This is a genomic window from Streptomyces sp. NPDC037401, assembly GCF_055602345.1.
In genome coordinates this window covers 25,033-135,763 of sequence record NZ_JBVJWO010000009.1, presented here as the reverse complement: position 1 = coordinate 135,763, position 110,731 = coordinate 25,033, and the positions used below count along the sequence as shown (strand labels likewise).

The window sequence follows — 110,731 nt, the reverse complement described above, 5'->3', positions numbered from 1 at the left end:
GAGGGCCGCACCGTGCTGTTCTCCTCCCACATCCTGGAGGAGGTCGAGCAGCTCGCCTCGCACATCGAGGTGATCGTGGCCGGGCGGCACGCCGCCTCCGGCGACTTCCGCAAGATCCGCCGGCTGATGACGGACCGCCCGCACCGCTACCTCGTCCGCTCCTCCGACGACCGGGCCCTCGCCGCGGCCCTGATCGCCGACACCTCCACGGCCGGCATCGAGGTCGACCACGCCGAAGGCGCCCTGCGCATCCAGGCGGTCGACTTCGGCCGCTTCACCGAACTGCTCCCGCGGGTCGCCCGCGAGCAGGGCATCAGGCTGCTGACGGTCTCGCCCTCCGACGAGTCCCTCGAATCGGTCTTCTCCTACCTCGTAGCGGCCTGAAGGAGCTGGCATCGATGTACAACCCCACGGTTGCCCGGCTCACCTACCGGGCCCTGCTCGGCCGCCGCCGCGCACTCATCCTCTTCGCGCTCCCGGCCCTGCTCGTCCTCATCGCCATCGCGGTACGCGCCCTCACCGGCGTCGACGACCGCGTCGCCGCAGGACTCCTGGGCGGCTTCGCGCTCGCCACGATGGTGCCGCTCATCGGCGTCATCGCCGGCACCGGCGCCATCGGCCCGGAGATCGACGACGGCTCGATCGTCTACCTGCTCTCCAAGCCGGTGAAGCGGCCGACGATCATCATGACCAAGCTGATCGTCGCGATCGCCGTCACCATGGTCTTCTCCGCCGTGCCCACCCTCATCGCCGGATTCATCCTCAACGGCAACGGTCAGCAGATCGCCGTCGCCTACACGATCGCGGCCCTCGTCGCCTCCATCGCCTACAGCGCGCTGTTCCTGCTGCTGGGCACGGTCAGCCGGCACGCCGTCGTCTTCGGCCTCGTCTACGCCCTGGTCTGGGAGTCCCTCTTCGGCAGCCTCGTCCCCGGTGCCAAGACCCTCAGCGTCCAGCAGTGGTCGCTGGCCCTGGCCGAGAAGATCAGCGACCCGGGAGTCATCGACTCCGCCGTCGCCCTGCCCACCGCGACGATTCTCCTCGTCGTCGTCACCCTCGGCGCGACCGCGTTCGCCGGCCAGAAGCTGCGCCGCCTGACGCTGGCCGGCGAGGAGTAGTCCCTCCGGCACCACCAGTCCGTGCCCCGCCCAGTGCATCTACCGGGCGGGGCACGGCTTTGCAGGCCATGATCGGGACATGATGCTGCAGACGGCGCCCGAGCCCTCCCGGCCGATCAGGTCCTGGGTGCGCTCCTCGCCGGGCACGCACATATGGCTGCTGATCATCGCGATCACCAGCATCATCGTGGCCATCGCCCCCGACCGGCTCGACCACGTCCTGCTGCACCGCAACAGCAGCAACCTCCACGAGCTGGTCAACCACCCCGTCCGGTCCCTGATCGCCAGCGCGTTCTGGATCGAGAACCCGGCATCCCTCGCCCTGTACGCGGTCCTCTTCGAGGTGTTCCACGCACCCGTCGAACGCTGGCTCGGCACCCTGAAATGGCTCGTCATCGTGGCCACGGCCCATATCGTGGCCACCCTCATCAGCCAGCAGGTCGTCCTGCTGGCCATCGAGGACAACCGGGCCCCGCGCAGCATGGTGCACGTCGTCGACATCGGCGTCAGCTACGGCCTCGCCGCAGCGGCAGGTGTCCTCACCTACCGGCTGCCCGGCCCCTGGCGCTGGCTCTACCTCGCCGGCGTCGTCGCGTTCTTCGGCGTCCCGCTCCTGACGGGCGCCACCTTCACCGACCTCGGACACGCCATCGCACTGGCCATCGGCCTGCTTGCCTGGCCGCTGACCCGCAACCCGCGCGATGTTTCACGTGAAACACCCTGCTAGCCCGTAGCGCCTCAGGCCTCCGGCGACTCCGCTCAGGCCCGGACGAGAGCCCTCAGGCCTCCGGCGCGACCGCGCCGTGTTCCCACGCCCAGGCGGCGATCCCGACACGGTTACGGACCCCGAGCTTGGCCTGGACGTTCGCGACATGGGTCTTCGCGGAGACCAACGGCGCACCGGCCGCCCCCACCGGCCTCGCCCTCCACGTCATGACCGCCTGCTACGCGCCGCCGCTGCTGTGGGGTCCGCTGCTCGCGGTCGTCACCGTCGCGCACTGGCGCCGCCGCAACCACGGGTGAGGCAGGGAAATTCGCTGGTACCGCACCGGCGGCCCCGGCAGAGTAAGGGCAACGGGGAGCACGACAGGACCGGGGCGGCCGCTTCGAGCGCGCCGACGGCGCGGGCCGCCCCGGACCTCACCGGCAACGTCCCCGCTCAGGCGCCGAGCAGGCGCTCCAGCACCACCGCGATGCCGTCGTCCTCGTTCGACGTCGTCGTCTCGTCGGCCACGGCCTTGAGCTCCCGGTGGGCATTGGCCATCGCCACACCGTGCCCGGACCACGCGAACATCGGGATGTCGTTCGGCATGTCGCCGAAGGCGATCGTCTGGGCCGCCTTCACGCCAAGCCGCCGCGCGGCCAGCGACAGGCCCGTGGCCTTGCTCAGCCCCAGCGGCAGGATCTCCACGACCCCCGGACCCGCCATCACGATGTCCACGAGACTGCCGACGGCCGTACGGGCCACCGCGGACAGCGCATCGTCGTCCAGCCCCGGATGCTGGATGTACAGCTTGTTCAGTGGAGCCGCCCACATCTGCGCCGTGTCGTCCAGGAACACGTACGGCAGCGGGCCCTCCTGCACCTGATAGCCCGGCCCCACCAGGACCTGCCCGTCCAGCCCGTCCCGGCTCGCGGCCAGCGCCACCGGACCGATCTCCGCCTCGATCTTGGCGAGCGCCAGACCGGCCAGCTGCCGGTCCAGCGTCACGGAGGTCAGCAGCCGGTGCGCACCCGCGTCGTACAGCTGGGCGCCCTGCCCACACACCGCGAGGCCCCGGTAGCCCAGGTCGTCGAGGATGTGCCGGGTCCAGGGCACGGCCCGGCCGGTGACGATGATGTGCGCGGCACCCGCCGCGGTGGCCGCGACGAGTGCTTCACGCGTGCGTTCCGAGACCGTTTCGTCGCCACGCAGCAGCGTGCCGTCGAGGTCGGTGGCGACGAGGCGGTACGGGAAGCTCACTTGGCGATCGGCTCCAGCAGCTCCCGGCCGCCCAGGTACGGCCTGAGCACCTCGGGCACCCGCACCGAACCGTCGGCCTGCTGGTGGTTCTCCAGGATGGCCACGATGGTGCGCGGCACGGCGCACAGCGTGCCGTTCAGCGTCGCCAGCGGCTGGACCTTCTTCCCGTCGCGCATGCGCACGGACAGGCGGCGGGCCTGGAAGCCGTCGCAGTTCGACGCGGAGGTCAGCTCGCGGTACTTGCCCTGCGTGGGGATCCACGCCTCGCAGTCGAACTTGCGCGACGCGGAGGAGCCGAGGTCACCGGTGGCGACGTCGATCACCTGGAACGGCAGCTCGAGAGCGGTCAGCCACTGCTTCTCCCACGCCAGCAGGCGCGCGTGCTCCGCCTCGGCGTCCTCGGGCGCCACGTACGAGAACATCTCCACCTTGTCGAACTGGTGGACGCGGAAGATGCCGCGGGTGTCCTTGCCGTACGTGCCGGCCTCGCGGCGGAAGCACGGGGAGAAACCGGCGTACCGCAGCGGCAGCTTGTCCCCGTCGATGATCTCGTCCATGTGGTACGCAGCGAGCGGGACCTCGGAGGTGCCGACCAGGTAGTAGTCGTCCTTCTCCAGGTGGTAGACGTTCTCCGCGGCCTGGCCGAGGAAGCCCGTGCCCTCCATGGCGCGAGGACGCACCAGCGCCGGCGTCAGCATGGGGATGAAGCCGGCCTCGGTGGCCTGCGCGATCGCCGCGTTGACCAGGGCGAGCTCCAGCAGCGCGCCGACACCGGTCAGGTAGTAGAAGCGGGAGCCCGACACCTTCGCGCCGCGCTCCACGTCGATGGCGCCCAGCGCTTCGCCGAGCTCCAGGTGGTCCTTGGGCTCGAAGCCCTCCGCGGCGAAATCGCGGATGGTGCCGTGCGTCTCCAGGACGGTGAAGTCCTCCTCGCCGCCGACCGGCACGTCCGGGTGGACGATGTTGCCGAGCCGCAGGAGCAGCGCCTTCGCGGCCTCGTCGGCGTCGTTCTGCTCCGCCTCCGCCGCCTTCACGTCGGCCTTCAGCTGCTCCGCCTTCTTCAGCAGCTCCGCCCGCTCCTCCGGAGAGGCCTTGGGGATGAGCTTGCCGAGCGACTTCTGCTCGTTGCGCAGGTCGTCGAAGCGCACGCCGGAAGACCTGCGGCGCTCGTCGGCGGAGAGCAGTGCGTCGACGAGCTCGACGTCCTCTCCACGAGCACGCTGGGAGGCGCGAACACGGTCGGGGTCTTCACGAAGCAGCCGGAGGTCAATCACCCCTCCAGGCTACCGGCCTGGGCTTCTTCCGCTCACATCGATATCACGCTGCGTGTCGCTATGTCCCGATTGCCGTAAATGGAAAACTGGTGTCACCCGGCCGGAACCGATCGCTCGGGAGAAAGTCAATAAACCCCACCCCATTCCCCGAAAAGGGGCACGATGGGGCGGCGAAGTGGACGTGGGCGGAGGTGTCCATCCCCCGGCGCGCCTGCGGGGACAGGGGTGCGGGGCGGGTGTTGTCCACAGGAATGGGACCCGTCGACTTAGTTATCCACAGGCTGTGAGCGTTCACTGTGGACATCAAAATCGATCATTCTCAATCGGTGTGGGACTTGCGGCATTCCTGGTTCAAACCCGGCTCAGACACTCATTCGGGTGGGAATGCCTCGCTCCAAAGAGTTGATCAACGGTAACCGGCTGACGTCGTTCGCCCACCCACACCCCGCCGTTCACCCAACCGAACGGCCGATATGTCGACCATGTCGCAATCCGATGTCGACTTGTCCCCAGGTCGAGAAGGCAGCCTGTGGATAACTCTGTGGATATTACGTGCGGCCGTCCAGGCAGCGGGTCAGCCAGTCCGAAGCCGCCGTGAAGTCGCCATCCGACGTCCCCGGCCGCGGCGCTCGCACCTGCGCCGCCGTCACACCCGCCCGCGGGTACGAGCCGAGGAAGCGGACGTTCGGACAGGTCCGCTTCAGCCCCATGAGGGCCTCGCTCACCCGGCGGTCCGAGATGTGTCCCTCGGCATCCACCGCGAAGCAGTAGTTGCCGATCCCCGCACCGGTCGGACGGGACTGGATCAGCATCAGGTTGACACCGCGCACCGCGAACTCCTGGAGCAGCTCCAGCAGCGCGCCCGGGTGGTCCTCGCCCATCCAGATCACCACGGACGTCTTGTCCGCACCCGTGGGCGCCGCCGGCCGGGCCGGGCGCCCCACCAGCACGAAGCGCGTCTCGGCGTTCTCCGCGTCGTGGATCTCGGTGACCAGCGGCTCCAGGCCGTACCTCGCCGCCGCGAACTCGCCCGCGAACGCCGCGTCGAAGCGGCCCTCCTGCACCAGCCGGGCGCCGTCGGCGTTCGACGCGGCCGACTCCCACAGTGCGTCCGGCAGATTCGCCCGCAGCCAGTTCCGCACCTGCGGCTGCGCCACCGGGTGACCCGTCACCGTCTTGATGTCCGACAGCTTCGTGCCCGGCCGCACCAGCAGCGCGAACGAGATCTGCAGCCGCACTTCGCGGTAGATCATCAACGGTTCGCCGGACGCCAGTTCGTCGAGGGTCGCGGTCACCCCGCCTTCCACCGAGTTCTCGATCGGGACCAGCGCGGCCGCCGCTTCGCCGTTGCGCACCGCGTCGAGTGCCGCCGGCACCGACACCATGGGGACCAGCTCGCGGGTGGCGGCCTCCGGCAGCGTGCGCAGGGCGGCCTCCGTGAAGGTGCCCTCGGGACCGAGATACGTGAAGCGCGTGGCGGACATGTGATCAGCCTAGTGCGATGCGCCGGAGAACCAGGGGGGCGTTCACGAGTCGAGAAGCCGCTGCCCCACGTACTCGCCGGCCCGGGGGCCGCCCGGTACGGCGTACAGTCCGCTCGCCTCGTGCCGGAGGAACGGCGACAGTGCGTCCCCGCGGTCCAGCTTGCGCTGTACCGGGACGAAACCGCGCAGCGGGTCGGCCTGCCAGCAGATGAACAGCAGGCCCGCGTCGGGGGCGCCGTCCGGGCCGATGCCGTCGTGGTACGAGAAGGGCCTGCGCAGCATGGCGGCGCCGCCGTTCTGCTCGGGTGCGGAGATCCGCGCGTGGGCGTTCGCCGCGATCACCGGCTTCCCGTCGGCGCCGGTCCTGTCGAGGTCGGGCTCGGTGCGCTCGGTGCCGCCGGTGAGAGGGGCGCCGTCGGACTTCCGGCGGCCGATGACCTCTTCCTGGCGGCCCTGGGGGAGCTTCTCCCAGTCGTCGAGCAGCATGCGGATGCGCCGTACGACGGCGTACGAGCCGCCGGTCATCCAGGCGTGTTCGGCGGGGCCGGGACCGCCGGCGGGCACGAAGATCCGCTGGTCGTAGTCGGGCTCGTCGGGCTGAGGGTTTCCGGTGCCGTCGATCTGGCCCATCAGGTTGCGGGCCGTCATCGGGGTGCCGGTGGCTCCCGGGGAGCGGTTGAAGCCGTTCATCTGCCAGCGGACCCGGGCGGCGTCTCCGGCGTCCTTCTGGAGGGCGCGCAGGGCGTGGAAGGCCACCAGGGCGTCGTTGGCGCCGATCTGGACCCACAGGTCGCCGTTGCTGCGCTTGGGGTCGAGCTGGTCGGAGGAGAAGTCGGGCAGCGGGGCGAGTGCGGCCGGCCGGCGGCCGGTGAGGCCGGTGCGGTCGAAGAAGCTGTGCCCGAAGCCGAAGGTGACGGTGAGCGAGCAGGGTCCGGCGTCGAGGGCGATCCCGGTGTCCGCGGTGCCGCTGGGTTCGGCGGCCATCAGCCGGCGGGCGGTCTCGGACCAGCGGCGCATGAGGGCGGCGGCTTCCTTGCGGCCGGCTCCGGGAGCCAGGTCGAAGGCGAGGACGTGGCCCTTGAGCTGGAGCGGGTTGGTGATGCCCGCCTGGTGGTCGCCGTGGAAGGCGACTGCGGTGGCGCCGAGGGAGGCCAGGGCGCCGGCGGCGGGTGCTGCGGCGCCGGAGCCGTCGGCGAGGGCGGCGTGGGCGAGGGCCCCGCCGGCGCCGCCGAGCGCGAGCCCGGCTGCTCCCGCGGCGCCGACGGTGCCGAGCAGCCGCCTCCTGGAGATCTCGATGTCGGTCACGGTCTCGGTCACGCTGGTCAGCCGATCTTCACGTTCTTGTTGACGGTGGTCTGGTCGATGTCGGAGGTCCGCACGGTCACGTCGATCCGCCATTCGCCGGCCAGGGGGAGCTGGACGCCCGATGCCGTCCAGTGTCCGGTGCCGGCGTGGTCGGGGACGAGGGGCAGCGGGCCGACGTCCTTGGCGGGGAGGGTGAAGGCGATCTTGACTTCGGGTGCGTCCAGCGGGCGGCCGTTGGGCCGGTCCAGGTACACGTGCAGGGTGTTGGCGCCGGTCCGGCCGGGGTCCAGTTCGAGGCGGGCGGTGCCCTTGCCGTCCTCGCCGCCGGTGTCGAACGGCAGGCTGATCTTTATGGGTCGGTTGGGCACGGCGGGCGCCGAGGCGCTGCCGCCGACTTCCTGCTCTGCGGCGCGGCCGGGTTCGGTGCTGGTCAGGCTGGTGGTCACGGCGAGCAGGACGACGGCGATGCAGGCTTCGGCGAGTACGGAGCGGCGCAGCCCGGCCCGGTCGGGGTCGGCGTCGCGGACCTTCTTCTCCTGGGCGGTGGCCTGGGCGGCCTGCTGCCGGGCCAGCTGGGCGGCGCGCTTGGGGTCCTTGGGGTCCTCGGGGACGGTGACCGGCTCGGGCGATGTTTCACGTGAAACACGCTGGGCGGCGATCTCGACGGTGGCGGCGGAGTGCTCGCCCAGTCGTGCGGTCCACTTCCGTGAGACGTAGGCGACGCCGACGAGTACGACGACGAGGCCGACCTTGACGATGAGGAGCTTTCCGTAGTCGGTGCCGGTGAGGGCGGTCCAGGTGCCGAGCTGGCGCCAGGACTGGTAGATGCCGGTCGCGACGAGGACGAGCACGCTGGTGAAGGCGACGCGGGAGAAGCGCTGTACGGCGGTGCGTTCCAGGTCGGGTATGCGGTACAGGGCGATGAGGAGGGTGACCAGGCCGCCGAGCCAGGCGGCGACGGCGAGCAGGTGGAGGATGTCGACGGGCATGGCGATGCCCGGCTGGATGCCGGTCGAGGCGTGTTCGGACAGGGCCCAGGTGGCGGCGATCCCGCCGGCCACGACGGTGCCGCCGATGCCGAGCCCGAAGGCGAGGTCGCTGGTGTCCTTGGCGTCTTCGGTCTCTGTGGTGTTCGCGGCCTGGCGGCGGGCGTAGGCGCCGAAGAGGACGGCGATGAAGAGGGCGGCGGCGCCGAGCAGCAGGAGGCGTGAGACGAGGGCGGCGCCGGTCTTGGTCTCCAGGACGGCCTTGAGCCCGGTGAGGTCGAGTGCGTCGGCGAACTTGCCCGAGCCGGTGTAGGGGTTGCGCAGGACCAGCATGGTCAGGGTGGCGGCGGTGAGGGTCGCCCAGCCGTAGAGGACGGTGCGCTGGACGGCGCGGATGCCGGCTCCGCGGCGCCAGCACAGCAGGACGAGGGCGGCGCCGCCGACGAGCACGGTGAAGCCGGCGTAGGCGGCGTAGCGGGCGATCCCGTAGACGGTGCCGACGGGACCGCTGCCGGCCTGCTGGTCGGGCAGGTCGACGGTGGTCTGGGAGGGGGCGCCGATGGAGAAGGTGAAGGCGCCGGAGATGGGGTGGCTGTCGGCGGAGACGGCCTGCCAGGCGACGGTGTAGGTGCCGTTGGGCAGTCCGGAGTGGAGCACGACTCCGTATTTGATGGTCGATCCGTCGCACAGGTCGCGGTGCTCACCGGTGTCGACGCGCTTGCCGCGGGGGTCCATGACTCGGATCGAGTCGTCGCCCATGGCGACCTGTTCGGAGAAGGAGAGGTTGACCTGGGCGGGGGCCGTGGCGACCACCGCCCCGTCCTTGGGATCGCTCGCGGTCAGCGCGGCGTGCGCCGAGGCCGGGGAGGCCGTGGCGAGCAGCGCGCCCAAGAGGGCGGCGAGGACCAGCAGCAGCCGCAGGAGCGGTGCCGCCGGCACGGGGGCGGGGGCGGTGGCCGTCATGGCGTGTGAGTCCCTTGTTCCGTCAGTGGTTCTTCGGGTTGTGGGTCCGTTCCTTCACGTCCAGCTCGACCTTGACCGGGTCGGCCTTCTCGAAGCGCAGTTCGACGGTGACCTTGTCGCCGAGCTTCGGCTTGCTCTTCAGCCCCATGAACATGATGTGGCTGCCGCCGCGTTCGAGCTTGAGCTCGCCGTTGGCGGGCACGTCGAGGGACGTGACCTGCTGCATCTTCTGGTTCTTGGTTTCGTGGATCTGTACGTCGCCGGAGAGCGGGCTGGTCACCGAGGTGAGCTTGTCGGCGGTGCCGGAGTCGTTCTTGACGATCAGGAACCCGCCGGCCATGTCGGCGTTGACGGGCTCGGGCATGAATGCGCCGCTGACGGTCATCTTCGGCTCGGCGTCCTTGTCGCTGCCGGAGTCCGAGCAGCCCGATATGGCCAGCGCGGTGGTCAGGGAGAGGGTGGCGGCGAGGAGGGCGGTGGTGCGGCGGTTCACGGGTTCTCTCCCTTGGAGATCTTCGGCAGGTCCTTGGCGTAGTCGTCGGCGGTGGTGTCCTCGCCGTACAGGACGTAGCCTTCGTCGGTTTTCGGGGAGAACGCGATGACCTGCGCCCCGTGCATGGAGACGACGCTGCCGTTGGGGCCCTTCTTGGCGGGTTCGAGGCCGATGTGCAGGGTGCGGGCGCCGGCCTGGATGGCCTTGAAGTCACCGGTCAGTCCGATGAAGGACGGGTCCAGCCCGTTCAGCCACTTGCCGAGGGAGGCCGGGGTGTCCCGTTCCGGGTCGGAGGTGACGAAGACGACCTGGAGCCTGTCCTGGTCGGCCTTGGGGAGCTTGGCCTTCGCCACGGCGATGTTGCCCATGGTCAGCGGGCAGACGTCGGGGCAGTGGGTGTAGCCGAAGTAGATGAGCGTCGGCTTGCCCTTGGTGCGCTCGCGCAGGTCGAACGGCTTGCCCTGGGTGTCGGTGAGGACGAGGTCGGGCTTTTCGAAGGGCCGGTCGAGGACGGTGGCGGCCTTCGTCTTTGACGGAGTGCTCACCTCCGCGACGGACTTGTCCTTGGCTGTGTCGCTGCCGCAGGCGGACAGCGTGAGTGCAGCCGCCGCCGCGAGGGCGGCGGCTGTCACACGTGTGGTGGTGCGCATGGAGAGTCGTCCCTGTGGATGAGGGGTCGTTCGGTGGTCAGGAGGGGTCAGGAGGTGCGACGGCGTGCGGCCGCGCCGAAGGCCACACCGGCGACGCCGACGACGATGCCGGTGATGCCGAGGACGCGGGCGGTGGTGTCGGAGCCGGAGGCGGCCGCCTCGGTCTTCTCGCCGTCGTGCGTGTCGTCCCCGGTGTTCTTCGCGGAGTCCTTGCCCTTGTCCGCGCCGCCGTGGTGGTCGTCGCCCGTGGGCTCCGTGAGCTTGAGCACGGGGGCCGGGTTCTGCGGTTCCTCGGCGCCTTCCTTGGCCTCTTCGATCCAGCGGACGACTTCGTTGTTGTCGTACGTCTGGATGGCCTTGAAGACCATGGTGTCGGTGTTCTCGGGGAGCTGGCCGACGGAGAGCGGGAACTGCTGGAACTTGCCCTTGCCGATCTTCCCGCCGGACCAGGTCACCTTGGTGACGGCCTCGTTGATCTGGCGGCCGTGCACGGTGAGCGGCTTGTCGAGCTTGCTCTTGGTGACCTCGACGGTCCAGCCGGGCACGTCCTGCGGCATGACGGACGCGAGCGGGTGGTCTGCCGGGAACGTGACCTCCAGCTTGGTGGTCGACGCGTCGTCACGCTCGTTGGGGACCTTGAAGTTGATCGTGGCGTAGCCGCCCTTCTCGGCCTGGCCCGGCTGCACGCTGACGTGTGCGGAGGCGGGACCGGCGAAGAGAAGGACGGTGCCGGCGGCGAGGGCGGCGGCGACGGAGACGCGAGAGGTCTTCATGGCAGAGAACTCCACGGGAAGTGGGGGACGGTGGTGGCGCGTGCGGATGCGCACGGACTCCGCGGCACCGCCGCTTCCGTCCCGGGTGTTCCGGGGGAGTGGGTGCCGCGTCAGGCAGCGAGGACGCAGGCCGCGGGGGGTCCGCGCCTGATGACCGTGTGCTGGAGTGCCTCGCGGGCGGGGGGTCCGGTCTCGGGCCGGTCGCTGCGGGGCAGTCCCGGGGTGTGCGGTCCGCCGTGCAGCCCGGCGCGCAGGGCGCGTGCGTAGGCCAGTGCGGTGCGCAGCGGGCGTACGGGGGTGCCGTCGGCGGAGAGCTGGAGGAGCCGTTCGAGGGCGAGGTCGCCGCGGCCGAGGAGCCAGGCGGCGGCCAGTGCGGCCAGCAGGTGGCCGAGCAGCATGGGGAGCGAGAGGAGCCCGGTGGCCGGTTCCACGGTGGCCGTGGTGTGGCCGGCGTGGGCGTGGGCTTGGGCGGCCAGGCTCGCGGGGTCGATGCCGGCGGCGTGGAGCACCTCCCGGGCCCGGGCGGGGCTCAGGGGGACGGTGTTGCCGCCGCAGAGCAGCTCGGCGGCGAGGTCTGCGATGGTGGCGTCGGAGGGGGTGCCGGGCGCGGCTCGGTGCTGGCCGAGTCCGAAGAGGGAGTGCAGGGCCAGTTGTCCGCCGGCGAGGGCGCCGGCGAGGACGGGCAGCGAGTGCCGCTTCCCGGCGAGGGGTGCCGTGCAGGCGAGTACGGCGAGGAAGCCCGCGCCGAGGGACCACAGGGGGACGGAGGCGCAGGATGCCAGGGCGTGGCCCGCCGCGGACAGCGCGACGCAGACCGCGGTGAACACCGCGGCCCTCACGAGCCGGGTTCCGGCTCCGGTGCGCGTCGAGCGGGCGTCAGGCATGGCCGGGTCATCATCGCACTGCGCTCACGGCGCCCATACGGCAGGTCCGTAAGGTCCCATGCGTCCGATGAGTCCCGTGGGGGCGGATTGCTCGTTCGGCGCTCATACACCGGGGTGCGGAGGGTGCGCATCGGCCAAACGAGGGCTGTGTCGTCGCGCTGGGGCTTACCGGCTGCCGCGGGCGGCAATAGGTATCGGTATGAGCATCTGGTGGTCTCTCCACTTGCGGCGCGAGGCCGCGAGTGTTCCGTTCGCCAGGCGGCTGCTGCTCGGGACGATGGAGACCGCGGGAGTGGACCCGGACATCTCTTTCGACCTGTCGGTGGCGCTGAGCGAGGCGTGTGCCAATGCGGTGGAGCACGGTGGGGCGGTCGGTGATCCGGATGCGGACGGGGCGTTCCGCGTCACGGCGTATCTGGACGGCGACTGCTGCCGGATCGAGGTGACCGATTCGGGTCCGGGTTTCCCGCCGCAGACGGTGGCCCGGCGCAGACCCGCGCTGGCGGAGCACGGCAGGGGGCTGGGGCTGATCGAGGAGCTCTCCGATCACGTCCGGTTCCGCAACCGGCCCGGCCGGGGCGCGGTGGTCAGCTTCGACAAGGTGCTGAAGTGGCGCGAGGGCGCGCTGTTGCAGGTGTCCTGACGGCGCGCTCGCGCGGTGCGCACGGCGCCCGGCAGGTGCGGGGGTTTCACGTGAAACACCGGTGGGCGGGAACCCTCCGCAGGGTTCCCGCCCACCGGTGTGCGCCGGGTGTCAGCCCTTGAGGGCGGCCATCCAGGCCTCGACCTCGTCGGACCGGCGGGGCAGGCCCGCGGAGAGGTTCCGGTTGCCGTCCTCGGTGACGAGGATGTCGTCCTCGATGCGGACGCCGATGCCGCGGTACTCCTCGGGGACGCTCATGTCGTCGGCCTGGAAGTAGAGGCCGGGCTCCACGGTCAGGCACATGCCCGGCTCCAGGGTGCCGTCGACGTACGCCTCGGTGCGGGCCACGGCGCAGTCGTGGACGTCCATGCCGAGCATGTGGCCGGTGCCGTGCAGGGTCCAGCGGCGCTGCAGGCCCAGCTCCAGGACGCGCTCGACGGGGCCTTCGAGCAGGCCCCACTCGACGAGCTTCTCGGCGAGGACGCGCTGGGAGGCGTCGTGGAAATCGCGGAACTTGCCGCCCGGCTGGACCGCGGCGATGCCGGCTTCCTGGGACTCGTACACCGCGTCGTAGATCTTGCGCTGGATGTCGGTGTACGTGCCGTTGATCGGCAGGGTGCGGGTGACGTCGGCGGTGTAGAGGGTGTGCGTCTCCACGCCGGCGTCGAGGAGGAGCAGGTCGCCGGAGCGGACCGCGCCGTCGTTGCGGACCCAGTGCAGGGTGCAGGCGTGGGCGCCGGCGGCGCAGATGGAGCCGTAGCCGATGTCGTTGCCCTCGACGCGGGCGCGCAGGAAGAAGGTGCCTTCGATGTAGCGCTCGCTGGTGGCCTCGGCCTTGTCGAGGACCTTCACGACGTCCTCGAAGCCGCGGACGGTGGAGTCGACGGCCTTCTGGAGCTCGCCGATCTCGAAGGCGTCCTTCACGAGGCGGGCCTCGGAGAGGTGGACGCGCAGTTCGTCGTCGGTCTCGGCGGTGACCTTGTCGGTCAGGGCCGCCTCGATGAGGGCGTCGTGTCCGCGGACCACGCGGACCGGGCCGGTCTCGTCCTTGAGGGCCTCGGCGAGCTCGCGCACGTCCTTGGCGGGCAGGCCCAGCAGCTGCTCGGCCTCGGCGAGGGAGTGGCGGCGGCCGACCCACAGCTCGCCGTGGCCGGCGAGCCAGAACTCGCCGTTCTCGCGGTTGGAGCGCGGGAGCAGGTAGATCGTGGCGGTGTGGCCCTGGGCGGCGGGCTCGAGGACGAGGACGCCGTTCTCGGTCTGGTCGCCGGTGAGGTAGGCGTACTCGGTCGACGCCCGGAAGGGGTACTCGGTGTCGTTGGAGCGCGTCTTCAGGCGGCCCGCGGGGATCACCAGGCGCTCGCCGGGGAAGCGCGCCGACAGCGCGGCGCGGCGGGCGGCGGTCTGGGCGGCCTGCGGGATCGGCTCAAGCCCGTGCAGCTCGGTGTCGGCCCAGCCGGACCGCATGTTCTCGGCAAGCTCGTCGGTGACGGCCGGGTAGAGGCCGTTCTTCCGCTGCTTGATCTTCTTCTTCGGCTGCGCTTCCGGGGACTCCGGGGTTTCCGGGGTCTCCGGCGTTTCCGGGTTGAGCTCTTCGGCCACGGGTCCGTCTCCTCCTGGTACGACACTGAACCGTCTCCATCGTACGGTCGTACGGAAGGGGGCCCAGGGCCGTAAGACCCATTACCAAGATCGTCTGACCGGTCTCGGTCGAACTCAGTCGAATCGGGCGGCGAGCAGCACGATGTCCTCGTCGGAGTCGACGGCGTCCCGTCCTTCCGGCAGGACGGTGCGCAGGATGTGGTCGCAGAGGGCGGCGGGGTCCTCGCGCAGGGCCCGGGGCACGCCGGCGGCGGCCGCGTGGAGGCGGGCGAAGGCGCGGTCCATGGGGTCGCCGGTGCGCTGGAGGAGCCCGTCGGTGTACAGCAGCACCGTTTCTCCCGGCGCGGGCTCCAGCTCCACGCTGGGGGCTTCCCAGCAGGACAGCATGCCGAGGGGGGCCGAGAGCGAGGTCTCGATGTACTCGGTGCGTCGCTCGCCGATCAGCAGCGGCGGGGCATGTCCGGCCCCGGCCAGGATGATCTTCCGGCGGGCGGGTTCGCAGTACGCGAAGAGCGCGGTGGCCGAGCGCGCGGGCTCGGTGAGGCGCAGCAGGAGTTCGAGGTCGGAGAGGACGGCGACCGGGTCCTCGCCCTCCATGACGGCGTACGCGCGCAGGGAGGCGCGCAGCCGGCCCATGGCGGCGACGGCGCTGGGCCCGGAGCCGGTGACGGAGCCGACGGCGAGGCCGAGGGCGCCTTCGGGGAGCGGGAGGGCGTCGTACCAGTCGCCGCCGCCGAGCGGCCCTGAGCGGTGCCGGGCGGCGAGGCGGACGCCGGAGACCCGGGGGAGCCTGCTGGGCAGGAGCTCTTCGGCGATGGTGGCGAGACGGGTGCGGGCCCGTTCGACCTCCAGCGTGCGGGCCAGGTGCTCGGTGGCGTAGCGGCAGTAGAGGTTCGCGAGGTGGCGCTGGCGCTCGGTGGGCTCGGCGTGCTCGTCGTACAGCCAGACGACGGCACCGAGGCGGCCGGCGGTCTCGGTGGCGAGGGGCAGGGCGTAGCTGGCGGCGTAGCCGAGGCGGGCGGCGACCTCGCGGTGGCGGGGGTCCACGGACGGCGGGTAGCCGCCGGTGCCGGGGGCGCTCTCGGGTTCGGGGAGCAGCTCGCTGCCGCCGTGCGCGTCGGGGAGTCCGTCGAGGATGCGGCCGTAGGGCGTGGCGCTGCGGGGCACGGTCTCGATGTGTCCGAGGTCGGCGTGGCCGAGTCCGAGTCCTACGGTGCTGGCGGGGCCGAGGCCGTCGGCGGGTTCGAGGACGGCCAGTCCGCGGCGGGCTCCGACCAGGGCGGCTCCGGCGTGCAGGAGCTCGCGCAGGGTGTCGTCGAGGCCGGTGGTGCGGGCGAGGCGTTCGGTGAGTTCGTGCAGGGTGGTGAGGTCGGAGACCCAGCCGGCGAGGCGGTCCTGGATGACCGTTCCGGGGGCGGGTGCGGGGTGTGCAGCTGCGGTGGCGGACGCCGGGCGGGCGGGCGCGGGTGCCGCAGTGTGCGGGGGACTCGGAACTGCCGGATCGATTCCGGCCACTTTCGGCAGATGCGGGGCGCTCATGGCATCTGCCTTTCCACCTGGTGCGATTCGCCATAAAGCATCGCAAACCCCCAGATCGTGCTGCGCCGCCATCAATGGATCCACATCTACACGCACAGGTGGATCGATGTCCAGCATTGGCCAGGTGGGAATCCTGGTGTCCGTGGGGCGACAACTCCCCGTACGGTCAAGGCTCAAACTTGGCCGAAAAATGCCGGGTGTGGACCTTTTTTGCGGTCGACTGAACTGGTCCGGCAGAGCGTCATATCGTGCGTGACGGGTACGTAATCGGTGATGGCCAGGGTCAGTTGGCCCCACCCCGGACCCAGGCGGGAACCGCCAGGCGGGGGTCGTTCGTCCCTGCCGATGAAGGCCGTGCCCTCCGGCGCCTGTCGCGCGCCGACCCCGCCAGGCGTTTCATGGACCGGTAAGAACTGCACGAACCGCGTGAAACCTCAGCAAAGCGGACAGTGACGCGAAACGTGTACGTGTGGTGATACGCCGCATACATGGTGTGATGTGGCCCTCGGCGTTCAACGGAAAGGAACGAGCGCTCATGCGCGAGATCCTCGGAAGGCGTCTCCAGCGGCTCCGGCGCTCCCGGCGTGGCGGACCCCCCGTCCTCCTGGACGCAGCCCTGACCTGTGCCACCGCCTGGCGGTGGCCCGTCCTCCCCGGTGTCGGCTCCGCTCCGGCGGCCGACGGGGACCCGGCCGCGGCCGTGCGCTGCGCCTGCCCCGACCCCGAGTGCGTGGTCCCGGGTGCGCACCCCTTCGACCCCGGCCTCCTCGCGGCCACCACCGACGAGCGGATGGTGCGCTGGTGGTGGACCAACCGGCCCACGGCGCCCGTGATCCTGGCGACCGGCGGCAGCGCGCCGTGCGCCGTGAGCCTCCCGGCCGCGGCCGGAGCCAGTGCTCTCCGCCGCCTCGACGCGATGGGCATGCGGCTCGGCCCGGTGCTCGCGACGCCGACCCGGATGTCGATCCTCGTCGCCCCGTACTCGCTGGAGCGGCTCGGCGAACTGCTCTACGCCAAGGACTGCGTGCCCTCCTCGCTGCGCTTCCACGGCGAGGGCGGCTACCTGGTGCTGCCGCCCTCACCGGCCGGTGGCGGGCAGGTGCACTGGGAGCGGGCGCCGCTGCCCGGTTCGGCGCGACCGTGGCTGCCGGACGTCGAGGCCGTGGTCGACGCGCTCGTCGAGGCGAGCACCGGGGCCCCCGGCGGGGGCAGCAGACTCGCCTACTGAGGCCACCGGCCGGGCTCCTTCACTCGAACGGGTGTGACGAGGGGCCAGTTCCAAGGGAATTGGGCGCGCGACCCGCCGCGCCCGGTTCCCGCGTCGCTATCTTCGGCGAATGAACCTCCGCATGGTCGGTATCGGTGCCGGTGTGCTGATCATCCTGTCGGTCCCGCTGGCGGGAGCCCTCGCAGGACCGGCCGCCGGGTCCCGTCCCGAGCGGAGCGGCGGACTGCTGTCCTCGCTGGGATTCACGGACTCCGGTGCCAAGAACGGCGCGTCCGCCGGCGACCGGACGGAGCAGTCCGCTGCCCGGCCGGCGGCGGACGGCCGGGACGGCGGTGCACGGGACGCGAACGGGCCGCGTACGAACGCGTCGAAAGGTGACGGGCCGGAAGGCGGACCGGAAGCCAATGGGCCCGAAGGTGACGGGCCTGAAGGTGACGGGCCGGAAGGCGACGGGCCGGAAGGCGACGGGCCTGACGCGAAGCGGTCGGGGGCCCGTTGCGGACCCGAACTCTCCTCCCCCGAAGGCGTGGAGGCCCAGACCTGTGTGCTCACGGGCGAGGGGCGCACCTGGGCGCGCAGCTACTACCGCAACACGAGCGGCCGTCCGCTCGGCGCCGTGCTGTCGCTCATGGGCCCGCAGGGCCGGACCGTTCAGATCCACTGTGCCCTTGCGGCCGGTGACGAGCCCGGGGTCTGCGAGACGCCCAAGGAACCGTCGGCCGTGGGGCCGGAAGCGTGGACTGCAGTAGCGGAATACGCCGTACCGGATGGAGAAGAGCGGCTGTTGCTCCGCGCCGGGAGTAACTCCGGGGATCCGGTTGACGATTGAAATGGAAGGGCCCGGTCGCTGGCGACGGGGGATGCACCAGCGACCGGGCTACAAGAACCGTAACAAGAGATCCCGTGTTCGCAAATTCGATCTCGGATATTCGGACACGGATTTGCCGGTGATTAGCGGAAGTTGTGACCCGAGTCACCAGGGGGCCGCGATCGCTGAATGGCCAATTCCGGTTACTCGGGTCAGTTCGGTGTCAGCTGAGCGTCACCTGGCGGTTGGTGAGACCGCCGCGAGCCCGGCGCTCCTCCGCGGTCAGCGGCGCGTCCGAGGCCAGGGCCTTGGCGAGGCGTTCCGCGAACTGCACGGCCGGCTTCTCGACCTGTTCGGCCGTGACCCCGCTGGGCAGGTCCCACACCGGCACCATCAGTCCGTGCGCCCGGAAAGAGCCGACGAGGCGGGTGTTTTCGCCGAGCGAGGACTCGCCCGCGGCGTGCAGCCGGGCCAGCGCGTCGAGCAGCTTCTCCTCGGGGTGCGGCATGACCCAGCGCAGGTGGTTCTTCTCCGGCGTCTCGCACCAGTACGCGGCGTCGACTCCGTCGAGTTTCACGGTCGGGATGGCAGCGGCGTTGGCGCGCTCCAGGGAAGCCGCGATCTCGGGAGAGTCGGTCGCGGTGTTGTCCGACTCCGGAATCCAGAATTCGAATCCGCTGTGCACAACAGGCTCGAAAACGCTGTCGGCGGCGAGGAGATCCTGAAGTCGGGTCCCTTCCGGCTCCACCCGGCGCGGAGCGACCGGAGTGCCCGGCTCCGCGACCAGCGCGCGCTCCAGGGTGTCGGCCAAGTCCCGGCCGAGGTCACCGCTGGACGTGTCGTTCTGCAAACCGAGCAGGACCGAGCCGTCCTCGCGGCGCAGCGCCGGCCAGGCCATCGGGAGCACGGTCGCCAGGGTCACCGACGGCACGCCCTCGGGCAGCCCGCCCTTGAGGGAGAGCTCGACCGTGGCCGCGGGCACCAGCTCGCGCAGCGCCACCCAGTCGCACTCGCCCGGCAGCCCCTCGAAGGGACGGTTCACCAGCTCGGTCGCAGCGTGGGCCGCGGCCCGGCCGTGACAGGCCTTGTAACGGCGGCCCGAACCGCACGGGCACGGCTCGCGGGCGCCCACCACCGGGATCTCGCCGTCGTTGAGCTGCGGCTTGGCGGCCGTGGGCTGGTGTCCCTTGGGCTGCGGGCGCTTCTTGGCCATCGTGGGTGTCTCCCGGTTGAGGCTCGTGCTGACGGCGCGAGCCTATCCGCTGCGCACGGCCGTACCGGGACCGCGGCACGCGAGCGCCGCGGCTGTACCGCGGCCCTGCCGGGGGCCGGGCCCGTGGCGACGGAGTCGGGGGCCGGGCACGTGGCGCCGGGCCGGGCCCGTGCGTCAGCGGTCCGTCCCCAACGGGCAGGAATCCAGGTCGTCGAAGGCCGCCATGAAGTCCACGACGGGCGGCGCAACGCGCGTAGCGAAATCGTCGTGACGAGGCCCGGAGGCAACGATGACCCACACCGTGACCTCACCCGCCTCGCCGTCGCGCACGCCCCAGTCCTGTGCGAGTGCGCTGATGATGTTCAGCCCGCGGCCGCCGTGCGCGGTGACCGACGGAGTGGCCGGAACCGGACGGGTGGGACCGCCGCCGTCCGTCACTTCGACCGTCAGCCGGCCGGCGTTGTCGACCCGCCACGCGGCCTGGACGTCACCGTCGCCCACCTCTTGGGAGCCCAGTGGCCTGCCGTGCCGGCAGGCGTTACTGAGCAGCTCGGAAAGGATCAGTACGGCATCGTCGACGACCGTTTCGGACACACCGCTGATGCGCAGCTGTTCGCGCATACGGTGTCTCGCCTCACCCACGCCCGCAGGACCATGGGGTACGGCCATGCACGACGACGCGGGCACTTCCTGTGCCACCACCAACGCCACCCCCGGAACCTCCTTAGCCCCACGCATGGTCTGGATGCCCCAATGGCCTGGACCGGAAACCGACGTGGAGGAGGCCGCTGACGCATTCGTCACGGCCGGATGCGGACCGGATGCGCCGGGGCACACCCTGTGACGGGTGGGAGGGGTGCAACTGGTGTGATTAGCGGCCGAGTTGGGACAGAACCTGCCGCGGACGATTGGTGATGATCGCTTCTACACCCAGATCAGCGCAGAGCTGAACATCTTCTGGCTCATTTACGGTCCATACGTGTACGGAGTGGCCGGCTCGCTGGAGCTTCTGGATGAAACCGGGATTGTTGCGGACGATCCGCATGCCGGGCCCGGCGATCCCCACGCCCGACGGCAGCCGCCCGTCCCGCATCCGCGGCGAGACGAACTGCATCAGGTAGACGGTGGGCATGGTCGGCGCTGCAGCCCGCACCCGGTGCAGCGAGCGGGCCGAGAAGCTCATGATCCGGACCGGGGAGGGCCCGCCGGCGGGCGGGGAGTCCAGCCCGAAGCGCTTGAGCAGGAAGAGCAGCCGCTCCTCCACCTGTCCGGCCCAGCGGGTCGGGTGCTTCGTCTCGATGGCCAGGTCCACGGGACGGCCCGCGTCGGCGACGAGCTCGAGCAGCCGCTCCAGCGTGAGGACGGAGGTGCGCTCGGGATCGGGCTCGCCGGCTCCTTCGGCGTCCCAGTCCGGGGACTCCTCCCGGTCCTTCCACGAGCCGAAGTCCAGGGACGCGAGCTGGGCCAGCTCCAGCGCCGAGACCGCGCCGCGGCCGTTCGACGTGCGGTTCACCCGGCGGTCGTGGACGAGGACGAGGTGCCCGTCCGCCGTCAGCCGTACGTCGCACTCCAGGGCGTCCGCCCCGTCCTCGATCGCTCTGCGGTACGCCGCCAGGGTGTGCTCGGGAGCGTCCTCCGAGGCGCCGCGGTGGGCGACGACCTGGATGGGCCGAGTGAGGTGGAGTCCGGAAGGCTGCCGTACGTGGGTCACGGCGTCATGGTGCCATCCGCGGCGGGCACGGTGGGGCGGGTGCGGCGAAGATGCGCCCGAAATGCCCGGCATAAAGGATGGCAGGAGGATGCACAGGTCCGGCTTACAGTGCTCTGACGGTTCATGGGAAAGGCTTTGCCCAGGAACTTGTGCGGCCGGTCGGACGTTCAGCCGGACCGGTACCAGGCACCGTGCGTGACGAGGAGAGAGAGCTGTGAGCACCGAGAACGAGGGCAACGCGGCCCCCACCACCCCCGCAGCCCCGTCCGCACCGCCCGTGCCGGTGGCCGCTCCCAGCGTCGAGCCCGTGGACTCGGAGCAGGCCGCCGCAGCGTCCGCCGAGCCCGCCGACGCGGTGCAGCCCGCTGCTGCGCCGGCCGCCCCGGCCGAGGCTCCGACCCTGGTGAAGAGCGCGCCGGTCGATCCCCGTACCCAGCCGCTGCCCTCGGCCGAGCCGCCGACCCAGCAGCTGCCGTCCGCGGACGCGGCCCCCACGCAGCAGCTGCCGTCCGCCGGGTCCGACCCCACGCAGCAGCTGCCCGCAGCGCACGCCGCCGAGCCCCCGTACGCCCAGCAGGCACCCCAGCCCCAGGCGCCCCAGAGCGGCCGGCAGCCGCACACCCCGCCGCCCGCCGCGCCTCCGGTCCCGCCGGCGGCTCCGCCGGCCGGTGCGGGCTGGCCCCCGCCCCCGCCGGCGGAGATGCAGGCGGGACCCTCCTACGGCGACGGCAGCGGTGGATCCGTCTGGGGCGCGCCCCCGGCCCAGGAGTCCGGGGCCCCGAAGCCGAAGGGCCGCGGCGGCCTGGTCGCCGCGGTGCTTGCGGCCGCGCTGCTCGCGGGCGGCATCGGCGGTGGCGTCGGCTACTGGGCCGCGGACCGTACCGACCGTGCCGACGGCTCGACGACCGTCAGCGCGGGCAACGCCCCGGCCGACCTCAAGCGCGAGCCGGGCACCGTTGCGGGCCTGGCCGCCAAGGCCCTGCCGAGCGTCGTGACCATCGAGGCGCAGGCCGGCGACGGCGAGGGCGGCACCGGCACCGGCTTCGTCTACGACCAGCAGGGCCACATCCTCACCAACAACCACGTGGTGGCCTCCGCCGCGAATGGCGGAAAGCTTTCCGCGACGTTTTCGAACGGAAAGCGGTACGAGGCCGAGGTGATCGGCCGGGCGCAGGGCTACGACGTGGCCGTGCTGAAGCTGAAGACCCCGCCGGCGAGCCTGGCGCCGCTTCCGCTGGGCGACTCGGACAAGGTCGCGGTCGGCGACGCGACGATCGCCATCGGCGCCCCCTTCGGGCTGTCCAACACCGTCACCACGGGCATCGTCAGTGCCAAGAACCGCCCGGTGGCCTCCGGCGACGGCAGCAGCAACAAGAACTCGTACATGAGCGCGCTCCAGACCGACGCCTCGATCAACCCCGGCAACTCCGGCGGGCCGCTGCTCGACGGCCGCGGCGCGGTGATCGGCATCAACTCCGCCATCCAGTCGGCGGGCAGCGGCGGGTTCGGCGGCGGCCAGGCGGGTTCCATCGGCCTCGGCTTCGCGATCCCGATCAACCAGGCCAAGAACGTGGCCGAGCAGCTGATCAAGAACGGCAGGCCGGTCTACCCGGTGATCGGCGTCTCCGTCGACCTCCAGGCGAAGTCCGACGGCGCCAAGATCTCCGAGCAGGGCGCGCCGGCCAATGAGCTGGTCGACCCGAACGGCCCGGCCGGCAAGGCCGGCCTCAAGCCCGGTGACGTGATCACGCAGTTCGGCGGCAAGCCGATCGACAGCGGCCCGACGCTGATCAGCGAGATCTGGACGTACAAGCCGGGTGACGTGGTCAAGCTGACCTACCTGCGGGACGGCAAGGCCGCGAACGTCGACATCACGCTGGGCTCGCGCGAAGGCGACAAGTAGCCGGGCAGGCAGCGGGCAGCCCGTTGCGGGACGCCCGTGACCTGCCTGAGCTGACGTGAACCGAAGGGGCCGTAGGCGGGATTCCGCCTACGGCCCCTCCCAACGTCCGCTTATGCTTCAGACGTGTTCGACTCGCGGCACATCAGGACTTTTCACGAGGTGGTCAGCGCCGGGTCGTACTCGGCGGCCGCCCGCCTCCTCGGCTATACGCAGCCCGCGATCACCCAGCAGATGAAGGCGCTCGAACGCGCCGTCGGCACTCCGCTGTTCACCCGGGTCGGCCGCAAGATGCAGCTGACCGAGGCCGGGGAGTCGCTGGCCCGCCACTCCGAGGCCATCCTCGGCTGCCTCTCCGCCGCCCAGCAGCAGATGAAGGCGTACGCCCGGCTGCGCACCGGCAAGGTGAAGCTCTGCGGCTTCCCCAGCGCCAACGCCACCCTGGTCCCGGAGGCGCTGAGCGCGCTGGCCAAGGACCATCCGGGGATCCAGGTGGAGCTGCTCGACGGGGAGCCGCCGGACTCGCTGCACCGGCTCCAGCGCGGCGAGTGCGACATCACGCTGGCGTTCACCTACCCGGGCCTGCACGAGGAGATACCCGACGAGGTCGCCGAGGTCAGGCTGCTGGAGGACCAGCTGACGGTGCTGCTGCCCAGCGGCCACCCGCTGGCCCGGCGCCGGTCCGTGCTGCTGTCGGACCTCGCGGAGGAACGCTGGATCGCCGGCTGTCCGCGGTGCCGGGCCAATCTGCTGCACGAGTGTGCGGAGCTGGGCTTCGTCCCCGAGATCGTGTTCGCCACCGACGACAACCTGGTCGTCCAGAGCCTGGTCGGGCACGGCCTGGGCGTGGCGATGATGCCCGCGCTGCTGCTGCCCTCGCTGTCGCTGAGCCGGGTGTGCGGCAGGGCCCTGGAGCCCGCGGCGAGGCGGCACATCTCGGCGTACGTGTACCGCGACCATCTGCGGATCCCGGCGACCGCGGCCGTGCTCGACGGGTTGCGCCGGGCGGCCGCCAACCGCATAGGCTGCTGAACACCGCAGGCCCGGAGCCCCAATCCATAAGCAGAGCTTGGGACTTCAGGTGGAAACTGTCGTTGGACGTGATGGACCGGTAGCCGGACGCTGCCTGTATGACCACCACGACAACGACCGCAGCGCCGGCTGTGACCGCGCGGATGGCCGGGCTGATCGGCGAGATACGCGCCGTCGTCGACCGGGGACTGCCGCCTGACCTGACCGCGTACCTGGTGGGTGAGAAGCTCGCCCCGCACCTGGGTACGCCCGATCTGCTCACCACCGCCCAGCAGGAGAGCGATCCGCAGCGCTACCGGCAGCACATCGTGCACGCCGAGCCGGACGGCGGCTTCTCCGTGGTGGCGCTGGTCTGGCTGCCGGGCCAGCAGACCTCCATCCACGATCACGTCTCGTGGTGCGTGGCGGGCGTGCACCAGGGCGAGGAGAGCGAGCGCCGCTACCGGCTGGTGCCGGGTACCGAGGGCGACGCGGGCCGGGCCCGTCTGGTGGCCACCGAGGACGTGGTCAACGGCCTGGGGGAGGTCTGCGGATTCGCTCCGCCGGGCGACATCCACCGCGTGCGCAACTCCTGTCGTACGACCGCGATATCCCTCCACGTGTACGGCGCCGACATCTCCCGCCTGGGCAGCAGTGTCCGCCGCGTCTACACGCTTCCCGCCGGCTGATGGCCCTCCTGAACCGGCCGCAGACCCGCCCGGCCTCGCCCCCGCGTGTTTCACGTGAAACACGCAGCTGGCCCGGGCTGGTGATGGCGGTCCTCGGGGCCGGGCTGGCCTGGGCGGTGCACCTGCTGCTGCCGGCCGTGCCGATGCTGACCGCAGCCGTGGTCCTGGGCATCGCCGCCGCCCACCTGCCGCGCATACGGACGGTCGTACGCGGCACCGGCCGACCGGGCCTGTCCCTCGCGGGGCGGCGGCTGATGCGCATCGGCATCGTGCTGCTGGGCCTGGGACTGGGGCTCGATCAGGTGGTCCGGCTGGGCTGGGGCACCGTGGCGATGGTGGCCGGGGTGGTCGCGGCGACCTTCTTCGGCACGGTCTGGCTCGGCCGCCGGCTCGGGCTTCCCGGTGACCAGCCGCTGCTCATCGCGACCGGCTACTCGATCTGCGGGGCGTCCGCGATCGGAGCCGTCAGCCAGGTGTCCGGCAGCGACGAGGAGGACGTGGCGGCTTCCGTGGCGCTGGTGACCCTGTGCGGGACGCTGGCCATAGCGGTGCTCCCGCTGCTCCAGCAGCCGCTGGGCCTCGGCGACGCGGCCTTCGGACGCTGGGTCGGTGCGAGCGTGCACGACGTGGGCCAGGTCGTGGCCACCGCCCAGACCGCGGGACCGGGAGCGCTCGGCGACGCCGTGCTGGTGAAGCTGATGCGCGTGGCGATGCTGGCCCCGCTGGTCGCGGCCGTGGCCTTCGCGATGCGCGCCCGCCGCGCGGGGATCCGTACCGGATCGGGCAAGCGGCCCGCGCCGGTACCGCTGTTCGTGGCGGGCTTCCTGGTCGCGGCGGCCGTCCGGGCCACCGGCGTGCTGCCCGCCGAGGTCCTGTCCTGGTCGCGCACCGCCCAGGAGGCACTGCTTGCCGCCGCCCTGTTCGGGCTGGGCAGCGCGGTGCACCTGCCGACGCTGGCGAAGACCGGGGGCCGGGCGGCAGTGCTGGGGCTCAGCGCATGGGTGGTGGTGGCCGGGGTCTCGTACGCGGGGGTCCTGCTCACCGTCTGACCCCGCCGGACCACCGCCGGGGGGCATGCACCGTACGAACCGCGCCATTTCCCGTAGGGAACCGGCCAGAAGCCGCCGGAACCGACCGAACGTTCTGACGAGTACCTGACAAGCATGCCGTGCCATGGCAGTCTGCCTGCGCACCGATCCCGCACGCCGATCCGCACCGACAGCTCTTCACCCCCACCCTGCCCGGGCGCGACCGCCCCGGCACGGCAGAAGGAGTCATGCGTGAATCGTCATCGCACGGCCGTGTCCGTCCTCCTCGCAGCGGGTGCCCTGATCGCAGGCACCCTGACGGCCGCCGCCCCCTCGGTCGCCGCACCGGCGTCCCCCGCTCCCGCGTCCTTCAAGCCGCAGCACACCAAGGGCTTCTGGACGGCCGACCGGATGCGCTCCGCGACCCCGCTCGACCTGACCCTGGCCCCCGGCACCACGCTCAGGGCCCCGGTCACCGGCGCCGCCCCCACCGTCGTCTCCCCCACGGCCTTCCCCCAGGCGGGCGGCCCGTGGACGGGCGGCGGCGCGGTGGTGCGCACCTCCGGCCGGGTGTTCTTCACCTTCCAGGGCCGCACGGCCTCCTGCTCCGGCGACTCGGTCACCAGCCAGAACGGCAGCACGGTGCTCACCGCCGGCCACTGCGTGAAGTACCAGGGCTCCTGGCACACCAACTGGGTCTTCGTGCCGGCGTACGACAACGGCAGTGCGCCGTACGGCCAGTGGAGCGCCACCAAGACCTTCGCCACCGACCAGTGGGCGGCGAGCGAGGACATCAACTACGACGTCGGCCTGGCCGTGGTGGCCCCGTTGAACGGCCAGAAGCTCAGCTCGGTCGTCGGCGCGCAGGGCGTCCTGTTCAACGGCGGCTACAACAAGAAGATGTACGCCTTCGGGTTCCCGGCCGCCTCCCCGTACGACGGCTCGAAGCTGGTCTACTGCAGCGGCAACAGCGGCAAGGACTTCCTGTTCTCGAAGGACCACAGCCTGGGCTGCAACATGACCGGCGGCTCGAGCGGCGGACCGTGGTTCCAGGACTTCAACGAAACCACCGGCACGGGCCTTCAGGTCTCGGTGAACAGCTTCGGCTACACCTTCCTCCCGAACCGGATGTTCGGCCCGTACTTCGGCAACGAGGCCAAGGCGGCCTACGACAAGGCCCAGACGGCCTGACCTGCCCGGTGCCACGCCACGACCGGCCCCGGACCCGTTAGGCTGTAACCCGCTCCGCAGCCGTTCGCGGCGGAGCCGGGTGGGTTGCCCGAGCGGCCTAAGGGAACGGTCTTGAAAACCGTCGTGGCGCGAGTCACCGTGGGTTCAAATCCCACACCCACCGCAGTGCACCGCAGGGCCCGCGGCCCGGCATGAAGGGGCGTCCCGGACGACGGGGCGCCCCTTCGTCGTGTGCGGAGTGAGTCGCCGATCGGCGGTCCGCGGTCGGGAGCGGTCTTGGAATGCCATGTTCCGCTCGGTGCGGTTGTGTCCCATGTCACTTTGGGGACGGGGTCTGATCCACGGTGTCCGGCGGTGACGCGTTGTGCCTGGTAGTGGCCGTGCGCCGGGCGTGCGTTCGAGTGCCGAAGATCGGGATCGGGCCCCTTCATGATCGCCTGGTGATTTTCCCCGGGGTGCGATGAGTGTGCGGCGCCCGTTCTCGACATTGTGGTGATGGGAGTTCAACTGGCTCCCGGTGCAGGGCTGTTGACTGTGCCGCCGTCAATGAAGAGGTACAGGCAATGAGCACACCCTGGAGGTCCGCATGAGTGACGACGGCGTCCTCGACGGCCTCTCGCCCCGCGGCAACGGCTTCCGCCGGCAGGTGTTCGAGCCGCTCGGCCTGCCGCTGGACTACGAGGGGTTCTACCTCGGCCACCAGGTGTTCTTCCACGACTACGCCGAGATCCACCTCGGCAGCCGACGGGCGGCCGAGGAGGTCGTCCACGAGGTGTTCCTGGAGATCCTGACCGGCTGGAACCGGCTCCTGCGGGAGAAGAACGTGGAACACCTGACGCTCGCGGTGCTCACCCGGCACGTCAACCGCCGGCTCAGGCGCGAGGAACGGCCGCCGGCGTTCGTCGCCAACGGCCAGATCTCCCACAACCTGCGCGTGGTCCGCAACGAGCTGGAGATGGTCGACAGCCCCGTGGGCCTGTACGACGCGATCCTCACGCTCCCGACGCGGCAGTTCAACGTGATCGTGCTGCGCCACATCCTCGGCTACGACACGGCCCGGATCGCCCGCTTCATGGGCCTGGACGAGCGGACCGTCGACTACCACGGCCGCCGGGGCAAGGAGCGGCTCGGCAAGGAGCTCAAGCTGCCCGTCGGCAAGGCGAAAACGGACAAGGGGGAGGCACGGACGTGAGCATGACCATCGACACCCTTCTCGACGGCGCGGCGATGCAGCCGTCGGACCCGGGTGGCTTCGACGTCGGACGGGCCCTGCGCCTCCTGGCGGCCGACGCGGCCCGTACCGACGTGCCGCGGCCCTGCGTGATGGTGCGCACCGCGGAGGCCGCCAACCGTCTGACCGTGATATCCCGCTGGGTCCTGAACACGCCGAGCGCGGCCCAGCACGTGGACCGGCTGGCACGGAACCCGGAGGACCACCCCGGCGAGGGCGCCGCGGTCTTCGGGAGCCTGCTGCACCTGACCGGGCATCCCGAGAGCGCGCAGTTCTGGTGGCAGTTCGCGGCGGGCGCCGGCCACCGGATCGCGGCGTACTGCCTCCACCTCCACCACCGCTCGCGGGGGGAGGACCGGGAGTCCGTGCACTGGCGGGGGCAGTTCATGGACTTCGCGGACAGCCCCGTGAGCGAGGACTTCCTCGACGGGCTCGGCGTGTTCGTGCGGTACGTACGGGCCACCGGCGCGGGAGCGGGCGGCCCCACCGAGGTGCTGGAGCGGGAGGTCGACCGGCTGGCCGGCGACGAGGACTCGTTCATCGTGCCCAGACCCGACCGCCGCCTGGCCGACCGGTTACTCGACTTCGCCAAGCGCTGACGGCTGAGCTGACCGCGGAGCCGGGCGGGCAGCCGCCCCTGGCCGCGCCGCCGGCTCCTCTTCCCGGTTCCGCCCCTGATCCAGCCTCCGATTCCGGCCCCGAGAGAAAGGCCCTTCGCCGTGCCGCACCACCGTGCCCGCCGTATCCGGGCGGGGGCCGACCGGGCCCGCGACCGGATCCGCCGGCTCCTCTCCTGGGCGGCCGCCCGCCGCCGCCTCGCCCTGTCCCTGCTGCTCCGCGGCGCCTGCTACGGCACGGGAACCGCCCTGGCCGGCGTAGCGGCGGTGTGGATTCAGAGCCGGATGTGACCGGCCGGCGTCCGTGCAGGTCGCGCGGGTGCCCGGGGGCGGGCGGTGCGCCGTATGAGTGGTGTTTGTCGGAAGATCTGGGCGGCGAGGGTGTGGCAGCGGGCACCGGCCGAATTGCGTCCGCATCATGACGAATGTATTCAGATCCGCCCGTCGGAACATCTGGGAATGAGGAGCCGTCATGGTCAGCAGCACCCGCGTCACGTCGATCTGGACCGCCGTCATTGCCGCGCTGGTCGCGCTGCTCGCCTCCTTCGGGATCGGCGGCGGTACGAAGGCCGCGGTCCCCGCCGCCGCTCCGACGGCTGCTCCCCGCCCGGCCGCCCGGCCCGCGAGCCGGCCGACGGCGTGGGCCCGGCGGGCCTGGCGGGCGGCGATGAACGGCGGGGCGCTGCCGCCGACGATCGCCCAGCGCATCCGTGCCGAGGCCCACGGCTCCTCCCCCTCCGTCCGCCGCTCCACCACGGCCGCGGCCCTGGCCGGCCACCGCGACGAGCAGCTCGATCTCGACCTGGCGGCCTGAGGACCTGGCGGCCTGAGGACCCGGCGGCCTGAGGACCCGGCGGCCCGAAGGACCGGAAACCCGGCTGCCTGAAGACCCGGTTGCCCGAAGACCCGGCCCGCGCGGCGATCCCGCTGCCCAGCGGCCTCGCCGTCCAAGGATTTCGCCGCCGGACCACGGCGGCAGTACGACCGCCCCCGCGAGCGCCGGGGGCGCGCAGGGGGCGCAGAGCTTGGGAGCGTGGGGGAAGAGGGACAGGCGCGGGGGATGGGGCGCCCGGGGTTGAAGGTCATTCGGCAGGGCGGGGAAAGACGGTTTGGCGAAACGGTTCGGCCCTTGAGGCGAGCCGTTTTTCGGCATGTCCAAGGGTGTGAAGTGCCGTTTTGGGGGCGTGGCCGGGGTTTATTCGCTGATGGTCATACTTGCGAGGGAATCGGTACGTCCGGGGTGGTTCGCCGGGGATTCGGTGGGCAACTCTGGTCTCGCGACGTCGAGATCACGAGCAACACCTCAAGCGCAGTCGGCCAACTGCCTTGCAAGCCCCCGTAGTTCACATCTGGAGGATTCACTCATGGCACTCGTCCGTACCGCCCGCGTCTTCGCCGCCGTTGCCTCTCTCCCCCTCGCCGCCGCCCTGTTCTCCGGGGTCGCGCAGGCCGACAACGGATGGGGCTCCTTCGCGAACGACGGGTCGAACGCGAGCGTCGCCAGCATCATCGGCAGCGGTGTGGGTGGCAACAACAACGGCAACTCGTCCACCTCGCAGCAGGTCGCGACCGGCTCCGGAGCGTCCAACCAGAACAACACCGCGCAGGTCAACGGCTCCGCCCTCACGGCCATCGACCAGTCCAACTCCAACGTGGCCGTGAACTTCCACCCCTGGTGGTAGCCCCCTGCAGCCTCCTCTCCCAGTGAGCGCCTGTGCGACCGGACCGGCTGGGGTCCCGTCGCACGGGCGTTTCGCCGTCTGCCGTGCGTCCTGTCGCACGGAGGGCGTCCTCGCCGGGCCCCCGCACCTTGACAGCCGGGCCAGATCTGACGGACAGTCAGGAAACTTGCCCGCGCGTCGCCCAGGAGGCTGTCCGCCGTGCACCTCGCCCCGACCGGAGGGCAGTTGCGGCTCCGTGCCGAACTGCGCTCGTACTTCCGTGAGTTGATGTCAGACGGGCCGCCGCGGGACCCCGGTGCCCAGCGCGCGATGCTGCGCCGCATCGGCGCCGACGGCCTGCTCGGCCTCGGCTGGCCGCAGGAGTACGGAGGCCAGGGCCGCGGCCCCGGCGAGCAGTTCGTGTTCTTCGACGAGGCCTACCGCGCCGGCGCCCCCGTCTCGATGGTCACGCTCAACACCGTCGGCCCGACCCTGATGAAGTACGGGACCCCGGAGCAGAAGGACTTCTTCCTCCCCCGCATCCTCGCGGGCGAGACCGTCTTCGCGATCGGCTACTCCGAACCCGAGGCCGGTACCGATCTCGCCGCCCTGCGCACGAAGGCCGTCCGCGACGGCGGGGACTGGCTGGTCGACGGCCAGAAGATCTTCACCTCCAACGCCCAGAACGCCGACTGGATCTGGCTCGCCTGCCGCACCGATCCCGAGGCCCCCAAGCACCGCGGCATCTCGATCATCCTGGTCCCGACCGACGCCCCCGGGTTCTCCTGGACCCCCATCGAGACCGTGGGCGGGCAGACCACCACCGCCACGTACTACGACTCCCTGCGCGTGCCCGCCGGGAACCTCGTCGGGCCCGAGCACGGCGGCTGGGGGCTCATCACCAACCAGCTCAACCACGAGCGCGTCGCCCTCGCCGCCATCGGCATGCAGGCCGAGGACTTCTACGCCCGCACCGTCGCGTACGCCCGCACCCCCGACCCCGTCACCGGCGAGCGCCCCGCCGACCGGCCCTGGGTCCAGTCCCGCCTGGCCGAGGCGCACGCCCGCCTCGCCGCCGTACGCCTGCTCAACTGGCGCCTCGTCCAGGACGTCGGCGCGGGCACCCTCGCCCCCGGCGACGCCAGCGGGGTCAAGTTCCTGGGCACCGAGTCGACCGTCGAGGTCTACCGCATCTGCCAGGAAGCGGCCGGGGAGCGCGCACTGCTCCGCGGCTCCGCACCCGGGGCCTTCGACGGCGGGGAACTGGAACGACTCAACCGGGCCGCCCAGATCAACACCTTCGGCGGCGGAGTGAGCGAGGTCCAGCGCGAGATCGTCGCCATGATGCGGCTCGGCATGAAGGGGAGGAAGCGGTGAGCGCACCCGACGGCCTGTACCCGCTGCTGAAGGAGTTCGAGGGCCGCCCGGCCGCCACCGCGGGCGTGGGCAAGGACCCCGTCAACAGGCCCATGATCCGCCACTGGTGCGAGGCCATGGGCGACACCCACCCCGCCTACGACGGCCCCGACGCCGTCGCTCCGCCCACCATGCTCCAGGCCTGGACGATGGGCGGGCTCTCCGGCCACACGGACGGCACCGGCCGCACCACCGCCTACGACGAGCTCTTCAGCCTCCTCGACGGCGCCGGCTACACCTCGGTGGTCGCCACCGACTGCGAGCAGGAGTACCTGCGACCGCTGCGCCCCGGCGACACCGTCACCTTCGACGCCGTCATCGAGTCCGTCTCCCCCCGCAAGACGACCCGCCTGGGCACCGGCCACTTCGTGACCACGCGGATGGACGTGCGCGCGAACGGCCACCTCGCCGGCACCCACCGCTTCCGCATCCTCAAGTACGCCCCCGCAGCAGCCCGGTCGCCGAAGGACTACCCCCAGTCCCAGGCCCCGTCCCGGCCCCAGGCCCCCGGCCGGTCCCGCCCCCGCCGCCCCCGCCCGGTCGTCAACCGCGACAACCAGGGCTTCTGGGACGGCATCGCCTCCCACCGCCTCCTCATCCAGCGCTGCACCGGCTGCGGCACCCTCCGCTTCCCCTGGCTGCCCGGCTGCAACGCCTGCGCGAGCCCGGAGTGGGACACCGTCGAGGCGAGCGGCGCCGGCACCGTCTTCTCGTACGTCGTCATGCACCACCCGCCCTTCCCCGCCTTCGACCCGCCCTACGCCGTAGCCCTGGTCGAGCTCGCCGAAGGGGTCCGCATGATCAGCAACATCACCGGGGTGCCGTACGACAAGGTCCGCATCGGCATGCCCGTACGGCTGGAGTTCCTGCGCGTGGACGAGGAACTGGAACTGCCCGTCTTCCGGGCGGAGGAGGGCTGATGGATTTCCACCCCACCGAGGAGCAGGCGGCGGCCGCCGGTCTCGCCGCCGAGATCTTCGCCGACCTGTCCACCCACGAACGGCTCGCCGCGGCCGGCACCGGCACCGACGCCGAGCTCTGGAAGGCCCTCACCTCCGCCGGGCTCACGGCCGCCGTCGAGGAGGTCGGCCTGCTCGGCCTCGTCCTCCTCCTCGAGGAGCAGGGCCGCACCACCGCGCAGGTCCCCTTCGCGGCGACCTGCGTCTACGGGATCCTCGCCGTCTCCGCCCACGGCAGCGACGCGCAGCGGGCGCGGCTGCTGCCCGCCCTGCGCACGGGCAGCGCGGTGGCGACCGGCGCCCTGACCGCCCGCGGGCAGGTACGGGCCGACGCCGGGGGGCGGCTGAGCGGCACGCTCCCGCTGGTCCCCTGGCTGCGCGACGCCACCCACGTGCTGGTCCCCGACGCGGACCGGACCCTGTGGCTGGTACGGACGGACGCCCCCGGCGCCGTGACCGTGCCGGTGGAGACGACCGCACCCTGGTCGGCCGGCCGACTGACCCTGGAGCGGGCCGAGGCGGAACCCCTCGGCACTCCGGGGGCCGGAACGCACCCGGGCGGGCCGGGGGGTCCGGGCGACCCGTCGGACCCGTTCGAGGCAGTGCTCGCCACCGCCCGGACCGCCTTCGCCGGACTCCAGGCCGGGGTGTGCGCCGGATCCCTCGCCCGCGCCGTCGCGTACACCGGGACCCGCGAGCAGTTCGGCCGCCCGCTCTCCACCAACCAGGGCGTGATGCTGCGCGCCGCCGACGCGTACATGGACACCGAGGCGATCCGGGTCACGGCGTACGAGGCGGCCTGGCGCATCGACGAGGGACTGCCCGCGCACCGGCACGCTCTGACCGCCGCCTGGTGGGCCTCCGAAGCGGGCAAGCGGGTCGTGCACGCGGGCCAGCACCTGCACGGCGGCATGGGAGCCGATCTGGACCACCCGGTCCACCGGCACTTCCTGTGGGGGCGTCAGCTGGACGCGTACCTGGGCTCCGGCGCCGAGCTCCTGGCCGAGCTGGGGGCATCCATCGCACACGGCACGGGAGAGGACGCCGCATGAACGTCGGCATGGACGGCGGGAGGCACTTCGGCGTCAACGCCGGCGACGAGCTGGCGCCGCTGGAGGTACCGGTCACCCGCACGCTGATCGTCGCGGGCGCGGTCGCCTCCCGCGACTACCAGGACGTGCACCACGATGCGGAGCTGGCCCGGGAGAAGGGCTCCCCGGACGTCTTCATGAACATCCTGACCACGAACGGCCTGGTCGGCCGGTACGTCACCGACCGGCTCGGGCCCACGGCCGTGCTCCGGACGGTCGCCATCCGCCTGGGCGCGCCCAACTACCCCGGGGACACCATGACCCTGACCGGCACGGTCGTCTCCCGGTCCGGGGACACCGTCGAGATCCGGATCACCGGCACCAACTCCCTCGGCAGCCATGTCACCGGCACGGTCACCGCCACCGTGAGTGCCCCTGCCACCGTGGCCACCACGGCGACCGCCACCGGCTCCGGCTCCGCGGAGGTCCCGGCATGAGCGTCCGTACCCGTGATTCCCTCGGCGGCCGGGCCGCCATCGCCGGCATCGGCGCCACAGAGTTCTCCAAGGACTCCGGCCGCAGCGAGCTCAAACTGGCCGTCGAGGCCGTGCACGCCGCCCTCGACGACGCCGGTCTGAGCCCCTCCGACGTCGACGGCATGGTCACCTTCACGATGGACACCAGCCCGGAGATCACCGTCGCGCAGGCGATCGGTGCCGGAGACCTGTCCTTCTTCTCCCGGGTCCACTACGGTGGCGGCGCGGCCTGCGCCACCGTGCAGCAGGCCGCGCTCGCCGTCGCGACGGGCGTCGCGGAGGTCGTGGTCTGCTACCGCGCCTTCAACGAACGCTCCGGTCGCAGGTTCGGTTCGGGAGTGCAGCACCGGGAGGCGTCGGCGGAGGGTGCCGCCCTCGGCTGGTCCCTCCCCTGGGGGCTGCTGACCCCCGCGTCCTGGGTGGCGATGACCGCCCAGCGCTACCTGCACGCGTACGGGCTCACCCCCGAGGCCTTCGGGCACGTCGCGGTCACCGGCCGCCGCCACGCCGCGAACAACCCGGCCGCGTACTTCCACGGGAAGCCGATCACCCTCGCCGAGCACGCCGCCTCGCGCTGGATCGTCGAACCGCTGCGGCTGCTCGACTGCTGCCAGGAGACCGACGGCGGCCAGGCGATCGTGGTCACGAGCACCGAGCGCGCCCGGGACCTGCGGCACGCGCCCGCCGTCATCACCGCGGCGGCGCAGGGTGCCGGCCGCCGCCAGGAGGGCATGACCAGCTTCTACCGCGACGGTCTGACCGGCCTCCCGGAGATGAACGTGGTCGCGCAGCAGCTGTGGCGGACCAGCGGACTGAAGCCTTCCGACATCGACGTCGGCATTCTCTACGACCACTTCACGCCGTTCGTCCTGATGCAGCTCGAGGAGTTCGGCTTCTGCGAGCCGGGCGAGGCCGCCGGGTTCGTCGCCGCGGACGCCCTGCCGCTCAACACCCACGGCGGCCAGCTCGGCGAGGCGTACCTGCACGGCATGAACGGCATCGCGGAGGCCGTGCGCCAGCTCCGGGGCACCTCCGTGAACCAGATCGGGGGCGCGGCCCGCACCCTCGTCACGGCCGGAACGGGCGTCCCCACCTCCGGTCTGATCCTCGGTGCGGACGGTGCGTGACGGGCGCCCTCCTTCTTCAGGAGGTAGGGCAGGCCCCACCCCTACAACCTGAGACGGATGCCTTCTCGGCACCTGGGGCCGATCCGCCGCGACCGGGGCGCTTCTAGCGTGGAGCCATGACCACGCCTGTCTGCACGTACCCGTCGAAGCCGTCGTACCCGACGGCCTATCCGTCGTTCTCCTCGTACGTCCGGACCCGTGGCACGTCGCTCATGCGCACCGCGCGCTCGCTCACGGCCAACCCCTGCGACGCCGAGGACCTGCTGCAGACCGCGCTGGCCAAGACGTACGTCGCCTGGGACCGGATCGAGGACCACCGGGCCCTCGACGGCTACGTCCGGCGGGCGCTGGTCAACACCCGCACCTCCCAGTGGCGCAAGCGCAAGGTCGACGAGTTCGCCTGCGAGGAGCTGCCCGAGCCCGAGGGCCTGCCGTACGCCGACCCGGCCGAGGCGCAGGTGCTGCGCGACGCGATGTGGCGCGCGGTGACCCGGCTCCCGGACCGGCAGCGGGCCATGGTCGTCCTGCGGTACTACGAAGACCTCAGCGAGGCCCAGACCGCCGAGCTGCTCGGGGTCTCGGTCGGCACGGTCAAGAGCGCGGTCTCGCGGGCGCTCGGCAAGCTGCGCGAGGACCCGGAACTGACCCCGGTCCGCTGATCCCCCTCCGCCGGGCCCGTCTCCGGCCCCGCGCCGGGCTGCGGGTTTGTGCGCCGCGCCCGCCCCGGGCGCCCCGCTCCTGTGCACAGAGCCACACATGGTTTCCGGCCGTCGTTTGTACTCCTGGGTAGTGACACGACCTGCCCGGCCTGCGCAGAATCGCAGCATCCTTTGCCGCCGCGCAGCGCCCACCGGGAGGACGCTTTGCTGAGCACCATGCAGGACGTACCGCTGACCGTGACCCGCATCCTCCAGCACGGGATGACGATCCACGGCCGGTCCCAGGTCACCACCTGGACCGGGGAGCCCGAGCCGCACCGCCGCAGCTTCGCCGAGATCGGCGCCCGCGCCGGCCGCCTCGCGCACGCTCTGCGCGACGAGCTGGGAGTCCGGCAGGACGATCGCGTGGCCACGCTGATGTGGAACAACGCCGAGCACGTCGAGGCGTACTTCGCGATCCCCAGCATGGGCGCGGTCCTGCACACCCTGAACCTGCGGCTCCCCCCGGAGCAGCTGGCGTTCATCGTGAACCACGCCGCCGACAAGGTCGTCATCGCCAACGGCACCCTGCTGCCGCTGCTGGCCCCGCTGCTGCCGCACATGCCGACGATCGAGCACGTCGTCGTCGCGGGCACCGGCGACCGGTCGGCCCTCGACGGCCTGGACGTCCGGGTGCACGACTACGAGGAACTGCTCGCGGACCGCGACAGCGCCTACCCCTGGCCCGAGCTGGACGAGCGCCAGGCCGCGGCCATGTGCTACACCTCCGGCACCACCGGCGACCCCAAGGGCGTCGTCTACTCGCACCGCTCCATCTACCTGCACTCGATGCAGGTCAACATGGCCGAGTCGATGGGCCTGACCGGCGCGGACACCGGGCTGATCGTGGTCCCGCAGTTCCACGTGAACGCCTGGGGCCTGCCGCACGCCGTCTTCATGACCGGCATCAACATGCTGATGCCCGACCGCTTCCTCCAGCCGGGCCCGCTCGCGGAGATGATAGAGCGCGAGAAGCCCTCGTACGCCGCGGCCGTCCCCACCATCTGGCAGGGCCTGCTGGCCGAACTGGCCGTCCGTCCCCGCGACATCTCCTCGATGAAGCACGTCACCATCGGCGGCTCGGCCTGTCCGCCCTCCCTGATGGAGGCGTACGACAAGCTGGGCGTCCGGGTCGTCCACGCCTGGGGCATGACCGAGACCTCGCCGCTCGGCACGATGGCCCACCCGCCGGCCGGTCTGACCGCCGAGGAAGAGTGGCCGTACCGCCTGACGCAGGGCCGGCTGCCGGCCGGCGTCGAGGCCCGGCTGGTCGGTCCCGGCGGGGACGTGCTCCCGTGGGACGGCGCGTCGGCCGGGGAGCTGGAGGTGCGCGGCAACTGGATCGCGGCCGCGTACTACGGCGGCGCGTCCGGTGAGCCGTTCCGCCCCGAGGACAAGTTCAGCGCGGACGGCTGGCTCAAGACCGGCGACGTCGGCGTGATCAGCCCGGACGGCTACCTGACCCTGACCGACCGGGCGAAGGACGTCATCAAGTCCGGCGGCGAGTGGATCTCCAGCGTCGAGCTGGAGAACGCGCTGATGGCGCACCCCGAGGTGGCCGAGGCAGCCGTGGTCGCCGTCCCGGACGAGAAGTGGGGCGAGCGCCCGCTCGCCACCGTCGTCCTCACGGACGGCTCGACCGCCGACTACGAGTCGCTGCGGTCCTTCCTCGGGCAGACGATCGCGCGCTGGCAGCTCCCTGAGCGCTGGGCGATCGTCCCGGCCGTCCCGAAGACCAGCGTCGGCAAGTTCGACAAGAAGGTGATCCGCAGGCAGTACGCGGACGGCGAGCTCGAGGTGACGAAGCTGGAGGTCACGAGGGACTGAGCCAGCCCCGCAGCAGCCGGCTGACCGCGGGCATCGCCACGTAGGTCATCAGGGTGCTGAACACCACGGCGAACGCCGCCGTGCGCAGGACGGAGTTCAGGTCCACCAGGTACGGCCCGAGCAGCGCGTTGCCCGCCAGCGAGATCGGGAAGATGGCCAGCCCCGAGCTGATCGCCATCTTCCAGCGGGGCGGCGCGGGCCGGGTCGTACCCGGTTTGGCGAACCAGGTCTCCATGCCGGTCAGTTCCCGCCGGGCTATCTCGGTGTGGTGGTGGCCCTCGCAGTTGGCGAACCACGACGCCCGCTCGGGCGAGTCCTGCCAGGCCAGGAAGGCGGCGTTGTCCTCGAACCGGTGGACCAGGAACCACGGCGCGCCCTCGGCGGCCGGCCGGAACAGCCCGTACCCGAGGTGGCCGGGGAAGCCGGCGGCGGTCTCCAGGATCCCGCGCGCCCACGTCTCGAACGACGCCTCGTAGCCCGGCTCCACCTGCCGGGCGATCAGCAGCGTCACCTCGCCGTCGTCGGCGGGGACGCTCTTCTCGGTTGTGTCGGTGATGGCCATCCGCACAGGGTGGCTAATTGGTGCCGATCTTGGCCAGCAGGTCCACGATCCGGCCCTGCACCTCGGTGGTCGTGGCGCGTTCGGCGAGGAACAGCACGGTCTCGCCGGAACCCAGGCCCGTCAGGTCGGACTTGTCGATGTCCACGGACGTGTAGACGACCAGCGGGGTCCGGTTCAGCTGCCCGTTGGCACGCAGCCAGTCCACGATCCCGGCGCGCCGCCTGCGGACCTGCATCAGGTCCATGACGACCAGGTTCGGCCGCATCCGGGTCGCGAGCTCGACGGCGTCGGTGTCGGCGTCCGCGCGGGCGACCTGCATCCCGCGGCGCTCCAGGGCGGCGGTCAGCGCCTGCGCGATCTCGTCGTGCTGCTCGATCAGCAGGACCCGGGAGGGGTGCTGCTCGCTGTCGCGCGGCGCGAGCGCCTTGAGCAGGACCGCGGGGTCGGCCCCGTACGCCGCCTCGCGGGTGGCCTGTCCGAGTCCGGCCGTCACCAGGACGGGCACCTCGGCGGCCACCGCGGCCTGCCGCAGCGACTGGAGGGCGGTCCGGGTGATCGGCCCGGTGAGCGGGTCGACGAACAGCGCGGCGGGGTACGCCGCGATCTGCGCGTCCACCTCCTCGCGGGAGTGCACGATCACCGGGCGGTAGCCGCGTGCGCTCAGCGCCTGCTGCGTGGTCACGTCGGGCGCGGGCCACACCAGCAGCCGGCGCGGGTTGTCCAGCGGCTCCGGGGGCAGTTCGTCGTCCACGGGCCGCGGGACGGGCCGGTTGACCACCTCGACCGCGCCACCGGGACCGTCGAGCGGCTCCGGGCCCTCGGCGGCACCGGCCGCGGGTGCCCCTATGGCGAAGGCCCGCCCGGGGGTGCTGCCGTCGTCGGCGGCGGGCTCGGTGAGCCGGCGGCGCCGGCCGGAGCCCCCGTCGGTGGCCGACGGGTCTGTCGGGGCGGGCACGGGCTGGGCGGTGCCCGGCTGGGCGGCGGGCTGCGGCGCGGGGGTCCCCGGCTGCGGAGCGAGCACGGCGCCCTGGCCCAGGGTGCCGAGGGCGCGTACGGAGATCGGCCCGGCCGGGCCGTCCTGGGCCTGGCGGGCACCGGGCAGCGCGACCGGCCCCGCGGCCGCGGAGCCTTCCTCGGGCGCGGTACGGGCACCCGGAACGGGCCACGCCTGGGCGGGCTGCAGCGCGCGCCGCCGCCCGGTCGGCGCCTCGGCGGGGGTACCTGCCGCGGGCGTGTGGTCCTCGCCCTCGCCGGCGGGCGCGGTGTCCTCCCCGGCGGGCAGGGCGATCGGTCCGGCCAGGACGCGCCGGGCGCGGCGGCCCTGTGCGTCGGCGGACGGTTCGGCGCCCGGGGCGTCGGTCACGTACGGGTCGGCGGGCGGGGCGGTCTCGGCGCGGGCGCCGGGCACCGCGGGGGTGCCCAGGGCGCGGCGACGGCCGCCGCCGGGCGCGGGCTCGGCCGACGGCGGCTGCGCAGGTCCTTCGGCAGGGGCGGTGCCGGGGGCGGTGGCCACGGGGGCGCCCGCCGGAGCGCCGGCGGGCTGCTCGGGAGCGGCCACGGCCAGTGCGCGGCGCCTGCCCTGCCCCGGTCCCTGCGGCTGTCCCTGGGCCTGTCCTTGAAGCGGTGCCCGTTCCGGCAGCTGCCCGGGCAGCTGCGGCACCGGGCCCTGGCCCTGCGGGGGCACCGGCCCGGCGGTCGGCGGCAGCGCGGGCAGCCCCGGCGGGGCCACGGGCTGCGCGGGAGCCGCCTCCTCCAGCGCCCGGCCCCGGCGGCGGCCGGTGCCGTCCGACGCGGGCGGCACCTGGGGCATCGGGGGTACGGCCGGCATCGGCGGTACGGGTGCCCCGGCGAGCCCGGCCGGGTTCACCGGGGACTGCGCCAGGTCGGCGCCCGGAGCGCGTCGGCGGCCCGACGGCAGCGCCAGCGCGCCGCCCCCGCCGCCGGCGGGGGGCGCGGCCGGAGCCTCGTCGTCCAGGAAGGCGTCCACACCGCGGCGGGCCCGCCGCCCGCCCGGCCCGGCCGCGGGTCCGCCCGGCGCGGGCTCTGCCTGCGCGCCCGCGGCCGCTTCCGCCGCCGGTCCTGCAGCCGGTTCCGGTTCCGGTTCGGCTTCCGGTTCGGGCAGCACGACGGTTCCCGCGCCCGACCCCAGCGGCACTTCCAGCACGTACGCGCTGCCGGTGTTCCCGGGCACCTCGTGGGTCTGGAGCACACCGCCGTGCGCGGCCACGATGCCCCGCACGATGGGCTCGTGCACCGGGTTGCCCCCGGCGTACGGGCCGCGGACCTCGATGCGCACGACGTCCCCGCGCTGTGCCGCGGCCACCACGATCGTGGAGTCCATGTAGCCGCCGACCGCCGCGACGGGCGCCTTGCCGGTGGCGTCGACCCCGGCCACGTCGGCGATCAGGTGGGCGAGGGCCGTCGACAGCCGCTTGGCGTCCACTTCGGCCTCGATCGTCGGGGCGTGCACGGCGAACTGCGCCCGGCCCGGCCCGATCAGCTCGACCGCGCCGTCGACTCCGGCCGCCACGACCCCGTCGAGCAGCACCTTCTCCTTGGCGAGCCGGTCCTTGCCCGCGTCGAGCCGCTGGAAGCCGAGCACGTTGTCGAGGAGCACCGTCATCCGGGAGTACCCGGCGGCCAGGTGGTGCAGCAGCTGGTTCGCCTCGGGCCACAGCTGGCCCGCGTCGTCCGCGGCCAGCGTGGAGAGCTCCCCGCGCAGTTCCTCCAGCGGCCCGCGCAGGGCCTCGTCGGCGAGCGCGAGCAGCTGGGCGTGGCGCGCGGCGAGGGCGTCGTACGGGCGTCGGTCGGTGAAGGTCATCACGGCGCCGACCAGCTGCTCCCCGTCCCGTACGGGCGAGGTGGTGAGGTCGACGGAGACGGGCTTGCCGGCCTTGTTCCACAGCACCTGCCCGCGCACCCGGTGCTTGCGCCCGGAGCGCAGGGTGTCGGCGAGCGGGGACTCCTCGAAGGGGAAGGGCGAGCCGTCGGCGCGGGAGTGGCCGACGAGCCCGTGCAGCTCGCGGTTGCCGAGCTCGGTGGCGCGGTAGCCGAGGATCTGGGCGGCGGCCGGGTTGACCAGGACCACCCGGCCGTCGGTGTCGGTGCCGACCACGCCCTCGGCGGCGGCGCGCAGGATCATCTCGGTCTGGCGCTGGGACCGGGCCAGCTCGGCCTCGGTGTCCACGGTGCCGGAGAGGTCCCGCACGACGAGCATCAGCAGCTCGTCGCCGGTGTAGCGGTGGGCGTCGGCGTAGGCCTCGCGGCCGTCCTCCAGGGCGGCGCTGGTCACCTCGACGGGGAACTCGCTGCCGTCCGTGCGGTGCGCGGTCATCCGCTTCGGCCGGGTACGTCCCTCGGGTTCGTCGCCGGGCCGGCGCATCGAGCCGGGGATGAGCTTGGAGTCGAACTCGGGGAGCAGCGACAGCAGACCGCGTCCGACCAGTCCGGTGCCGGGGGACTCGAACACGTCCAGCGCGATCGAGTTGGCGTTCACCACGGTGCCGTTGGCATTGACGAGGAGGAGCGCGTCGGGAAGCGCGTCGAGTATTGCTGCGAGGCGAGCAGCGCCTCGGGATGGCCTGCTGCTCACGACGACGCTTCCTCCCTGACTACCGGCATGTCACGGGAGGAGTCTAAGCGCACGGCCCCGCGGCCCGGCGGCGGATGGGCGGGACCTTTTCCATCCTTGCTGGTCAGGGCCGCACACTTGGAAGCACAGGTTCCAAATCCTTCCACCGGCTGATCTCGCAGCCGTTCTTGCGGTCGAACACGGCATCGACCCGCTTGCCGAGCCACGTTCCGGTGATCCGTGCCTGCGCCTGCCCTCCGTACTGCTGGGTGCACAGGGAGCGGGCGGAGACGGGGGTGAAGGGGTCGGTGCCCTCCTCGGCGAGGGCGGCGAGCCGGGCGCACGCGCGCTGCGCGTCGGGGTGGCTGCCGCCGACCGGATCGCACGTGAGTCCGTACGAGCCGTCGGCGCCCGGGTCGCCGGTCCTGGACGCCGCCACGGTGAGCCGGTCGGGCCCGGGCGCGGGCTCGTGGAGCAGTCCGGGCGGGAGCGGCGGCAGGGGCCCCGCCGCGAAGGCGGCGGACGCGACCGAGGCGAGGACGAGACGGCGCAGCATGCCGTGTCCAACGAGCGGGCTGCCGGACGGGTCACACGGGTGGGGGCCGGGTGGTCGATTCGCGCCATTAAGGCTTTGCCCCGGCCACCTCGTGGCTAGTACCGTGGGGGTGGATTGGTGACGGGCCACCGCCCTGTGTCATCATCTGCACGCACCCCACGTACGCGGGGGTGTGCTGGAGGCGTCGCCTAGTCCGGTCTATGGCGCCGCACTGCTAATGCGGTTTGGGTCTTAAAGCCCATCGAGGGTTCAAATCCCTCCGCCTCCGCGCTGTCACCGAAGCCCCGGTCCCTGTGGACCGGGGCTTCGGTCGTTCCCGGCCACGGCCGACCGGCCCGGCGGACTCCCGACGATGTGTCCTCAGGACACCCCCGCGAGGGTGTTTCCGCAGGTCGGGCTGGGTTTGGGTAATGGATTTCGCCTGACGGCGAGGTCCATGTATTGTTGTTCTCGCAAGGCCAACGGGGCGCAAAACCCCGGGAAGCACAAGCACTCGTAGCTTAACGGATAGAGCATCTGACTACGGATCAGAAGGTTGCAGGTTCGAATCCTGCCGAGTGCACATAGAGCAAAGACCCCCCGGATCACTCCGGGGGGTCTTTGCGTTGCCGTGAACGGTACGAAGGGTCACGGTGAGGGTGTGACCGATCCGAATGCGGGTGACCACTCCGGACCGCCACGGCGTTAGTGGCGGTCGATGCCGAGGACTCCGCGGACGCGCTCACCTCGGCCGCGGCGGTCGTCACGGCTGTCGCCGGGGCCGTCTCGATCGGCGTCGGGCTGCGCCGCGGGCGGGCCCCGGCGGGGTGAGGACTCCGCCAGGACAGCGGGCTGGGCCGGGTCTACGCTGATAGTGCCAATGATCGTTTCTGGGCTGGGCGGGGTGGGGAGGGGGCCGGTCCGGGCTGAGAGGGGGTCACCCCCATGCGAGCCAGAGCCGGGATCGTCATCCCCGCGGCGACGGCCGTCGTACTGGCCACCTGCGGTTCCGCCCGTGCGGACGACCTGTCGCCCAAGGAGATCTTCGAGCGCGGCGCCCCCTCGACCGTGCAGGTCCTGGTCACCACCGGCCAGGGCGAGAACAGCGGCAGCGGGGTCGTCTACGACGCCGGGCAGGGCTACATCCTCACCAACGCCCACGTGGTCCAGGGCTCGGGCGCCCTCAAGGTCCGTATCGGCGACGGGGCGCCGGTCGCCGCGCGGCTGCTCGGCAGCGACCCCTGCGAGGACCTCGCGGTCCTCGCCCTTTCCACCCCGCAGGACGACCTGAAGGACCTGAAGTTCGGCGAGAGCGCGAAGGTCGAGCGCGGCGACGTCGTGACGGCCCTCGGCTATCCGGCGTCCTTCGCGGACACGGGCACCCAGGAGGTCGTCTTCACCAGCGGCGTGGTCCAGTCGCCCGACGTGGCGGCAGCGCCCAGCCTGTCGCTGCCCCGGCTGCCGTCGACCATCCAGCACTCCGCGACGGTCAATCCCGGCAACTCCGGCGGTCCCCTGCTGAACGGCAACGCCGAAGTCGTCGGGATCAACAGCCTCAAGCAGGCCGGGGACGGCAATGTGGAGGGGCAGTTCTACGCGATCAGCAGCGATCACGCCCGGCCGCTGCTCGACGGCCTGGAGGCCGGAAAGAGCCAGAACGACGCGGGCTGGGACCTGGTCGCGCTCACCGACCCCGACTTCCCGGCGTACTTCGCCGACCCGGCCGAAGGGTCCTCGGTGCTGAAGAAGCTCGCCACGAACGGCGTCGACGGCGGGGTGTTCGTCATCAGCGCCGCCACCAACTCCGCGGCCGGGAAGGCCGGTTTCGTGGAGGGCGACGTCATCACGCACATCAAGGACACCCCGGTCACGTCGATGGCGGAGGTCTGTGACGTCCTCCAGTCGTCCGCGCCGGGCGAGAAGCTGCCCCTCGCGGGCCGGTACACCTACAACGGCGGCACGGAACACCCCTTCGGGGAGCAGTGGTTCACCGACATGACGCTGCCGGGCACTGACGCGTCCGAGGCGAGCCCGTAGCGGCGGGCGGCTGCCCGCGGCTTCACGCGGGGCGGACCCGTAGCGGCCCGCTTCATGCCGTGCGGACCCGGGGCAGGCCCGTCACCGACGTCACCAGGGAGTACAGCGACGTCGTCGCCGTGATGAAGAGCCGGTTGTTCTTCGGGCCGCCGAAGGCGATGTTCGAGACGGGCTCCGGGACCCGGATCCGGCCGATCAGGGTGCCGTCGCCGGCGTAGCACTGCACGCCGCCCTCCAACGCCGCCGCCCACAGCCGGCCCTCGTCGTCGAAGCGGATGTTGTCGAAGCGGCTCACGCCGTCGTCGGGGGCCTTGGCGAACACCCGGTCCCCGGTGAGGCCGCCGTCCTCCCGGACGGTGAGGGCCCGGATGTGGCCGGCCCGGGTGTCGGACACGTACAACTGCCGCTCGTCGGGGGAGAAGACCAGGCCGTTGGGGCCGGAGAAGCCGTCGGCGACGAGGCGGACCCCGCCGGTCGCCGGGTCGGCCCGGTAGACGTTGCACGCGCCGATCTCGCCGGGCGCGCGGTGGCCCTCGTAGTCGCTGGTGATCCCGAAGTCCGGGTCGGAGAACCACACCGAGCCGTCGGAGCGGACCACGGCGTCGTTGGGGCTGTTCAGGCGCCGGCCCTCGAAGCGGTCGGCTATGACGGTGACCGTGCCGTCCGGCTCGGTGCGGGTGACCCGGCGGTTGCCCTGCTCGCAGGTGATCAGCCGTCCCTCGCGGTCGAGGGTGTTGCCGTTGCTGTGGCCGGCCGGGGCGCGGAAGAGGCCGACCGCGCCGGTGGCCTCGTCCCAGCGCAGCATGCGGTCGTTGGGGATGTCGCTCCAGACGAGCTGGCGCCAGGCGGGGAGGTAGAGCGGGCCCTCGGCCCACCGGCAGTCGTCGTACAGGCGCTCCAGCCGCATGTCGCCGTTGGCGCAGCGTCCGGTCCGGAAGCGGTCGTCCAGGATCTCGTACAGGTTCGGATCGGCAAGAGAAGACATTGTTACCCCCATGGCCGTGATTGCCGAATGGTGTTCGGTTCATGGTCAACATTGCAGGATGGGGTACGGTCATCGCAAGATCCTGAGTGGACGGAGAGGGCGGGCGGGGTACGTGGACGACATCGACCGGGCGCTGGTGGCGCAGCTTCAGCAGGACGCCACGCTGGCGTACGCCGCGCTGGGCAAGGCCGTCGGTCTGTCGGCCGGCGCCGCGCACGAGCGGGTCCGCAAGCTCCGCGAGCGCGGGGTGATCCGCCGGACCACCGTCGAGGTGGACCCGGCCGCGCTCGGCCGGGGTGTGCTCGCCTTCGTGATGGTCGACTCCTCGGCCTGGATGGGGGATTCGGCCGCGGAGTTCGCCGCCATCCCGGAGATCCAGGAGGCGCACGTGATCGCGGGCTCCGCCTCCGTCCTGGTCAAGGTCCGCACGGCGAGCACCGAGCAGCTCCAGGACGTGCTGCGCCGGCTGTACGGGATCAAGGGCGTGAGCGGGACCCACGCGACCGTGGCCCTGGAAACCTTCTTCGAACGGCCGGTCTCGCCCGATGCCTGACTGGCGCTGCATCGGCCTGCGCTGGACGCCCGAAGGGCCCGTCCTGCGCTGGGACGGGCAGGGGCGCGGCGAGCGGGACAGCCGCCTGGGTCCCGGCCGGCCGCTGGCGTTCCGCGCCGAGGGGGACCGCCGCTGCCTCGGGGTGTGGCGGGGCGGCAGGACGACGCCCTGCCCCACGGCCGCCGAGGTGGGGGCGCGGGCGCGCAGCGCGCAGTGCGCGGAGTGCGCGCAGCTGGACCGGGCGTTCTCCGTGGCGGCCGACACGAACGTCGCCGACCCCCGCACCTACCGCGTCTACCTGGCCTGGTTCGGGCCGGGACTGGTCAAGGCGGGGATCACGGCCGAGCACCGCGGGTCCGCGCGGCTGCTGGAGCAGGGCGCCGTGGCCTGGAGCTGGCTGGGGCGCGGCCCGCTGATGGCCGCGCGCCGGACCGAGGAGGTGCTGCGCGCCGCCCTCGGGGTGCCGGACCGGGTCCCGTACGCGCGCAAGCGGGAGGTCAGGGCCGCACTGCCGGACCGGGAGGCGGGGCGGGCGGAGGTGGCGGACGTGCACGCGCGGGCGCTGGCGCTGCCCGGGCGGGCCGAGGCGCTGGAGCCGCTGCCCTGCGAAGTCGTCGACCACAGCGAGGTGTTCGGGCTGGAGCGGCTGCCGCCGCCGACGGCCGTGCTCGACGCCCTGGTGCCCGGCGGCACGGTCAGCGGGGTGCTCGCCGGGGCTGCGGGTCCCGACCTGCACCTCGCGGACGGGCTGGTGGTCGACACCCGGCTGCTGTCCGGGTGGGTGCTGGCCGCGGCGGAGCCCGGGGCCGGCACGTCCGTACCCGTACGGCCGCTGCGGAGCGGGCAGGGGGAGCAGCCCGGCCTGTTCTGAGGGCCGGGGCGGCGGCGTACGGGCGCGAAGGCCGGATCGTAAAAAGTTGGATCCCTTTGGCCGCGCGGGGCCTTTTCCGATGGACACGGCGGGGCCCGCCGCGGAGGGTGAGCTCATGAGCATCCAGCGCATCCAGCCGCTTCCGGCATTCGAACCGCCGTACCTGATGGCCGTCTTCACCTCCGTGCGCACCGAGGAGGAGGCCGGCTATCAGGAGACGTCCCGGCGCATGAACACCCTGGTCAAGGAGATACCCGGCTACCTCGGACACGAGAACGCCCACACCCCCGGCGGCCTGTCCGTCACCGTCGGCTACTTCCGGGACGAGGAGGCGCTCACCGCCTGGCGCAGCGACCAGGAGCACCAGGCCGCCCAGAAGCAGGGCCGCGCCGAGTGGTACGAGAGCTACACCCTGCACATCGGCACCGTGGAGCGGAGTCACTCCTTTGTCCGGAACGACTGAGGCAACGGGCGCAGCGGCAACCACGGAGACGTCCGCGGCCGTACGGGCGTTCCGCGAGCGGCTCGGCCTGCCCGGACTGGTCGACGTGCACACGCACTTCATGCCCGGCCGGGTACTGGACAAGGTCTGGCAGTACTTCGACGCGGCGGGCCCGCTCACCGGCACGGACTGGCCCATCACCTACCGGCACGACGAAGAGGAACGGGTCGCGCTGCTGCGGCAGTTCGGGGTCCGCGCCTTCACCGCGATGCTGTACCCGCACAAGCCCGCGATGGCCGCCTGGCTCAACTCCTGGGCAGCGGAGTTCGCCGCCCGCACCCCCGACTGCCTGCACACCGCGACCTTCTTCCCCGAGGACGGGGCCGAGGGCTACGTCGGGCGGGCCGTCGGGGCGGGTGCGCGGGTCTTCAAGGCGCACGTCCAGGTCGGCGGGTACGACCCAGGGGACGACCGGCTCGACCCGGTGTGGGGGCTGCTCGCCGAGGCGGGGATCCCCACGGTGATCCACTGCGGCTCCGGGCCGGCGCCCGGCAAGCACACCGGGCCCGAGCCGGTCGCCCGGGTGCTGGCCCGGCACCCCCGGCTGCCGCTGGTCATCGCCCACATGGGGATGCCGGAGTACGGCGACTTCCTCGGGCTGGCCGAGCGGTACCCCGAGGTCAGGCTCGACACCACGATGGCCTTCACCGACTTCGCGGAGCGCCTCGGGGGCTTCCCGCCCGCGGAGCTGCCGCGGCTGGCCGCCCTGGGCGACCGGATCCTGCTCGGCACGGACTTCCCGAACATCCCCTACCCGTACGAGCACCAGCTGGCCGCCCTCGAACGGCTCGGGCTCGGCGACGACTGGCTGCGCGCCGTCTGCCACGACAACGGCGCCCGGCTCTTCGGACTGCCGCCGGGCTGAGCGGCGCTCCGGGCAGCTGGGCGGCTGGGCAGTCGGCAGCAGGCAGCTGACAGTGCCGCGGGGCTTTCTCAGGAGATTCACAGGAAAGGGCAAGAGGCCTCTCAGCGGATCCGGCCAGCGTGGGAGCCATGACCGCGACGACTGCTTCCACGCACACGACCGCGACTGCGCCCGCCCCCGCGACCGGCGCACCGACCGCCCTGGTCCGTCCCGACGGCGGGCCCTGCCGGGTGCTCGTCGTCGACGACGAGGCCTCGCTGTCCGAGCTGCTCTCCATGGCCCTGCGCTACGAGGGCTGCGAAGTGCGCAGCGCCGGGGACGGCGCGGGCGCCATCAGGGCGGCGCGGGCCTTCCGGCCGGACGCGGTCGTCCTCGACATCATGCTGCCCGACATGGACGGCCTGTCGGTGCTCGGCCGGATCCGCCGGGAGCTGCCGCACGTCCCCGTGCTGTTCCTGACCGCGAAGGACTCCGTCGAGGACCGGATCGCCGGGCTGACGGCCGGTGGCGACGACTACGTCACCAAGCCGTTCAGCCTGGAGGAGGTCGTCGCCCGGCTGCGCGGGCTGATCAGGCGCTCCGGCGCCGCCGCGGCCGCCCGCGGCGATTCGGTGCTGGTGGTCGGCGACCTTACCCTCGACGAGGACAGCCACGAGGTCACCCGGGGCGGTCAGGAGATCCACCTGACCGCAACGGAGTTCGAGCTGCTGCGCTACCTCATGCGCAATCCGCGCCGGGTACTGAGCAAGGCGCAGATCCTGGACCGCGTGTGGTCGTACGACTTCGGAGGCCAGGCCAATGTGGTCGAGCTCTACATCTCCTACCTGCGCCGCAAGCTGGAGAGCGGCCCGGGGCGCACCCCGATGATCCACACCCGGCGCGGTGCCGGATACCTGATCAAGCCGGGGGAGTAGGTGCCCTTCCGGCTTCGTACGGGGCGCGGGACCGGGCGGCGGCCGTGGTCGCTGCGCACCCGCCTGGTGGTGTCCGCGGTGTCGCTGATCGCCGTCGTGGGCACCGCCATCGGCACCGTCACCACCCTCGCGCTGCGCTCGTACCTCGTGAACCGGCTCGACGAGCAGCTGGTCATCTCCGTGGACATGGCCGCCCGCGCGCCGGGCGGCCGAGGCAAGGGCGGCGCCGCGCCCGAGGACCTCGGATTCGTCATGGCCCCGGGGTCCCCGCTCGGCACGGTCGGGGTACGGCTCGGCCCCGACGGCCGGGTGACGGCGGGAGCCCGCAGCGATCGGGCCGACGGGCCGGACTTCGGCAACCGCGTACCGCTGACCGGCGCCCAGCAGAAAGCGCTCGCCAACGTCGCCCCCGAGGCCGCCGAAGGCGTGGTGGAGGCCGTCCTGCCGGATCTCGGCAGCTATCTGGTGCGGGCCGCGCCGGACGGCAGCTACCTCATCGGCTTCCCGCTGGAGGGGGTCCGGTCCACCGTCAACACCCTGATCCTGGTCGAGGTCTGCGTCACCGCGGCGGGACTCATCGCCGCAGGGCTCGCCGGGCAGGCGCTGGTCGGGGTCGCCCTCCAGCCGCTGCGGCGGGTGGCGGCCACGGCGACCCGGGTCTCCGAACTCCCCCTGCACAGCGGGGAGGTCGCGCTGCACGAGCGGGTCCCGGAGACGGAGGCCGACCCGCGCACCGAGGTCGGGCAGGTCGGCGCGGCCCTCAACCGCATGCTGGGGCACGTGGCGTCGGCGCTCACCGCCCGCCAGGAGAGCGAGACCCGCGTCCGCCAGTTCGTCGCGGACGCCAGCCACGAACTGCGCACTCCGCTCGCCTCGATCCGCGGATACGCGGAGCTGACCCGGCGCGGCCGCGAGGAGACCGGGCCCGACACCCGGCACGCGCTGGGGCGCATCGAGTCCGAGGCGACCCGGATGACCGGCCTGGTCGAGGACCTGCTGCTGCTCGCCCGCCTCGATGCCGGGCGGCCGCTCTCCCGCGAGCGCACCGACCTGGTGCCGCTGGTGGTGGACGCCGTAAGCGACGCCCGGGCCGCCGGACAGGACCACCGCTGGCGCCTGGAGCTCCCCGACTCCCCCGCCGTGGTGCACGCCGACCCGGCGCGGATCCAGCAGGTGCTGGTCAACCTGCTCGCCAACGCCCGCACGCACACGCCGCCCGGCACGGTGGTCACCGCGCGTGTTTCACGTGAAACGAAATCGGTGCTCATCGAGATCGAGGACAACGGGCCCGGAATCCCGCCGGACCTGCTCCCCCACGTCTTCGAGCGCTTCGCCCGCGGCGACGCCTCCCGGTCCCGCCAGGCCGGGTCCACCGGCCTCGGACTGGCCATCGTCGAGGCGGTCGTGCACGCGCACGGCGGCGTGGCCGAAGTGACCGGCAGGCCCGGCTGCACGCGGTTCGCCGTACGGCTCCCGGCCGCGGCACAGGGAGCGGCCGCGCCCTCACAGTCGGAGCACAGGCGCACCACACCGGTGTGACAGCGCGGCCGCCGAGGGTCGGTGCATGCCAACCGACACCTCCCCCGGGACCCTTCCGGCCCGCGCGCCGCTAACGGCCACCGCGCCCGGTGACCCCGTACTGGACGTGGTCATCCCCGTCTACAACGAGGAAAGGGACCTCGGCCCGTGCGTGCGCCGCCTGCACCAGCACCTCGCGCGCACGTTCCCGTACCCCTTCCGGATCACCGTCGCCGACAACGCCAGCACCGACCGCACCCCCGAGGTGGCGGCGGAGCTCGCCGCCGGACTCGACGGCGTACGGGTCCACCGGCTGGAGCTCAAGGGCCGCGGCCGGGCGCTGCGCACGGTCTGGTCGCAGTCCGAGGCCCCGGTGCTCGCCTACATGGACGTGGACCTGTCCACCGACCTCAACGCCCTGCTCCCGCTGGTCGCCCCGCTGATCTCCGGCCATTCCGACCTGGCCATCGGCACCCGGCTGGCCCGCTCGTCCCGTGTCGTCCGCGGACCCAAGCGGGAGTTCATCTCCCGCGCCTACAACCTGATCCTGCGCTCGTCGCTGGCGGCCCGCTTCAGCGACGCCCAGTGCGGGTTCAAGGCGATCCGGTGCGAGGTGGCAGAGCGGCTGCTGCCGCTCGTCGAGGACACCGGCTGGTTCTTCGACACCGAGATGCTCGTGCTCGCCGAGCGCGCCGGACTGCGCATCCACGAGGTGCCGGTCGACTGGGTGGACGACCCCGACTCCACCGTCCACCTGGTCCGCACCGCCACCGAGGACCTCAAGGGAGTGTGGCGGGTGGGCCGGGCCCTGGCCGTCGGCGCACTGCCGCTCGACCGGCTCGCGCGGCCCTTCGGGGACGACCCCCGGGACCGGGCCCTGTCCGGTGTGCCGCGCGGCCTGGCGCGCCAGCTCGTCGGCTTCTGCGCCGTCGGCATCCTGTCCACGCTGTGCTACCTCGCCCTCTACTCCCTCTTCCGGCTGGGCACCGGCGCCCAGGCCGCCAACGCCGCCGCCCTGCTGCTCTCCGCCCTCGCCAATACCGCGGCCAACCGGCGGCTGACGTTCGGGGTGCGCGGCCGCGAACGGGTCCTGCGCCACCAGGCCCAGGGCCTGGTGGTCTTCGCCATCGGACTCGCCCTGACCAGCGGCTCCCTCGCCGCCCTCGGCGCGGCCGCCGAACAGCCCGGCCACAGCTCCGAACTCGCCGTCCTGATCACCGCGAACCTCGCCGCGACGGTCCTGCGCTTCCTGCTCCTGCGCGCCTGGGTCTTCCCCGAGCGCCGCCCGTCCCGTGCGACCGAACCGAAGGACCCCCGATGACCACGGCAGCCCCTGCCCCCACTCCCGCGGCGGCCGCTCCGCCGTGCGCCGCACCCGACCGGACCCGCTGGGAACGGCCCGCGCTGGCCGCCCTGCTGCTCGGGACCGCCGTCCTCTACCTGTGGAACCTCAGCGCTTCCGGCTACGCGAACTCCTTCTACTCCGCCGCCGTCCAGGCCGGCAGCGAGAGCTGGAAGGCCTTCTTCTTCGGCTCCTCCGACGCCGGGAACTCCATCACCGTGGACAAGCCGCCGGCCGCGCTGTGGCCGATGGCCCTGTCGGTCCGGCTGTTCGGGCTCGGCTCCTGGCAGATCCTCGTGCCTCAGGTGCTGATGGGCGTGGGCACGGCCGCCGTGCTGTACGCCTCCGTCAAGCGGCAGTTCGGAGCCGCCGCCGGGCTGATCGCGGGCGCCGCCTTCGCCCTCACGCCGGTCGCGGCGCTGATGTTCCGCTTCAACAACCCGGACGCCCTGCTCACCCTGCTGCTGACGGTCACCGTGTACTGCGTGCTGCGGGCCCTGGAGGGCGCGCACACCCGGTGGCTGGTGTGGGCGGGCGTGGCGGTCGGCTTCGCCTTCCTCACCAAGACCCTCCAGGCCTTCCTGATCCTGCCGCCGCTCACCGTGCTGTACGCGTTGTGCGCCCCGACCCGGCTGCGCCGCAGGCTCGGCCAGCTGCTCGCGGCGGGTCTGGCCATGGTGGTCGCGGGAGGCTGGTGGGTCGCGGTGGTCGAGCTGTGGCCCGCGTCCTCGCGCCCGTACATCGGCGGATCGCAGACCAACTCCTTCCTGGAGCTCACCCTCGGCTACAACGGCCTGGGCCGGATCAACGGCAACGAGACCGGCAGCGTCGGCGGCGGAGGCCGCGGCGGCGGGGGCGGGGGCGGCTGGGGCGAGACCGGCATCGACCGGCTCTTCGCCTCGAACATCGGCGGCCAGATCTCCTGGCTGCTGCCGGCGGCGCTGGTCCTGCTGGCGGCGGGCCTGGTCACGACCCGGCGGGCCCGGCGCGCGACCGACTCGCTGGAGTCCATGGCCCGCGCGGCCTTCCTGGCCTGGGGTGGCGCCCTGCTGATCACCATGGCGGTGTTCAGCTTCATGCAGGGCATCTTCCACGAGTACTACACCGTCGCGCTGGCGCCCTTCCTCGCCGCCCTGACCGGCATGGGAGCCGCAGTGCTGTGGGAGGAGCGCGGCAGCCGGTCCGCCGCGCTGACCCTGTCCGGCACGGTGGCGCTGACTGCCGTGTGGTCGTACGTGCTGCTCGGCCGGGCCGACGGCTATCTGCCGTGGCTGCGCTGGGCCGTGCTCGCGGCCGGACTCGTGGCCGCGGCCGGTCTGCCGGTCCGGCGGTCTGCCCGCTGGGCCGCGGGGCTGGGCCTCGCCATGGCGCTGGCCGGACCGCTCGCGTACTGCCTGACGACCGTGAGCGAGGGCCACTCCGGCTCGATCGTCACCGCCGGTCCCGCGGTGGCGGGCGGCGGCCCCGGTGGCGGCCGCGGCATGCGGATGGCGCCGGGCGCCGAACTGCCCGGAGGCGCCGGTCAGAACGGTACGGGCTTCCCGCGCGGCGGCCCCGACGGCGGCCAGGGCGCGGGCCCCGGCGGCGGCCCCGGCGGCGGCCAGGACGGCGGTCGGGGTGCCGGTCCGGGCGGCGGCACTCCGCCCCAGGGCGCGGCGCCCGGCCAGACCTCCGGTGGTCCCCAGGGTGCCGGTGCCGGCGGCGGCGAAGGCGGCCGCGGCGGCATGGGCGGGCTGCTCAACGGCGCCCGGGTCAGCGCCGAGGCGCAGCGGCTGCTGACCGCCGATGCGGGGACGTACACCTGGGCCGCGGCCACCACCGGAGCCCAGAACGCCGCGAGTTACCAGCTGGCCACCGGGCAGCCGGTGATGCCGATCGGCGGGTTCAACGGCAGCGACCCCTCCCCGACCCTCGCGCAGTTCCGGCAGTACGTCGCGGACGGCCGCATCCACTACTACATCGGCGGCAGCGGGATGCCCGGCGGCCGCTCGGGCGCCGGTACGAGCGCGGCCATCGCGTCCTGGGTCGAGGAGAACTTCACGGCGACCACGGCCGGCGGGACCACCCTCTACGACCTGACGGCCCCGAAGTCCTGAACGTCCCCGCACATCTGAGGCACCCTCTAGCATCAAGGGGGCGGACCGGGCATTCCGGGCCGTCCGCCCCGCCGGATGACAGAGGGTGCCTCATGGTGACTGCTGCCGACCCCGCGAAGACCGACGGCTCCGCGCGCACCAGCGTGTGGCTCGCGCCCCGGGCCCACGGAACGAGACGCCGCAGCGAGCAGCCCGCCGGCCTCGACCGGGTGAAGATCACGGCGGCCGCGGTCCGGCTGCTCGACGCCGAGGGGCTGGCCCGGTTCTCGATGCGCCGCCTGGCCGCCGGGCTGGGCGTCACCGCGATGTCCCTGTACTGGTACGTCGCCACCAAGGACGACCTGCTCGAGCTGGCCCTCGACGCGGCCCTCGGCGAGTGCCCGCTGCCCGCCGACACCGGCCCGGCCGGCTGGCCCGGCCGGCTCCGGGACCTGGCCGGCGGCTACCGCAGACTGCTGGACGCCCATCCGTGGGTGTCCGCGCTGGCCGCGGAGTACCCCAACATCGGGCCGCACGGCCGGGCCTTCGACGCCTCGCTGCAGGGGGTGCTGGCCGCCACCGGGCTGCCCGCCCCCTGCCGGACCGGGGCGCACCTCGCCGTCTCCCAGTTCCTGCACGGCTGCGGTACCGGACGCCAGGCCCCGGAGGGCGATTTCCACTTCGCCCTGGGGGTCCTGGTCGCCGGCATCGAGGCCCAGGCCGCGGGCGTCAGTCGCTAGCGGACGCCGCAGACGCTGCGGGCGCCCCGGCGGCCGGCTTCGACTTCAGGGCGACCTCCTTGATGAAGACGACCAGCACCAGTGCGAGCAGCGCGGTGGGAGCGGCGTAGAGGAAGACGTCGCCGACGCCGTGCCCGTACGCGGACTCGACCACCTCGCGGAAGGGTGGGGGCAGCTCGTCCAGGTGGGGGATTCCGCCTCCGCCCGTGCCGCCGTGGCCCAGTGCGGCGGCCTTGGGCCCGAGCGCGGTCAGCCCGTCCTCGACGTAGTGGGTGACGCGGCTCGCCATCACCGCACCGAGCGCGGAGACGCCCATCGCGCCGCCGAGGGAGCGGAAGAAGGTCACCACGGAACTGGCCGCGCCGAGGTCCTCGGGGTCCACCTGGTTCTGGGTGGCGAGGACGAGGTTCTGCATCATCATGCCGAGGCCGAGCCCGGTGAGGCCCATGAAGACGGCGATGTGCCAGTACTCCGTGTCGTGGCGCAGCGTGCCGAGCAGGCCCAGGCCCGCGGTCAGCAGGACACCGCCGGAGACCAGCCAGGCCTTCCAGCGGCCGGTCTTCGTGATGATCTGGCCGGAGACGGTCGAGGAGACGAAGAGCCCACCGATCATGGGGATGGTCAGGACGCCGGACATCGTCGGGGATTCGTTGCGGGCCAGCTGGAAGTACTGGCTGAAGAAGACCGTCCCCGAGAACATCGCGATGCCGACGAACAGCGAGGCCGCGGACGCCAGGGTGATGGTCGGGTTGCGGAACAGCCGCAGCGGGATGATCGGGTCGCTCGCCCGGGACTCCACGTAGACGAAGACCAGGCCGAGCAGCACCGCCCCGCCGGTCATCGCCCAGGTCTGCCAGGAGATCCAGCCGTACGAGTCGCCTGCCTGCGTGACCCAGACCAGCAGCAGCGAGACGGCGGCGGAGATGAAGAACGCGCCCGCCCAGTCGACCTTCACCTCCCGCCGCACCACGGGCAGGTTCAGGGTCCGCTGGAGCACGATCAGTGCGATCACGGCGAAGGGCACGCCGACGTAGAAGCACCAGCGCCAGCCCAGCCAGTCGGTGTCGGTGATGACACCGCCGAGCAGCGGGCCGCCGACCGTCGCGACGGCGAAGACGGCGCCGAGGTAGCCGCTGTACCGGCCGCGCTCGCGCGGGGAGATCATCGCGGCCATGACGATCTGGGCGAGGGCGGAGAGCCCGCCGACGCCGATGCCCTGGACCACGCGGCAGGCGATGAGGGTGCCGGTGTTCTGGGAGAGCCCGGCCACGACCGAGCCGAGGACGTAGATGACCAGGGAGATCTGGACGAGCAGCTTCTTGCTGAAGAGGTCGGCGAGCTTGCCCCACAGGGGGGTGGCGGCGGTCATCGACAGCAGGGCGGCGGTGACCACCCAGGTGTAGGAGGACTGGGTGCCGCCGAGATCGCTGATGATCTGCGGAAGCGCGTTGGAGACGATCGTGGAGGACAGGATCGCCACGAACATGCCGAGCATCAGCCCGGAGAGCGCCTCCATGATCTGCCGGTGGGTCATGGGCGTGCTGTCGGACGTGGTCTGCGAGCGGCTGCCGTCCCGCACACCGGTGGGTGTGGATGTGGCCATGGGTGTCCTTCGGTCGTTCGGTGCGTGGGTCAGAAGCTCGATCGGAGTCGGGCCAGCAGGGCGGTGAGCGTGCCGACGTCGTCGTCGGACCAGTCGGCAAGCGCCCGTCCGAGCGCGGCCGAGTAACGGGCGCTGAGCCCGGCGAGCAGGTCCCGGCCGGCCGGGGTGAGCCGCAGGATGCGGCAGCGGCCGTCGCCGGGGTCGGCCGCGCGCTCGATCCAGCCGCGCTCGGCGACGTGCGCCACGTGCCGGCTGGTCACGGACATGTCGACGGCGAGCAGCTCGGAGAGCCGGCTGAGCCGCATCTCCCCGTACCGGTCGAGCACGGTCAGGACGGCGGCCGGGCCGGGCGGGCAGTCCGGCGGGAGCGTGCGGCCCAGCTCGCGCTTGACCACACCGACGGCCGAGAGCTGACGGGCCAGTTCCTCGTACACGGGCGCCCCCATCTTGTTGCTTAGGGCAACCATAGAAGCGGTTGGTTGTTACAGGCAAACGAATTGGACCGGGGGGCGGTAAAGCCGGGTAAAAAACGTTAGGGTCCCGCCATGGCACACAACACCCCGGGCCCCGAGGGCAACTACGACCCCGCGGGCAGCACGCAGATGTTCCGCGCCTTCGTCGACGAGGGCGAGCCGAGCCGCCCGGCGGCGGCACAGCAGTCCGGCCCCCGTGTCGGCCTCATCATCGGCATCGTGGCGGTCATCGCCGTCCTCGGAGCCGTCGCCTGGCTCGCGCTCGCGTGAGCTCTCCCGCGGGGTCGCCCCCGGTCACTTCCAGTCGGCGGTGACCTCGCGGGTCTCGATGTGCATGCCCAGCGGCACCCGCCAGGCTTCGACGCACACGAGGTAGGTCTTCTTCTTCTCCGAGCGCGCGGCGACCGGGGCGGGCAGCGGCTGGGTCGAATGGATCGTCGCCCAGTCCACGCCGAGCGCTCCGATGATGTGCGTCGCGAAGTCCACCGTGCCCGAACGCACCGCGGTGCCACCGGTGTTGCGGAAGGGGACGGTCACGTTCTCGCACCAGCGGCGGTCGGCGGCGGAGCGCTCAGGGGTGCCCAGGGTGAGCTTCGCGGGTGCCGGGCGCGGGGTGGGCGTGGGGACGCTGCCGCCGCCCGAGGAGCCGGCCCCGCCGGTACCCGCACCGGCCGTGCCGCCACCGCCCGTGCTGCCGCCTGCGCTCCCGCCCGTGCCGCCCGTACCACCCGCGCTTCCGCCGCTCGCCGTACCGCCCGTGCTCCCCGTCGTGCCGGAACCGCCTGGGCTGCCGGTACTGCCGGAGCCGCCGGTGCTTCCCGTGCCCGCCGTACCGCCCGTGCTGCCGCCGGACGTGCCCGTGGAGGTGCTGCCGCCCGTTGTCCCGGAGCCGCCGGAGCCCGTACCTCCCGAGCCGGTGGTGCCGGACGTGCCGCCTCCGGTGCCGCCGGAGGAGCCGCTCGCGCCGTCCGCGCCGGTCGCTGTGCCGTGGTCGGCCGGGTTCTCGGGACTCGGGGACACCGGGGCCGAAGCCGAGCCCGTGCCCGGAGTGCCCCGACCCGGCAGCGGCTGGATTTCGACCTTCCCGCGCGGCGCCGCGAGCTCGCCGGCCGCCCGCTCGGGGCCCGCACCGGCCGCGCCCACGGCGACGTACCCCGCCGGGCCGCCGCCACACCCGGTCAGGGCCGCGCCGAGAGTCAGCGCGGCCGCCACCGCGTACAGGTGTCCCCTTCGCATCGCGCCAGTGTTGCTGACGCACCGTCAATTGTGAAGACGGCGAGCGCGGTACGCCCGTCAGTCGCCGATCAGGCCCTGCCGGAGCTGGGCCAGCGTGCGGGTCAGCAGGCGCGAGACGTGCATCTGCGAGATGCCGACCTCCTCGCCGATCTGCGACTGGGTCATGTTGGCGAAGAAGCGCAGCATGATGATCTGCCGTTCCCGGGGCGGGAGTTTGGCGAGGAGCGGCTTCAGGGACTCGCGGTACTCGACGCCCTCGAGCGCGGTGTCCTCGTACCCGAGCCGGTCCGCGAGGGAACCCTCGCCGCCCTCGTCCTCCGGGGAGGGCGAGTCGAGCGAGGAGGCGGTGTAGGCGTTGCCGACCGCGAGGCCGTCGACGACCTCCTCCTCGGACACCCCGAGCACCGCGGCCAGTTCGGCGACCGTCGGCGAGCGGTCCAGCTTCTGGGCCAGCTCGTCGCTCGCCTTGGTGAGGGCGAGGCGCAGCTCCTGGAGGCGGCGCGGGACGCGCACGGACCACGACGTGTCCCGGAAGAACCGCTTGATCTCTCCGACGACCGTGGGCATCGCGAACGTCGGGAACTCCACGCCCCGTTCGCAGTCGAACCGGTCGATCGCCTTGATCAGGCCGATGGTGCCGACCTGGACGATGTCCTCCATGGGCTCGTTGCGGCTGCGGAAGCGGGCCGCGGCGTACCGCACGAGCGGGAGGTTCAGCTCGATCAGGGTGTCGCGTACGTACGCCCGTTCGGGACTGTCCGCCTCGAGGGCGGCGAGCCTGAGGAACAGGGAGCGGGAGAGGGTGCGGGTGTCGATGGCTTCCGAGCGGTCGAGCACTGCCGGTGCCTCGCTCTTGACGAGCGTGAGCACCTTGGAGCTGCCCTGTTCTACGGACATGCCACCCCCTTGTGGTCGCGGACGGTCGCGTCGGCGCGTCCGTCGGAGGAACGCAGCCTCCACCTGAATACCGGAGGCGGGGCTGCGGCAAACGCGGTTCCAGCAGAATGTCACATGTCGGCAACACGCTGTAGCGCCAAGTCGACATATCAGTGCAGCGACAGGGCGGAATGAGCCTGATCTGTCGGGAAACGGGCGGAGTGATCTCCACCCTTTCTCGTTACGCTTCGATCCTGTTTGCGGATCGGAGCCTGGCGAAGCTCCGCGCGAGCAGCCGGGAGACGTGCATCTGCGAGACCCCGAGCTCCGCGCTGATCTGGGACTGCGTCAGGTTGTTGTAGTAGCGCAGGAGCAGGATCCGCTGCTCGCGCTCGGGGAGCTGGACGAGCAGATGGCGTACCAGGTCCCGGTGCTCGACCCCGACGAGCTCGGGGTCCTCGTAGCCCAGCCGGTCCAGCAGGCCGGGCATCCCGTCACCCTCCTGGGCCGCCTCCAACGAGGTTGCGTGGTACGAGCGTCCGGCCTCGATGCAGGACAGGACCTCGTCCTCGGAGATCCGCAGCCGCTCGGCGATCTCCGGGGTCGTGGGGGTCCTTCCGTGGGCCGTGGTGAGGTCCTCGGTGGCCGCGTTGACCTGGACCCACAGCTCGTGCAGCCGGCGCGGCACGTGGACCGTGCGGACGTTGTCGCGGAAGTACCGCTTGATCTCGCCCACGACGGTCGGCATGGCGAAGGTCGGGAACTGCACCCCGCGGTCGGGGTCGAAGCGGTCGATGGCGTTGATGAGCCCGATCGTGCCGACCTGGACCACGTCCTCCATGGGCTCGTTGCGGCTGCGGAAGCGGGCCGCCGCGTACCGCACGAGCGGGAGGTTCGCCTCGATGAGGGCCCCGCGCACGCGGCTGTGCTCGCTGGTGCCCGGCTGGAGGTCCTTCAGCTCGCCGAAGAGCACCTGGGTCAGGGCCCGGGTGTCCGCGCCCCTGCTCTGCGGGCGGGCCGGGAGGCTTGCTGCGGGAGGTTCGTCCTGCTGGGGCGGCACCTGAGGCGCTGTACTGGCCGGCACGGTCACGCCACCCCTTCATGGTCAGTCAACTCATCCATCAAAAGCGGTCATAGCATCACAAGACATGTGCACTGTGTGCAAGCACCGTATATCGCCGTGTTGAGGGCAAGTTGGACATGAAAAGGCCGGAAACACAGAAGGCCCCCCATCCGTCGGATGGGAGGCCGGAAGGTCGGAAACCGCTTCAGCGTACGGGGTCAGCGCACCAGTTCGGTCATGAACTCGCCAATGCCCTGGGCCGCGTCAGAGATGCCCTGGAAACCTATCTGGACGAAATCGGCCGCCTTGGCCGGCTGGGTGATGATCGTGTAGAGCACGAAGATGACGAGCGCGCCCGTAGCGACCTTCTTGGTGTCCATGATCGGTTTTCGGCCTCCCCTGCCGGTCCACGCCACGTCGCGTGAGTCTATCCGGTCCGGTGGAGACCCTCACCCGGCCTTTAAGGACCAATGACCCGGTGGTCCGGGCCCTTTGCCGCTCCTTCCGAGGGGGTGGGGGGCGCAGGATTGTCCATGAGCCCGCCGGTTCTGGCAGGAAACCGGAGGGCGGAGGGACAGGACCTCACTGCGGGGTCCGGGCCGCAAGCTTCCCCCCTGACTGCGGCCCGGGCTGGTAGGTCCGTTCTCATCGGGGGAAACGGCTTGTCCCCCCGATGCCGTTTCCCCCGTCCCCGCGTGCGAAGGCCCCGACCCCCGGTCGGGGCCTTCGCCGCGTCCGGGGCGGGCTACTGGATGGCGCCGGCCAGGCCCAGCACGGGGGCGACGGGCGCGAGGACGGGGTCGAGCTGGTCGGGCAGCGCCATCAGCTGGTTCAGTTCGTTCAGCTTGTTGAGCCCCTCGAGCTGCTTGAGGCCGGGCTGGGCGGCCGCCGGCATGTCGGGCGCCGCGGCCGGGAGGAGGTCCTCCACCGGCAGCGGGGCGACGGGGGCCGCGGACGCGGCGGGGGCGGCGAAGCCCGCGGCAGCGCCGGCGAGGGCGACGGCGGCGAGGAGGCGCTGGGTCTTGGTCATGCCGTGACAACGGCCGAGCGCCCGGCCGGTCACGGCGGGCATGCACGAGAGCCCCGGTTCGTACGAACCGGGGCTCTCGTCAAGAGCGGTAGCGGTGGGATTTGAACCCACGGAGGAGTTGCCCCCTCACACGCTTTCGAGGCGTGCTCCTTAGGCCGCTCGGACACGCTACCGAGAGAGAGCTTAGCCCACGGGAGGCCGTGCTCTGAAATCCGTTGTGCGGGTCGCCCTGCGAGCTCGCTCACAAGGTCCCCGGCGCGTCCTTCACAAGGTGCGGAAGAACGCCGTCAGCTGGTCGGCGCACTCGTTCGCCAGCACGCCCTGGACCACCTCGGGCCGGTGGTTGAGCCGCCGGTCCCGTACGAGGTCCCAGAGAGATCCCGCGGCCCCGGCCTTCTCGTCCGCGGCCCCGTACACCACCCGGGCCACCCGGGACTGGACGAGCGCGCCCGCGCACATCACGCACGGCTCCAGGGTCACCACGAGCGTGCACCCCGTCAGCCGCCACTCCCCGCGCGCCGCCGCGGCCCGGCGGATCGCCAGGACCTCGGCGTGCGCCGTGGGGTCGCCGGTCAGTTCGCGTTCGTTGTGCCCGGTGGCGAGCACGGTGCCGTCCTCGGCCAGCAGGACGGCACCGACCGGTACGTCCCCGGTCAGTGCCGCCTGCGCGGCCTCGTCCAGCGCCCGGCGCATGGGCGCCCGCCACGGGTCCCGTACGGGATCCTGCGCCGGGTGGTGCGGGGTGCTCACTAGCGGACGGCCTCCAGGACCTCGGAGGCGCCGAGCGCGTCGGCGATCTCGCCGAGGGCGTCCGAACTCAGCGCCAGCAGGTCCTGCTGCGACAGACCCAGGTCGGCGAGGATCAGCAGGTCCCCGATCGGCCCGGACGGCACGGTCTCGGCCGCCGTGTCGGGGTCGGAGTCCAGCCCGTCCTCGTCGTCCTCGAAGCCGGCGGCCGGTTCGGGTTCGCCGTCCTCCGTGCCGTCGAGGTCGACGAGCTCCTCCAGGTCGTCGTCGGAGCCCGGGTCGCGGCCGAGCAGTTCGTCGGTGAGCAGGATCTCCCCGTACGAACTGCGGGCCGCGGCCGAGGCGTCCGACAGGTAGATGCGGGGGTCCTCCTCACCGTCCACGCGGACGATGCCGAACCAGGTGTCCTCCTGCTCGATGAAGACGAGAACAGTGTCCTCGTCGGCCGAGGCATCACGGGCCAGTTCGGTCAGATCGGACAGCGTCTCGACGTCGTCGAGATCCGTGTCGCTCGCTTCCCACCCGTCTTCGGTGCGCGCGAGCAGTGCGGCGAAGTACACCGTGACTCTCCCACTGGTCATAGGCGTGCCGGTTGGGGGTCCCCCCGGCCGGAGGTTGGGGGAGGTGGAACGGCTTGCCAGCCGTTTCGTGCCCCGCCCCATCGGCATCGTGGCAGAAACAGCGGCTTTGCGAGAGGTCTTCCGCGCTTGCGTCGTGCCGTGCCGTGCACGTCGGCGCGTTTCCGGGGGGTCGCAGGGGGGCCGCCGGGGGGCTCCGGGCGGTCTGCGGGCAGCGCTGCTCACCAACGGAAGGTGCGCATCCGCATCTGCTGGCGCATCCGGGCGGCCCGGGCGCGCCGCGGCTGGACCCGTTCCCGCAGCTCGCGCGCTTCGTTCAGGTCGCGCAGGAACTGGGCGCGCCGCTGCCTGCGCTGCGCCGCCGTCTCTTCCGGTGCAGCCGGTGGTTCCGGATCTTCGTTTGTGAATCCCGGCCGGTCGTCGGGCATCGGCGCCACCACCCCAGGCTGGTTCCGTCGTCCTCCCCGCGGCGCGTGGAGACCCCTGTCCCCACCTTCCCCCGTACAGGCCCGTTGATGCCAGTGCCGAGGGCCATCCGCCCGGGCTTCCCCGGTTACTGTTGGGTCCATGCGGATCCATGTCGTCGACCACCCGCTGGTGGCGCACAAACTCACCACGCTGCGCGACAAGCGCACCGACTCCCCGACCTTCCGGCGGCTCGCCGACGAGCTGGTCACCCTGCTCGCGTACGAGGCCACCCGGGACGTGCGCACCGAGCAGGCCGACATCGAGACCCCGGTCGGCCCGACCACCGGCGTGAAGCTGTCGCACCCGCGCCCGCTGGTCGTGCCGATCCTGCGCGCGGGCCTGGGCATGCTCGACGGCATGGTCCGGCTGCTGCCGACCGCCGAGGTGGGCTTCCTGGGCATGGTCCGCAACGAGGAAACCCTCGAGGCCTCCACGTACGCGACCCGCATGCCGGAGGACCTCTCCGGCCGCCAGGTGTACGTCGTCGACCCGATGCTGGCGACCGGCGGCACCCTCGTCGCGGCGATCCAGGAGCTGATCAAGCGCGGCGCGGACGATGTGACCGCCGTGGTGCTGCTGGCCGCACCGGAGGGCGTCGAGGTCATGGAGCGCGAGCTCGCGGGCACGCCGGTGACCGTCGTGACGGCGGCCGTCGACGAGCGGCTCAACGAGCACGGCTACATCGTTCCGGGCCTCGGCGACGCGGGCGACCGCATGTACGGCTCGGCGGAGTAGGCACCGTCATCCTCGGCCGCACGGCGCCCCGGTGGTCCGGGGCGGCGCGGCCTCAGCACTTCGGGGAGGGCGCGGGAGCGGGCTTGGCCAGTGCGGCCAGGGCCTTGTCCGCGTCCTCCTTTCTGTTGAGCTGCTTGAAGGCCGTGCCCAGGATCAGGTCGACGTCCGCGGTCTCGCGCGCGTCGGTCTGCCGGGTGACGCCGGCCAGCTGGGTGCCGAGCACCTGGAACAGCGCCGTGTCGGTCCTGGGCGAGCCGAGCAGTATCCCGGTGCCGGCGACCTTCTTGTCGAAGGTGACCGGGGCGTTGCCGACCTTGCCGATGCGGAAGCCGCGCTTCTTGAGCTCGTCGCCGACCGACTTGGCCAGTCCGCTGCGCGGGGTCGCGTTGTAGACGTTGACCGTGATCTGGCCCGGTTTGGGGAGGGCGCGCACCGGGGGAGCGGGAGTCGCGGCGGCCGCGGGTCTGCCCTTGGCGCCCTGGACGCAGCCGGCTTTGTGCCCGGCGGTGGTCCGCTTCTCGCTGCCGCCCCGGAACACGCCGATGAGCTGCAGCGTCCCGTAGCCGAGCAGGCCGAGTGCGAGGACCGAGCCGAGTACCGCGAGCACGATCCGGCGGCGGCGGGGGCGGCGCATGCGGGGGTAGGCGGTCCCCGTGACGCGGTACTTTCCGCCCATGCCTGGGGGAGTGAGCATGCTCATGGGGCGCAGCGTAGTGCGGCCCGGTGGCGATGCCTACTAAATGATCTATGAATAGCCCAGGGCCGACCCGAAAGGCGCAATCAGCCCAGTTCGAGAACGCGCGCGTGCAGTACCTGGCGCTGCTGCAGGGCCGCGCGCACGGCGCGGTGCAGCCCGTCTTCCAGGTAGAGGTCGCCCTGCCACTTCACGACGTGCGCGAAGAGGTCGCCGTAGAAGGTGGAGTCCTCGGCGAGCAGCGTTTCGAGGTCCAGCTGTCCCTTGGTGGTCACGAGCTGGTCGAGCCGGACCGGGCGGGGCGCGACATCCGCCCAAGCCCGGACGCTTTCCCGGCCGTGGTCGGGATAGGGCCGCCCGTTTCCGATGCGCTTGAAGATCACACGGAAAGCCTACCGGGCCAGCGGCTGCGGGCGCAGCCTCGGTGCGCGGGTGCAAAGGTGAGAAATAGCGCCAATTCGGGAGTGATACATGACGGGAACCACCCCCTCAGCCGCGCAGCCCGCCGTTGACAAGATCGCGGCGGGTTACGCCTTCACCGGCCCCGCACTCGATCTGGGTGCACTTATCTGGGACGGCGTATGCCTGTCGGACCGTCAGGTGCGCATTCCGCTGTCGATGCTCAATCGTCACGGACTTGTGGCCGGCGCCACCGGCACCGGCAAGACGAAGACGCTCCAGCTGATCGCGGAGCAGCTGTCGGCGCAGGGCGTCCCGGTCTTCCTCGCCGACATCAAAGGGGACGTCTCGGGCATCTCCGCGCCCGGCGCCGCCAACGACAAGGTGACCGCGCGGGCGCAGGACGTGGCGCAGGAGTGGCAGGCCACCGGCTGCCCGGCCGAGTTCTACTCGCTGGGCGGCATCGGCCCCGGCATCCCGCTGCGCGCCACGGTCACGAGCTTCGGCCCGGTGCTGATGTCGAAGGTGCTCCAGCTCAACCAGACCCAGGAGCAGTCCCTCGGGCTGATCTTCCATTACGCCGACTCCAAGGGCCTGGAACTGATCGACCTCAAAGACCTGCGGGCCGTGGCCGCCTTTCTCGTGTCCGACCGGGGAAAGCAGGAGCTGAAGGGAATCGGCGGCCTTTCCACGGTCACCGCGGGGGTGATCCTGCGGGCGCTGACGGCCTTCGAACAACAGGGCGCGGCGGAATTCTTCGGCGAGCCGGAATTCGATACGGGCGAATTGCTGCGGACGGCGCCGGACGGACGCGGTCTGGTCTCGGTCCTGGAGCTGCCCGCGGTGCAGGACAAGCCGCAGCTCTTCTCCACCTTCCTGATGTGGCTGCTGGCGGACCTGTTCAACGACCTGCCGGAGGTGGGCGACCTCGACCGGCCCAAGCTGGTCTTCTTCTTCGACGAGGCGCACCTGCTCTTCAACGGCGCGTCGAAGGCCTTCCTGGACGCCGTCACGCAGACCGTCCGCCTGATCCGCTCCAAGGGCATCGGCGTCTTCTTCGTCACCCAGACCCCGAAGGACGTGCCGGCCGACGTGCTGGCGCAGCTCGGCAACCGCGTCCAGCACGCGCTGCGGGCCTTCACCCCCGACGACGCCAAGGCCCTCAAGGCGACGGTACGGACCTTCCCGCACTCCGACTACGACCTGGAGGAGCTGCTGACCCAGCTGGGCACCGGCGAGGCGGTGGTCACCGTGCTGAGCGAGAAGGGCGCCCCGACCCCGGTGGCCGCGACCCGGCTGCGGGCGCCGCAGTCCCTGATGGGGCCGATCGAGCCGGCCGCGCTGGACCGGGCGGTGAAGGGATCGCTGCTGTACTCCCGTTACGCGGAGGCGGTGGACCGGGAGTCGGCCTACGAGAAGATCAGCGCCGGGCAGGCGGCCGCGGAGGCCGCCGCCGAGGCCGCGGCCGCCGCCGCGGAAGCCGGGAAGCAGGCGGAGAAGGACGCGAAGGAGGCGGCGAAGGCGGCGAAGGCCGCGCCCCGGGACGAGTCGCTGGCGCAGCAGGTGGCGGGCAGCGGGATCTTCCGCTCGCTGGCGCGCTCGATCGGGACCCAGCTGGGCCGCGAGATCTCCCGTTCGATCTTCGGAACGGCCCGGCGCAGACGCTGACCGGCTTCAATTGACCGGTGATCAAGGGGCCGGAATGGCCCCTGTGGCAGGTCAGTGCACCCCGTAGATTGATCTTCATGAGCGAGAAGAACAGCACCCGGACGCAGCAGCCCCACCTCACCCGCGCCGCCACCGCCGAGGCCATGTACGACGCCCCGGGCAGCCTGATCACCCTGCTGGCCGATTCCCCCACCACCGGCAACGCCCTGACGTGCAACACCGCGTGCTTCGAGGAGGGTGCGACCGGGGCGCCCGTCCACTTCCACACCCGCGCGACGGAGTTCTTCTTCGTCACCGCCGGCCGCCTGGACGTGCTGGTCGGCGAGGAGGTCCTGACCCTCGGGAAGGGCGACTTCCTCGCCGTGCCGCCGGGCACCCCGCACGCCTTCGCCCCGGCTCCGGGCACCGGCGCCGAGGTGTTCGTCGGCTTCACCCCCGGCATGGACCGCTTCGACTACTACCGCCTGCTCGGCCGGGTGAACGCCGGTGACGCGACGTTCCAGGACATCCGGGACTCCTCCGAGCAGTACGACAACCACTACCTCGACGCGGCCGAGCCCGCCGCCGTCGCCTGGCGCGACCGCCGGCGCAGCGCCGACGCGTAGATCTCGTCGGCCGTCAGCCGCCGCAGTTCCTCGGCGATCAGCTCGGCCGTGGAGCGGATCTTCAGCGCGACCCGCCGGTCCGGCTGCCCCGGTACGCCCAGGGTGGCGAGCGCGCCCGACGGCCGGTCGACCGTTATCTCCCCGCCCGCGGTGAGCAGCCGTACCCGCGTGATCACAGGTCCGGCCGTGACCACGCGCTCCACGGGCACCTCCAGCCGGTCCTCCAGCCAGCAGGCCAGCAGCTCGGCGCTCGGGTTGTCGGTCTCGCTCTCGACGGCCGCCCCGGTCACCGCGACCGCCTTCTGGTCGAGCGCGGCCGCGAGCAGCGAACGCCACGGCGTCAGCCGGGTCCAGGCCAGGTCGGTGTCGCCGGGCGCGTACGAAGCCGTCCGGTGGTCCAGCTCCGCGAGCGGGTCGAGGGAGGCGTACGCGTCGGTGATCCGCCGCTGCGCGAGGGCGCCCAGGGCGTCCGTGGCGACGTCGGCCGGGGAGTCGGCGGGCCACCAGGCCACGACGGGCGCGTCGGGCAGCAGCAGCGGCAGGACCACGGGACCGGCCTGCGAGGTCAGCTCGCCGTGCAGCCGCAGCAGGATGATCTCGCCGGTGCCGGCGTCCGAACCGACCCGCAGCTCGGCGTCGAGGCGGGTCTGGGTGAGCCTGCGGTGCGCCCGCGCGTGCCGCTTGATCACGGCGATGATGCGGCACGGGTGCTCGCGCGAGGCCTCGGACGCGGCTTTGACCGCGTCGTAGGCGTTCTCCTCGTCGGTGACCACCAACAGCGTGAGGACCATGCCCATCGTGGGGCTTCCGATGGCGCGGCGGGCCTCGAGCAGGGCGGCGTTGACCTTGCTGGACGTCGTGTCCGTGAGTTCGGTCTTCATGATGATCGAGTCTCCCAGGGCGGGGGGCCTGCCCGCATTCGGGTCGGGATTCCGGCTACTTCGCCTTCACTTCCTTCGCGGCCCGCTTCGCCTCCTGTTTGTACGCCCGTACCTTCGCCAGCGACTCGGGCCCGGTGATGTCGGCGGCCGAGCGGTAGCTGCCGTCCTCGCCGTACGCCCCGGCTGCGGTCCGCCAGCCGCGCGGCCGTACGCCCAGCTGCTTTCCGAGCAGCGCCAGGAAGATCTGGGCCTTCTGCTTCCCGAACCCCGGCAGCTCCTCCAGCCGTGCGAGCAGCTCGGCGCCGGTGGTCACGCCCGTCCACACCGCGCTCGCGTCCCCGTCGTAGTGCTCCACGAGGTACTCGCAGAGTTGCTGGATCCGTTTGGCCATCGAGCCCGGATAGCGGTGCACGGCCGGCTTCTCCGACAGCAGCGCCGCGAAGGCCTCCGGGTCGTGCGCGGCGATGGCGTGCGCGTCGAGGTCGTCCGCCCCGAGCCGCCGGGCGATCGTGTACGGGCCCGAGAACGCCCACTCCATGGGGACCTGCTGGTCGAGCAGCATCCCGACCAGGGCGGCGAGCGGGCTGCGGCCGAGCAGCTCGTCGGCCTCGGGCTGCTGTGCCAGGTGCAGGGCGGTGCCCTTCGTGTGCTCCATGACTCCATGGTCGGGACGCGGGGCCTTCCGCGCGCGGGGGGCGCGCGGGATGGCTAGCGTGTGAAACCGGGACGAAGCGATCGAAAAGATCGAAGCGACCGAGTCGGAGTGACGGAGTGACGGAGTCATGATCATGCCTGATTTCCCGGAAGGCGCCCCGTGCTGGATCGACGCCGCGTTCTCGGACGTCGAGGGTGCGAAGGGTTTCTACGGTGACGTGCTCGGCTGGACCTTCGGCGAGAGCGCGACCGAGTACGGCAACTACACGCAGGCCTACTCGGAGGGCAAGGCGGTCGCCGCCGTGGTCCCCCCGATGCCGGGAGCGGAGGGCCAGTCCGCCTGGTGCCTGTACTTCTCCTCGTCCGACGTCACCAAGACGGCGGAGAAGGTGAAGGCGGCCGGCGGCGAGGTGCTGATGGAGCCGATGCAGGTCGGTCCGTTCGGCTCCATGATGCTCGGCAAGGAGCCGAGCGGCGCGGTCTTCGGAGTCTGGCAGGCCGGTGACCACAGGGGCTTCGAGAAGATCGGCGAAACGGGCGCGTTCGTCTGGGCCGAAGTCTTCACCCGCGATCCGGACAAGGTAGACGCGTTCCTGCCCAAGGTCTTCCCGATGAGCGCGCAGAAGATGGAAGACGACTCGATGGACTTCAAGGTCTTCAGCGTCGGCGGCGACAAGGACAACATGGTCCTCGGCCGGATGGTGATGGACCGGGACTTCCCGCCGGACATCCCGCCGTACATCAGCGTGTACTTCGGCGTCGACGACTGCGACGCGGCGGTGAAGCGGGCCACGGACCGCGGGGCGAAGCTGCAGTTCGGCCCGATGGACAGCCCCTTCGGCCGGTTCGCCGCGCTGACCGACCCGCAGGGGGCGAACTTCTCCGTCATCGACCTGTCGAACACCGTCGGCGACATGCCGTCGATGGCGGACGCGTAGGCCGTACGCGGCGGCGGATGCCCCGCGGCAGCCGGCAGCCGGCAGGGTGGTGCCGCCGGGTCGGCCGATCGGATGACCCCGCCGGGGCGGGGGCGCCCGACGATGGAGACGTGAAGAGGACCGCGAGGCCCCTGCGCCTGCTCGCCGGCTGTGCCGCCCTGGCCGCGCTCGTCACCGGCTGCGCCGGAGAAGGCCCGGCCGGGGGTGCCGACCGCGACCGCGGCGCGGCCTCCGCCGCCCCTGCCGCTCCCGGGCTCCCCCGCACCGCGAAGACGCCCGGTGGCACCCTGCTCCTCGCCGACTTCGGCTCCGACACCGTCAGCTTCGCCGACCCGGCCCGCGGCACCGTCGCCTCCGTCGAGGTGGGCACGGCGCCGTACGGACTGGCCGTCGGCCCCGTGACCAGCGGCGAGTACCGCGGCGGCGGCATGGGCATCGCGCTCGCGCCCGACGGCAGCCGGGCGTACGTGGGCGTCAACGTCCCCGGCCGCAACGGCGTCCTGGAGGTCGTCGACACCGCCCGCCGAGAGGTCACCGGAACCGTCCCGGTGGGCCGCCGCCCGTTCGACGTGGACGTGTCCCGGGACGGCTCCGAGGTGTACGTGACCGGCCACGACTCCTTCGACGTGACCGTGGTCCCGGCAACCGGGCCGCGGACCGTGGGGGAGGCGCCGCGCCGGATCGAGGTCGCCCCGTACGGCACCGAGGGCGGTCTCGGCTCCTGGCTCAAGCCGCACTACGCCGTCGTGCGCCCCTCCGACGGCCGCCTGCTCCTGCCCTTCGAGGGCGAGCGGCTCGCCGTCGTCGACCCGCGCACCGGCCGTACGCAGGTCGAGCGGATGACCGCGAACACCCACCAGCACGGCGCCGTGGCCACCGCGGACGGCCGCCTCCTGGTCGTCGGTACGGGCCCCATCGACCCCTCCGAGGACCGCGGCGCCTCCCTCACCGTCCGCAGCCCCGACGGGCGGGAGCGGCTCATCGCGCTCGGCGGCCCGCACGAGGACGTCGCCGTCTCGCCCGACGGACGCACCGCCTACGTCACCGGCGGCCACACCCGCGACGGCCACTGGAACGGCATCACCGTCGTCGACCTGGACTCGGGGGCCACCCGCAGGCTTCCGGCGGGCGCCCGCCCGCTCGGCATCGCGGTGCTGTGACGGCGCCGACCGAGAAGACCGCGCAGACCGCCGCCCCTTCCCGCAGGTCAGCCGGCCGCCGGGGCGAGCAGGGCGTCCGCGACGGTCGTACGGGCGTAGAGCACCGACCGGCCGCTGCGATGGGCGGTGACCAGGCCGGCGTTGCGCAGCGCCGTGAGGTGCTGGGAGACCCCGGCGGCGGACAGGCCGCAGAGCCGGGCCAGCTGGGTGGTCGAGGCCGGCGTGTCCAGTTCGGCCAGCAGCAGTGCCCGGGAGCGGCCGAGGACCGCCGCCACCGCCTCCGCCGCCTCGGTGGTCCGCGGCTCCCACAGGGTGCCGGTCCCGCGGGCCGGGTACGCGAGCTGCGGCGGCTCGGGGGACACCGAGCGGGTCAGCACCCGCGGCCACACGAAGGCCGAGGGGACGAGCAGCATCCCGGAGCCCGGCTGGCCGCGGCGCAGCCCGCACTGGCGGCGTACGAGCGTCAGGGTGCCGTCGTCCCAGCGGACGGACTCGTGCAGCTCGTTGAGGACGTGCGCGGAACCGTGCTCGGCCACCTGCCGGGCCCGGTGGAAGACGTCGGCCTCGAGCAGCTGCCGGATGCGCCCCCAGTAGGGCGCGAGGGCGAGCTCCCAGTACGCCTCGATCTCCTCGGTCACCTTCACCAGCGCCTCCTCGGGCGCCGCGTACAGCAGCCGGAAGCGGGCGGACCGGCCGAGGCCCGGCACGTCGGCGGCGAGCATGTCCAGGTCGGTCCGCACCTGCCCGGGGCTGCTGCGGCGGATCGCCGCCAGCTCCGCCCCGAGCTCCGGGAAGGGCGTCGCGGGCGTCGGATTGAGGAAGTCGGCGAGATAGCCGTGGGGCGGGATCAGCACCGCCAGCCAGCCCGCGTCCAGCCCGGCGGCGGCCGTCCGGGCGCGGACCTGCGCGGCCCACCGGCGGTGCAGGGGCGACTCGGCGGGGTCGCGCAGCAGCCGGAAGCTGGTCACGACCTCCCACATCGGGGAGACCGCGAAGCGCGTCTGCGCCAGGTCCGCCGCGGTGAAGCTCAGTCCCGCGTCCATCCACGGCCTCCAGGTGTCCGTTCCGAGGATTCGGCCTGAGCTTAATCAATGGGTACCCGGGCGGCTCTGCCCGCAGTCTCCTCGCATGTCTCCCACGTCTGCCACCTTCCGCGGCCTTCCGTCCGTCGTCTGGACCGTCTTCGCCGGCACGATCGTCAACCGGCTCGGCTATCTGGTGACGCCCTTCCTGGTGTTCTTCCTCGCCTCGCGCGGGGTGACGGGCACCCAGACCTCGTACGTCCTCGGCGCCCTGGGCGCCGGCCACCTCCTCGGACCGGCGCTCGGCGGGCTGCTCGCCGACCGGATCGGCCGCCGCCCGACGATGCTGATCGGGCTGACCGGGGCCGCCGCGGCGCAGGGCGCGCTGTTCGTGGCGCCGGGGGTGGCCACGATGGCCGCCGCGGCGCTGCTGATCAGCGCGGCGGGCGCGATGGTCAACCCGGCCGCGTACGCCCTTATGGCCGACGCCGTGGACGCGGAGCGCCGGCAGCGCGCGTACGCCCTGCTCGGCTGGGGCGTCAACATCGGCACGGCCGTGGCGGGCGTCCTGGGCGGCTTCCTGGCCGCGCACGGGTACTGGCTGCTCTTCGCGGTCGACGCGGCGAGCATGCTGGTCTACGCGGCCGTGGTCGCCACCCGGCTGCGCGACCCGCGCCCCGCGGGGCGTCCGGAGCCGGAGGCGGGCGAAGCCGCCGGCACCGGCTACGGCGTGGTCTTCCGCGACCGGCTCATGCTCGCCCTGCTGCCGCTCTTCGGGATCCAGCTCTTCGTCTACTCGCTGACCGAGGTGGCCCTGCCGATGGCCGTCCACGACAGCGGCCTGTCGCCCGCCGTGTACGGGGCCATGGCCGCGGTCAACGCCGTCCTGGTCGTCGTCGTCCAGCCGTTCGCCACGGCCCGCCTCGCGCATCTGCCGCAGCTCCCGGTGCACGGCGCGGGCAGCGTCCTGATCGCGGTCGGCGTGGCGCTGACGGGCCTGGCGGACGGCATCGCGGGGTATGCGCTGTCGGTGGTGGTGTGGTCGGTGGGCGAGGTGGTCGTGGCCGGCATCGGCGCGGCGGTGGTCGCGAACCTCGCCCCGGCGCACGCCCGCGGCCGCTACCAGGGCGCCTTCAGCTGGACCTGGGGCGTCGCCCGCTTCGCGGCCCTCACGCTGGGCGTGACCGTCTACACCGGCGCCGGCCCGGAGTTCCTGTGGTGGACGGCGCTCGTCGCGGGCCTCGGCTGCGCCGCCGCCCTCATGGCCCTGCGCCACGCCGTCGGCCGCCGTCTGACGCACGCCCTGGCGGCCTGAACCCCCCGGGGCGGGCGCCCCGCTCCGGATGCGGGCCGGGCGGAGCGCCGGTATCAAGGGAGTAAGGCGATCATCACGATCGGAGCGGACCGTGGACGACGACTACCCGTTGCTCGAGCTCTTCTGGACGATGCTGTGGTTCTTCCTGTGGGTGATGTGGCTGTTCCTGCTGTTCAAGGTGATCTCGGACATCTTCCGTGACCACAGCATGAACGGCTGGGCCAAGGCGGGCTGGCTGGTCCTGGTGCTCCTGCTGCCCTACATCGGAGTCCTCGTCTACCTGATCGTCCGCGGACGGAGCATGACCGAACGCGACGTGAAGCAGGCCAAGGAGCACGAAGCGGCCTTCCGCCAGTACGTGCGCAAGGCGGCGGCCGACGAGCCCGGCGGACCGGCGGACGAGCTGCACAAGCTCTCGGCACTCAAGGACAAGGGCGACCTGACCCAGGAGGAGTTCGACCGCGCGAAGGCCAAACTCCTCGCCTGACCCCCGCGGGGGCACCCGCCGCCCCCGATACGCAGAAGACCCCGGCCGGTTTCCCGGTCGGGGTCTTCAAGTGCCCGGTGAGGCACTGGCGGAGGATACGAGATTCGAACTCGTGAGGGGTTGCCCCCAACACGCTTTCCAAGCGTGCGCCCTAGGCCACTAGGCGAATCCTCCGCCGCAAACAATACAAGACGTTGAGGGGTGCTCGCGAACACGTCTCCCGTCGAGGGGGCGGGCTCGATCCCCGGGGGTTTCATCCGCTACGCTGGGGCCAGCCCCTCACGTGGCGCTATCTCACCCAACTCCCCCAGGGCCGGAAGGCAGCAAGGGTAAGTGGGCTCTGGCGGGTGCGTGGGGGGCGCTTTGCGTTTGGCGGCAGCCGTTGTCGGTGGGCCCGGATAACCTCGTAAGCGTGTCGTCCCTTGCGCTGTACCGCCGCTATCGCCCCGAGTCGTTCGCCGAGGTCATCGGTCAGGAGCATGTCACTGCCCCGCTGATGCAGGCCCTGCGCAACAACCGGGTCAATCACGCGTACCTGTTCAGCGGGCCGCGCGGCTGTGGAAAGACGACCAGCGCGCGCATCCTCGCCCGGTGCCTCAACTGTGAGCAAGGTCCCACTCCGACGCCCTGCGGCGAGTGCCAGTCCTGCCGCGACCTGGCGCGCAACGGCCCCGGGTCCATCGACGTCATCGAGATCGACGCCGCCTCCCACGGTGGTGTGGACGACGCCCGTGACCTGCGCGAAAAGGCCTTCTTCGGGCCCGCCGCCAGCCGGTACAAGATCTACATCATCGACGAGGCCCACATGGTCACCTCGGCGGGCTTCAACGCCCTGCTGAAGGTGGTCGAGGAGCCCCCGGAGCACCTCAAGTTCATCTTCGCGACCACCGAGCCCGAGAAGGTCATCGGGACCATCCGGTCCCGTACGCACCACTACCCCTTCCGGCTGGTGCCCCCCGGCACCCTGCGCGAGTACCTCGCCGAGGTCTGCGGGCAGGAGGGCATGGCCGTCGAGGACGGTGTGCTGCCGCTGGTCGTGCGGGCCGGTGCGGGGTCCGTGCGCGACTCGATGTCCGTGATGGACCAGCTGCTGGCCGGTGCGGGCGCGGACGGTGTGACGTACGCCATGGCGACGTCGCTCCTCGGCTACACCGACGGCTCGCTGCTCGACTCCGTGGTCGACGCCTTCGCGGCCGGGGACGGCGCCGCGGCCTTCGAGGTCGTGGACCGGGTGATCGAGGGGGGCAACGACCCACGCCGGTTCGTGGCCGACCTCCTGGAGCGGCTGCGCGACCTGGTGATCCTGGCCGCCGTGCCGGACGCCGGCGAGAAGGGGCTCATCGACGCCCCGGTGGACGTCGTGGAGCGCATGCAGGCCCAGGCCTCCGTGTTCGGGGCGGCCGAGCTGTCCCGGGCCGCGGACCTGGTGAACACCGGTCTGACGGAGATGCGCGGGGCGACCTCGCCGCGGCTGCAGTTGGAGCTGATCTGCGCCCGGGTGCTGCTGCCCGCGGCCTTCGACGACGAGCGGTCCGTGCAGGCCCGGCTCGACCGGCTGGAGCGCGGAGCCGCCGCGGGCGGCGCCTTCGTGGCGGGCGGCGCGGCCCCCGCCATGGGGTACGTCCCCGGGCCCGAGGCCCACGGCATGGCACCGGTGGCGCCCGGGACCGGAGCGGCGGCCGCCCGCGCCGCGGTACGCGGTCCCGCAGCGGAGCCCGCTGCCGCCCCGACCCCGGCACCGGTTGCCGCAACCCCTGTCCCGGCCCCGGCACCGGTTGCCGCAACCCCTGTCCCGGCCCCGGCCGCTGCGGCCCCGGTCCAGCCCGCCCAGCCGCCCCAGCCCGCTCCCGGCGCCTGGCCCGGCGCCGCGCAGCCCGGTTCCGGCGCGCCCGCGCCCGCACCCGCCCCGGCTCCCGCAGCCGCCCCGGCCCAGCCCGCCCAGCCCGCACCCGGTGCCTGGCCCGGTGCCGCGCAGCCCGGTACCGGTGCTCCGGCCCGCGGTGCCTGGCCCGGTACCGGCACGCCGGCGACGCCTCCCGCGTCCGCACCCGCCCCGGCCGCCGCGCAGGCGCCCGCGCCCGCAGCCGCCCCTGCCCCCGGCGGACCGGGCATGTCACAGGGCGCAGGCCAGGTGCAGGCCATGTGGCCCGGGGTCCTGGAGGCCGTGAAGAACCGCCGCCGGTTCACCTGGATCCTGCTGAGTCAGAACGCCCAGGTCACCGGCTTCGACGGCACGACGCTCCAGCTCGGCTTCCCCAACGCCGGCGCCCGCGACAACTTCGCGAGCAGTGGCAGCGAAGACGTGCTGAAGCAGGTCCTCGCCGAGCAGTTCCAGGTGAACTGGAAGATCGACGCCGTGGTCGGCGGCGGTGGCGGCGGCGCCCCGGCCCCGTACGCCTCCCCGGCGGCGCCCGCGTACACCCCGCCGCCGGCTCCGGCCCCGGCGCAGCACGCCCCCGCGGCGCCCGCGGCTCAGCCGATGCCCGCCCAGGCCCCGCCGTCCCACGCCGCCCCGGAGCCGCCCCCGGTCGCCCCCGAGGACGACGTACCGGAGGACGACGACCCGGACCTCGTCGACAGCGCGCTGACCGGTCACGACCTGATCGTGCGCGAGCTCGGGGCCACGGTCGTGGAGGAATATACGAACGAGTAGCGGGCGGGGATTGGGGTGCCCGCACAAAGCGCATCCCTCCGCGCGGGCTAGGCTGCTTCCCGTGAAGGTCCTCGTCATCGGCGGCGGCGCCCGCGAACACGCCCTGTGCCGCTCTCTGTCCCTCGACCCCGACGTCACCGGGCTGCACTGCGCGCCCGGCAACGCAGGCATCGCCGAGGTGGCAGCACTGCACCCGGTCGACGCCCTCGACGGCGCGGCGGTCACCCGCCTGGCCACCGAGCTCGGCGCCGGCCTGGTCGTCGTCGGCCCGGAGGCCCCGCTGGTCGCCGGGGTCGCCGACGCGGTCCGCGCCGCCGGCATCCCCTGCTTCGGCCCGAGCGGCGAGGCCGCTCGGCTGGAGGGCTCCAAGGCCTTCGCCAAGGACGTGATGGCGGCGGCCGGCGTGCCGACGGCCCGCTCCTACGTCTGCACGACCCCCGAGGAGATCGACCAGGCGCTCGACGCCTTCGGTGCTCCCTACGTCGTGAAGGACGACGGCCTCGCGGCCGGCAAGGGCGTCGTCGTCACCTCGGACCTCGCCGAGGCCCGTGCCCACGCCCTCGCCTGCGACCGCGTGGTCATCGAGGAGTACCTCGACGGCCCCGAGGTCTCGCTGTTCGCGATCACCGACGGCACCACCGTGCTGCCGCTCCAGCCCGCGCAGGACTTCAAGCGTGCGCTCGACGGCGACGAGGGCCCCAACACCGGCGGCATGGGCGCGTACTCGCCGCTGCCCTGGGCCGACCCCAAGCTGGTCGACGAGGTCATGGACACCGTCCTCCAGCCGACCGTCGACGAACTGCGCCGCCGGGGCACCGCCTTCTCCGGACTGCTGTACGCGGGCCTCGCGATCACCAGCCGCGGCGTCCGGGTCATCGAGTTCAACGCCCGCTTCGGCGACCCCGAGACCCAGGTGGTGCTCGCCCGCCTCAAGACCCCGCTCGCGGGCGTCCTCCTCAGCTCGGCCAACGGCACCCTCGCCGCCCAGCCGCCGCTGACCTGGCGCGAGGACGCGGCCGTCACCGTCGTCGTCGCCTCGCACAACTACCCGGACACGCCGCGCACCGGCGACCCCATCCAGGGCCTCGACGAGGTCGCGGCCCAGGACGGCCCGGAGGCGTACGTGCTCCACGCCGGGACCCGGCACGAGGGCGACGCCGTCGTCAGCGCGGGCGGCCGGGTGCTGTCCGTCACCGCGACCGGATCCGATCTGGCGCAGGCCCGCGAGCGCGCGTATAAGGCCGTCGCGCGGATCCGCCTGGACGGCTCCCAGTACCGCACGGACATTGCCGAAAAGGCCGCCGAAGGACGCTGATCCCCCCGGAAACCCGCTGAACTGCGGGGAACACCGGACGGTACGGCCCCACGGGCCCGGAGCGCGAAGCCTGCGCCCGGGCCCGTTCGTACGACTGCATCCAGCCGCCCGCGGGCGCATCCACCTTTACCCAAAGCCATTCCATCGGGTGACGCTGAGCCGACCGGCTGACGGCCGCTGAACTCCCAACTAGGGTGCCGCGCAAGGATTCCGGCACTTGGCCCACCGGCATTGCGATGTCGGTGACGGGTGCCACAGTGGGGGAGTGAGCAAAGCCGCCGCAGGGCACCGAGGGGGTGACGTCCGGCCGTGTCCGGAACCGGTCTGGGGATGGAAGTGGGCGCGTTGAGCGCGCGCTCCAGGGCTCTCGCCGTGCTGCGCCTGCGCAGCCGGGCGCTGGCCCTGGCGCTGCTGCCCGCGGCCCTGGGGGTCGTGCTGGTCGCCGCGCGGATGACGGACCGGCTCGCAGGCGATGCCTGGGGTGCCGTGACCGTCGCCGTCTGCGTGCTCGCGGCCGTGGTCCTGCTGCCCGCCGCGGTGTTCGCGGCGGTGGTGGGGCACGCGAGCCCTGCGGTGACCCCCACGGTCCCGCTCTCGGAGGAGGCCGCACCCGACCTCTACCGCCTCGTGCGCGACCTCGCGGACCGGATGGACGTGCCGGCGCCCTCGGCGATAGCACTGACGCCGGACTGCGACAGCTGGCTGGAGGACCGCACGCACCGCACGCACCGGGCGCGCCGGAGCGGCATATCCGCCGGGGCCGAGCCCGACCGGGACGCGGCACCGGTCCTCGTCATCGGCTCGCCGTTCCTGTGGTGGATGCGGGTGGCCGAGCTGCGGGCCGTGCTGGCCCCCGTGGTCGCCGGCACCGGACCCTCCGCGCATCCCGACATAGCCGCCGCCCGCCGCTTCGTCCGCGGACTCGACGCGGCCGCCGCGGTGGGCGAGCGGCCCGGCCTCGGCTGGGTGCGGCGGCTCGCGCAGCTGCTGCTGCGCCACTGCCACCCGGACGCCGCCGAGATGGAGCGCGGGGTGGCCGCGGCCGCCTCCGAGCGCGCACAGGCCGTGGACTACGGCCTGCGGATCGTGGCGCAGGAGCAGGTCGGGCTCGCGTACGCCGGCTGGGACCGGCTGCTGACCCGCGTGGCGCTGCCCGCGTGGCGGATGGGCCGCTGGCCCTCCCGGCTGGATGCCGGGGTGGTCTCGGCTCTCACCGAGCTCTCCCGCCGCGACCGGCTGGCCGACGGCTTCACCTCCCGGCTGGGCGAGCGTCCGGCCTGCGACCTGCTCGAGGAGCCGGGCGCGGTGGACGAGGCCGCGTCGCTGCTGGCGGCCCGGCTGTTCCACGGCGGGCCGGCGCGGCCGGGCCCGGACTGGTCTCCGGTGGACTGGCAGGAGTACCCGGAGGAGGTCGTGGACCGGAAGTGGCGCACGGAGGCGGCCCGCCTCCACCAGGCCCTCGACACGCTCTCCGGGCCGGACGGACACCACGCGGCCCGGCCCGCCCCCGGGATCGCCGGGGCGGCCGTGACGGCCGTCGCGCCCGGCCCTGCCGCCAGGGCCGGTACCGGCCCGCAGGCGGCCGGGGGCCCCGGGAGCCCCGGCGGCCCGACCCTGGAGCGGGTGATCGCGTACCTCACGGGACCCGATGCCGCGGGCGGCGACGTGCTGGCCGGACGGCTCAGCGGCGACGTGGCGCGGGCCGAGGCCGCCGCACCCGGCGCGGGGCAGGCGCGCGGCGCGGACGCCGTGCCGCTCTTCCCGCTCCAGCCGCCCCGCAGCGGCCGCGACCTGCTCGCGGACCACGTCACCGCGATGGTGTGCTGCGCGGCGGTGGACTCGGTGGGCGCGGCCCCGGGCCTGGACTGGCTCGACGGCCCGGTCCTGCTGGTCGGCGGCGAGCGCCGCGCGGACCTCTCCCCGCGGGTGCTCTCCCTGGTCGAGGACGGCGATCCGGAACCGCTGCGGGCGTGGCTCGCGGAGACCGGCGTACGTCCCGAGAAGCCGGTCCGGCTGGTCTGACGGGCTTCCGCCCGTCCCCCGACGCCCTGCTGCCACCCGCCGAAGTCCCCGCGACGCCCCACCCGGAGGGATGGACCCTCGCACAGGTAAACGGATGTCAAAGTTCCGGTCACGTCAATTCGCGACGAACGGTGACGGAGTGCGTGCGTTATGTGATGTGCTGGGACCGATCGCGGACAACCGCGCACCACGGCGGCAGCACGCGTCCGGGGAGCGAGGGAGGGGAGCGGAATGGGTGCCGACCAGATCCGGCGTTGGGAATCAGGTGCCCTCGCGCACGCCGTGACGGACCCCTTCGGCCAGGGCCCGCTCCCGTGGTTCCGCGGCAGCGAGCTGTACTTCGGCGACACCGGCCAGGTCGTCCCCTGGTACGTCGATCCCGTGGCCGCCGTCGCGGACGGCGAGCAGAGCGAGGGCGGCGAGGGCCGCCGGACCGCCACCGCCGGGGCGGTCCCGGCCCCCCGGAGCCGCCCCGGCGGCCCCCGTACCGCCGACGACGTCCACCGCCAGATCAAGGGCTTCTCGTCCACCGGCGCGGTCACCCCCGGCGAGGCCGTCGACTTCCACATCACGGTCGACCCGCCCCAGCAGTTCTCCGTGGACATCTACCGCATCGGCCACTACGGCGGCGACGGCGCCTCCAAGGTCCACTCCAGCCCGCGGTTGTCCGGCATCGTCCAGCCCGCCCCGCTCACCGCCGACCGCACGGTCTCCTGCCACCACTGGTGGCTCTCCTGGAGGCTCCAGGTGCCGTCCTACTGGAGCTCCGGCGCGTACGTCGCCGTCCTGACCACCGTCGACGGCTTCCGCTCGCACATCCCCTTCACCGTCCGCGACGACCGCCCGGCCGACCTCCTGCTGCTCCTCCCCGACATCACCTGGCAGGCGTACAACCTCTACCCGGAGGACGGCCGGACCGGCGCCAGCCTCTACCACGCGTGGGACGAGGACGGCCGGCTCCTCGGCGAGCGGGACGCGGCCGTCACGGTCTCCTTCGACCGCCCCTACGCCGGCGCCGGACTGCCCCTGCACGTCGGCCACGCCTACGACTTCATCCGCTGGGCCGAGCGCTACGGCTACGACCTCGCCTACGCCGACGCCCGCGACCTGCACGCCGGCCGGATCGAGCCCGCCCGCTACCGCGGCATGGTCTTCCCCGGCCACGACGAATACTGGTCCGCTCCCATGCGCCGGGCCGTCGAGGCCGCCCGCGACGGCGGCACCTCGCTCGTCTTCCTCTCCGCCAACACCATGTACTGGCAGGTCGAGCTGTCCGCCTCGCCCTCCGGAGTACCCGACCGGCTGCTCACCTGCCGAAAACGCCGCGGCCCCGGCCGCCCCGCCCTCTGGCGCGAGATCGACCGCCCCGAGCAGCAGCTCCTGGGCATCCAGTACGCCGGCCGCGTCCCCGAGCCCGCCCCGCTGGTCGTCCGCAACGCCCGCCACTGGCTGTGGGAGTCCACCGGCGCGGGCGAGGGCGACGAACTCGACGGCCTGGTCGCGGGCGAGGCCGACCGCTACTTCCCCCGCACCCAGCTCCCCGAGCACCACAGCCGCATCCTGCTCGCCCACTCCCCGTACCGCGACGGCGACAGCGTCCGCCGCCACCAGGAGACCTCGCTGTACCGGGCGCCCAGCGGCGCGCTCGTCTTCGCCTCCGGCACCTTCGCCTGGTCCCCGGCCCTCGACCGCCCCGGCCACGTCGACGAGCGGATCCAGCGGGCCACGGCCAATCTGCTCGACCGGATCTGCAAGCGCGACTGACCCGCGCGCCCGACCCCCGCGCCCCACCGGGGTCGCGGGTGCGGGAGAATCGGTGTGCTCAGACAGAACCACAGGGAGACACCGTGTCCGGATTCGTAGAAAAGCCCGAGCCGGTTCAGGTTCCGGGCCTCGTCCATCTCCACACCGGCAAGGTGCGCGAGCTCTACCGGAACGAGGACGGCGATCTCGTGATGGTCGCCAGCGACCGCATGTCGGCCTACGACTGGGTGCTCCCCACCGAGATCCCCGACAAGGGCCGGGTCCTCACCCAGCTCTCCCTCTGGTGGTTCGACCAGCTCGCCGACCTGGTCCCGAACCACGTGATCAGCACCGATCTGCCCGCCGGCGCCCCCGCCGACTGGGCCGGCCGCACCCTGGTCTGCAAGAACCTCGACATGATCCCCGTCGAGTGCGTGGCCCGCGGCTACCTGACCGGCTCCGGCCTCGCCGAGTACGAGCAGACCCGTACGGTCTGCGGACTAGCCCTCCCCGAGGGCCTGGTGGACGGCTCCGAGCTGCCCGCGCCGATCTTCACCCCGGCCGCCAAGGCCGAGGTCGGCGAGCACGACGAGAACGTCACCTACGAGGAAGTCGCCCGCACCACCGGCGCCGAGACCGCCGCCCTGCTGCGCCAGACCACGCTCGCCGTCTACGGCCGCGCCCGGGACGTCGCGCGCGAGCGGGGCATCATCCTCGCGGACACGAAGTTCGAGTTCGGCTTCGCCGCCGACGCCGACGGCGGGACCACCCTCGTCCTCGCCGACGAGGTGCTGACCCCCGACTCCTCGCGCTTCTGGCCCGCCGACCAGTGGCAGCCGGGCCGCGCGCAGCCCTCGTACGACAAGCAGTTCGTCCGTGACTGGCTCACCTCGCCCGCCTCCGGCTGGGACAGGAAGAGCGAACTGCCCCCGCCGCCGCTGCCCGCCGAGATCGTCGAGCAGACCCGCGCCAAGTACATCGACGCGTACGAGCTGCTCACCGGCACGGCCTGGAGCCACTGAGACGCGCAGAAGGCCCCGGTCTGATGACCGGGGCCTTCTGATCTGAGCGGACGACGAGATTCGAACTCGCGACCCTCACCTTGGCAAGGTGATGCTCTACCAACTGAGCCACGTCCGCATGCGCCGTAGCGCGAAGCCCACTATACCCAACCTCGCTCCCGGGCGAGACGCACTGCCGTGTGCCGGTTCTCGGCGCCCAGCTTCGAGGCGGCCGAGGAGAGGTAGTTCCGGACCGTTCCGGGCGACAGCGCGGCCCGCTCCGCGATCTCCGCGACGGGTGCTCCGCCGGCGGCCAGTTCCAGCACCTGGGCCTCCCGCGGGGTCAGCGGCGAGTCCCCCGCACTGATCGCGTCGGCCGCCAACTCCGGGTCCACGTAACGCCCTCCGGCGTGCACGGTACGGATGATCTCGGCCAGCCGCTGCGCCGAGACGGTCTTCGGGGCGAACGCCCGCACCCCCGCCGCCAGTGCCCGCTTCAGGTGCCCGGGCCGCCCGTGACTGGTCACGATCATGGTCCTGCAGCCGGGGAGTTCGGCCCGCAGCGATGTGGCCACACTCACACCGTCCGCGCCCGGCATCTCCAGGTCCAGCACCGCCACGTCCGGCCGGTGTGCCCGCGCCATCGCGAGCGCCTCGGGCCCCGACGCGGCCTCCGCGACCACCAGCAGGTCGTCCTCCAGCGCGAGCAGCGCCGCCAGCGCCCCGCGGATCAGATGCTCGTCGTCGGCCAGCAGCACGCGTACGACGCTCATGCCTGCGCCTCCTGCCCGGCGAGCCCGTACCCGGTGCTCCCCACCCGCGGGACCTGCCCGGGAACCTCCGCGCGCAGGCGGAACCGGCCCCCCGCGACCGGCCCCGCCTCCAGCGTGCCGTCCAGCACCGCGAGCCGTTCCCGTAGTCCCACCAGGCCCGAACCGGGCCGGCCGGACGGCTCGGACGGCGCGCCGTCGTTCTCCACGACGAGTGTCAGGGGCACCCCCGCGCCCCCCGACAGCCCGATCGTGCAGCTGCGCGCGTCCCCGTGCCGCAGGACGTTCGTGGTGGCCTCGCGCACCACCCAGCCCAGCGCCGACTGCACCTCGGCCGGCAGGCCGGGCACGGCGGTGAACGACACCCGGCAGTCGATCCCGGCCGCCGCGAGCACCCCGCGGGCGCCTTCCAGCTCCACCGCGAGATCCGCCTCCCGGTAGCCCCGGACCACGTCGCGCACCTCCCGCTGGGACTCCTGCGCGATGCGCTGCACCTCGATCATCTGCTCCACCGCCTCGGGCCGTTCCCGTCGCGCCAGCTGTACGGCCAGCTCGCTCTTGAGCGCGATCACCGCGAGATTGCGGCCCATCACGTCGTGCAGGTCGCGGCCGAACCGCAGCCGCTCCTCGGCGACCGCGAGCTGCGCCTGCAGTTCCCGCGACCGGTCCAGCTCCCACACCGTCGTCAGCAGCCAGGCCGAGAACCCGCAGGTGAAGCTCAGCAGTCCGGCGCCGACCAGGATCCCGACGGCGTACCCGACCGCCTCCGCCACGGGCAGGCCGAGCGCCACCACCACCAGCGCCGTGCCGAGCGCCGCGGCCGGAGCCGCGTACAGCATGTGGCGGACCCGGCGCAGGGTGAGCACCAGCGATCCGCAGGCGAAGCAGACCAGCGCCCCGGTGATCGTCGGCGCCACGGCGGACTGGTCGAGGTGACCGGTCGCGCGCAGGGCGAGCACGCCCGCCGCGGCCGCCGCGGTCAGGACGGCGACCGCCACCGCCAGCCGTACCGGCCGCTCGCCCCGGTCCACCACCCAGTCCAGGGCCTTGGCGGAGAGGACCCCGCAGAGCACGGACTGGAGGCAGCCGAGCACGGTCAGCGTCGTCGCCAGGGCCGGTGACACGCCGTTGGCGAAGGGGTTGGGCGCGATCGTGAAGATCTCGATCAGCACGAAGAAGTGGAAGGACCAGCGGGTGTAGAGCTCGATCTTCGCCGCCTGCCCGCGGTTGCTCCACCACCCGGTCAGCTTCGACATGTCCCCGTCCCCCTGGTCCTTCGTCCCCGTGCGTCCCCGTGGCCGTGCGGTCCCCGTGCCCGGCTCAGCGTCGCGGTTCCCAGCGGAACCAACGCTGGACAGCAAACACGGTGATCGCGATCCAGGCCAGCGTGGTGATCATGCCGGTCAGCAGGTCGCCGTCGGGCTGCACGCCGAGCCAGCCGGCCCGTACGAGCTCCATCGCACCGCTCAGCGGCAGCAGTTCGCACACCGACGCGACCACGTCCGGCAGGACCTCGCGCGGCAGCATCATCCCGGACCCGAGGGCCGAGAGGAGGAAGAACGGCAGGGTGGTGATGCCCGCGCTTTCGACGTTGCGGGTGATGACGGTGGTCACGGCGGCCGCGGCGACCAGCAGCGCGACCGCGGCCAGGATGCCGAGGACCAGCAGTTCGGGGCGCTCGGGCGCCGGGATGTCCAGGGCCACGACCCCGCCCGCGGCGAGGACCAGGCACTGCGCGAGGCCGATGGCCGTCGAGGGCAGCGCGGCCCCCGCCAGGATCTCCAGGTCGGTCGCCTCGCCGGTGCGCAGCCGCTTGAGGACCAGCTCCTCGCGGCGGGCGGTGTACGCGGAGACCAGGCCCATGTAGACGACGAGGATCAGGATCAGCCCGGTGCCGCCGATGACGGTGGCGGCGCCGGTGCCGTTCGGCAGGTCGTCCTTGCTGATGCCCGACAGCGAGGACTGGAGGACGAAGACCATCAGCAGCGGCATCAGCAGCGCGATGAACAGGTTGTTCTTGTTGCGGGTGAGCAGGGTCACCTCGGCCCGGCTCAGTGCGGCCAGCCGGCCTGCGGCTCCGGGAGAGACGAGCGCGGTCATCGGACACCTTCCGGAGTGCGGGAGGCGATCTCCAGGAACGCCTCTTCGAGGGAGGCGGAGCGGGCGTCGAGCCCCTCCAGCCGTACGTCGGACTGCTGGGCCCAGCACAGCAGTTCGGTGAGGCTCTCCTGGAGCCGCTCCGTGCGGATCTCGACCCTGGGGCCGTCTGCCGCGGCCTTCAGCGAGAGCGGCAGCCGGGACGCCGGGACGTCCTGCGGCAGCTCGAAGCGGATCCGGGCGGGGCGGGCGGCGGTCACCTCGGCGGGCGTGCCCGCGGCGACGATCTCCCCGGCGTTCAGGATGGCCAGCCGGTCCGCCAGCTCCTCGGCCTCTTCCAGGTAGTGAGTGGTCAGCAGCACCGTGGTGCCCTCGGCCCGCAGTGCGCGGACCAGCTCCCAGGTGTCCCGCCGGCCCTCGGCGTCCATGCCGGTGGTCGGCTCGTCGAGGAAGAGCACCTCGGGCCGGCCGAGCAGCGCGAGCGCCAGGTCGAGCCGCCGCCGCTCCCCGCCGGACAGCTGCTTGATCCGTACGCGCGACCGGGCGCCCAGCCCGACCAGCTCCAGCACCTCGCCGCCGGGGCGGGCGCCGGTGGTGCAGCCGCGCCACATCCGGACGGTCTCGGCGACCGTGAGGTCGGCGGGGAATCCGCCTTCCTGGAGCATGACGCCGGTCCGCGGCCGGACCGCGGCGCGCTCGGTGTACGGGTCGTGGCCGAGGATGCGGATCCGACCGGCCGTGGGCTTGGCGAGGCCCTCGAGCAGTTCCACGGTGGAGGTCTTCCCCGCGCCGTTGGTGCCCAGGAGGGCGAAGATCTCGCCCCGGGCCACGGAGAAGGTGATGCCGCGGACGGCCTCGAAGCCCCCCGAGTAGCCGCGCCGCAGCTCCTCGACCTCGATGACGCTGTGGTCGGTGTCAGTCATGACTTCAGCTTCGCGGCGGGCCGGGGCCCGTTGCAGTGCGCGCTGTCATCGGCGGCGATGACATTTGTCATCGGGGCCGGGCCGCCGAATCGCGGGGAAACGCAGAAGGCCCCGGTCTGATGACCGGGGCCTTCTGATCTGAGCGGACGACGAGATTCGAACTCGCGACCCTCACCTTGGCAAGGTGATGCTCTACCAACTGAGCCACGTCCGCATGCCGCCAAACAGCTTTCACTGCTTGGTGCGAGCATCACTCTACCGTATCCACCGGAGTGGTTGGCAAAGCGATGCAGAGCGGGTGACAGGAATCGCACACTGCGCCTTCCCCCTGGAAGGGGGATGTTCTGCTACTGAACTACACCCGCACGACTTCGGGGCTTTGACCTGCGGCCTCGCCCCTCGGCGTGATCCACACACTAGCGGATCCAGTGGGGTGGTTGGCAAATCGGCGGTCAGTGGGCCTCGTTGTACGCCTCGTAGACCTTCTTGGGGATGCGCCCGCGGGGCGGCACGTCGAGCTGGTTGGAGCGGGCCCACGCGCGCACGACCGCCGGGTCGGGTGCGAGCGAGGTGTGCTTGAACGCCTTGCCGGAGCGAGCCTGGCGGCGCCCGGCAGCCACGTAAGGCGCGAGGCTCTTCCGCAGTTGCTTTGCGTTGGCGAGATTGAGGTCGATCTCGTACGACTTACCGTCCAGGCCGAAGACCACCGTTTCCGCCGCTTCTCCGCCGTCGATGTCGTCGGAGATCGTGACTACTACGCGCTGCGCCACGGATATCGGTCCCTTCGTGCGACCCTCGCTGCTCTGACGTGCTGCGATGTCGACTGTATGGATGTTTCGGAACAATGCGCCTTTGGGCAGGATTCCCCGTGGATTCCTTTGTACCGCGATTACCGGCGCATTGTGAAGCCCAATTAATCCCGCCCGCGTGTCCCGCCGCAATCCCGTGCGCGTGGTTTTCCTGGTGATTTTGCGGAGTGTTGGTGAAGCCGAAACCGCGGGGCCGGCGTACTCCCGAGATATCTACCCGCGTAGAAATTTCTGGCGGGTACGCTGATGTCACCGCCTTCGCACCAACCACCACACCGGGAGTGCCAGTGGCACGCGTCGTAGTCGACGTCATGCTCAAGCCGGAGATCCTCGACCCTCAGGGCCAGGCGGTGCAGCGTGCACTGCCGCGCCTTGGCTTCGAGGGGATCGCGGACGTCCGTCAGGGGAAGCGCTTCGAGCTCGAGGTCGAAGGGCCGGTCGACCAGGCCGCCCTCGACCGCATCCACAAGATGGCCGAAACGTTCCTCGCCAACACCGTCATCGAAGACTTCACCGTGAAGGTCGAGGCCTGACGGTGACCACTCGCATCGGAGTCGTCACGTTCCCCGGAACGCTCGACGACCGTGACTCGCTGCGCGCCGTCCGCCTCGCGGGCGCCGAGCCGGTCTCGCTGTGGCACCGCGACAAGGACCTCCACCAGGTCGACGCGGTCGTCCTCGCGGGCGGGTTCTCGTACGGCGACTACCTGCGCGCGGGTGCCATCTCCCGCTTCTCTCCGGTGATGGAGACGATCATCGAGCAGGCGAAGGCGGGCATGCCCGTCCTCGGCATCTGCAACGGCTTCCAGATCCTCACCGAGGCCCACCTGCTGCCCGGCGCGATGCTGCGCAACAACCACCTGCACTTCATCTGCCGGGACCAGAAGCTCCGCGTGGAGAACGCGGACACCGCCTGGACCGGCGACTACGAGCAGGGCCAGGAGATCTCCGTCCCGCTCAAGAACATGGACGGCCGCTACGTCGCCGACGAGCACACGCTCGACGAACTGGAAGCCGAGGGCCGCGTGGCCTTCCGCTACCTCGACGTGAACCCGAACGGCTCGCTGCGCGACATCGCCGGCATCACCAACGCCGCGGGCAACGTCGTCGGCCTCATGCCGCACCCCGAGCACGCGGTCGAGCCGCTGATCGGGACGGGCGCCACCGACGGCCTCCCGTTCTTCACGTCGGTCCTGAAGAAGCTGGTCTCCGCATGAGCCTCGACACCGTCAAGCACGCCACCGAGACCCCGGACGCGGCCCAGCCGTGGAAGGAGCTCGGCCTCAAGGAAGACGAGTACGACCGGATCCGCGAGATCCTCGGCCGCCGCCCCACGGGTGCGGAGCTGGCCATGTACTCCGTCATGTGGTCGGAGCACTGCTCGTACAAGAGCAGCAAGGTCCACCTGAAGCAGTTCGGCGAGAAGACCCCCGAGAACACCGCGATGCTCGTCGGCATCGGCGAGAACGCCGGCGTCGTCGACGTCGGCCAGGGCTACGCGGTCACCTTCAAGGTCGAGTCGCACAACCACCCCTCGTACATCGAGCCCTACCAGGGCGCGGCGACCGGCATCGGCGGCATCGTCCGCGACATCCTCGCCATGGGCGCCCGCCCGGTGGCCGTGGTCGACCCGCTGCGCTTCGGCGCGGCCGACCACCCCGACACCAAGCGCGTCCTGCCGGGCGTCGTCGCGGGCATCGGCGGCTACGGCAACTGCCTCGGCCTGCCGAACATCGGCGGCGAGGTCGTCTTCGACGAGTGCTACCAGGGCAACCCGCTGGTCAACGCCGGCTGCATCGGCGTCATGAAGCACGAGGACATCCACCTCGCCAAGGCCTCCGGCCCCGGCAACAAGGTCATCCTCTACGGCGCCCGCACCGGCGGCGACGGCATCGGCGGCGTCTCGGTCCTCGCGTCCGAGACCTTCGACGACACCAAGCCCACCAAGCGCCCCGCCGTCCAGGTCGGCGACCCCTTCCAGGAGAAGCTCCTCATCGAGTGCACCCTGGAGATCTTCAAGGAGAAGCTCGTCGCGGGCATCCAGGACCTCGGCGGCGCCGGGCTCTCCTGTGCCACGAGCGAGCTGGCCTCCGCCGGTTCCGGCGGCATGCGCGTCGAGCTGGACACCGTCCCGCTGCGCGACGCGACCCTCTCGCCCGAGGAAATCCTCATGAGCGAGTCGCAGGAACGCATGTGCGCGATCGTCGAGCCGCAGCACGTCGAGCGGTTCATGGAGATCTGCGAGAAGTGGGACGTCATCGCCACCGTCATCGGTGAGGTGACCGACGGCGAGCGCCTGGAGATCTTCTGGCACGGCGAGCAGATCGTGGACGTGCCCCCGGGCACGGTCGCCCACGAGGGCCCGGTCTACCACCGCCCGTACGCCCGCCCGTCCTGGCAGGACGCCCTCCAGGCCGACGACGCGAACAAGCTGCCCCGCCCGCAGTCCCCCGAGGAGCTGCGCAGGCAGGTCCTCGCGCTGGTCTCCTCCCCGAACCAGGCCTCCAAGTCCTGGGTCACCGACCAGTACGACCGCTTCGTGCAGGGCAACACCGTGCTGTCGCAGCCCGAGGACGCGGGCATGGTCCGCATCGACGAGGAGTCCAACCTCGGCGTGGCCATGGCGACCGACGGCAACGGCCGCTTCGCCAAGCTCGACCCGTACACCGGTGCCCAGCTCGCGCTGGCCGAGGCGTACCGCAACGTCGCCGCGACCGGCGCCAAGCCGCTCGCCATCTCCGACTGCCTGAACTTCGGCTCGCCCGAGGACCCGGCCGTCATGTGGCAGTTCGCCGAGGCCTGCCGGGGTCTCGCCGACGGCTGCCTGGAGCTCGGCACCCCGGTCACCGGCGGCAACGTCTCCCTCTACAACCAGACCGGCGACACGGCGATCCACCCGACCCCGGTCGTGGCGGTCCTCGGTGTGATCGACGACGTCAACCGCCGTACGCCCATGGCGTTCGCGGAAGAGGGCCAGCTGCTCTACCTGCTCGGCGACACCCGCGAGGAGTTCGGCGGCTCGGCCTGGTCCCAGGTCGTCCACGACCACCTCGGCGGCCTGCCGCCCCAGGTCGACCTGGGCCGCGAGAAGCTGCTCGGCGACATCCTCATCTCGGCCTCGCGCGACGGCATGATCGACGCCGCGCACGACCTGTCCGACGGCGGCGTGATCCAGGCGCTCACCGAGTCCTGCCTGCGCGGCGGCAACGGCGCGCGCGTGGTCGTCCCCGAGGGCCTGGACGCCTTCACCTTCCTCTTCTCCGAGTCGGCGGGCCGGGCCATCGTGTCCGTACCGCGCAGCGAGGAGCTCCGCTTCACCGACATGTGCGGCGCCCGCGGGCTGCCCGTCACGCGCATCGGTGTCGTGGACGGCGAGGAGATCGAGGTCCAGGGCGAGTTCAGCATCCCGCTGGCCGAGCTCCGCGAGGCCCACGAGGCCACCATCCCGGCGCTGCTCGCCTGATCGTCCCGGCCGCCCCGCCCTCGGGCGCCGGCGGCCGGTCCCGGTGCCCCGCCCGCCACAACGGAGGGCGGGGCACCGGTGTACTCGGGGGCGGGTGGGATCCCGTACTGCGGCCCGGAAGCCCTGGACGGCCTCGACGACTCCGCCGCGGCGACCGACCCCCGGCTACGCTCGCTGCCATGCCCCCGGCCAAGAAGACCCGCGCCCGCCGCTACGACCCCGCCCGGACCCGCGAGGCCGTCCTCGCGCAGTTCGCCCTGGTCAGGGAGGGGGTGGCGGGGCTCACCGCCGAGCAGCTCGCCCGGTCCACGCACCTGGACGGCTGGACCGTACGCGACCTCGCCGCGCACATCGCGTGGACCGTCCGCTCGCTCGTGGACGCCGCCGGGCGGCCCGCCCCCGCGCGGGCGGAAGTGACCGTACTGGACTGGCCGTTCGCCACCGCCGCGCTCGCCGGGCGGATCGCCGAGGTGGCCCGGGAGACGGCGGCGGGCGAGGACCTCGGCGAGCTGTACGCGACGACCGAGGCGGGTTTCCGCGAGCTGCTCGACGCCCTGCCCGACGACCGGCCGCTCCAGCTGCGGATCGGTGCCATGGCGCTCGGGGACTTCCTGGTCACCCGGACCGTCGAACTGGTGGTCCACACCGACGACCTGAACCGTGCGGCCGGCCTCGCGGTCCCCTTCGACCGGCAGGCGCTGGCCGCCTGCACCCGGGTCCTCGCCGACGCCCTCGCGGCCAAGGCCCCCGGCGGCTCGGTGGAGGTGCGGATCCCGCCGTTCGCCGTCGTCCAGTGCGTGGAAGGGCCCCGGCACACCCGCGGTACGCCGCCCAACGTCGTCGAGACCGACCCGCTGACCTGGGTCCGGCTGGCCACCGGGCGGACCGGTTGGGCCGAGGCGCTCGCCGACGCGCAGGTCAGCGCCAGCGGCGAGCGGGCAGACCTGGCGCCCCTGCTCCCGGTGATGGGCTGACGGAGGATCCGCCCGGCGGCACGGAACCGGTTCGCGGGACCGTACGTCACACCGGCATGCGAATCCTCCGCCTTGCCCCCGCGGCCCTCGTCGCCGCCCTCGCCCTCACCGGCTGCGGCAGCAGCAACGGTACGGACGCCGGCGCCGATGCCGGCACGGCCCCCAAGGAGGCCCTGACCGGCGTCAAGTGGAACGTCGAAAGCGTGACCGTCGGAGGTGAGAAGACCGCTGCCCCCGCCGGAGCCGACCTGCTCGTCGAGGGCAAGGAGGCCAGCGGTCACTACGGCTGCAACAGCTTCACCGCCGACGCCACCGTCGACGGCTCCACCCTGACCGTGAAGCCCGGCGCCACCACCACGATGGCCTGCGACGACATGGACTTCGAGACCCTCTACGCCGGCGCCCTCACGGGCAAGCTGACGGCCAGGACCGAGGGCGACAAGCTGACCCTGACCAACGCCAAGGGCGACGTGATCAGCCTGACCTCGCAGGCCGTCGCGCCCCCGAAGACCGCCAAGCTCACCGGAACCCGGTGGACCGTGGACTCCGTGATCGGCGGCAGCTCGCCGCTCGACAGCGTCTCCAACGTCCCCGAGGGCAAGTCCTTCTTCACCATCGGCCAGGACGGCAAGGTCCAGGGCAACCTGGGCTGCAACAAGTTCAACAGCACGGCCAAGATCGCCGGTGACACGGTCACCTTCGGTCCGGTCGCCGCGACCCGGATGGCCTGCACCGGCCCCGAGGGCGCGACCGAGAAGGCGCTGACCGAGCTGCTGTCCGCCGGCAAGCTCACCTACAAGATCGACGGCGGCACCCTCACCCTCACCGCGGAGAGCGGCAAGGGCGTGGGCGCCAAGGCCAAGCAGTAGGCCGCCGGCAGTAGCCCTTGAGCAGTAGCCGTCAGGCCGGGTACGGGAGAAGACCGGAAGCGGTCTTCTCCCACGCCGCCCGCAGCTCCGCCAGCCGCTCCGGCTCGACGGACGCCTTGTCGGCCTGCTCGCGGATGTCCCCGGCCAGGTTGAACAGCTGGTCCCGGCCCGCCTTGCCGCGGTAGTACTTCCAGTCGCCGCGGCGCAGCGCCCGCTCCCCGCGCACCCGCCAGAACAGGTCGCGCTGCGGGACCCGTTCGCCGCGCAGCAGGTACCCCGCAAGGCTGGCGCCGTCGAGCGGGAAAGCCGGGTGCGGGCGGGCGCCGGCCAGCTCCAGCAGGGTGGCCGTCCAGTCCGGGGTGAAGACCGGGACGTGGCTGACCTGGCCGCCGTCGAGCCGGGCGGGCCAGCGCACGATGGTGGGCACCCGGATGCCGCCCTCCTGGAGCGAACCCTTGTTCCCGGCCAGCGGCCAGTTGTGGGAGAAGCGCTCGCCGCCGTTGTCGCTGGCGAAGAACACCAGGGTGTCGCGCTCCTGCCCGGAGCGCTTCAGGGCGCGCAGCACCTCGCCGACCGAGCGGTCGAGGTCCTCGACCATCTCCTTGTACTTGCCGAGGGAGCCGCCGTCGTCGTGCCACAGGGCCCGCCGGTCGCCGGCCTTGATCCGGCGGACGATCTCCGCGCTGGTCCCGGTGTCGCCGTCCGCGATCCACGGCCAGTGCGGGGTGGTGAAGTTGAGGTTGAGGAGCCAGGGCCGGTCGTGCTCGCGCCGCACGTACTCGCTCGCCCGCTCGGTCAGGATCCGGGTGTAGTAGCGCAGGTCCTTGTACTGCGCATCGCCCTCGTAGAGGTCGTACGAGCCGTCCCCGCCCAGCTTGGAGTAGTACTCCAGGGCCCCGCCGAAGTTGCCGAAGAACTCGTCCCAGCCAGACCTGGTCGGGCTGTAGTCGGGCAGGAAGCCGCAGTGCCACTTGCCGATCAGGGCGGTGTCGTAGCCGGAGTCGCGCAGCAGCGAGGCCAGCGTCGGGTGGGTGGGCTCCAGGCCGGCGGACCTGTCCGCGATGGGCTCCGCGAGCCCGCCCTTCGTACGGCCGGGGAACCGCCCCGTGTACAGGCTGAACCGGGTGGGGGAGCAGGTCGCGGAGCCGGAGTAGGCGTCGGTGAAGCGCACCCCCTGGCGGGCCAGCCGGTCCAGGTTCGGCGTCTCGATATGGGTGGATCCGTACGACGACAGGTCCGCCCAGCCGAGGTCGTCGCCGAGGATGAAGAGGATGTTCGGACGCCGCGACGGGCCCCCCGCGGAGGCCCGGAAAGGGCGCTCCCCGGGGGTCGCGGCCCGGGCCGCAGCGGTGCTCCCGAGCCCCGCTGCGGCGGTCGCCGCGGTCACTCCGACGGCGCCTCCGAAGGCGCGTCGGGACAGCTTGGTGTTGTACGAAGACACAGGTGCTCCCAGGCGTGGCCGGCCGGCCCGGCCCCGGGCGGCGCGCGGGACGGCGCACGGCACGGCAGGACAGGGGCGGGGCGGATCAAAAACAGAAAAAGGGAAAGGAGTTGTGGCTACGCAGAACAGCGACAGATGGCGCTCGCGACACGGACCAGGTCAACGTGGCGGCGCTCGACGAGGGTGACGATCCGGTCACCGAGAGGCTGCATGGGGCGAGAGCCTGTACGAATTCGGTTGTAGATGTCAACAAGGCCATCCGCATACCGAGACGGGGGTATTCGGTCACCCTCTGTGCTGTGACATTTCCCGGCCGTCCCCAATTCGGACCAGTGGTCGATCTCGCCTACACTCGAAGCGTGCCTCGTGGTGATGGACGACTCAACCACGACCTGCTCCCCGGCGAGAAGGGCCCCCAGGACGCTTGCGGCGTCTTCGGTGTCTGGGCTCCGGGTGAAGAGGTCGCCAAGCTCACCTACTTCGGACTGTATGCACTGCAGCACCGCGGACAAGAGTCCGCGGGCATCGCTGTGAGCAACGGTTCCCAGATCCTCGTCTTCAAGGACATGGGCCTCGTGTCCCAGGTCTTCGACGAAACCTCCCTCGGCTCCCTCCAGGGACATATCGCGGTCGGTCACGCCCGTTACTCGACCACCGGTGCCTCGGTGTGGGAGAACGCGCAGCCCACCTTCCGTGCCACTGCCCACGGCTCGATCGCCCTGGGTCACAACGGCAACCTGGTCAACACCGCCGAACTCGCCGAGATGGTCGCCGACCTTCCCCGGCAGGACGGCCGTGCCACCCAGGTGGCGGCCACCAACGACACCGACCTGGTCACGGCCCTGCTGGCCGGCCAGACCGATGACGACGGCAAGCCGCTGACCATAGAGGAGTCGGCCGCCAAGGTCCTCCCGCAGGTCAAGGGTGCGTTCTCGCTCGTCTTCATGGACGAGAACACCCTCTACACCGCCCGTGACCCGCAGGGCATCCGTCCGCTCGTGCTCGGCCGCCTGGAGCGCGGCTGGGTGGTCGCGAGCGAGACCGCCGCCCTCGACATCTGCGGCGCCAGCTTCGTCCGCGAGGTCGAGCCGGGCGAGCTCATCGCGATCGACGAGAACGGCCTGCGGACCTCGCGCTTCGCGGAAGCAAAGCCCAAGGGCTGTGTTTTCGAGTACGTGTACCTCGCGCGTCCCGACACCGACATCGCCGGCCGGAACGTCTACCTCTCGCGTGTCGAGATGGGCCGGCGGCTGGCCAAGGAAGCCCCGGTCGACGCCGATCTGGTCATAGCGACACCGGAATCGGGTACGCCCGCGGCCGTCGGCTACGCCGAGGCGAGCGGGATCCCGTACGGCTCCGGCCTGGTGAAGAACGCCTACGTCGGCCGGACCTTCATCCAGCCCTCGCAGACGATCCGCCAGCTCGGCATCCGTCTGAAGCTCAACCCGCTCAAGGAAGTCATCCGCGGCAAGCGCCTGGTGGTCGTCGACGACTCGATCGTCCGCGGCAACACCCAGCGCGCCCTGGTCCGGATGCTCCGCGAGGCCGGTGCGGCCGAGGTCCACATCCGGATCTCCTCCCCGCCCGTCAAGTGGCCGTGCTTCTTCGGCATCGACTTCGCCACCCGCGCGGAGCTGATCGCCAACGGCATGTCGGTCGAGGAGATCGGCAAGTCCCTGGGCGCGGACTCCCTCTCGTACATCTCGCTCGACGCGATGATCGAGGCGACCACGATCCAGAAGCCGAACCTCTGCCGGGCCTGCTTCGACGGCGAGTACCCGATGGAGCTGCCCGACCCGGAGCTCCTCGGCAAGCAGCTGCTGGAGACCGAGCTGCTGGGCGGTACCGACGCCGCCGACGCGCTCCGTCGCCCGTAACCCCTCACGCAGTACGACACGAAAGTTCTCAACCCCATGAGTGAGACCACCGGTGCCTCCTACGCGTCCGCGGGCGTCGACATCGAGGCGGGCGACCGCGCCGTCGAGCTGATGAAGGAGTGGGTGAAGAAGACGCAGCGCCCCGAGGTCCTCGGCGGCCTCGGCGGTTTCGCCGGCCTCTTCGACGCCTCCGCCCTCAAGCGCTACGAGCGGCCGCTGCTCGCCTCCGCCACTGACGGCGTCGGCACCAAGGTCGACATCGCCCGGCAGATGGGCGTCTACGACACCATCGGCCACGACCTGGTCGCGATGGTCATGGACGACATCGTCGTCTGCGGCGCCGAGCCGCTCTTCATGACCGACTACATCTGCGTGGGCAAGGTCCACCCGGAGCGGGTCGCGCAGATCGTCAAGGGCATCGCCGAGGGCTGTGTCCTCGCGGGCACCGCGCTGGTCGGCGGCGAGACCGCCGAGCACCCGGGCCTGCTCGGCCCCGACGACTTCGACGTCGCGGGCGCCGGCACCGGTGTCGTGGAGTACGACCGCCTGCTCGGTGCGGATCGCATCCGTACGGGTGACGCGGTCATCGCGATGGCGTCCTCCGGACTTCACTCGAACGGGTACTCGCTCGTCCGGCACGTGCTCTTCGACCGGGCCGGGCTGTCCCTGGAGCGGGAGGTCCCGGAGTTCGGCCGCACCCTCGGCGAGGAGCTCCTGGAGCCCACCAAGATCTACTCGCTGGACTGCCTGGCGCTCACCCGGACCACCGACGTGCACGCGTTCTCGCACATCACCGGCGGCGGCCTCGCGGCCAACCTGGCCCGCGTCGTCCCGGACCACCTGCACGCCACGGTCGACCGCTCGACCTGGGCCCCGGGCGCGGTGTTCGACCTCGTCGGCAAGGCCGGCCGGGTCGAGCAGCTGGAGCTGGAGAAGACGCTGAACATGGGCGTCGGCATGATGGCCGTCGTCCCGCAGGAGTCCGTCGAGGTCGCCCTGGCCACGCTGGCCGACCGCGGCGTCGACGCCTGGGTCGCGGGCGAGGTCCTGGACCGCGGCGAGCACGCCGAGGGCGCTGCCCTCACCGGTTCGTACGCCGTCTGACCTGCGCGGGAGCGGGCTCCGGCCCGCTCCCCCAGGCGGGGCCCACGGGCTTCCGGCAGCAAAGCGTCCGAGCAGAACCCGAGCAGCACTGAACCCGGTCCGGGGTGGATTCCTGGACCGGGTTCACGCGTTGTTCGGCTGTGCAGTCAGCTCGGGGTCATGCGCCGCGACGCTGTTGGGACGGGCCGGACTCTTCGTCCTCGTCATCGTCCTCGTTGTACAGCTCCGCATAGCGGGCGTACGGGTCTTCTTCTTCGTCGTCGTCCTCGAACGGCTCGCCATTCGGCGGCTGGTTCGAAACCGGCTGCGAAGTCGATGCGCCCAGCTCGTTGGCCAGACGCGACAAGTCAGTCCCGCCGCTGCTGTACTTCAGCTGGCGGGCGACCTTCGTCTGCTTGGCCTTTGCCCGGCCGCGCCCCATGGCTCGACCCCCTCGGTGACGGGGCTCGACGGCCCCAGAGTCTTGACACGCGTTCATGATTCGGAACGGACTCTCCGCAGAGAGACCGGTCCGTAGGGCTTTAACGGTACCTGCTTCCGCGGCCATACGGTACGCCGCCCGCATGACGTGCCTCGACGCAGTGCCTGCGAGACGCCCTGTACTCGCTGGTCAGCTGCGATTTTAGCCCTTTATTGACGGGCGACCCGCCGAAGCGCAGTGAGTCTCACCACGCTGCGCCCGGCGGGCCCTCCCGGGCTTCTGCGGGCCTGCCTTACGCCGTACGGGCGGTGCGGGCCTCGGCCATGCGCTGCTCGGCGATCCGGTCGGCCGCAGCGGCCGGCGGAATGCCATCCGTCTTCGCGCGAGCAAAGATCTCCAGCGTGGTGTCGAAGATCTTCGTCGCCTTCACCTTGCACCGGTCGAAGTCGAAGCCGTGGAGCTCGTCCGCGACCTGGATGACACCGCCGGCGTTGACGACGTAGTCGGGGGCGTAGAGGATCCCGCGGTCCGCGAGGTCCTTCTCGACACCCGGATGCGCGAGCTGGTTGTTGGCCGCACCGCAGACGATCTTCGCGGTGAGCACCGGCACGGAGTCGTCGTTGAGGGCGCCGCCGAGCGCGCAGGGGGCGTAGATGTCCAGGCCCTCCGTGCGGATCAGCGTCTCGGTGTCCGCCACCGCGGTGACCTGCGGGTGCTTGTCGAGGATGCGCTGCACGGACTCCTGGCGGACGTCCGTGATGACGACCTCGGCACCGTCTGCCAGCAGGTGCTCGACCAGGTAGTGGCCGACCTTGCCGACGCCCACGACGCCGACCTTGCGGCCGCGCAGGGTCGGGTCGCCCCACAGGTGCTGGGCGCTCGCGCGCATGCCCTGGAAGACGCCGAAGGCGGTGAGTACGGAGGAGTCGCCGGCGCCGCCGTTCTCGGGGGAGCGGCCGGTCGCCCAGCGGGTCTCACGGGCCACGACGTCCATGTCGGCGACGTACGTGCCGACGTCGCAGGCGGTCACGTAGCGGCCGCCGAGCGACTCCACGAACCGGCCGTACGCCAGGAGCAGTTCCTCGCTCTTGAGGATGTCCGGGTCCCCGATGATCACGGCCTTGCCGCCGCCGTGGTCGAGCCCGGCCAGCGCGTTCTTGTACGACATGCCGCGCGAGAGGTTCAGCGCGTCGAGCACGGCCTCCTCGTCGCTGGCGTACGCGTGGAACCGGGTGCCGCCGAGGGCCGGGCCCAGGGCGGTCGAGTGGATGGCGATGACGGCCTTCAGGCCGGTGGCACGGTCCTGGCACAGCACGACTTGCTCATGGCCTCCCTGCTCCGAGCGGAACAGGGTGTGCAGGACGCCGTCGGTCATTTCGGTCACGGTGGTGACTCCCATAAGAGAAGCGGCGGGGGGCCCTCCTGCGGGTGGGGAGGGCGTGTGGGAGCAGCGTAAGACCTGTCGGGGGCCCGTAGGGCCCGGGTGCCGAGGATCACCCCCTCCCGGAGTACGCGTAGCCGGGCGGGCCGTGGGGGAGGAGGGGGAGGTGACCCGATCCCTCACCGTTCCGTACGCCTCCTACCTGCGCGTGTACGAGCCCCTCGCGGCCTTTCAGGAGCCGGAGCGCACCCACTGGTCGGATTACGCCCGGCGCGGGGACACCCCGACCTACCAGGACGAGCTGCGCCGCTCGCTGGCGGACCTGGTGCCGGTGCCGCCGGTGGGGGTGCCGGTGCACGAGAGCGCGGACGCGTTCACGGCCGTCGTGGACGGGGTGCTGCTGGTGTGCCCGTGGCGGACCCGGCTGCGCGGCTGGCTGGCGCTGCGGGAGCTGGTGGCGGAGTTCCCGGCCGCGGTGCTGGACCTGGCGCTGCCGCCGGTGGTGCGGCGGCAGGCGGAGGCCGACTACGACCGGTGGCGCGAGCGGAACCCGGATGCCCGGCCGTGGATCCGCACCGCGGTCTGGCAGGTGCCGCTGCGCTGGTTCGTGCTGGTGGCGGACGAGGAGCGGGAGTACGTGCCGGGCGAACTGCTGCGCTACCGGACGCCGATGGTGCAGGCGCGGCGGCGACTGGCGCGGGCACTGCGGGTGCTTCGGGAGGCCGACGCCACGCACGCGCCGCTGGCCGAGGGGCTGGTGGACGTGGGCAGCTGGCTGGAGGAGTTCCATCCGCGCTCGCTGGTGGAGCTGGACTACGGCGGGCTGGTGCACGTCCTGCCGGCCGACGGGCTGGCGGGCGACCGCTCGGCGGCGGAGCTGGCGGCCGGGATGCGGGCGCTGGGCGCGGGGGACGTGCAGGCCGCGGGCGAGGCGTACGAGAAGCTGTCGGGGCGCTGGCGGTCGGTCAGGGAGAAGTTGTTCGCCAACTGACACCAACGGAATGGATGCGATCATTCCGCTCACAGGTAATACTCGGGCCTTAGTGCCGGGACCTACGTCCCGATCCGGGCCTAAGGCCCAAGCGTGACGGACCGCACTAACTACACCCTTGCGCCGTTCCCCTACCCTCGTGCCAAAATAGGACAAGGAGTCCGGGGAGGGTTCCATCCGCCCAAGTTTGGGCGGATTGCTTGGTATTGCACTCTATGGGGGGTCTGATGGCTCCCGATCGCTGTGTGACTGATCGTCACTGTGGTGTGACTGTCCGTTATGGGCGGGTCCATCGGCTTCCGTCGTGGATGAACACCTCAGAGGGCAATTCCATCGGTTTGGCCGACGAGGCTGGACGGATGGTGTAGTTGTAGTGCCGAGGACAAGCCGTTCGTCCTATAACCGACTCGGCCCGCGTATGTCCATTTCGGGCAACGCGGGCCAAGGTGCAGAATTTAGAGGAAAGAACCGAGATGGTTCGGTTCTCCCGAGGAGGCCGCTCATGACCGCTCGCACCCCTGATGCCGAGCCGCTGCTGACCCCGGCTGAGGTTGCCACCATGTTCCGCGTGGACCCGAAGACGGTTACCCGCTGGGCCAAGGCCGGCAAGCTCACGTCCATCCGCACGCTGGGTGGGCACCGCCGTTACCGCGAGGCTGAGGTCCGCGCACTGCTTGCGGGAATTCCGCAGCAGCGCAGCGAGGCCTGAGCACCACAGCACCCCGTTTTGCCGGGCGTTTATCGGGTCCCCCAATCCGATAACCCCACCTAGCTTCATGCGGCCGGACCTGCCCCAACAGGTCCGTCATGCCGTCGATCGCGCTGGACTCCGCCGGGTCCAGCGCGATTTTTTTGTGCCCCGTGCAGGCCGTGCGGGGTGGGTGCAATTGCACATATTAAATTGACCCCGCGTATGCATGCGATAAATATGCGAGTTCCAAAAACTCATGTGGTGACACCCGTCACATCTGATCACTCTTGTACATCCGGCATTGCACCCGTAAGGGGACTCCCCGTGCGAGACCGGTCATGCGGACGGGGGACTTCGGGAGTCTTTGCCCCCGGGGAGTGCGGTCATCTAATCGGAATTAATCATTCCGCTCGGAGGGGGTGCCCAAACCTGCCCCCCGCACCCGAATCCGGAAACGACTCAGGGCCCGTATCTCCGAAGAGATACGGGCCCTGAGTGTCTTGCGAACCTGACGGGACTTGAACCCGCGACCTCCACCTTGACAGGGTGGCGAGCTAACCAACTGCTCCACAGGTCCTCGATTTGCTGCCGATTGCCCGGCTGCGAATCAGACTGTACAGCAGGTCAGGGGGTGCGGTCGAACCCGGTCGCGAGCGATCACGGGGCCAGCGCGTCGATGGCCTTCACGATGCGCTTGTCGGAGATCGGATAGGCCGTCCCCAGCGCGTGCGCGAAGTAGCTGACGCGCAGCTCCTCGATCATCCAGCGGACGTCGGTCACCTCGCTCGGCACGGGCCGGCCCTTGGGCAGCTGCTCCAGCAGCCAGGCGTACTCGTCCTGCATCTCGTGGACCTTGGCCATGCGCGTGGTGTCGCGCTGGGCGCCCGTCGGCATCTGCTGGAGCCGCCGGTCCACCGCGACCAGGTAGCGCATCAGGTCCGGCAGCCGCCGCAGGCCGGTCAGCGTCACGAAACCGGCCGGGACGAGGGCCGTGAGCTGCGTCCTGACGTCCTGGACGTTGGCGACCAGGGAAAGGCTGTTCGTGGCCTTCAGGCGCCGCTCACAGGCCTGCCAGGCGGCCAGGATCTGCTGCACCTGGCCGACCGTGCGCACGGTCGTGTCCACGAGGTCGGCCCGGACGCCGTCGTAGAGCTTCCGGAAGGACTGCTCGTCCCACGCGGGCCCGCCGTGGTCGGCGATCAGCCGGTCCGTGGCGGCCGTCGCGCAGTCCTCGAACAGCGCCTGGACGGAGCCGTGCGGGTTGCGCGACAGCGCGAGCTTGGCCTGGTTGGACAGCTTGTCCGAGGCGAACTTCGCCGGGTTCACCGGGATGTTCAGCAGGATCAGCCGGCGGGTGCCCCGCCACATGGCCTGCTGCTGCTCGGCTTCGGTGTCGAAGAGCCGTACGGAGACCGTCGTGCCCTCGTCCACCAGCGCCGGGTACGCCTTCACGGGCTGGCCCGCGCGCCGGGTCTCGAAGACCCGGCTCAGCGTCCCCATGGTCCAGTCCGTCAGACCGGTGCGCTCCACGGACTCCCCGCCCGAGCGCTCGGCGGTGGCGGCAGCGGCCTTGGAGAGGGCCTGGCGGGCCTTGGGGCGCAGCTTGAGCCGCAGGGCCTCCAGGTCCTTGTCCTCGGCGATCTTGCGGCGCCGCTCGTCGATGATCCGGAAGGTGATCTTCAGGTGGTCCGGGATCCGGCCGAGGTCGAAGTCCTCCGGCGCGACCGGGACCCCGACCATCCGGTGGAGCTCGCGGGCCAGTGTGACCGGCAGCGGCTCCTGGAGCGGGACGGCCGTCGCCAGGAAGCGGGTCGCGAAGTTCGGCGCGGGGACGTAGTGCCGGCGGATGGGCTTGGGCAGCGACCGGATCAGCTCGGTCACGACCTCTTCCCGCAGGCCCGGGATCTGCCAGTCGAAGCCCTCGTCCGTGACCTGGTTGAGCACCTGGAGCGGGACGTGCACGGTCACGCCGTCCGCGTCCGCACCGGGCTCGAACTGGTACGTCACCTTGAACTTCAGCTGTCCCTGGCGCCAGGAGTCCGGGTAGTCGTCCTTCGTGACCCCGGCGGCCTTCTCCGTGAGGAGCATCTCCCGCTCGAAGTCCAGGAGCTCCGGCTCCTCGCGCTTCTTGTGCTTCCACCAGGAGTCGAAGTGCGCCCCGGACACCACGTGCTCGGGGATCCGCTGGTCGTAGAAGTCGAACAGGGTCTCGTCGTCGACGAGGATGTCCCGCCGCCGGGCCCGGTGCTCCAGCTCCTCGACCTCGGTCAGCAGCTTCCTGTTGTCCGCGTAGAACTTGTGGTGCGTCCGCCAGTCGCCCTCGACCAGGGCGTTGCGGATGAACAGCTCGCGCGAGACCTCGGGATCGATCCGGCCGTAGTTGATCTTCCGCTGGGCCACGATCGGCACGCCGTACAGCGTGACCTTCTCGTACGCCATCACGGCCGCCTGGTCCTTCTCCCAGTGCGGCTCGCTGTACGTGCGCTTGATCAGGTGCTGCGCGAGCGGCTCGACCCACTCCGGCTCGACCTTCGCGTTGACCCGGGCCCACAGCCGCGAGGTCTCCACCAGCTCGGCCGACATCACGAACTTGGGCTGCTTCTTGAACAGCGCCGAGCCCGGGAAGACCGCGAACTTCGCCGACCGGGCGCCCAGGTACTCGTTCTTGTCCGTGTCCTTCAGGCCGATGTGCGAGAGCAGGCCGGCCAGCAGCGAGACGTGGATGTGCTGCTCGGGGGCGTCCGTCTCGGAGAGGTGGATGCCCATCGTCTTGGCGACCGTGCGCAGCTGCGAGTAGATGTCCTGCCACTCGCGGATCCGCAGGAAGTTCAGGTACTCCTGCTTGCACATCCGGCGGAAGGAGGACGAGCCGCGCTCCTTCTGCTGCTCGCGGACGTACCGCCACAGGTTGAGGTAGGCCAGGAAGTCGCTGGTCTCGTCCTTGAAGCGGGCGTGGTTCTGGTCCGCCTGCTGCTGCTTGTCCGAGGGCCGCTCGCGCGGGTCCTGGATGGACAGCGCCGCCGCGATGACCATGACCTCGCGGACGCAGTTGTTCTTGTCCGCCTCGATGACCATGCGCGCCAGGCGTGGGTCGACCGGAAGCTGCGCCAGCTGGCGGCCCATCGGAGTGAGCCGCTTCTTGTGATCCTTCTCCGCGGGGTCCAGCGCGCCGAGCTCCTGCAGGAGCTGCACGCCGTCGCGGATGTTCCGGTGGTCCGGCGGGTCGATGAAGGGGAACTTCTCGATCTCGCCGAGGCCGGCCGCGGTCATCTGGAGGATGACGGAGGCGAGGTTCGTCCGCAGGATCTCGGCGTCCGTGAACTCCGGGCGCGCGTTGAAGTCGTCCTCGGAGTACAGCCGGATGCAGATGCCGTCGGACGTACGGCCGCAGCGGCCCTTGCGCTGGTTGGCGCTGGCCTGGCTGATCCGCTCGATGGGCAGGCGCTGCACCTTGGTGCGGTGGCTGTAGCGGGAGATCCGGGCGTTGCCCGGGTCGATCACGTACTTGATGCCCGGGACGGTGAGGGAGGTCTCGGCGACGTTCGTCGCGAGGACGATCCGGCGCCCGGTGTGCTGCTGGAAGACCCGGTGCTGCTCGGCGTGCGACAGCCGCGCGTAGAGGGGGAGCACCTCGGTGAAGCGGAGCTTGCGCTTCTCCAGGGCGTCCGCCGTGTCGCGGATCTCGCGCTCGCCGGAGAGGAAGACCAGGACGTCGCCCGGCCCCTCGGCCTGGAGCTCGTCGACGGCGTCGCAGATCGCGGTGATCTGGTCGCGGTCGCTCTCCTCGGAGTCGTCTTCCAGGAGGGGCCGGTAACGCACCTCCACCGGATACGTACGACCGCTGACCTCGACGATCGGGGCGTCCCCGAAGTGGCGCGAGAAGCGCTCCGGGTCGATGGTCGCCGAAGTGATCACGACCTTGAGGTCGGGGCGCTTCGGCAGCAGCTGGGCCAGGTAGCCCAGCAGGAAGTCGATGTTGAGGCTCCGCTCGTGGGCCTCGTCGATGATGATCGTGTCGTAGGCGCGCAGCTCGCGGTCCGTCTGGATCTCGGCGAGCAGGATGCCGTCGGTCATCAGCTTCACGAAGGTCGCGTCCGGGTCCACCTGGTCGGTGAATCGGACCTTCCAGCCGACCGTCTGCCCGATCTCGGACTTCAGCTCCTCGGCGATCCGCTCGGCGACCGTGCGGGCCGCGATCCGGCGGGGCTGGGTGTGCCCGATCATGCCCCGGACGCCGCGCCCCAGCTCCATGCAGATCTTGGGGATCTGCGTGGTCTTGCCGGAGCCGGTCTCGCCCGCGACGATCACGACCTGGTGGTCGCGTATCGCCTCGGCGATCTCGTCCTTCTTCTGGCTGACGGGGAGCGCCTCGGGATACGTGACCTCGGGCATCCTGGCGGCACGCCCGGTCACCCGCTCGGCGGCCTTCGCGGCCTCCGCGGCGATCTCGTCGAGTACGGCCTGCCGGGCCTCGGGCTTGCGGATGCGGCGGGCGCCTTCGAGACGACGGCCGAGCCGGTGGGCGTCTCGGAGCGAGATCTCACCGAGGAGGGTGTGCAGGGCGGCGAAGGAAGTAGACATACCTGATCGAGGATCTCACCCGCGGGTGCCGGGTGGCGAACGCATTTGTGGGACCACCCCGTACCATTCCGGGCGAGATCCCCCAAACGACCCGCCGTGTGAGTGAGAGGCCCGTCATGTCCCGCCCCCGGACGCCCGCGTCCAAGAAGCCGCTGCTCCTCTCCGCCGGGGTCGCCCTCGCCGCCGTCGCCCTCGGGCTGGCGTCCTGGCAGGCCACCGCACCCCAGGAGGAGGGCCCGGCGGCCCCGGCGGCCGCCGTCGGGAAGGCGGAGCCGGGCGCGGAGCCGGGCGGGGACCCGGGCGCGCGGGCCGGGTCCGGTGCCGCTGCGGAACTGCTCGGGCTCGCCCGCCGCGACGCCGCCGACAAGATGGCCGTGGGCCGCGCCGACGCCCCCGTCGTGCTGATCGAGTACGCCGACTACAAGTGCGGCTACTGCGGGAAGTTCACCCGCGACACCGAGCCGGAGCTCATCCGCAAGTACGTCGACGAGGGCACCCTGCGCATCGAGTGGCGCAACTTCCCGATCTTCGGCGCCGAGTCCGAGGCCGCCGCCAAGGCCGCCTGGGCCGCCGGGCAGCAGGGCCGCTTCACGCAGTTCCACCACGCCGCCTACGCCGAGGGCTCGAAGGAGAAGGGCTTCGCCGAAGCCCGCCTCGTCGAGCTGGCCGGGGCCGCCGGCGTCCCCGACCTCGCGCGCTTCAAGCAGGACATGGGCAGCGAGGCCGCCCTGACCGCCGTGAAGAAGGACCAGGAAGAGGGCTACCGCATCGGGGTCAGCAGCACCCCGTCCTTCCTCGTCAACGGGCAGCCGATCGCCGGCGCCCAGCCGCTGTCGGAGTTCTCCCGGGCCGTCGAGACGGCCAAGGCGCAGGCGGCGAAGGGCCGGGCGGCGAACTAGATGCAGATCGGATACCTGGCGGCCTTCCTCGGCGGGCTGCTCGCGCTGCTCAGCCCGTGCAGCGCGCTGCTGCTCCCGGCGTTCTTCGCGTACTCGATCGACTCGGCCTCCCGGCTGCTCGCCCGGACCGGGATCTTCTACGCCGGACTGGCCACCACCCTGGTGCCGCTGGGGGCCGCCGGGTCGTTCGCGGGCCGCTTCTTCTACGGCCACCGGGACCAGCTGGTGCTGGCGGGCGGCTGGCTGATCATCGCGCTGGGCCTGGCGCAGATCCTCGGGCTCGGCTTCGCGTCCCGGCGGATCGCGGAGCTCTCCGGGAAGATCCGCCCGACCACCGCGCTGTCCGTGTACGCGCTGGGCGCCGTCTACGGGCTCGCAGGGTTCTGCGCCGGCCCGATCCTGGGCAGCGTGCTGACCGTGGCCGCGGTGAGCGGCTCCCCGGTCTACGGCGGGCTGCTGCTGGCCGTGTACGCGCTGGGGATGGCCGTACCGCTGTTCGTGCTGGCGCTGCTGTGGGAGCGCTTCGAGCTGGGCGGGCGGACCTGGCTGCGCGGCCGGTCGCTCGCGGTGGGCCGCCTGCGGCTGCACACGACGTCGCTGCTGTCCGGGCTCTTCTTCATCGCGCTGGGCGGTCTGTTCCTGGCGTACGACGGGGCGAGCGCCCTGCCGGGGCTGCTCGACGTGGACGACTCGTACGCCGTGGAGCAGTGGGTACGGGGCTTCGCCGACGCGGTGCCGGACCGGGTGCTGCTCGGGGCGGTGGCCGTGGGCGCGCTCGCGGCCGGGCTGGTGCAGTGGCGGCGCCGGGTGCGCGGCGAGGAGGCGTAGGAGGCGTAGGCGGGCGGGCCCGGGAGCCGGGGGCTGCCGGGCGGGTCTCAGGGAACCCGGTCTCCGGGGACCCGCTCTCCGGTCTCCGGGAACGAGGAAGGCCCCCGTCCGAGGGACGGGGGCCTTCCGCTGGTGGCTGGGGCCGGGGTCGAACCGGCGACCTATCGCTTTTCAGGCGATCGCTCGTACCAACTGAGCTACCCAGCCACGAAGACCTTGCGGCCTTCAGCGATCCTGACGGGACTTGAACCCGCGACCTCCACCTTGACAGGGTGGCGAGCTAACCAACTGCTCCACAGGACCTGGTTATGTACGAGACAAAGTCTCGCACATGGTAATGCGTACCCCCAACGGGATTCGAACCCGTGCTACCGCCTTGAAAGGGCGGCGTCCTGGGCCACTAGACGATGAGGGCTAAAGGCCCGCCTGGGCGCTTCGCAGCGCGTCGGGGACGTGAGAAGCATATGGGATGCGGCTGCCTATCGCCAAAACGGATTCCCCCGGAGCGACAATGGCCCGGTGCTGGAGATGACGCGTGAGGAGTTCGAGGAGCTTGTCGCCGAAGCCCTGGACCGGATCCCGCCCGAACTGACGCGGCTGATGGACAACGTCGCCGTGTTCGTCGAGGACGAGCCGCCGTCGGACGACCCGGAGCTGCTCGGGCTGTACGAGGGCACACCGCTGACCGACCGGGGGGAGTGGTACGCCGGGGTGCTCCCGGACCGGATCACCATCTACCGGAACCCCACCCTGCGGATGTGCGAGTCCCGCGAGGACGTGGTCGCCGAGACCGAGATCACCGTGGTGCACGAGATCGCCCACCACTTCGGCATCGACGACGAGCGGCTGCACGACCTGGGATACGGATGACCCGTCCCGGGCCGGGGGCGGAGGGCGAGGCGGCGCACGAAGGGGCGGCGCAGGACGCGGCGGCGGAGGCGATCGATCCGGACGTCGACCTGCACGTGCCCGCCCACCGGGCCGAGCCGCAGGGGCGGGTGCTGGCCGCCGTCGCGGCGGGCGGCGTGGCCGGGGCCCTGGCGCGGTACGCCGTCTCGCTGCAGTGGCCGACGGCCCCGGGGGCCTTCCCGTGGGCGACCTTCTGGGTCAACGTCTCCGGGTGCGCCCTGATCGGGGTGCTGATGGCCTCGATCAGCGAGGGCGGCCGGTCGGCGCATCCTCTGGTGCGGCCGTTCCTCGGGGTCGGGGTGCTGGGCGGCTTCACCACCTTCTCCACGTACGCCGTCGACTTCTCCCGGCTGCTGGACCGCGGGGAGCCCGGGACCGCTCTGGCGTACGCCGGGCTGACCGTGGCCGGGGCGCTGGGCGCGGTGTGGCTCGCGGCCGTGGTGACGCGGCGCGCGGTGCGCCGGTGAACTGGCTGCTGGTGGCGCTCGGCGCCGCGGTCGGGGCGCCGCTGCGGTACCTGACGGACCGTGCGGTGCAGGCGCGGCACGATTCGGTGTTCCCGTGGGGGACGTTCACGGTGAACGCCGCCGGGTGCCTGGTGCTCGGGGTGCTGACCGGTGCCGTGCTCGCCTGGGACGGCTCCGCACCGCTTCAGGCGCTGCTCGGGACCGGGCTGTGCGGGGCGCTGACGACGTACTCCACCTTCTCGTACGAGACGCTGCGACTGGCCGAGCGGGGCCGGGCGTTCCTCGCCGCGGCCAACGTGGCCATGTCGGTGCCGGTCGGGCTGGGGGCCGCGTACGCGGGGATGGCGGTCGCGGGGGAACTGCTCGGCTCCTGAGGCCGGGTGGACGGCTTCCGGGCCGGGGGGCGCGGCCTGCGCGCCGGTTGTGCGCGGGGGGTTCGCGGACAGGTCGTGTCCGCGGGCGCGTGTCTCTTACGGGGCAAAGGGAGTTGGGCACATTGACCCGCTCATCGCGGACCGCGTCTGCCCCGGAGGTGCCGCCCGTGCGCCAGATCCCCGCTTCCGTCCGACTGGCCGTCACCGCACTCGCGGTCGTGGCGTCCGCGGGCTGCATGAGCGTCACCGACGAGGCCGGGAAGCCCGGGCCCTCCGCCTCCGCGGACCGCCGCGAGGCCGCCGCCGAAACGAACGGCGGCGGGTCCCACCAGGGCGTGCGGGGGCACGGCACCGGGCGCGGCACGAAGGACGGCAGGGACGGCAAGGACGGCAAGGACGGCGCGGCGGGCGAGGACGCCAAGGAGGGCGAGAAGGGCAAGGCCGGGGAGCCCGGTGCGTCGCACTCGCCGGGTGCCGCCGCCGGCGCACCCGGCGGCGGCCCGGCGTCCGCAGGGGGCGCCGGGTCGGGTGCCGGGGGCACCGGACCCGGGCCGCAGGAGCCCGAGCCGGGCGGCGGGGCCGGCGGGACCGCGGGGGGCTCCGGCGGTTCCGGGGGGCCTGGCGGCGCCGGAGGGGCCGGTGAGCCGACGCCGCCCGTGGATCCCCCGGTGAGTGAGCCGCCCGCTCCCGAGCCGACTCCGGAGCCCCCGTCCCCGGAGCCCAGCTCGGCGCCCGAGCCGCAGCCCCAGGCGGCCGGGGAACGGTCCGTACCGGTGATCGAGCCGCAGGCATCACCGCAGGTCGGACCGGTTTAGGAGGGAACGACTTGCCATGGTGGGGGAAGGGTGCGTATGGTTATAGATCGTTTGATCCCATTGCCCGGCGCCGAACCCGAAGAGCGCCGCGTGGCGCGTACTCTCCCTTGCCGTGGCTGACCGCATTGAGGCGGTCGCATTTGCGATTCACGGAGTTTGGGCGCGTGCCGAGACTCCGGAAGGTTTTCGCATTCGCATGTCCATTTCCAGTTCTGACCGTTCCGTCATGCCCGAGAACGACTCGATCGAGGCTGTCGAGACCCTTGAGGTCGACGCCACTCTCGAGGCGCTCGAGGCCGATGTTGCCGACGTGACGACCGACGACCAGATCGACGCCCTCGAGGCCGACGAGGCCGACGAGATCGACGCAGAGCCCACGATCACCTTCGGCGACCTCGGTCTGCCGGAGGGCGTCGTGCGCAAGCTCGCGCAGAACGGCGTCACCACCCCCTTCCCGATCCAGGCCGCGACCATCCCGGACGCCCTGGCCGGCAAGGACATCCTCGGCCGTGGCCGCACCGGCTCCGGCAAGACCCTCTCCTTCGGTCTCCCGCTCCTGGCCACGCTGGCCGGCGGCCACACCGACAAGAAGAAGCCCCGCGGCATCATCCTCACGCCGACGCGTGAGCTCGCGATGCAGGTCGCGGACGCCCTCCAGCCGTACGGCGACGTGCTCGGCCTCAAGATGAAGGTCGTCTGCGGCGGTACGTCCATGGGCAACCAGATCTACGCCCTGGAGCGCGGTGTCGACATCCTCGTCGCCACCCCGGGCCGTCTGCGCGACATCATCAACCGCGGCGCGTGCTCCCTGGAGCAGGTCAAGATCGCGGTCCTCGACGAGGCCGACCAGATGGCCGACCTGGGCTTCCTGCCCGAGGTCACCGAGCTGCTCGACCAGGTCCCGGCCGGCGGCCAGCGCCTGCTGTTCTCCGCCACGCTGGAGAACGAGATCGACAGCCTGGTCAAGCGCTACCTGGTGAACCCGGTCACGCACGAGGTCGACCCGTCCGCCGGCGCCGTCACCACCATGACCCACCACGTCCTGGTCGTGAAGCCGAAGGACAAGGCCCCGGTCACCGCGGCGATCGCCGCCCGCAAGGGCCGCACGATCATCTTCGTCCGTACCCAGCTGGGCGCCGACCGCATCGCCGAGCAGCTGCGCGACGCCGGTGTGAAGGCCGACGCGCTGCACGGCGGCATGACCCAGGGCGCGCGTACCCGCACCCTCGCGGACTTCAAGGAGGGCTACGTCAACGCGCTCGTCGCGACCGACGTCGCCGCCCGCGGCATCCACGTCGACGGCATCGACCTGGTCCTGAACGTGGACCCGGCCGGTGACCACAAGGACTACCTGCACCGCTCGGGCCGTACCGCCCGTGCCGGCCGCTCGGGTGTCGTCGTGTCGCTGGCGCTCCCGCACCAGCGCCGCCAGATCTTCCGCCTGATGGAGGACGCGGGCGTCGACGCCACGCGCCACATCGTCGGCGGCGCCGGCGCCTTCGACCCCGAGGTCGCCGAGATCACCGGTGCCCGGTCGCTGACCGAGGTCCAGGCCGACTCCGCGAACAACGCCGCCAAGCAGGCCGAGCGCGAGGTCGCCGACCTGACGAAGCAGCTCGAGCGCATCCAGCGCCGTGCCGTGGAGCTGCGCGAGGAGGCCGAGCGCCTGGTCGCCCGTGCCGCCCGCGAGCGCGGTGAGGACCCGGAGGCCGCCGTGGCCGAGGCTGCCGAGGCCGCCGAGGCCGAGGTCGCCGCCGAGATCGCGGCCGCCCCGGCGGTCGAGGAGCGCGCCGAGCGCGGTGGCTTCGAGCGCCGCGACGACCGCGGCAACTACGAGCGCCGCAACGACCGTCGCGATGACAACCGTGGTGGCGGCTTCCGCCGCGACGACCGTCGTGACGACAACCGTGGTGGCGGCTTCCGCCGCGACGACAACCGTGGCGGTGGCTTCAACCGTGACGACAACCGTGGTGGCGGCTTCCGCCGCGACGACCGTCGTGACGACAACCGTGGTGGCGGCTTCCGCCGCGACGACAACCGTGGCGGTGGCTTCAAC

The 110,731-nt window shown here is 72.1% G+C and carries 106 protein-coding genes, 12 tRNA genes, 1 other RNA gene and 2 pseudogenes (1 of these 121 cut by a window edge); 68 read left to right on the top strand and 53 right to left on the bottom strand.

What is annotated here, in order from left to right; all coding sequences use genetic code 11:
* The 3 genes from ACZ7H1_RS11710 to ACZ7H1_RS11700 all read left to right on the top strand — a co-directional run.
* Positions 1-384 carry the 3' portion of an ABC transporter ATP-binding protein gene (locus tag ACZ7H1_RS11710; RefSeq protein ID WP_470785765.1) on the top strand. Its footprint begins 528 nt before the window's first position, so 384 of the gene's 912 nt are visible here — the last part of the coding sequence; its start codon lies beyond the left edge, outside the window; it ends in the stop codon at positions 382-384.
* A 14-nt stretch (positions 385-398) separates the two neighbouring features.
* The gene (locus ACZ7H1_RS11705; RefSeq protein WP_470785764.1) at positions 399-1,118 is read left to right on the top strand and encodes an ABC transporter permease; all 720 of its coding nucleotides are present in this window, start codon (positions 399-401) and stop codon (positions 1,116-1,118) included.
* A 79-nt stretch (positions 1,119-1,197) separates the two neighbouring features.
* The gene (locus ACZ7H1_RS11700; RefSeq protein WP_470785762.1) at positions 1,198-1,845 is read left to right on the top strand and encodes a rhomboid-like protein; all 648 of its coding nucleotides are present in this window, start codon (positions 1,198-1,200) and stop codon (positions 1,843-1,845) included.
* 52 nt (positions 1,846-1,897) lie between these two features.
* Here the strand turns inward: ACZ7H1_RS11700 and ACZ7H1_RS11695 are convergent.
* Positions 1,898-2,005 (bottom strand): annotated as a pseudogene (locus ACZ7H1_RS11695) (DNA-binding response regulator); the annotation flags it as partial.
* Here ACZ7H1_RS11695 and ACZ7H1_RS11690 point away from each other — a divergent pair.
* Positions 1,971-2,141 carry a hypothetical protein gene (locus ACZ7H1_RS11690; protein ID WP_470785968.1) on the top strand — a complete coding sequence of 57 codons (171 nt, stop codon included), beginning with the start codon at positions 1,971-1,973 and terminating at the stop codon, positions 2,139-2,141. The pseudogene ACZ7H1_RS11695 and the gene ACZ7H1_RS11690 overlap by 35 nt on opposite strands.
* Before the next feature lie 136 nt (positions 2,142-2,277).
* Here ACZ7H1_RS11690 and ACZ7H1_RS11685 read toward each other — a convergent pair whose 3' ends face one another.
* From ACZ7H1_RS11685 to ACZ7H1_RS11645, 9 genes are all read right to left on the bottom strand, one after another.
* Entirely contained in the window at positions 2,278-3,081 is an 804-nt protein-coding gene (locus ACZ7H1_RS11685; protein ID WP_470785760.1) for an HAD family hydrolase, read from the bottom strand.
* On the bottom strand, positions 3,078-4,355 hold the full coding sequence (gene serS, locus ACZ7H1_RS11680) for a serine--tRNA ligase (protein WP_470785758.1): 1,278 nt from the start codon (positions 4,353-4,355) through the stop codon (positions 3,078-3,080). Before serS ends, ACZ7H1_RS11685 begins: the two co-directional genes overlap by 4 nt.
* Positions 4,356-4,903: 548 nt before the next feature.
* Positions 4,904-5,839 (bottom strand): prephenate dehydratase, encoded by a 936-nt coding sequence (pheA, locus tag ACZ7H1_RS11675; RefSeq protein WP_470785756.1) that lies wholly within the window; start codon positions 5,837-5,839, stop codon positions 4,904-4,906.
* Positions 5,840-5,881: 42 nt separating this feature from the next.
* Positions 5,882-7,144: an iron uptake transporter deferrochelatase/peroxidase subunit gene (efeB, locus tag ACZ7H1_RS11670; protein ID WP_470785950.1), complete on the bottom strand. Its 1,263-nt coding sequence runs from the start codon at positions 7,142-7,144 to the stop codon at positions 5,882-5,884.
* A gap of 17 nt (positions 7,145-7,161) precedes the next feature.
* A complete protein-coding gene (locus tag ACZ7H1_RS11665) occupies positions 7,162-9,093 on the bottom strand; it encodes a copper resistance CopC/CopD family protein (RefSeq protein WP_470785754.1) in 1,932 nt (643 codons plus the stop codon).
* A 22-nt stretch (positions 9,094-9,115) separates the two neighbouring features.
* Positions 9,116-9,586 carry a copper chaperone PCu(A)C gene (locus ACZ7H1_RS11660; protein ID WP_470785753.1) on the bottom strand — a complete coding sequence of 157 codons (471 nt, stop codon included), beginning with the start codon at positions 9,584-9,586 and terminating at the stop codon, positions 9,116-9,118.
* Entirely contained in the window at positions 9,583-10,236 is a 654-nt protein-coding gene (locus ACZ7H1_RS11655) for an SCO family protein (protein WP_470785751.1), read from the bottom strand. The genes ACZ7H1_RS11660 and ACZ7H1_RS11655 overlap by 4 nt, the downstream gene beginning before the upstream one ends.
* A gap of 47 nt (positions 10,237-10,283) precedes the next feature.
* On the bottom strand, positions 10,284-11,009 hold the full coding sequence (locus ACZ7H1_RS11650) for a YcnI family copper-binding membrane protein (protein ID WP_470785749.1): 726 nt from the start codon (positions 11,007-11,009) through the stop codon (positions 10,284-10,286).
* 110 nt (positions 11,010-11,119) lie between these two features.
* The gene (locus tag ACZ7H1_RS11645) at positions 11,120-11,893 is read right to left on the bottom strand and encodes a hypothetical protein (protein ID WP_470785747.1); all 774 of its coding nucleotides are present in this window, start codon (positions 11,891-11,893) and stop codon (positions 11,120-11,122) included.
* 199 nt (positions 11,894-12,092) lie between these two features.
* Between ACZ7H1_RS11645 and ACZ7H1_RS11640 the strand changes: the two genes are divergently transcribed.
* Positions 12,093-12,536 carry an ATP-binding protein gene (locus tag ACZ7H1_RS11640; protein ID WP_470785745.1) on the top strand — a complete coding sequence of 148 codons (444 nt, stop codon included), beginning with the start codon at positions 12,093-12,095 and terminating at the stop codon, positions 12,534-12,536.
* A gap of 111 nt (positions 12,537-12,647) precedes the next feature.
* Here the strand turns inward: ACZ7H1_RS11640 and ACZ7H1_RS11635 are convergent, their stop codons facing one another.
* Both ACZ7H1_RS11635 and ACZ7H1_RS11630 read right to left on the bottom strand, forming a co-directional pair.
* The gene (locus tag ACZ7H1_RS11635) at positions 12,648-14,135 is read right to left on the bottom strand and encodes an aminopeptidase P family protein (protein ID WP_470785744.1); all 1,488 of its coding nucleotides are present in this window, start codon (positions 14,133-14,135) and stop codon (positions 12,648-12,650) included.
* A 114-nt stretch (positions 14,136-14,249) separates the two neighbouring features.
* The gene (locus ACZ7H1_RS11630) at positions 14,250-15,791 is read right to left on the bottom strand and encodes a PP2C family protein-serine/threonine phosphatase (protein WP_470785742.1); all 1,542 of its coding nucleotides are present in this window, start codon (positions 15,789-15,791) and stop codon (positions 14,250-14,252) included.
* A gap of 418 nt (positions 15,792-16,209) precedes the next feature.
* On the opposite strand from ACZ7H1_RS11630, the gene ACZ7H1_RS11625 reads away from it, so the two are divergent.
* Positions 16,210-16,902 (top strand): bifunctional DNA primase/polymerase, encoded by a 693-nt coding sequence (locus ACZ7H1_RS11625; RefSeq protein ID WP_470785741.1) that lies wholly within the window; start codon positions 16,210-16,212, stop codon positions 16,900-16,902.
* 109 nt (positions 16,903-17,011) lie between these two features.
* Entirely contained in the window at positions 17,012-17,731 is a 720-nt protein-coding gene (locus ACZ7H1_RS11620; RefSeq protein ID WP_470785739.1) for a hypothetical protein, read from the top strand.
* 202 nt (positions 17,732-17,933) lie between these two features.
* Here ACZ7H1_RS11620 and ACZ7H1_RS11615 read toward each other — a convergent pair whose 3' ends face one another.
* The 3 genes from ACZ7H1_RS11615 to ACZ7H1_RS11605 form a co-directional block, all read right to left on the bottom strand.
* Positions 17,934-18,923: a DUF5926 family protein gene (locus tag ACZ7H1_RS11615; protein ID WP_470785737.1), complete on the bottom strand. Its 990-nt coding sequence runs from the start codon at positions 18,921-18,923 to the stop codon at positions 17,934-17,936.
* 174 nt (positions 18,924-19,097) lie between these two features.
* Positions 19,098-19,544: an ATP-binding protein gene (locus tag ACZ7H1_RS11610; protein ID WP_470785736.1), complete on the bottom strand. Its 447-nt coding sequence runs from the start codon at positions 19,542-19,544 to the stop codon at positions 19,098-19,100.
* A 250-nt stretch (positions 19,545-19,794) separates the two neighbouring features.
* Positions 19,795-20,634, bottom strand: coding sequence for a glycerophosphodiester phosphodiesterase (locus ACZ7H1_RS11605; RefSeq protein ID WP_470785734.1), 840 nt, complete (start codon positions 20,632-20,634; stop codon positions 19,795-19,797).
* Between the two features lie 214 nt (positions 20,635-20,848).
* Here ACZ7H1_RS11605 and ACZ7H1_RS11600 point away from each other — a divergent pair, with 214 nt between their 5' ends.
* The 18 genes from ACZ7H1_RS11600 (at position 20,849) to ACZ7H1_RS11515 (ending at position 37,556) form a co-directional block, all read left to right on the top strand.
* The gene (locus ACZ7H1_RS11600) at positions 20,849-22,537 is read left to right on the top strand and encodes a S1C family serine protease (protein ID WP_470785732.1); all 1,689 of its coding nucleotides are present in this window, start codon (positions 20,849-20,851) and stop codon (positions 22,535-22,537) included.
* 123 nt (positions 22,538-22,660) lie between these two features.
* Positions 22,661-23,566: a LysR family transcriptional regulator gene (locus ACZ7H1_RS11595; protein ID WP_470785731.1), complete on the top strand. Its 906-nt coding sequence runs from the start codon at positions 22,661-22,663 to the stop codon at positions 23,564-23,566.
* Between the two features lie 98 nt (positions 23,567-23,664).
* The gene (locus tag ACZ7H1_RS11590) at positions 23,665-24,234 is read left to right on the top strand and encodes a cysteine dioxygenase family protein (RefSeq protein WP_470785729.1); all 570 of its coding nucleotides are present in this window, start codon (positions 23,665-23,667) and stop codon (positions 24,232-24,234) included.
* On the top strand, positions 24,234-25,283 hold the full coding sequence (locus ACZ7H1_RS11585) for a YeiH family protein (RefSeq protein ID WP_470785727.1): 1,050 nt from the start codon (positions 24,234-24,236) through the stop codon (positions 25,281-25,283). Before ACZ7H1_RS11590 ends, ACZ7H1_RS11585 begins: the two co-directional genes overlap by 1 nt.
* 231 nt (positions 25,284-25,514) lie before the next feature.
* Positions 25,515-26,453: a trypsin-like serine peptidase gene (locus tag ACZ7H1_RS11580; protein ID WP_470785724.1), complete on the top strand. Its 939-nt coding sequence runs from the start codon at positions 25,515-25,517 to the stop codon at positions 26,451-26,453.
* Positions 26,454-26,531: 78 nt separating this feature from the next.
* Positions 26,532-26,616 (top strand) — tRNA-Ser (locus ACZ7H1_RS11575).
* 423 nt (positions 26,617-27,039) lie between these two features.
* A complete protein-coding gene (locus tag ACZ7H1_RS11570; protein ID WP_470785722.1) occupies positions 27,040-27,645 on the top strand; it encodes an RNA polymerase sigma factor in 606 nt (201 codons plus the stop codon).
* 2 nt (positions 27,646-27,647) lie between these two features.
* Positions 27,648-28,283, top strand: coding sequence for a hypothetical protein (locus ACZ7H1_RS11565; protein WP_470785948.1), 636 nt, complete (start codon positions 27,648-27,650; stop codon positions 28,281-28,283).
* A gap of 120 nt (positions 28,284-28,403) precedes the next feature.
* On the top strand, positions 28,404-28,592 hold the full coding sequence (locus tag ACZ7H1_RS11560; RefSeq protein ID WP_470785721.1) for a hypothetical protein: 189 nt from the start codon (positions 28,404-28,406) through the stop codon (positions 28,590-28,592).
* Positions 28,593-28,773: 181 nt separating this feature from the next.
* Positions 28,774-29,115, top strand: a complete 342-nt coding sequence (locus tag ACZ7H1_RS11555) for a DUF6344 domain-containing protein (protein ID WP_470785719.1) — start codon at positions 28,774-28,776, stop codon at positions 29,113-29,115.
* A gap of 550 nt (positions 29,116-29,665) precedes the next feature.
* Positions 29,666-29,983, top strand: coding sequence for a hypothetical protein (locus ACZ7H1_RS11550; RefSeq protein ID WP_470785717.1), 318 nt, complete (start codon positions 29,666-29,668; stop codon positions 29,981-29,983).
* Between the two features lie 198 nt (positions 29,984-30,181).
* Entirely contained in the window at positions 30,182-31,339 is a 1,158-nt protein-coding gene (locus tag ACZ7H1_RS11545; RefSeq protein WP_470785716.1) for an acyl-CoA dehydrogenase family protein, read from the top strand.
* Positions 31,336-32,298, top strand: coding sequence for a bifunctional MaoC family dehydratase N-terminal/OB-fold nucleic acid binding domain-containing protein (locus tag ACZ7H1_RS11540; RefSeq protein ID WP_470785714.1), 963 nt, complete (start codon positions 31,336-31,338; stop codon positions 32,296-32,298). Before ACZ7H1_RS11545 ends, ACZ7H1_RS11540 begins: the two co-directional genes overlap by 4 nt.
* Complete coding sequence (locus ACZ7H1_RS11535; RefSeq protein ID WP_470785712.1) at positions 32,298-33,389, top strand: acyl-CoA dehydrogenase family protein; 1,092 nt, start codon at positions 32,298-32,300, stop codon at positions 33,387-33,389. The genes ACZ7H1_RS11540 and ACZ7H1_RS11535 overlap by 1 nt, the downstream gene beginning before the upstream one ends.
* Positions 33,386-33,865 carry a MaoC family dehydratase gene (locus ACZ7H1_RS11530; protein WP_470785711.1) on the top strand — a complete coding sequence of 160 codons (480 nt, stop codon included), beginning with the start codon at positions 33,386-33,388 and terminating at the stop codon, positions 33,863-33,865. Before ACZ7H1_RS11535 ends, ACZ7H1_RS11530 begins: the two co-directional genes overlap by 4 nt.
* A complete protein-coding gene (locus ACZ7H1_RS11525; protein ID WP_470785709.1) occupies positions 33,862-35,031 on the top strand; it encodes a lipid-transfer protein in 1,170 nt (389 codons plus the stop codon). Before ACZ7H1_RS11530 ends, ACZ7H1_RS11525 begins: the two co-directional genes overlap by 4 nt.
* Positions 35,032-35,147: 116 nt before the next feature.
* Positions 35,148-35,690: a SigE family RNA polymerase sigma factor gene (locus tag ACZ7H1_RS11520; RefSeq protein WP_470785707.1), complete on the top strand. Its 543-nt coding sequence runs from the start codon at positions 35,148-35,150 to the stop codon at positions 35,688-35,690.
* Between the two features lie 204 nt (positions 35,691-35,894).
* Positions 35,895-37,556 (top strand): long-chain fatty acid--CoA ligase, encoded by a 1,662-nt coding sequence (locus ACZ7H1_RS11515; protein ID WP_470785705.1) that lies wholly within the window; start codon positions 35,895-35,897, stop codon positions 37,554-37,556.
* Here the strand turns inward: ACZ7H1_RS11515 and ACZ7H1_RS11510 are convergent.
* The 3 genes from ACZ7H1_RS11510 to ACZ7H1_RS11500 form a co-directional block, all read right to left on the bottom strand.
* Entirely contained in the window at positions 37,543-38,118 is a 576-nt protein-coding gene (locus ACZ7H1_RS11510) for an antibiotic biosynthesis monooxygenase (RefSeq protein ID WP_470785704.1), read from the bottom strand. The two genes, ACZ7H1_RS11515 and ACZ7H1_RS11510, sit on opposite strands and share 14 nt — an antisense overlap.
* A 13-nt stretch (positions 38,119-38,131) precedes the next feature.
* Complete coding sequence (locus ACZ7H1_RS11505; RefSeq protein ID WP_470785702.1) at positions 38,132-41,710, bottom strand: response regulator; 3,579 nt, start codon at positions 41,708-41,710, stop codon at positions 38,132-38,134.
* Between the two features lie 103 nt (positions 41,711-41,813).
* On the bottom strand, positions 41,814-42,245 hold the full coding sequence (locus ACZ7H1_RS11500; protein WP_470785700.1) for an SSI family serine proteinase inhibitor: 432 nt from the start codon (positions 42,243-42,245) through the stop codon (positions 41,814-41,816).
* A 177-nt stretch (positions 42,246-42,422) separates the two neighbouring features.
* On the opposite strand from ACZ7H1_RS11500, the gene ACZ7H1_RS11495 reads away from it, so the two are divergent.
* The 4 genes from ACZ7H1_RS11495 (at position 42,423) to ACZ7H1_RS11480 (ending at position 44,261) form a co-directional block, all read left to right on the top strand.
* A tRNA-Ser gene (locus ACZ7H1_RS11495) sits at positions 42,423-42,513 on the top strand.
* Between the two features lie 221 nt (positions 42,514-42,734).
* Positions 42,735-42,807: transfer RNA gene (locus ACZ7H1_RS11490), tRNA-Arg, on the top strand.
* Between the two features lie 125 nt (positions 42,808-42,932).
* A complete protein-coding gene (locus ACZ7H1_RS11485) occupies positions 42,933-43,055 on the top strand; it encodes a hypothetical protein (protein ID WP_470785698.1) in 123 nt (40 codons plus the stop codon).
* 114 nt (positions 43,056-43,169) lie between these two features.
* Positions 43,170-44,261 carry a S1C family serine protease gene (locus ACZ7H1_RS11480; protein WP_470785696.1) on the top strand — a complete coding sequence of 364 codons (1,092 nt, stop codon included), beginning with the start codon at positions 43,170-43,172 and terminating at the stop codon, positions 44,259-44,261.
* A 52-nt stretch (positions 44,262-44,313) separates the two neighbouring features.
* Here the strand turns inward: ACZ7H1_RS11480 and ACZ7H1_RS11475 are convergent, their stop codons facing one another.
* Positions 44,314-45,246: an SMP-30/gluconolactonase/LRE family protein gene (locus tag ACZ7H1_RS11475; protein ID WP_470785694.1), complete on the bottom strand. Its 933-nt coding sequence runs from the start codon at positions 45,244-45,246 to the stop codon at positions 44,314-44,316.
* A 112-nt stretch (positions 45,247-45,358) separates the two neighbouring features.
* On the opposite strand from ACZ7H1_RS11475, the gene ACZ7H1_RS11470 reads away from it, so the two are divergent.
* The 9 genes from ACZ7H1_RS11470 (at position 45,359) to ACZ7H1_RS11430 (ending at position 54,626) form a co-directional block, all read left to right on the top strand.
* Entirely contained in the window at positions 45,359-45,799 is a 441-nt protein-coding gene (locus ACZ7H1_RS11470) for an Lrp/AsnC family transcriptional regulator (protein ID WP_470785692.1), read from the top strand.
* Positions 45,792-46,670 (top strand): DUF2797 domain-containing protein, encoded by an 879-nt coding sequence (locus ACZ7H1_RS11465; protein WP_470785690.1) that lies wholly within the window; start codon positions 45,792-45,794, stop codon positions 46,668-46,670. Before ACZ7H1_RS11470 ends, ACZ7H1_RS11465 begins: the two co-directional genes overlap by 8 nt.
* A 115-nt stretch (positions 46,671-46,785) precedes the next feature.
* Positions 46,786-47,133 carry an antibiotic biosynthesis monooxygenase family protein gene (locus ACZ7H1_RS11460; RefSeq protein WP_470785689.1) on the top strand — a complete coding sequence of 116 codons (348 nt, stop codon included), beginning with the start codon at positions 46,786-46,788 and terminating at the stop codon, positions 47,131-47,133.
* Positions 47,117-48,037, top strand: coding sequence for an amidohydrolase family protein (locus ACZ7H1_RS11455; RefSeq protein WP_470785687.1), 921 nt, complete (start codon positions 47,117-47,119; stop codon positions 48,035-48,037). Before ACZ7H1_RS11460 ends, ACZ7H1_RS11455 begins: the two co-directional genes overlap by 17 nt.
* Before the next feature lie 128 nt (positions 48,038-48,165).
* A complete protein-coding gene (locus ACZ7H1_RS11450) occupies positions 48,166-48,951 on the top strand; it encodes a response regulator transcription factor (protein WP_470785685.1) in 786 nt (261 codons plus the stop codon).
* On the top strand, positions 48,952-50,490 hold the full coding sequence (locus tag ACZ7H1_RS11445; protein ID WP_470785684.1) for an ATP-binding protein: 1,539 nt from the start codon (positions 48,952-48,954) through the stop codon (positions 50,488-50,490). It abuts the gene before it with no gap.
* 25 nt (positions 50,491-50,515) lie between these two features.
* On the top strand, positions 50,516-51,790 hold the full coding sequence (locus ACZ7H1_RS11440) for a bifunctional glycosyltransferase family 2/GtrA family protein (RefSeq protein WP_470785682.1): 1,275 nt from the start codon (positions 50,516-50,518) through the stop codon (positions 51,788-51,790).
* Entirely contained in the window at positions 51,787-53,907 is a 2,121-nt protein-coding gene (locus ACZ7H1_RS11435) for an ArnT family glycosyltransferase (protein ID WP_470785680.1), read from the top strand. Before ACZ7H1_RS11440 ends, ACZ7H1_RS11435 begins: the two co-directional genes overlap by 4 nt.
* A gap of 92 nt (positions 53,908-53,999) precedes the next feature.
* Positions 54,000-54,626: a TetR/AcrR family transcriptional regulator gene (locus ACZ7H1_RS11430; RefSeq protein WP_470785679.1), complete on the top strand. Its 627-nt coding sequence runs from the start codon at positions 54,000-54,002 to the stop codon at positions 54,624-54,626.
* Here ACZ7H1_RS11430 and ACZ7H1_RS11425 read toward each other — a convergent pair.
* Both ACZ7H1_RS11425 and ACZ7H1_RS11420 read right to left on the bottom strand, forming a co-directional pair.
* Positions 54,619-56,160 (bottom strand): annotated as a pseudogene (locus tag ACZ7H1_RS11425) (MDR family MFS transporter); the annotation flags it as partial. The gene ACZ7H1_RS11430 and the pseudogene ACZ7H1_RS11425 overlap by 8 nt on opposite strands.
* Positions 56,161-56,258: 98 nt before the next feature.
* Positions 56,259-56,675, bottom strand: a complete 417-nt coding sequence (locus tag ACZ7H1_RS11420; RefSeq protein WP_470785677.1) for a MarR family winged helix-turn-helix transcriptional regulator — start codon at positions 56,673-56,675, stop codon at positions 56,259-56,261.
* 99 nt (positions 56,676-56,774) lie between these two features.
* On the opposite strand from ACZ7H1_RS11420, the gene ACZ7H1_RS11415 reads away from it, so the two are divergent.
* Positions 56,775-56,972 (top strand): hypothetical protein, encoded by a 198-nt coding sequence (locus ACZ7H1_RS11415; RefSeq protein WP_470785675.1) that lies wholly within the window; start codon positions 56,775-56,777, stop codon positions 56,970-56,972.
* 24 nt (positions 56,973-56,996) lie between these two features.
* Here ACZ7H1_RS11415 and ACZ7H1_RS11410 read toward each other — a convergent pair whose 3' ends face one another.
* The 9 genes from ACZ7H1_RS11410 to ACZ7H1_RS11370 all read right to left on the bottom strand — a co-directional run bounded on the left by ACZ7H1_RS11410 (position 56,997) and on the right by ACZ7H1_RS11370 (position 62,672).
* Positions 56,997-57,938, bottom strand: coding sequence for a hypothetical protein (locus tag ACZ7H1_RS11410; RefSeq protein WP_470785673.1), 942 nt, complete (start codon positions 57,936-57,938; stop codon positions 56,997-56,999).
* A 57-nt stretch (positions 57,939-57,995) separates the two neighbouring features.
* Positions 57,996-58,835 carry an RNA polymerase sigma factor SigF gene (locus tag ACZ7H1_RS11405; RefSeq protein ID WP_470785671.1) on the bottom strand — a complete coding sequence of 280 codons (840 nt, stop codon included), beginning with the start codon at positions 58,833-58,835 and terminating at the stop codon, positions 57,996-57,998.
* Between the two features lie 220 nt (positions 58,836-59,055).
* Entirely contained in the window at positions 59,056-59,898 is an 843-nt protein-coding gene (locus ACZ7H1_RS11400) for an RNA polymerase sigma factor SigF (RefSeq protein ID WP_470785670.1), read from the bottom strand.
* A gap of 197 nt (positions 59,899-60,095) precedes the next feature.
* On the bottom strand, positions 60,096-60,257 hold the full coding sequence (locus tag ACZ7H1_RS11395; protein WP_470785966.1) for a hypothetical protein: 162 nt from the start codon (positions 60,255-60,257) through the stop codon (positions 60,096-60,098).
* Positions 60,258-60,622: 365 nt separating this feature from the next.
* Positions 60,623-60,949, bottom strand: coding sequence for a hypothetical protein (locus tag ACZ7H1_RS11390; RefSeq protein WP_470785669.1), 327 nt, complete (start codon positions 60,947-60,949; stop codon positions 60,623-60,625).
* Between the two features lie 44 nt (positions 60,950-60,993).
* Positions 60,994-61,080 (bottom strand) — tRNA-Ser (locus ACZ7H1_RS11385).
* Positions 61,081-61,171: 91 nt separating this feature from the next.
* On the bottom strand, positions 61,172-61,600 hold the full coding sequence (tadA, locus tag ACZ7H1_RS11380; protein ID WP_470785947.1) for a tRNA adenosine(34) deaminase TadA: 429 nt from the start codon (positions 61,598-61,600) through the stop codon (positions 61,172-61,174).
* Positions 61,601-61,656: 56 nt separating this feature from the next.
* The gene (locus ACZ7H1_RS11375; RefSeq protein WP_470785945.1) at positions 61,657-62,214 is read right to left on the bottom strand and encodes a tRNA adenosine deaminase-associated protein; all 558 of its coding nucleotides are present in this window, start codon (positions 62,212-62,214) and stop codon (positions 61,657-61,659) included.
* Between the two features lie 239 nt (positions 62,215-62,453).
* Complete coding sequence (locus tag ACZ7H1_RS11370; RefSeq protein ID WP_470785668.1) at positions 62,454-62,672, bottom strand: hypothetical protein; 219 nt, start codon at positions 62,670-62,672, stop codon at positions 62,454-62,456.
* A gap of 127 nt (positions 62,673-62,799) precedes the next feature.
* On the opposite strand from ACZ7H1_RS11370, the gene upp reads away from it, so the two are divergent.
* Positions 62,800-63,435: a uracil phosphoribosyltransferase gene (gene upp / locus ACZ7H1_RS11365; protein WP_470785666.1), complete on the top strand. Its 636-nt coding sequence runs from the start codon at positions 62,800-62,802 to the stop codon at positions 63,433-63,435.
* 52 nt (positions 63,436-63,487) lie between these two features.
* Here the strand turns inward: upp and ACZ7H1_RS11360 are convergent, their stop codons facing one another.
* Positions 63,488-64,135 carry a LytR C-terminal domain-containing protein gene (locus ACZ7H1_RS11360; protein WP_470785664.1) on the bottom strand — a complete coding sequence of 216 codons (648 nt, stop codon included), beginning with the start codon at positions 64,133-64,135 and terminating at the stop codon, positions 63,488-63,490.
* 80 nt (positions 64,136-64,215) lie between these two features.
* Positions 64,216-64,512 carry a type II toxin-antitoxin system VapB family antitoxin gene (locus ACZ7H1_RS11355; protein WP_352197793.1) on the bottom strand — a complete coding sequence of 99 codons (297 nt, stop codon included), beginning with the start codon at positions 64,510-64,512 and terminating at the stop codon, positions 64,216-64,218.
* A gap of 88 nt (positions 64,513-64,600) precedes the next feature.
* Here ACZ7H1_RS11355 and ACZ7H1_RS11350 point away from each other — a divergent pair, with 88 nt between their 5' ends.
* Complete coding sequence (locus ACZ7H1_RS11350) at positions 64,601-66,196, top strand: helicase HerA-like domain-containing protein (protein ID WP_470785661.1); 1,596 nt, start codon at positions 64,601-64,603, stop codon at positions 66,194-66,196.
* Positions 66,197-66,273: 77 nt separating this feature from the next.
* Positions 66,274-66,801 carry a cupin domain-containing protein gene (locus ACZ7H1_RS11345; protein WP_470785660.1) on the top strand — a complete coding sequence of 176 codons (528 nt, stop codon included), beginning with the start codon at positions 66,274-66,276 and terminating at the stop codon, positions 66,799-66,801.
* On the opposite strand, the gene opcA is transcribed toward ACZ7H1_RS11345, so the two are convergent.
* Both opcA and ACZ7H1_RS11335 read right to left on the bottom strand, forming a co-directional pair.
* Entirely contained in the window at positions 66,735-67,682 is a 948-nt protein-coding gene (gene opcA / locus ACZ7H1_RS11340) for a glucose-6-phosphate dehydrogenase assembly protein OpcA (protein ID WP_470785658.1), read from the bottom strand. The two genes, ACZ7H1_RS11345 and opcA, sit on opposite strands and share 67 nt — an antisense overlap.
* A 55-nt stretch (positions 67,683-67,737) precedes the next feature.
* A complete protein-coding gene (locus ACZ7H1_RS11335; RefSeq protein WP_470785657.1) occupies positions 67,738-68,337 on the bottom strand; it encodes an HhH-GPD-type base excision DNA repair protein in 600 nt (199 codons plus the stop codon).
* Positions 68,338-68,470: 133 nt separating this feature from the next.
* Here ACZ7H1_RS11335 and ACZ7H1_RS11330 point away from each other — a divergent pair, with 133 nt between their 5' ends.
* A complete protein-coding gene (locus ACZ7H1_RS11330; protein WP_470785655.1) occupies positions 68,471-69,274 on the top strand; it encodes a VOC family protein in 804 nt (267 codons plus the stop codon).
* A gap of 110 nt (positions 69,275-69,384) precedes the next feature.
* The gene (locus ACZ7H1_RS11325; RefSeq protein WP_470785654.1) at positions 69,385-70,434 is read left to right on the top strand and encodes a YncE family protein; all 1,050 of its coding nucleotides are present in this window, start codon (positions 69,385-69,387) and stop codon (positions 70,432-70,434) included.
* 47 nt (positions 70,435-70,481) lie between these two features.
* Here the strand turns inward: ACZ7H1_RS11325 and ACZ7H1_RS11320 are convergent, their stop codons facing one another.
* The gene (locus tag ACZ7H1_RS11320) at positions 70,482-71,477 is read right to left on the bottom strand and encodes an ArsR/SmtB family transcription factor (RefSeq protein WP_470785652.1); all 996 of its coding nucleotides are present in this window, start codon (positions 71,475-71,477) and stop codon (positions 70,482-70,484) included.
* An 85-nt stretch (positions 71,478-71,562) separates the two neighbouring features.
* Between ACZ7H1_RS11320 and ACZ7H1_RS11315 the strand changes: the two genes are divergently transcribed.
* On the top strand, positions 71,563-72,771 hold the full coding sequence (locus ACZ7H1_RS11315) for an MFS transporter (protein WP_470785650.1): 1,209 nt from the start codon (positions 71,563-71,565) through the stop codon (positions 72,769-72,771).
* A 130-nt stretch (positions 72,772-72,901) separates the two neighbouring features.
* Positions 72,902-73,258 carry an SHOCT domain-containing protein gene (locus ACZ7H1_RS11310; protein ID WP_470785944.1) on the top strand — a complete coding sequence of 119 codons (357 nt, stop codon included), beginning with the start codon at positions 72,902-72,904 and terminating at the stop codon, positions 73,256-73,258.
* Between the two features lie 86 nt (positions 73,259-73,344).
* On the opposite strand, the gene ACZ7H1_RS11305 is transcribed toward ACZ7H1_RS11310, so the two are convergent.
* A tRNA-Ser gene (locus ACZ7H1_RS11305) sits at positions 73,345-73,432 on the bottom strand.
* 96 nt (positions 73,433-73,528) lie between these two features.
* Between ACZ7H1_RS11305 and ffs the strand changes: the two genes are divergently transcribed.
* From ffs to ACZ7H1_RS11275, 6 genes are all read left to right on the top strand, one after another.
* Positions 73,529-73,627: signal recognition particle sRNA small type (gene ffs / locus ACZ7H1_RS11300), an RNA gene on the top strand.
* Positions 73,628-73,670: 43 nt separating this feature from the next.
* Positions 73,671-75,911 (top strand): DNA polymerase III subunit gamma and tau, encoded by a 2,241-nt coding sequence (locus ACZ7H1_RS11295; RefSeq protein ID WP_470785648.1) that lies wholly within the window; start codon positions 73,671-73,673, stop codon positions 75,909-75,911.
* Between the two features lie 61 nt (positions 75,912-75,972).
* Entirely contained in the window at positions 75,973-77,226 is a 1,254-nt protein-coding gene (gene purD / locus ACZ7H1_RS11290) for a phosphoribosylamine--glycine ligase (RefSeq protein ID WP_470785646.1), read from the top strand.
* Positions 77,227-77,556: 330 nt separating this feature from the next.
* Complete coding sequence (locus ACZ7H1_RS11285; protein WP_470785942.1) at positions 77,557-79,248, top strand: M48 family metalloprotease; 1,692 nt, start codon at positions 77,557-77,559, stop codon at positions 79,246-79,248.
* Positions 79,249-79,479: 231 nt separating this feature from the next.
* Entirely contained in the window at positions 79,480-81,012 is a 1,533-nt protein-coding gene (locus ACZ7H1_RS11280; RefSeq protein ID WP_470785644.1) for a N,N-dimethylformamidase beta subunit family domain-containing protein, read from the top strand.
* An 83-nt stretch (positions 81,013-81,095) separates the two neighbouring features.
* Positions 81,096-82,013, top strand: coding sequence for a phosphoribosylaminoimidazolesuccinocarboxamide synthase (locus ACZ7H1_RS11275; protein ID WP_470785642.1), 918 nt, complete (start codon positions 81,096-81,098; stop codon positions 82,011-82,013).
* A gap of 45 nt (positions 82,014-82,058) precedes the next feature.
* Here the strand turns inward: ACZ7H1_RS11275 and ACZ7H1_RS11270 are convergent.
* The 8 genes from ACZ7H1_RS11270 to ACZ7H1_RS11235 form a co-directional block, all read right to left on the bottom strand.
* Positions 82,059-82,131 (bottom strand) — tRNA-Gly (locus ACZ7H1_RS11270).
* Positions 82,132-82,153: 22 nt separating this feature from the next.
* Entirely contained in the window at positions 82,154-82,765 is a 612-nt protein-coding gene (locus ACZ7H1_RS11265; protein WP_470785640.1) for a response regulator, read from the bottom strand.
* Positions 82,762-84,018, bottom strand: coding sequence for a sensor histidine kinase (locus tag ACZ7H1_RS11260; protein ID WP_470785638.1), 1,257 nt, complete (start codon positions 84,016-84,018; stop codon positions 82,762-82,764). Before ACZ7H1_RS11260 ends, ACZ7H1_RS11265 begins: the two co-directional genes overlap by 4 nt.
* A 64-nt stretch (positions 84,019-84,082) precedes the next feature.
* Positions 84,083-84,862 (bottom strand): ABC transporter permease, encoded by a 780-nt coding sequence (locus ACZ7H1_RS11255; protein ID WP_470785637.1) that lies wholly within the window; start codon positions 84,860-84,862, stop codon positions 84,083-84,085.
* Positions 84,859-85,782: an ABC transporter ATP-binding protein gene (locus ACZ7H1_RS11250; protein ID WP_470785636.1), complete on the bottom strand. Its 924-nt coding sequence runs from the start codon at positions 85,780-85,782 to the stop codon at positions 84,859-84,861. Before ACZ7H1_RS11250 ends, ACZ7H1_RS11255 begins: the two co-directional genes overlap by 4 nt.
* Positions 85,783-85,923: 141 nt before the next feature.
* Positions 85,924-85,996: transfer RNA gene (locus tag ACZ7H1_RS11245), tRNA-Gly, on the bottom strand.
* Between the two features lie 79 nt (positions 85,997-86,075).
* Positions 86,076-86,147: transfer RNA gene (locus ACZ7H1_RS11240), tRNA-Gly, on the bottom strand.
* A gap of 87 nt (positions 86,148-86,234) precedes the next feature.
* On the bottom strand, positions 86,235-86,552 hold the full coding sequence (locus tag ACZ7H1_RS11235; protein WP_470785634.1) for a histone-like nucleoid-structuring protein Lsr2: 318 nt from the start codon (positions 86,550-86,552) through the stop codon (positions 86,235-86,237).
* A gap of 320 nt (positions 86,553-86,872) precedes the next feature.
* Between ACZ7H1_RS11235 and purS the strand changes: the two genes are divergently transcribed.
* The 5 genes from purS (at position 86,873) to ACZ7H1_RS11210 (ending at position 91,896) form a co-directional block, all read left to right on the top strand.
* A complete protein-coding gene (gene purS / locus ACZ7H1_RS11230; protein WP_008740952.1) occupies positions 86,873-87,124 on the top strand; it encodes a phosphoribosylformylglycinamidine synthase subunit PurS in 252 nt (83 codons plus the stop codon).
* A gap of 2 nt (positions 87,125-87,126) precedes the next feature.
* A complete protein-coding gene (gene purQ / locus ACZ7H1_RS11225) occupies positions 87,127-87,807 on the top strand; it encodes a phosphoribosylformylglycinamidine synthase subunit PurQ (protein WP_470785632.1) in 681 nt (226 codons plus the stop codon).
* On the top strand, positions 87,804-90,053 hold the full coding sequence (purL, locus tag ACZ7H1_RS11220) for a phosphoribosylformylglycinamidine synthase subunit PurL (protein WP_470785630.1): 2,250 nt from the start codon (positions 87,804-87,806) through the stop codon (positions 90,051-90,053). Before purQ ends, purL begins: the two co-directional genes overlap by 4 nt.
* A gap of 179 nt (positions 90,054-90,232) precedes the next feature.
* Positions 90,233-91,027: a maleylpyruvate isomerase family mycothiol-dependent enzyme gene (locus tag ACZ7H1_RS11215; RefSeq protein ID WP_470785629.1), complete on the top strand. Its 795-nt coding sequence runs from the start codon at positions 90,233-90,235 to the stop codon at positions 91,025-91,027.
* Positions 91,028-91,083: 56 nt separating this feature from the next.
* Positions 91,084-91,896 carry an META domain-containing protein gene (locus ACZ7H1_RS11210; protein ID WP_470785628.1) on the top strand — a complete coding sequence of 271 codons (813 nt, stop codon included), beginning with the start codon at positions 91,084-91,086 and terminating at the stop codon, positions 91,894-91,896.
* A 31-nt stretch (positions 91,897-91,927) separates the two neighbouring features.
* Here the strand turns inward: ACZ7H1_RS11210 and ACZ7H1_RS11205 are convergent, their stop codons facing one another.
* Both ACZ7H1_RS11205 and ACZ7H1_RS11200 read right to left on the bottom strand, forming a co-directional pair.
* Positions 91,928-93,337, bottom strand: coding sequence for a sulfatase family protein (locus ACZ7H1_RS11205; RefSeq protein WP_470785627.1), 1,410 nt, complete (start codon positions 93,335-93,337; stop codon positions 91,928-91,930).
* A gap of 116 nt (positions 93,338-93,453) precedes the next feature.
* Entirely contained in the window at positions 93,454-93,549 is a 96-nt protein-coding gene (locus ACZ7H1_RS11200) for a putative leader peptide (protein ID WP_365046659.1), read from the bottom strand.
* A 147-nt stretch (positions 93,550-93,696) separates the two neighbouring features.
* Here ACZ7H1_RS11200 and purF point away from each other — a divergent pair, with 147 nt between their 5' ends.
* On the top strand, positions 93,697-95,214 hold the full coding sequence (purF, locus tag ACZ7H1_RS11195) for an amidophosphoribosyltransferase (protein WP_470785625.1): 1,518 nt from the start codon (positions 93,697-93,699) through the stop codon (positions 95,212-95,214).
* A 36-nt stretch (positions 95,215-95,250) separates the two neighbouring features.
* The gene (purM, locus tag ACZ7H1_RS11190; protein ID WP_470785624.1) at positions 95,251-96,318 is read left to right on the top strand and encodes a phosphoribosylformylglycinamidine cyclo-ligase; all 1,068 of its coding nucleotides are present in this window, start codon (positions 95,251-95,253) and stop codon (positions 96,316-96,318) included.
* Positions 96,319-96,475: 157 nt separating this feature from the next.
* Here purM and ACZ7H1_RS11185 read toward each other — a convergent pair whose 3' ends face one another.
* Together ACZ7H1_RS11185 and ACZ7H1_RS11180 are read right to left on the bottom strand one after the other, a co-directional pair.
* Entirely contained in the window at positions 96,476-96,739 is a 264-nt protein-coding gene (locus ACZ7H1_RS11185) for a DUF3073 domain-containing protein (RefSeq protein WP_470785623.1), read from the bottom strand.
* 292 nt (positions 96,740-97,031) lie between these two features.
* Positions 97,032-98,123, bottom strand: a complete 1,092-nt coding sequence (locus ACZ7H1_RS11180) for a Leu/Phe/Val dehydrogenase (protein ID WP_470785622.1) — start codon at positions 98,121-98,123, stop codon at positions 97,032-97,034.
* A gap of 163 nt (positions 98,124-98,286) precedes the next feature.
* Between ACZ7H1_RS11180 and ACZ7H1_RS11175 the strand changes: the two genes are divergently transcribed.
* Positions 98,287-99,111 carry a DUF8083 family protein gene (locus ACZ7H1_RS11175; protein ID WP_470785620.1) on the top strand — a complete coding sequence of 275 codons (825 nt, stop codon included), beginning with the start codon at positions 98,287-98,289 and terminating at the stop codon, positions 99,109-99,111.
* 502 nt (positions 99,112-99,613) lie between these two features.
* Positions 99,614-99,820 carry a developmental transcriptional regulator BldC gene (gene bldC, locus ACZ7H1_RS11170; RefSeq protein WP_003949541.1) on the top strand — a complete coding sequence of 69 codons (207 nt, stop codon included), beginning with the start codon at positions 99,614-99,616 and terminating at the stop codon, positions 99,818-99,820.
* 485 nt (positions 99,821-100,305) lie between these two features.
* On the opposite strand, the gene ACZ7H1_RS11165 is transcribed toward bldC, so the two are convergent.
* A tRNA-Asp gene (locus ACZ7H1_RS11165) sits at positions 100,306-100,379 on the bottom strand.
* 80 nt (positions 100,380-100,459) lie between these two features.
* Positions 100,460-104,383 (bottom strand): ATP-dependent RNA helicase HrpA, encoded by a 3,924-nt coding sequence (hrpA, locus tag ACZ7H1_RS11160; RefSeq protein ID WP_470785618.1) that lies wholly within the window; start codon positions 104,381-104,383, stop codon positions 100,460-100,462.
* A gap of 116 nt (positions 104,384-104,499) precedes the next feature.
* On the opposite strand from hrpA, the gene ACZ7H1_RS11155 reads away from it, so the two are divergent.
* On the top strand, positions 104,500-105,282 hold the full coding sequence (locus ACZ7H1_RS11155; protein WP_470785616.1) for a DsbA family protein: 783 nt from the start codon (positions 104,500-104,502) through the stop codon (positions 105,280-105,282).
* Positions 105,283-106,110 (top strand): cytochrome c biogenesis CcdA family protein, encoded by an 828-nt coding sequence (locus ACZ7H1_RS11150; RefSeq protein ID WP_470785613.1) that lies wholly within the window; start codon positions 105,283-105,285, stop codon positions 106,108-106,110.
* 130 nt (positions 106,111-106,240) lie between these two features.
* Here the strand turns inward: ACZ7H1_RS11150 and ACZ7H1_RS11145 are convergent.
* The 3 genes from ACZ7H1_RS11145 to ACZ7H1_RS11135 all read right to left on the bottom strand — a co-directional run bounded on the left by ACZ7H1_RS11145 (position 106,241) and on the right by ACZ7H1_RS11135 (position 106,525).
* Positions 106,241-106,317, bottom strand: a tRNA-Phe gene (locus ACZ7H1_RS11145).
* Positions 106,318-106,339: 22 nt separating this feature from the next.
* Positions 106,340-106,413, bottom strand: a tRNA-Asp gene (locus tag ACZ7H1_RS11140).
* Positions 106,414-106,452: 39 nt separating this feature from the next.
* Positions 106,453-106,525 (bottom strand) — tRNA-Glu (locus tag ACZ7H1_RS11135).
* Positions 106,526-106,629: 104 nt separating this feature from the next.
* Here ACZ7H1_RS11135 and ACZ7H1_RS11130 point away from each other — a divergent pair.
* The 5 genes from ACZ7H1_RS11130 to ACZ7H1_RS11110 all read left to right on the top strand — a co-directional run.
* Entirely contained in the window at positions 106,630-106,980 is a 351-nt protein-coding gene (locus tag ACZ7H1_RS11130; RefSeq protein WP_470785611.1) for a metallopeptidase family protein, read from the top strand.
* Complete coding sequence (locus tag ACZ7H1_RS11125) at positions 106,977-107,486, top strand: fluoride efflux transporter FluC (protein ID WP_470785609.1); 510 nt, start codon at positions 106,977-106,979, stop codon at positions 107,484-107,486. Before ACZ7H1_RS11130 ends, ACZ7H1_RS11125 begins: the two co-directional genes overlap by 4 nt.
* Complete coding sequence (gene crcB / locus ACZ7H1_RS11120) at positions 107,483-107,860, top strand: fluoride efflux transporter CrcB (protein ID WP_470785607.1); 378 nt, start codon at positions 107,483-107,485, stop codon at positions 107,858-107,860. The genes ACZ7H1_RS11125 and crcB overlap by 4 nt, the downstream gene beginning before the upstream one ends.
* Positions 107,861-108,027: 167 nt before the next feature.
* Positions 108,028-108,675, top strand: coding sequence for a hypothetical protein (locus ACZ7H1_RS11115; RefSeq protein ID WP_470785605.1), 648 nt, complete (start codon positions 108,028-108,030; stop codon positions 108,673-108,675).
* A 196-nt stretch (positions 108,676-108,871) separates the two neighbouring features.
* On the top strand, positions 108,872-110,731 hold a 1,860-nt coding region (locus ACZ7H1_RS11110), incomplete at its 3' end, for a DEAD/DEAH box helicase (RefSeq protein ID WP_470785603.1).

What these genes read in the sequence shown, in the direction of transcription:
- ACZ7H1_RS11705 (WP_470785764.1), top strand. Translation starts at nt 399, where the DNA reads ATGTACAACCCCACGGTTGCCCGGCTCACCTACCGGGCCCTGCTCGGC.
- ACZ7H1_RS11700 (WP_470785762.1), top strand. Translation starts at nt 1,198, where the DNA reads ATGATGCTGCAGACGGCGCCCGAGCCCTCCCGGCCGATCAGGTCCTGG.
- pheA (WP_470785756.1), bottom strand. Translation starts at nt 5,839, where the DNA reads ATGTCCGCCACGCGCTTCACGTATCTCGGTCCCGAGGGCACCTTCACG.
- ACZ7H1_RS11665 (WP_470785754.1), bottom strand. Translation starts at nt 9,093, where the DNA reads ATGACGGCCACCGCCCCCGCCCCCGTGCCGGCGGCACCGCTCCTGCGG.
- ACZ7H1_RS11655 (WP_470785751.1), bottom strand. Translation starts at nt 10,236, where the DNA reads ATGCGCACCACCACACGTGTGACAGCCGCCGCCCTCGCGGCGGCGGCT.
- ACZ7H1_RS11650 (WP_470785749.1), bottom strand. Translation starts at nt 11,009, where the DNA reads ATGAAGACCTCTCGCGTCTCCGTCGCCGCCGCCCTCGCCGCCGGCACC.
- ACZ7H1_RS11645 (WP_470785747.1), bottom strand. Translation starts at nt 11,893, where the DNA reads ATGCCTGACGCCCGCTCGACGCGCACCGGAGCCGGAACCCGGCTCGTG.
- ACZ7H1_RS11640 (WP_470785745.1), top strand. Translation starts at nt 12,093, where the DNA reads ATGAGCATCTGGTGGTCTCTCCACTTGCGGCGCGAGGCCGCGAGTGTT.
- ACZ7H1_RS11630 (WP_470785742.1), bottom strand. Translation starts at nt 15,791, where the DNA reads ATGCTGGACATCGATCCACCTGTGCGTGTAGATGTGGATCCATTGATG.
- ACZ7H1_RS11625 (WP_470785741.1), top strand. Translation starts at nt 16,210, where the DNA reads ATGCGCGAGATCCTCGGAAGGCGTCTCCAGCGGCTCCGGCGCTCCCGG.
- ACZ7H1_RS11620 (WP_470785739.1), top strand. Translation starts at nt 17,012, where the DNA reads ATGAACCTCCGCATGGTCGGTATCGGTGCCGGTGTGCTGATCATCCTG.
- ACZ7H1_RS11615 (WP_470785737.1), bottom strand. Translation starts at nt 18,923, where the DNA reads ATGGCCAAGAAGCGCCCGCAGCCCAAGGGACACCAGCCCACGGCCGCC.
- ACZ7H1_RS11610 (WP_470785736.1), bottom strand. Translation starts at nt 19,544, where the DNA reads ATGCGCGAACAGCTGCGCATCAGCGGTGTGTCCGAAACGGTCGTCGAC.
- ACZ7H1_RS11590 (WP_470785729.1), top strand. Translation starts at nt 23,665, where the DNA reads ATGACCACCACGACAACGACCGCAGCGCCGGCTGTGACCGCGCGGATG.
- ACZ7H1_RS11585 (WP_470785727.1), top strand. Translation starts at nt 24,234, where the DNA reads ATGGCCCTCCTGAACCGGCCGCAGACCCGCCCGGCCTCGCCCCCGCGT.
- ACZ7H1_RS11570 (WP_470785722.1), top strand. Translation starts at nt 27,040, where the DNA reads ATGAGTGACGACGGCGTCCTCGACGGCCTCTCGCCCCGCGGCAACGGC.
- ACZ7H1_RS11565 (WP_470785948.1), top strand. Translation starts at nt 27,648, where the DNA reads ATGACCATCGACACCCTTCTCGACGGCGCGGCGATGCAGCCGTCGGAC.
- ACZ7H1_RS11555 (WP_470785719.1), top strand. Translation starts at nt 28,774, where the DNA reads ATGGTCAGCAGCACCCGCGTCACGTCGATCTGGACCGCCGTCATTGCC.
- ACZ7H1_RS11550 (WP_470785717.1), top strand. Translation starts at nt 29,666, where the DNA reads ATGGCACTCGTCCGTACCGCCCGCGTCTTCGCCGCCGTTGCCTCTCTC.
- ACZ7H1_RS11535 (WP_470785712.1), top strand. Translation starts at nt 32,298, where the DNA reads ATGGATTTCCACCCCACCGAGGAGCAGGCGGCGGCCGCCGGTCTCGCC.
- ACZ7H1_RS11530 (WP_470785711.1), top strand. Translation starts at nt 33,386, where the DNA reads ATGAACGTCGGCATGGACGGCGGGAGGCACTTCGGCGTCAACGCCGGC.
- ACZ7H1_RS11525 (WP_470785709.1), top strand. Translation starts at nt 33,862, where the DNA reads ATGAGCGTCCGTACCCGTGATTCCCTCGGCGGCCGGGCCGCCATCGCC.
- ACZ7H1_RS11520 (WP_470785707.1), top strand. Translation starts at nt 35,148, where the DNA reads ATGACCACGCCTGTCTGCACGTACCCGTCGAAGCCGTCGTACCCGACG.
- ACZ7H1_RS11510 (WP_470785704.1), bottom strand. Translation starts at nt 38,118, where the DNA reads ATGGCCATCACCGACACAACCGAGAAGAGCGTCCCCGCCGACGACGGC.
- ACZ7H1_RS11500 (WP_470785700.1), bottom strand. Translation starts at nt 42,245, where the DNA reads ATGCTGCGCCGTCTCGTCCTCGCCTCGGTCGCGTCCGCCGCCTTCGCG.
- ACZ7H1_RS11480 (WP_470785696.1), top strand. Translation starts at nt 43,170, where the DNA reads ATGCGAGCCAGAGCCGGGATCGTCATCCCCGCGGCGACGGCCGTCGTA.
- ACZ7H1_RS11475 (WP_470785694.1), bottom strand. Translation starts at nt 45,246, where the DNA reads ATGTCTTCTCTTGCCGATCCGAACCTGTACGAGATCCTGGACGACCGC.
- ACZ7H1_RS11465 (WP_470785690.1), top strand. Translation starts at nt 45,792, where the DNA reads ATGCCTGACTGGCGCTGCATCGGCCTGCGCTGGACGCCCGAAGGGCCC.
- ACZ7H1_RS11460 (WP_470785689.1), top strand. Translation starts at nt 46,786, where the DNA reads ATGAGCATCCAGCGCATCCAGCCGCTTCCGGCATTCGAACCGCCGTAC.
- ACZ7H1_RS11450 (WP_470785685.1), top strand. Translation starts at nt 48,166, where the DNA reads ATGACCGCGACGACTGCTTCCACGCACACGACCGCGACTGCGCCCGCC.
- ACZ7H1_RS11440 (WP_470785682.1), top strand. Translation starts at nt 50,516, where the DNA reads ATGCCAACCGACACCTCCCCCGGGACCCTTCCGGCCCGCGCGCCGCTA.
- ACZ7H1_RS11435 (WP_470785680.1), top strand. Translation starts at nt 51,787, where the DNA reads ATGACCACGGCAGCCCCTGCCCCCACTCCCGCGGCGGCCGCTCCGCCG.
- ACZ7H1_RS11430 (WP_470785679.1), top strand. Translation starts at nt 54,000, where the DNA reads ATGGTGACTGCTGCCGACCCCGCGAAGACCGACGGCTCCGCGCGCACC.
- ACZ7H1_RS11420 (WP_470785677.1), bottom strand. Translation starts at nt 56,675, where the DNA reads ATGGGGGCGCCCGTGTACGAGGAACTGGCCCGTCAGCTCTCGGCCGTC.
- ACZ7H1_RS11415 (WP_470785675.1), top strand. Translation starts at nt 56,775, where the DNA reads ATGGCACACAACACCCCGGGCCCCGAGGGCAACTACGACCCCGCGGGC.
- ACZ7H1_RS11410 (WP_470785673.1), bottom strand. Translation starts at nt 57,938, where the DNA reads ATGCGAAGGGGACACCTGTACGCGGTGGCGGCCGCGCTGACTCTCGGC.
- ACZ7H1_RS11405 (WP_470785671.1), bottom strand. Translation starts at nt 58,835, where the DNA reads ATGTCCGTAGAACAGGGCAGCTCCAAGGTGCTCACGCTCGTCAAGAGC.
- ACZ7H1_RS11395 (WP_470785966.1), bottom strand. Translation starts at nt 60,257, where the DNA reads ATGGACACCAAGAAGGTCGCTACGGGCGCGCTCGTCATCTTCGTGCTC.
- ACZ7H1_RS11390 (WP_470785669.1), bottom strand. Translation starts at nt 60,949, where the DNA reads ATGCCCGCCGTGACCGGCCGGGCGCTCGGCCGTTGTCACGGCATGACC.
- tadA (WP_470785947.1), bottom strand. Translation starts at nt 61,600, where the DNA reads ATGCGCCGGGCGCTGGACGAGGCCGCGCAGGCGGCACTGACCGGGGAC.
- upp (WP_470785666.1), top strand. Translation starts at nt 62,800, where the DNA reads ATGCGGATCCATGTCGTCGACCACCCGCTGGTGGCGCACAAACTCACC.
- ACZ7H1_RS11360 (WP_470785664.1), bottom strand. Translation starts at nt 64,135, where the DNA reads ATGAGCATGCTCACTCCCCCAGGCATGGGCGGAAAGTACCGCGTCACG.
- ACZ7H1_RS11350 (WP_470785661.1), top strand. Translation starts at nt 64,601, where the DNA reads ATGACGGGAACCACCCCCTCAGCCGCGCAGCCCGCCGTTGACAAGATC.
- ACZ7H1_RS11345 (WP_470785660.1), top strand. Translation starts at nt 66,274, where the DNA reads ATGAGCGAGAAGAACAGCACCCGGACGCAGCAGCCCCACCTCACCCGC.
- opcA (WP_470785658.1), bottom strand. Translation starts at nt 67,682, where the DNA reads ATGAAGACCGAACTCACGGACACGACGTCCAGCAAGGTCAACGCCGCC.
- ACZ7H1_RS11335 (WP_470785657.1), bottom strand. Translation starts at nt 68,337, where the DNA reads ATGGAGCACACGAAGGGCACCGCCCTGCACCTGGCACAGCAGCCCGAG.
- ACZ7H1_RS11330 (WP_470785655.1), top strand. Translation starts at nt 68,471, where the DNA reads ATGCCTGATTTCCCGGAAGGCGCCCCGTGCTGGATCGACGCCGCGTTC.
- ACZ7H1_RS11320 (WP_470785652.1), bottom strand. Translation starts at nt 71,477, where the DNA reads ATGGACGCGGGACTGAGCTTCACCGCGGCGGACCTGGCGCAGACGCGC.
- ACZ7H1_RS11315 (WP_470785650.1), top strand. Translation starts at nt 71,563, where the DNA reads ATGTCTCCCACGTCTGCCACCTTCCGCGGCCTTCCGTCCGTCGTCTGG.
- ACZ7H1_RS11310 (WP_470785944.1), top strand. Translation starts at nt 72,902, where the DNA reads ATGCTGTGGTTCTTCCTGTGGGTGATGTGGCTGTTCCTGCTGTTCAAG.
- ACZ7H1_RS11285 (WP_470785942.1), top strand. Translation starts at nt 77,557, where the DNA reads ATGGAAGTGGGCGCGTTGAGCGCGCGCTCCAGGGCTCTCGCCGTGCTG.
- ACZ7H1_RS11280 (WP_470785644.1), top strand. Translation starts at nt 79,480, where the DNA reads ATGGGTGCCGACCAGATCCGGCGTTGGGAATCAGGTGCCCTCGCGCAC.
- ACZ7H1_RS11265 (WP_470785640.1), bottom strand. Translation starts at nt 82,765, where the DNA reads ATGAGCGTCGTACGCGTGCTGCTGGCCGACGACGAGCATCTGATCCGC.
- ACZ7H1_RS11260 (WP_470785638.1), bottom strand. Translation starts at nt 84,018, where the DNA reads ATGTCGAAGCTGACCGGGTGGTGGAGCAACCGCGGGCAGGCGGCGAAG.
- ACZ7H1_RS11255 (WP_470785637.1), bottom strand. Translation starts at nt 84,862, where the DNA reads ATGACCGCGCTCGTCTCTCCCGGAGCCGCAGGCCGGCTGGCCGCACTG.
- ACZ7H1_RS11250 (WP_470785636.1), bottom strand. Translation starts at nt 85,782, where the DNA reads ATGACTGACACCGACCACAGCGTCATCGAGGTCGAGGAGCTGCGGCGC.
- purL (WP_470785630.1), top strand. Translation starts at nt 87,804, where the DNA reads ATGAGCCTCGACACCGTCAAGCACGCCACCGAGACCCCGGACGCGGCC.
- ACZ7H1_RS11215 (WP_470785629.1), top strand. Translation starts at nt 90,233, where the DNA reads ATGCCCCCGGCCAAGAAGACCCGCGCCCGCCGCTACGACCCCGCCCGG.
- ACZ7H1_RS11210 (WP_470785628.1), top strand. Translation starts at nt 91,084, where the DNA reads ATGCGAATCCTCCGCCTTGCCCCCGCGGCCCTCGTCGCCGCCCTCGCC.
- ACZ7H1_RS11200 (WP_365046659.1), bottom strand. Translation starts at nt 93,549, where the DNA reads ATGCAGCCTCTCGGTGACCGGATCGTCACCCTCGTCGAGCGCCGCCAC.
- purM (WP_470785624.1), top strand. Translation starts at nt 95,251, where the DNA reads ATGAGTGAGACCACCGGTGCCTCCTACGCGTCCGCGGGCGTCGACATC.
- ACZ7H1_RS11185 (WP_470785623.1), bottom strand. Translation starts at nt 96,739, where the DNA reads ATGGGGCGCGGCCGGGCAAAGGCCAAGCAGACGAAGGTCGCCCGCCAG.
- bldC (WP_003949541.1), top strand. Translation starts at nt 99,614, where the DNA reads ATGACCGCTCGCACCCCTGATGCCGAGCCGCTGCTGACCCCGGCTGAG.
- hrpA (WP_470785618.1), bottom strand. Translation starts at nt 104,383, where the DNA reads ATGTCTACTTCCTTCGCCGCCCTGCACACCCTCCTCGGTGAGATCTCG.
- ACZ7H1_RS11155 (WP_470785616.1), top strand. Translation starts at nt 104,500, where the DNA reads ATGTCCCGCCCCCGGACGCCCGCGTCCAAGAAGCCGCTGCTCCTCTCC.
- ACZ7H1_RS11150 (WP_470785613.1), top strand. Translation starts at nt 105,283, where the DNA reads ATGCAGATCGGATACCTGGCGGCCTTCCTCGGCGGGCTGCTCGCGCTG.
- ACZ7H1_RS11125 (WP_470785609.1), top strand. Translation starts at nt 106,977, where the DNA reads ATGACCCGTCCCGGGCCGGGGGCGGAGGGCGAGGCGGCGCACGAAGGG.